Source organism: Tepidicella xavieri, assembly GCF_004363315.1.
Taxonomy (GTDB): Bacteria; Pseudomonadota; Gammaproteobacteria; order Burkholderiales; family Burkholderiaceae_C; genus Tepidicella; species Tepidicella xavieri.
Map to the genome: position 1 here is coordinate 169050 of NZ_SNYL01000002.1, position 111990 is coordinate 281039.

The following is a 111990-nucleotide window of genomic DNA, read 5'->3' on the forward strand; positions in this document are numbered from 1 at the left end:
GGCTCAGCGGGTTTTCAAGGCGTCTTGCAGACGCTTGAACTCTTCGGCCTCGCGCCGCACCACGGCCTTGACCTCCTCGCCACGCATGAACTGAATCGGCTGACGAATCCGGTTGACCGTGACATCGATGAAGCGTGGGTCGCGCGTGGCCGCTTCGAGTGCGGCGGCCAGCGCGTCGATGTGCGATTGCGGCGTATTGACCGGTACCGCGACCACGCGCAGCGACTCGACCGACACCCCGTAACCCAGTTCCTTGAGGGTGGGCGCGTCCGGATAGCCCATGAGCCGACGCTCATCCAAGCTGGCCAGCACGATCATGCGCCCGCTGTCGGTGTAGTCGGTGTGGCTGCCGCCGCTGAACGCCAACCAGGCCTCGCCGGACAACACCATGGGCGCCGATCCAGCGCCGCCCGTGGTCGGCACGATGCGCAGTTCCAGCCCTTCCTTCTGGGCGATGTGTTGAATGATCAGCCGGTCCTGGGTCGCTTGAGTCGCGTACACCTGACCGGGATGGCGCTTGAGCGCCTGCATCATGGAACGCCAGTCTCGAATGCCCGTGCGCTCACCCGTGACGAAGGCCAACTGATTGCGCGAAACCGATGCCACATAAGCGAAGCTGTCCAGATTGAAAGACGTGCTCATGATCAGTGGCGTGAGCGCAAACGATGACGACACGCCGAACTGAAACACATAGCCCCCCTCGGTACTGCTGGCCACCATGGCGGCGGCCGCCCCACCACCGGCACCGGGCACATTGAGCACCGTCACCGGCTGGCCGAGCTTCTCCGACATCACCTTGGCCAGCACGCGGGCCTGGGTGTCGGTACTGCCTCCCTGCGCAAAGCCCACGACCATCGTGAGAGGTCGGGCCGGAAAATCGGCCGCCTGCGCGAGCACGGCCGTGCACCAGGCCACACACGCCAAGCCCCAGCGCATCCATCGACTCATACCACTCTCCTTCGACTCGACGCCTCGTCGATCTGTTGCACCAATTCAGCCAGCGGAACCGGCCGCCCCATCAAAAAACCCTGGAAGCGCCGACATCCGCATTCCAGAAGCCGCTGTCGCTGATGAGGCGTCTCCACGCCCTCGGCCACCACATCGAGTTGCAAAGCCTGCGCCAACGACACGATCGTGCGCACGAAATCCCCCGAACGCGGGTCATCGTCCAGGTCATGCACAAAGCAGCGGTCGATCTTGAGGACATCCAGAGGCAAAGCCTTGAGGTAGGACAAGGAGGAATACCCCGTCCCAAAATCGTCCAGAGAAAACCGCACACCCATGCGTTTGAGCTGCCGCATTTTGTCGATGTCGCTGTCGCGCACGTCCAAAAACAGACTCTCGGTCAACTCCAACGACAGACGCTTGGGATTGCCCCCGGTACGGGCCAGTGCGTCCTGCACCACCTGCACGAAATCAGGCTGCTGGAATTGCTTGACGCTGACGTTGACGGACAACATCAGATGCGCGTATTCAGTGGATCGGCCCCAGCGGGCGAGTGTGCGGCAGGCCTGTTCCAACACCCAAGCGCCCAGCGGGAGAATCAGCCCCGAACGCTCAGCCGCCGGGATGATTTCCCCACCCGAGCGCAAGCCTCCCTCCGGGTGGTTCCAGCGCAGCAGCACCTCGGCCCCAACAATCTCGTCCTGGGCGGACCAGATCGGCTGATAGTGCAGCACGAACTCCTCGTTGGCCAACGCGCGGCGCAGTTCCTGCTCCAGGCCCACGCGCTGCATGGCCACCGCATACATGTCGGGCTGAAACAGGCGCACCGCATTGCGGCCATGCGCCTTGGCCTCGTACATCGCCAGATCGGCCTGCTGCAGCAGTTCTTCCACCGAGAGTGGGTCGCCGCAAAACAGCGTCACCCCGATACTCACCGTGCAATGGTGCTCGCCATCCTCCAGATCGACCGGGCGGCGCAGGCTTTCCAACACCGCCGTAGCCACGCCCATGGCACGGTCCTGGGCTTGCCCGCCCTCTTGCCCGAGGTGCTGCAGCAAAACGACAAACTCATCACCCCCCATGCGAGCCACGCTGTCGCCCTGGCGTACGGCCCGCGTCAGGCGCGAGGCCATCTCCACCAGCAAGCGGTCGCCACTGGCATGCCCCCGGGTGTCGTTGAGTGATTTGAAGTCATCCACGTCCAGATACAGGATGGCCCCGAACTGCAGCGAGACGGCGCTGTCGGCCAAAGCCCGCTCCAGCCGTTCGAGCTGCAAGCGGCGATTGGGCAGCCCGGTCAGGGGATCGAAATAAGCCAGTTGCTGAATGCGTGCCGCATCCGCCTTTTGCTGGCTCACATCGGCCACCGTCACCACGTGGTTCATCACCTCCTGCCGCCGGCCACCCCGGACTTCGCTGATGGCCACCCGAAGCGCCAGTTCAGCCCCATCGCAGCGCAGGCCCGCCACGTCCCCACGCCAGGCGCCCTTGCGCACCAGGCGCTCCAGCACAATGGGCCGCAACGCTTCCTGTCCCTCACCGGCCAGCACCTCCAGCACATCGCGTCCAGGCAAGGTGCGCGCGTCGCAACCGAGCATCTGCGCAAAAGCCCGATTGACCCGAAGGATCTTCAGCGCGCTGTCGGTCACGATCATGCCGTCGGCCGAATCAAACACCGCGGCGGCCACATGCAGATCCTCCACCATGTCCTGCATCGCCGCGCCCACGCGGTTGTATTCATAAATGCCCGTGTCCTGGAAGTGAACGCCGCGCTGCCCGGTCTGCACCGCATGAATGAAGCCCATGAGGCGAGAAATGGCTTTGTCATGGTGCACTTTCACCCAAACGGCAAACAGCATCACCAGCACCAAGAACCCCCCCGACAAGCCCAGCCCGGTAGACAAATGCCCCGTCAGCAAGGCCGTGAGTTGTTCCCTGGACAAGCCAATCTCCAGCCAGATCGGATCGACCAGCCCTTTGAGCTCCAGGGTGAACTCGCGCGCATGCAGACCGCGCAGATCGAAGAAATTCCATAACGCGGCAAACGGATCGGGCGCGTCCACCGGCACGGCCCGGCGAGCAATCAGGATGATGTCGGCCTCGTGCCCGAGCACAAACCAGTCCAACGTGGTATTGGCAAACCACTCGTTGACGAAAGGGCTCTTGTCGCTGAGCGACAGCCCAACGAACAAATACCCCCGGACGCTGAGCGATGCCGGCTCGAACAGCGGCGTCGATTTGATCAACGCATGCCCGGCGGGCAGGCTCTCCAGGCGCCAGCCCCCCACATACTGGATAGGCGAGGTCATGCGGGCCAGCAACGGTTGCAAATCGATGCGGGCGTTGTCGATCACGGGCTTGCCCGTCGGGTCCAACACGAAAAAGATGTCCACGTCACTGCCGACACTGACCTCTTGAAACACCAGCGAAATGTCTGCCGCCATCTCCTCCAAAGGTTGGGCCGGTGCCGACAAGGCAGACAGCGTGCGTCGCGCGGTGGCACTCTGTAGAAAAATCTCCAGCCTCTGCAGCCGGTTGTCGAGCAAGGTCGTCACCGTGACCTTGTGCCGATCGAGGCGACTGTTGATTTCCGCCTGCATGGCGGCACGGGTGGACAGAAAAGAATAGGCCAGACTGGCCACGATCCCGACGACCCCGAGCAAGCCAAAAATGAGCGAGAGCCGCGTCGATAGACTGAACTCCCACCAGCGGCGATGCGGTGCCGCCCGCGTGGGCACAGATGGGGAAGCGGCCGGTTCGGAAGGACTCATGTGCTTGGCCATCGAGCTTGGGTTGGACCCAACGAAATGAACGCCCCGGCCGTCATGCCACCGGCAGCCCGACCCACCGGCACAGACCCCCGCAGACGAAACGCCTTTTCGGCCCATTCTGCGGGAACCCCAGGGTTCGGTCAATGCCTGTTTGCATGCCCCTGGGCATGACAGGCTGCCTTTTATAATCGGCATTTCCTCACCCGCGGGCCCCTGAAGGCTCGCCCGAGTCATGACCAAATTCGTGTTCGTTACCGGCGGCGTGGTGTCCTCACTGGGCAAGGGTATCGCGTCGGCCTCCTTGGCCGCCTTGCTCGAATCGCGCGGCCTCAAAGTCACCCTGATCAAGCTCGACCCCTACCTCAACGTGGACCCGGGCACCATGAGCCCCTTCCAGCACGGCGAGGTGTTCGTGACCGACGATGGCGCCGAAACCGACCTGGACCTCGGCCACTACGAGCGCTTCATCACCACCCGGATGAAGAAAGCCAACAACTTCACCACCGGGCAGATCTACAAATCGGTGCTGGAGAAAGAACGCCGCGGCGACTACCTGGGCAAGACCGTGCAGGTGATTCCCCACGTCACCAACGAAATCCAGGAATTCATCAAACGCGGCGCCGGCGTCGGCACGCCGGATGGGGTGGACGTGGCCATCGTGGAGATCGGCGGCACCGTGGGCGACATCGAATCCCTGCCTTTCCTGGAGGCGGTGCGCCAGCTCAGCCTGCGCCTGGGGCCGAACCAGTCCGCGTTCGTGCATCTGACTTACGTGCCCTACATCGCGGCCGCTGGCGAGCTCAAGACCAAGCCCACCCAGCACACCGTGCAGAAGCTGCGCGAAATCGGCATCCAGCCCGACGCTCTGCTGTGCCGGGCCGACCGCGTCATCCCCGACGAGGAGCGGGAGAAGATTAGCCTCTTTACCAACGTGGCGCAATGGGGCGTGATCTCCATGCCCGACGTGGACACCATTTACAAAGTGCCGCGCGTGTTGCACGAGCAAGGGCTCGATGGCCTCATCTGCGACAAGCTGCGCCTGAACACCCCGCCGGCCAACCTCAAGCGCTGGGACGACCTGGTCCATGAAGTGCAAAACCCGCAGGGCACGGTGCGTATCGCCATGGTGGGCAAGTACGTGGACCTGTCAGACAGCTACAAATCGCTCAACGAGGCCCTGCGCCACGCGGGCATGAAGAACCACGTCAAGGCGGAGATCACCTACATCGACTCCGAGACGCTGGAATCGCAGGACGTGGCCGAGGTGCTCAAGCCTTTCGACGCCATCCTCGTGCCCGGCGGCTTTGGCAAGCGTGGCACCGAAGGCAAAATCGCCGCTGCGCGCTACGCCCGCGAGCACAAGGTGCCCTACCTCGGCATCTGCCTGGGCATGCAGGTGGCCACCATCGAATTCGCCCGCCATGTGGCCGGTCTGGAGGGGGCCAACTCCACCGAATTCGACCCGCACACGCCGCACCCGGTCATCGCCTTGATCGACGAATGGCAAAACGCCGATGGCACCATCCAGAAGCGCGACGCCAACTCCGATCTGGGGGGCACCATGCGGCTCGGCGCCCAGAGTTCCGACGTCATGCCCGGCACGCTGGCCTACGACATCTATGGCCCGGTGGTGACCGAGCGCCACCGCCACCGCTACGAGGCCAACACGCAGTACCTCGACCGGCTGCGCGCCGCTGGCCTGGTGATTTCGGCCATTACCCAGCGCGAGCAGCTCACCGAAATCGTGGAACTGCCCCGGGAACAGCACCCCTGGTTCATGGGCGTGCAGTTCCACCCCGAATTCAAATCCACCCCGTGGGACGGTCATCCGCTGTTCAACGCCTTCGTCAAGGCCGGTCTGGAGCAGCGTCAGCGCAAGGGTGAACGTCCATGCCCCTGACGTTGCCATGCCTGGCCGCCCCGTGCAACCGCACATGCCTGCCCATGCCGGCACAACGGAGACAGCCATGAAACTCTGCGGATTCGAGGTCGGCCTGGATCGACCGTTTTTCCTGATCGCCGGCACCTGCTCCATCGAGGGGCTGGAACTTTCCCTGGAGGTGGCCGGCACGCTCAAGGAGATCTGCGCCCCGCTGGGCATCCCGCTGATCTTCAAAGGCTCTTTCGACAAGGCCAACCGCTCCTCTGGCAGCAGCAAGCGCGGCGTGGGGCTGGAGGCGGGGCTCAAGATCCTGGACGAAGTGCGCCGCCAAACCGGCCTGCCCGTGCTGACCGACGTCCATGACGAGTCTCAGGTCGCCCCCGTGGCCAGCGTGGTGGACGTGCTGCAGACCCCGGCTTTCCTCTGCCGCCAGACCGACTTCATCCGCGCCGTGGCGCAGTCGGGCAAGCCGGTCAATATCAAGAAGGGGCAGTTCCTCGCACCCTGGGACATGAAAAACGTCATCGACAAGGCCCGTGCCGCGGCACGCGAAGCGGGCCTGTCGGAAGACCGCTTCCTGGCCTGCGAGCGCGGCGTGAGCTTTGGCTACAACAACCTCGTGGCCGACATGACCAGCCTGGCCGAAATGCGCAAGTCCGGCGCGCCCGTGGTGTTCGACGTGACCCACTCGGTGCAAAAGCCCGGGGGGCTGGGCAACGCCAGCGGCGGCGCGCGGGAGATGGTGCCCGTGCTGGCCCGCGCCGGCGTGGCGGCAGGGGTCGCGGGCCTGTTCATGGAAACCCACCCCCGCCCGGCCGAAGCCTGGTCCGACGGCCCCAATGCCGTGCCGCTGCACCGCATGAAAGCCCTTCTCGAAACCCTGGTGGCGCTGGACCGCGTCACCAAGCAACACCCCTTGCTGGAGAACGATTTCCAATGAGTGCCTACATCGTGGCGGAAGTCACCATCACCAACGAAGAACAGATGAAGGCCTACCGGGAGTGGAGCACCCGGGCCATGCAGGAGTTCGGCGCCGAAGTGCTGGTCCGCGGCGGCCGCGTCGTGCCCCTGGAAGGCGACTGGAACCCGCAGCGCGTCGTCGTGCTGCGCTTCCCCGACCTCGCCACCGCGCAAGCCTATTACCACTCCGAGACTTACACCCATGCCCGCAAAGTCCGTGAAGGCGCGGGCACCATCCGCATGTTTGCCGTCGAAGGGGTCTGATGGGCCCCTCGGCGCCCCCGTTGTTTTGTTTGATTTGAGAAGGTAACCCACATGAGCGCAATCGTTGACATCGTCGGCCGCGAAATTCTGGACAGCCGAGGCAACCCCACCGTCGAATGCGACGTGCTGCTGGAAAGCGGCGTCATGGGCCGTGCCGCCGTCCCCTCGGGCGCCTCCACCGGCAGCCGCGAGGCCATCGAACTGCGCGACGGTGACAAGAACCGCTACCTCGGCAAGGGCGTGCTCAAGGCCGTCGAGCACATCAACACCGAAATCAGCGAAGCCGTGTTGGGGTTGGACGCCTCGGAACAGGCTTTCCTGGACAAGACCCTGATCGACCTGGACGGCACCGACAACAAGAGCCGCCTGGGCGCCAACGCCATGCTGGCCGTCTCCATGGCAGTGGCCCGCGCCGCCGCTGAGGAAGCCGGCCTGCCGCTGTACCGCTACTTCGGCGGCAGCACCCGCATGCAAATGCCTGTGCCCATGATGAACGTCATCAACGGCGGCGCGCACGCCAACAACAACCTCGACCTGCAAGAATTCATGATCCTGCCGGTGGGCGCACCCAGCTTCCGGGAGGCCATTCGCTGGGGCGCGGAGGTGTTCCACGCGCTGAAGAAAATCATCCACGACAAAGGCATGAGCACCGCCGTGGGCGACGAAGGCGGCTTTGCCCCCTCCGTGGCCAACCACGAGGCCGCCATCCAGCTCATCCTCGAAGCCATCGACAAGGCCGGCTACACCGCTGGCGAGCAAATCGCCCTGGGCCTGGACTGCGCCGCCAGCGAGTTCTACAAGGAGGGCAAATACCACCTCGAAGGCGAAGGCCTGGTGCTGACGGCCGAGGAGTGGACCCACATCCTGGCCACCTGGTGCGACAAGTACCCCATCATCTCCATCGAAGACGGCATGCACGAGGGCGACTGGGCCGGCTGGGCCCACCTGACCGAGCGGCTGGGCAAGAAAGTGCAGTTGGTGGGCGACGACCTGTTTGTCACCAACACCCGCATCCTCAAGGAAGGCATCAAGAAGGGCATCGCCAACTCGATCCTCATCAAGATCAACCAGATCGGCACGCTCACCGAGACCTTCGAGGCCATCGAAATGGCCAAACGCGCCGGCTACACTGCCGTCATCAGCCACCGCTCCGGCGAAACCGAGGACTCCACCATCGCCGACATCGCCGTGGGGCTGAATGCCGGCCAGATCAAAACCGGCTCGATGAGCCGCAGCGACCGCATGGCCAAGTACAACCAGCTCCTGCGCATCGAGGAAGACCTGGGCGACGTGGCCACCTACCCTGGCCGCGACGCGTTCTACAACCTGCGCTAAAGCGGCTGCGCCCGCGCCACGAGCCGCCACGCCATGAACGCCCGTTGGGTTGCCGCTTTGCTGGTGGGCTTGCTCGTGGTGCTGCACGTGCAGCTGTGGACGGGCCGCGGCAGCGTGCCCCAAGTGCGGGCTTGGCGCAGCGATCTGCAAGCCCTCGAAGCGGCCAACGCCGAAGCCCGGCAACGCAACGAGCAACTGGCCAATGAGGTGCGCGACCTGCAAGACGGGCTGGACATGATCGAGGAACTGGCCCGGCACGAACTGGGCATGGTCAAACCCAACGAAATCTTCGTGCAGATCCAGCGCACCGCGCCATGAGCCCGTCGGGCGCACCCGATACCGCACCCACCTGGTGGCTGCTCGGCCCCGGAGCGGATTGTCTGGCGGCGGAATTGCCCAGCCCTTGGCCCACGCGCATTCGGCCCTGGACGCAGTTCGACCTGCCCAGCGCCGACATCGCCCTGCAAGCCACTCCAAACCCTACAGCGCTGCGCATGGCCGTGCTGGCGACAGATGGCCGCACCCTGCCCGCGGATGAAGCCCTGTGGCGGGCGTGGCTGTGCGCGCACGGTCTGCCCCACCATGTGCTGCATCCGGTCGGGGGCTGTCACCGCCAGCCGCTGCGACGGCTGCTGGGCATCGACGAGGCTCCAGCTCCAAAACCCCAGACCACGGCCCGCTGGCATTGCGAATCGTGCTCAGACCCGGATGGCGAGCATCGCCTGTTCCGTCGCTTGCTGGCCGGGCGCCCGGCCTGAGTATCCAACCTGAGTGCCCGGCCTCACTGCACCCGCGAGGAAGTCGGCGGCTGGTTCTGGCGGTTCAAAAAAATCTGGGCCGCGTCCACCGGATCGAACACATACCGCGCGCCACAGAAATCGCACCCAATATCCACCTGCCCTTGCTCGGCCAGGATGCTTTCCACTTCAGCCACGCCCAGGCTCTCCAGCATGGCGGCCACCCGCTCCCGGGAGCAAGTGCAGGCGAAACGGGGGCGCAGCACGCCTTGCGCCGGCTCCAGGCGCTGGATGGGCTCCTGCCAGAACAGCCGGTGCAGGATGGTGTCGGCATCGAGCGTGAGCAACTCCTCCTTCTTGAGGCTGGCGGCCAGCGTGGCAATGCGGTTGTAGTCCTCGTTTTGACCGAGGGCATCCTCGCGCGCCTGCACCGCCGCCGTGCCCGCGAGATTGGCCTCGCCGGTGGCCGGAATGCGCTGGATCAGCAAGCCGGCAGCGATTCGGTCATTGGCCGCCAGCACCAGCCGCGTGTCGAGCTGCTCGCTTTGCCGCATGTAGTGCTCCAGCACATCGCTGAGCCGTTCCAGCTTCTGTCTGCGCTCGTCCCACAAAGGCACAACGCCCTGGTAGGGCTGCTGCCCAGGCTGGCGGTCTTTCGGGTTCAGGGTGATGGCGCAGCGCCCCTGGTTGTTGACGTTGACCATGTGGCTCAGGGGCACATCGTCGGCCACCTCGCCCAGCACCGTGGCCGTGGCGCGAAAGGCAAAGTCCGGCTGTACCTCGGCCACGGCCACTTTCACCGGCCCATCGCCAAAAATCTGCAACACCACCGAACCGTTGAACTTGATGTTGCCCTGCATCAACACCGCCGCCGCCGACATTTCGCCCAACAGCTCCGAGACCGCACGCGGATAGGTGCCCGACTGGGCGTGGCGCTGCAACAGTTCCTGCCAGCCATCGGTCAGGCGGACCAGCATGCCGCGCACTGGCAGCCCCTCGAACAGAAATTTGTGGAGTTCCGACACGATGCTCAATCCAGCTTCTTGAGGCCCGCCTTGTACCGCTGCGCGTTGGCCACGTAATGGGCGGCACTGCGGCGCAGGCCCTCGATCTGCTCGGGCGTGAGCTGTCGGACCACCTTGGCCGGACTGCCCAGAATCAGCGAGCCGTCCGGGAACGTCTTGCCCTCGGTCACGAGGGAACCTGCCCCGACCACGCAGTGCTTGCCGATGCGGGCTCCATTGAGCACCACGGCCCCAATGCCGATGAGCGACTCATCGCCAATGACGCAGCCATGCAGCATCACCTGGTGGCCGACCGTGACGCGCTCGCCAATCACCACCGGATAGCCCACGTCGGCATGCACCACGCTGGCATCCTGGATGTTGCTGCCCCGCCCCACCGTGATGGGCTCGGTGTCGCCTCGCAGCACGGCGCCGAACCACACGCTGGTGTCTTCGGCCAGCGTCACCCGGCCCATGACCTGGGCACTGTCGGCCACGAAGGCGCTGGGATGCACCTGCGGCACGTCATCGTCAAGTTGGTATGTGCTCATTCGTAGAATTGTAGGATGCACGCTCACGAACTGCGCGCGGCGGCCCTGCACGCCCTGTGCTGCGCCGACTGCGACGACAAATGCCGCCAGGTGCAAGCCCTGCATGCCCAGGCCGACGCCCTGCCCCTGGACACCGGCGCCACGCTGCGCCCGTCGCCCTGCCTGCCTGGGCGGCCCGAGCTTCCCCGGCTGATCGACCCCGCCACCGTGCCCGCGCGCTCCCCCTTCACGGCCGAGGGCCATGCCGCGCTCGTTCACGCCATCTGCCACATCGAATTCAACGCCATCAACCTGGCGCTGGACGCCGTGTGGCGCTTCGCCGGCATGCCCCAGGCGTTTTACCTCGACTGGCTGCGCGTGGCGGCCGAGGAAGCCTACCACTTCAGCCTGCTGCGCGCGCACTTGCGCAGCCTGCCCCATGCCGGCCGGCCCGAGCCGTGGGACTACGGCAGCTTCGACGCCCACGACGGCCTGTGGCTGATGTGCGAAAAAACCGCCGACGACATCGTGGCCCGCATGGCCCTGGTGCCCCGCACGCTCGAAGCCCGTGGGCTGGACGCCTCCCCACTGATCCAGGCCAAGCTGCGCCAGGCCGGCACCCCCGCCGCGCAAGAAGCCATCGGGTTGCTCGACATCATTCTGCGCGACGAGGTGGGCCATGTGGCCATCGGCAACCACTGGTATCGCTGGCTGTGCGAACGCCAGGGGCTGGAGCCGATCGCGCATTACCGCACGCTGGCCCGGCGCTACAGCGCGCCGCGCCTCAAGCCCCCGTTCAACGAAGACGCCCGTCGCCGCGCCGGCTTCTCTCAAGCCGAGCTGGACTATTTGCAACAGATCGTCTGATCCGAGGCGGCCACCGCATGCCTCATCCGCGGGGATGGTGCCGGGCGTGCAATTGCTTGAGCCGCTCGCGCGCCACGTGGGTGTAGATCGTCGTGGTGGAGATGTCGGCGTGGCCCAGCAGCATTTGCACCGCTCGCAAGTCTGCCCCGTGGTTGAGCAAATGGGTGGCAAAAGCGTGGCGCAGCGTGTGCGGCGACAAGGGCGCCTCGACACCGGCCTGGAGGGCGTACTTTTTCACCAGCGTCCAGAACATCACCCGCGTCATGCCCTGCCCCCGCGCCGTCACGAACAGGTCATCGGTGCGTTGACCGGCCAAAATCAGCGGTCGAGCCTCGGCCAGATAGCGCCGCAGCCAATGCAGCGCTTCATCCCCAAAGGGCACGAGCCGCTCTTTGTCGCCCTTGCCCTGTACCCGCACCACCTGATCTGGCAAGCTGAGCTCGTGCAGCCGCAAACCCACCAGTTCGCTCACGCGCAACCCGCTGGCATACATCAGCTCCAGCATGGCCCGATCGCGCAGGCCCAAAGGCTCATCGACAGCGGGCGCCTGCAACAACCGCTCCACCTGCATCTGCGTCAGGGTCTTGATCTGCCGCTGCAAACGCTTCGCCGGCAGCAGCTTGAGGGTCGGATCCTCGGCCACCAGCCCTTCGCGCAGCGCCCAGCGGTAAAAGCGCCGCAACACCGTCAAGCGCCGATTGGCCGACGTGGCCTTGCCCCGCGCGTGGCGCCAGGCGATGTAGGCCAGCACCTCGGCTTCTCGGGCTTGGTGCAGCGCCAAGGCGGCCTGCCCGGCGCGTGCGCTTCCCGGCCCGGTATCGGCCAGCCAAGCGGCGAACTGTTGCAGGTCGCTGCGGTACGCCGCCAGCGTGTGCGCCGCCAGTCCATCTTCCAGCCACAAAGCGTCCAGAAACCGTTCCAGCGCCACGTCCGCCGCTTTATCATCCATGGATGCGCATCCTACACCCCATCGCCGCCTTCACCGACAACTACATCTGGGCGCTGCACGATGGCCAATCCGCGCTCGTGGTGGACCCGGGCGATGCCGCGCCGGTCCACGCCTGGCTACAGGCACAAGCGCTGACGCTGACAGGCATCCTGATCACCCACCACCACGCCGACCACACCGGCGGCGTGGCCGAACTCATGGCACGGTACCAGGTACCGGCCTGGGGGCCAGCTTTCGAGCCCCTGCCCGATGGCGTGCACCGCCTCGAAGGGGGTGACCGGCTCGCCCTCAACGGCCTGGCGATAGAAGTGCTCGACGTGCCGGGCCACACGGCAGGTCACATCGCTTACTACTGCCCGGGCGCCGAAGGCGGCCCGCTTCTTTTTTGCGGTGACACGCTGTTTTCGGCGGGTTGCGGCCGCCTGTTCGAAGGCACCGCCGCCCAGATGCTGGACTCCCTCGACCGGCTGGCCGCCCTGCCCGGCGACACCCGCATCTGCTGCGCCCACGAATACACTTTGAGCAATCTGCGATTTGCCCAGGCCGTCGAGCCCCACAATGCCGCATTGGCCGAATACCGCCACTGGTGCGAACGCCAGCGCGAGAGCGGCCACCCGACCCTGCCTAGCCGGCTGAGCCTGGAACGCGCCATCAACCCCTTCTTGCGCAGCCGGGAACCTTCGGTGCGGGCCGCACTCAGCCCTCTGGGCCCCTTGGCCTCGGACGACGCCGGGGTCTTCGCCGCCCTGCGCGCCTGGAAGGACCGCTTCCGCTGATCCGTTCATCCGCCCGAGCCGTCATGAATCCCTCGAATGCTTCACCGATGCAGTCCCGCTTCATCCGCTTAAGCCTCGCCCTGCTGCCCCCACTGATCTTGGCCGCCTGCGCCCAACTGCCCAGCGCGCCCGCCGGCTCCGAAACCGCCACGCCGCCCCACCAGCCCAGCGATGCCCAGCCCATCGCCCGCAGCAAAAGCCCGACGAGCGCTCCGGTGATTCCCAATGGGCCGCTGCAATCCCTGACCACCGCTGCGGCGCCCCCCGTGCCCACCGCCACCGTGGCCACGCTCGAAGCGCCGAAAGACCTCTGGGACCGTGTGCGCCGCGGCTTCGCCATGCCCGACCTGGATACCGACTTGGTTCGGCACCACGAGCAGTGGTACGCCAGCCGCCCCGACTACATCCAGCGCATGGTCGATCGTGGCAGCAAATACCTGTTCCACATCGTGGAGGAAGTCGAGCGCCGCGGCTTGCCGCAAGAGCTGGCCCTGCTGCCCTTCATCGAAAGCGCGTTCAACCCCCAGGCCGTCTCCCACGCCAAAGCCGCCGGCATGTGGCAGTTCATGCCTGCCACCGGACGCGACTTCGACCTGAAACAAAACGCCTTCCGGGACGACCGCCGCGATGTGCTGGCCTCCACCCGCGCCGCGCTGGACTACCTGGAGCGGCTGCACCGCATGTTTGGCGATTGGCACCTGGCCTTGGCCGCCTACAACTGGGGCAACGGCAACGTGTCCCGGGCCATCCAGCGCAACCGCGCCGCCGGCCTCGGCACCGGCTACCTGGATTTGCGCATGCCCGACGAAACCCGCAACTACGTCCCCAAGCTCCAGGCGGTCAAAAACCTCATCGCCGACCCGCAGCGGCTCAGCGTCCGCCTGCCCCATGTGGGCAACCATCCCTTCTTCGACACGGTCACCATCGACCGCGACATGGACGTGGCGCTGATCGCCGAACTGGCCGGCGTCAGCGTGAACGACTTTCACCAGCTCAATCCCGCGCACAACAAACCCGTGATCATGGCCGCGGGGACACCCACGGTGCTGCTGCCCTGGGACAACGCCGCCCTGTTCGAGGAGCGGCTGCGCCAACACCAGGGGCCCACGGCCACCTGGACCGCCTGGCGGGTGCCGCGCAACATGACGATCGCCGAAGCCGCCCGGCAGCACCAGCTCACCGAAGCCCAGTTGCGGGAAATCAACCGCATTCCCCCGCGCATGATGCTGCGCGCCGGCTCCACGGTACTGGTTCCCCGCCAAGGCAAGCTCGATGCCGATGTGCCTGAGCACATCGCCGACAACGGCCAGATATTGCTACTGCCCGAAGCCGCCGCCACACGGGCGCAGCGCGTCACCGTGCGCGCCGGCGACACACTCTCGGCCATTGCCCGCCGTCATGGCGTCACGGTGGCCAATTTGCAGGCCTGGAACCACTTGCGCCCCAACCAGCCCATCCGCGTCGGTCAGGTGTTGGTGGTGCACAGCCGCACGGCGGCGAATACTGCCCCGGCACGCGCCAGCGCCCCAGCGCGGCAGACAAGCAGCAAGACGGCGGCATCGCCAGGCCGACAAAGCCCCACACGCACGGCGCAGGCCAGCAGCAAGACGCCCGTGACCAACCGCTGACCCCGCCCGCGCAAGCCCCGCTGCGCGAGCCTTGTAAACGGATGCGCCGCTTCTGGTTGACAGAGGCGGCAAGATGGCATTCCGATGGTGGAGGCCCGGGCGAAGCAGAAAGACGCCATAAAAAAAGGAAGCCCAAGAGCTTCCTTTTTTCACATCTGGAGCGGGAAACGAGGTTCGAACTCGCGACCTCAACCTTGGCAAGGTTGCGCTCTACCAGCTGAGCTATTCCCGCATCGGCCTGCATAGACTGCAGGCTGCTGGCGTTTTGGAGGCGCGGGCCGGAGTCGAACCGACCTACTCGGATTTGCAATCCGGTGCATAACCGCTTTGCTACCGCGCCTTGTTGGATCAACCCGGCTTGCACCGGATAAAAAAGGGAAGCCTGGGCTTCCCTTTTTGGAATTTGGAGCGGGAAACGAGGTTCGAACTCGCGACCTCAACCTTGGCAAGGTTGCGCTCTACCAGCTGAGCTATTCCCGCATGGGCTTCAAACTTTGCTTTGTTTCCGTTGCATCGTCTGAAGCCATTATTCTATACCGATTTTCGGGCCTTCGTCAAAAAACGGCAAAGAATTTTTAGTGCTTGATCGAGGTCTGCGTCTCGGTGCCTGCTGGTGCAGGCACGGGGGTGGCCGCCTCCTCATCCGTCAAGGGCAGCGGCTGACGCTCCAGCGCGAGTTCCAGCACCCGATCGATCCACTTGACCGGCACGATCTCCAGTCCTGCTTTTACATTGTCTGGAATCTCGGCCAGGTCCTTGACGTTTTCTTCCGGAATGATGACGGTGCGGATGCCGCCACGCAGCGCGGCCAGCAGCTTTTCCTTCAGGCCGCCAATGGCCGTGACTTCGCCACGCAGCGTGATCTCGCCGGTCATGGCCACGTCGGCCCGCACGGCAATGCCGGTCAAGGCGGAGACCATGGCCGTGGTCATGGCAATGCCCGCGCTCGGCCCGTCTTTCGGGGTCGCGCCATCGGGCACATGGATGTGGATGTCTTTCTTCTCGAACACCTCGTCCTTGATGCCGAGCGAGCGCGCCCGGCTGCGCACCACGGTACGGGCCGCCTCTACGGACTCCTTCATCACGTCGCCCAGCGAGCCGGTGCGGATGACGTTGCCCTTGCCGGGCATGAGGGCGGCCTCGATGGTCAGCAGATCGCCACCGACCTCGGTCCAGGCCAAGCCCACCACCTGCCCCACCTGGTTTTGCGCCTCGGCGCGGCCATAGGTGTATTTGCGCACGCCCAGGAAGTCGCTGAGGTTGTCACGGGTCACCACCACGGTGGGGGCATACTTCTTGAGCAACAGACCTTTGACCACCTTGCGGCAGATTTTCGAGAGCTCGCGCTCCAACGAGCGAACGCCGGCTTCCCGGGTGTAGTAGCGCACGATGTCGCGCACCGCCTCCTCCGTCACCTGCAATTCGCCGTCCTGAATGCCGTTGTTCTTGATCTGCTTGGGCAGCAGATACTTCAGCGCGATGTGGGTTTTCTCGTCCTCGGTGTAGCCCGACAGGCGAATGACCTCCATGCGGTCCAGCAGGGCTGGCGGAATATTCATGGAGTTGGAGGTGGCCACGAACATCACGTCAGACAGGTCGAAGTCGAGTTCGACGTAATGGTCCTGGAAGGTGTGGTTTTGCTCGGGGTCGAGCACTTCCAGCAGCGCCGAAGCCGGATCGCCCCGGAAATCCATGCCCAGCTTGTCGATCTCGTCGAGCAGGAACAACGGGTTCTTGGTCCCCACCTTGGTGAGGCTTTGCAGCACCTTGCCCGGCAAGGCGCCGATGTAGGTGCGCCGGTGGCCGCGGATCTCGGCTTCGTCGCGCATGCCGCCCAGCGCCATGCGCACGTATTTGCGCCCCGTGGCCTTGGCGATAGACTGACCGAGCGAGGTCTTGCCCACGCCGGGCGGCCCCACCAGGCACAAAATGGGGGCCTTGACCTTGTCCACCCGCTGTTGCACAGCCAGGTATTCGAGGATACGGTCTTTGACCTTTTCCAGCCCGTAGTGGTCTTCGTTGAGCACTTCCTCGGCAAAGCCCAGGTCGTGCTTGATCTTGGTCTTTTTGCTCCAGGGCAGGTTGACCAGCACGTCGATGTAGTTGCGCACCACGGTGGCTTCGGCCGACATGGGCGACATGAGCTTGAGCTTTTTGAGCTCGCTCTCGGCCTTCTTGCGGGCCTCGGCCGGCATGCGGGCCGCTTTGATTTTCTTCTCGATTTCCTCGATGTCGGCGCCCTCTTCGCCTTCGCCCAGCTCCTTCTGGATGGCCTTGACCTGCTCGTTGAGGTAGAAGTCGCGCTGGTTCTTCTCCATCTGGCGCTTGACGCGGCCGCGGATGCGCTTGTCCACGTTGAGGATTTCGACCTCGCGCTCCAGTTGGACGAACAGGTTCTCCAGACGCTGGGTGATGACTTCCAGGTCGAGCACGCTTTGCTTGGCGTCGAGTTTGAGCGGCAGGTGCGCGGCGATGGTGTCGGCCAAGCGCCCCGGATCGTCGATGCTGGCGATCGAGGTCAGGATCTCGGACGGAATTTTCTTGTTGAGCTTGACGTACTGGTCGAACTGCTGCATGACCGCGCGGCGCAGCGCTTCGAGTTCGGTGGGATTGGCCTGGGCGTTTTCATCCTCCGGGGTGACGGGTGCCACTTCGGCGTGGAAGTGCGTCTCGCCCTCACGGATGCCCAACACCTTGGCACGCTGGACACCCTCCACCAGCACTTTTACCGTGCCATCGGGCAGCTTGAGCATTTGCAGGATGCTGGCCACGCAGCCCATGTCGAACATGTCGCTGGCAGTGGGCTCGTCCTTGGCCGCGGTTTTCTGCGCCACCAGCATGATGCGGCGCTCGTGCTCCATGGCGGCTTCCAGCGCCTTGATACTCTTGGGCCGCCCCACGAACAGGGGGATGACCATGTGGGGAAACACCACCACGTCGCGCAAGGGCAACAGGGGCAGCGTCACGGGCTGGCTGGGGAGAGTGGGGTGTCCTGACATCTTCTTACCTCGATCTGAACCGGGCAGGTGGGGGTGAAGTCGGTCACTTCAACCCGTCCACCCTGTGGTTGGGGGCGGCCCGGCCGCCGCGCCAGTCAGGCCTGGCGAGCCGCTTCGCGGTACACCAGCAAAGGCGGCTTGCCTTCCTCGATCGTGGACTCGTCCACGACCACTTTTTCGACATTGCGGATGCTGGGCAGTTCAAACATCGTGTCCATCAGCGCTTGCTCCAGAATGGAGCGCAGCCCACGGGCACCGGTCTTGCGCTTGAGCGCCTTGCGCGCAATGGCGCGCAGCGCCGCTGGCCGCACCTCCAGTTCCACCCCCTCCATGCGCAGCAATTGGGCAAATTGCTTGACCACGGCATTCTTGGGCTCGGTCAGGATGTCTACGAGCGCGTCTTCGCCCAGTTCGGCCAGGGCGGTGACCACCGGCAGACGCCCCACCAGTTCAGGAATCAGTCCGTAGCGCACCAGATCGTCCGGCTCGACTTCGGCAAACACCTCAGTCAGGCTGCGCTGCTGCTTGCTCTTGACCGCGGCGCCAAACCCGATGCCCGAGGCCTCGGTGCGGTTCTCGATGATCTTTTCCAGGCCAGCGAACGCACCGCCACAGATGAACAGGATGTTGGAGGTGTCCACCTGCAGCATGTCCTGGTTGGGGTGCTTGCGCCCACCCTGCGGAGGCACCGAGGCAATCGTGCCTTCGATGAGCTTGAGCAACGCCTGCTGGACCCCTTCGCCCGAAACGTCTCGGGTGATGGAGGGGTTTTCAGACTTGCGGGTGATCTTGTCGATTTCGTCGATGTAGACGATGCCCTGCTGCGCCTTTTCGGGATCGTAATTGCAGGTCTGCAGCAGCTTGGCGATGATGTTTTCCACGTCCTCGCCCACGTAGCCGGCTTCGGTCAGCGTGGTGGCGTCGGCCATCACGAAGGGCACGTCGAGCATGCGCGCCAAGGTGGAAGCCAGCAGCGTCTTGCCCGAGCCGGTGGGGCCGATCAGCAGGATGTTGCTCTTGGCGAGCTCCACGTCGTCTTTCTGGGCGTGGTCTTTGTGCCGCAGGCGCTTGTAGTGATTGTAGACCGCCACGGACAGCGTCTTCTTGGCGGCCTCCTGACCAATGACGTAGTTGTCCAGGTGCTGCTTGATTTCCAGCGGCGTCGGCAGGGCCTCGCCCTGTGCCTGCCGGCCCATGGTGGACGGCGGCAGCTCATCGCGGATGATGTCGTTGCACAGGTCGATGCACTCGTCACAGATGAACACCGAGGGGCCGGCGATGAGTTTCTTGACCTCGTGCTGACTCTTGCCGCAGAAGGAGCAGTACAGGGTTTTTTCGCTGTGGGCGCCTTTTTTATCGGCCATGAGGGAATGCCTTGCTGCAGTCTCGAAAAGGGGGAAAGGATCTGTGGAGGATGATACGCCAGGCCAACCGGTGCGGCTCAGGCGCCGCGCTTGTCGATCACCTTGTCCACCAGACCGTATTCAGCGGCCTCGCTGGCCGACATGAAGTAGTCGCGCTCGGTGTCGCGCTCGATTTTTTCCAGCGGCTGACCGGTGCGCTCGCTCAGGATGCGGTTGAGGTCGGCACGCAGGCGCAGAATCTCACGGGCGTGGATTTCGATGTCGGTGGCTTGCCCTTGGGCACCGCCGAGCGGCTGGTGAATCATCACGCGGGAATTGGGCAGCGCAAAGCGCTTGCCCTTGGCGCCGGCTGCCAACAAGAAGGCCCCCATGCTGGCCGCCATGCCCATGCACAGGGTGGAGACGTCGGGCTTGATGAAGTTCATCGTGTCGAAAATGGCCATGCCGGCACTGACCGACCCGCCGGGGGAGTTGATGTAGAGCGAAATGTCTTTGTCGGGGTTTTCGCTCTCCAGGAACAGCAACTGCGCCACCACGAGGTTGGCTGTCTGGTCATTGACCGGCCCCACCAGGAAAACCACGCGCTCCTTGAGCAAGCGGGAATAGATGTCGTAGGCGCGCTCGCCACGACCCGATTGCTCGATCACCATGGGCACCAGGCCCAGGTTTTGTGCGTCCAATGCGCTCATTCGTTGTGCTCCATTAGAGAAAGGCTGAACACCGCTACTGTAACCAATGCGGCAAGGCCACGAGGCCGCAGCGGGCACCCGCGCCCCGGCCACCGACAAAAAAGGGCGGAAAACTCCGCCCTGCCTGCTGCAGCGCCAGAGACGCCAGCGCGCCCCGGCACCGGTCTGGATCAGGCCTGCCCCATCAGCTCCTCGAAGCTGAGCGTCTTTTCGGTGACCTTGGCTTTGCCCAGCACGAACTCGGTCACGTTGTTTTCGATCACGATGGCTTCGATCTCGGCCAGGCGGCGGTTGTCGCTCTTGTACCAGCGCACCACGTCGGCCGGGCTTTCGTAAGAAGCGGCCAGTTCGTTGATGTGGGCATCGATCTGCTCGGGCTTGGCATGCAGGCCGTTGGCATTGACCAGCTCGGCCACCACCAGACCCAGGCGCACGCGCCGCTCGGCCTGCTGCTGGAACAGTTCGGCCGGAATCGGGGCCTTGTCGGCGTCCTTGATGCCGCGCTGCTTGAGGTCGGCACGGGCGCCTTCGATGAGGCGCTGCACCTCGGCCTCCACGCTGGCCTTGGGCAGGTCCAGTTCGGCCTTGGCCACGAGCGCGTCCATGACGGCGGCCTTGTTGCGGGCCTGCACGCGGAACTTGACTTCGCGCTCCAGGTTTTTCTTGATGTCGGCACGCAATGCCTCGACCGTGCCTTCGGCAATGCCCAGCGACTTCACGAAAGCCTCGTCCACTTCAGGCAGGTGCGCAGCCTCCACCTTGCTGACCGTGACCAGAAAATCGGCCTGCTTGCCGGCCACTTCCTTGCCGTGGTAGTCCTCGGGGAAGTTCAGCGGGAAGGTCTTGCTCTCGCCGGCCTTCATGCCGCGCACGGCGTCCTCGAACTCCTTGAGCATCTGGCCTTCGCCCACCAGGAACTGGAAGCCAGTAGCCTTGCCGCCTTCGAACGGCTCGCCGTCGATCTTGCCTTCGAAGTCGATGGTCACGCGGTCGCCGTCCTGAGCGGGCTCGCTGGCCGGGCGCTGACCAAAGGTGCGGCGCTGCTTGCGCAGAATGTCGAGCGTGCGGTCGATGGCGGCCTCGTTGACTTCGGCAGAGACCTTCTCGACTTCGGCCTCGGACAGATCGCCGATCTTGACGTCGGGATAGACCTCGAAAATGGCTTCGAAAGCCACCTTGCCTTCAGGGGCGCCTTCCTTCTCGTTGATGCGGGGCGTGCCGGCGATGCGCAGCTTGGCTTCCAGGGCGGCGGCATTGAACGCCTCGCCCACTTTGTCGTTCATGACTTCGTACTGCACCGAGTAGCCATAGCGCTGGGCCACGACGTTCAGCGGCACCTTGCCCGGGCGGAAGCCGTCCATCTTCACCTGCCGCTGCAGGCGCTTGAGGCGGGTCTCCACTTCTTTCTGGATCACATCCACCGGCAACTCGAGCGTGATCTTGCGCTCCAGCTTGTCCAGGGTCTCGACGTTCACTGCCATGGTTTTCTCCTGTAGGGGCACAGGGCAGCGGGCCGCTGCCACTGGGAATTCGGTTCGGAAGGGTTGGCTGGTGCGCGGGGGGGGACTCGAACCCCCACACCATTGCTGGCGTCAGGACCTAAACCTGGTGCGTCTACCAATTTCGCCACCCGCGCTGGCCATTCATGCCCCGCTCGACCAGCAGGCCGGCGCGGCAAACCTGCTATTGTATGCGTTTCAGCGCAAGCACAGATTCCAAGCATCGCCATGTTTCGCACTCTGCTCAAGTCCAAGATCCATCGCGTCACCGCCACCCACGCCGAACTGCACTATGAGGGCTCGTGCGCCATCGACGAAGACCTGCTCGATGCCGCCAACATCTGCGAAAACGAACAGATCCACATCTGGAACATCGACAACGGGGAGCGCTTCGTCACCTATGCCATCAAGGGCGAGCGTGGCTCGGGCATGATTTCGGTCAACGGCTCGGCCGCGCGCCGGGTGCAGGTGGGCGATTTGCTCATCATCGCGGCATTTGCCCAAGTGCACGAGGAGCACCTGTCCCGGCACAAGCCGCGGCTGGTGTTCGTCAATGAGCGCAACCAGCAGGTGGAACTGCGCGACAAAGTGCCCACGCAAATGCGCTGAGGCCGCCCAGGCGGCTCGCCCGCCCCGTCAATGCGCTGGGGACCTGAGCGCCCAGGTGGCCGACATCCGCCCGGCGAAGGTGACGTCCAGCGTGGCGCCGTCGTCGGACTCGGTCAGACGCACGCCGGGCTGCGGCGCGGGCTGGGTGTGCTCGACGGCCAGCAGCCCGGGCGGCCATTTGAGGCTGAGTTTGGCATCCATCGGCAGATAGCCGTCGAGGTAGCGCCGCATCAATGGGCCGGCATGCAGTCGCCAGCGCCCCTGCCCTGTCGATTCCAAGGCCTGGGAGCGCAAGCCGATGCAGATGTACCCACCGCGCTGCACATCGGCCAATTCCACCCGATGGCCTTCGACCCAAGCACGCCCCACGCCTGAAAATTCGAGGATTTCGATGTGCTGCACCCGCTCGCGGTTGAACGCCACGACCACGCGCCGGTTGGGGTCGAGCTGCCAGTGGCAAGTCCGCAGCGTCACGACGCCGGTCTGCAGGCTGTGCCGGTCGATGGTGGCGTCGGCTTCATAGCGGTAGGCATGCGGGTCGGGGCGCTGAGCCAGAAAGCGCAATTGCCCTTCCAGGGCAACGTCTTCCATGTCCAGGGGCGACGACTGGCCCCAGGCGGCAAAACCGGCCACCAGCAGCGGGACGCCGATGGCGGCGACGCCAGCAAGACAATGAGGCATGGCAATCTCCTTTCGCAGCGACCCGGCCAGGTGTGCTATCGAAAAAGATTGTGGGCAAAACCCATCACCCCTGCAACCCGTCGGGGCGAAACACCTGGGGCGTGGCCCCCCGCGACACCGAGAGCCACGGCGATGGCCCCCACCTCTTGACCAGTGCTCAGGCCGCCCCCAGATGCGGCACCAAGACCCCGGCATCATGCCCGCCCTTGAGCGCCGCGGTAAAGGCCAGCATTCGGTCGATCGGCTGCCGGGCCCGGGGAATGAGCGCCGGATCGACGTGGATCTCATTGGCGCCGGTCTCCAATACATGGGCCACGCCCGCCAGGCTGTTCATCGCCATCCATGGGCAGTGGGCGCAACTTTTGCAGGTCGCGCTGTTGCCGGCGGTGGGGGCCTCGATGAACACCTTGCCCGGATTGAGGCTGCGCAGCTTGTGCAGCATGCCTTTGTCGGTGGCCACGATGAAGGTTTTCGCGTCCATCGCCTGCGCCGCTTTCAGGATGGCGCTGGTCGAACCCACGGCATCGGCCAAAGCCACCACGTCGGCCGGGCTCTCGGGATGCACCAGCACCTTGGCGTCGGGATGCTCGCGCATCAAGGCCTGAAGCTCGAAGGCTTTGAATTCGTCGTGCACGATGCAGGAGCCGCGCCACATCAGCATGTCGGCCCCGGTTTCGCGCTGGATGTAGGCCCCCAGGTGCTTGTCGGGCGCCCACAGGATTTTGTGCCCTTTGGCCTTGAGCGCGCGCACGATGTCGAGCGCGCAGCTGGACGTGACCAACCAGTCTGCCCGGGCTTTGACCGCCGCGCTGGTGTTGGCATAGACGACGACGGTGCGCTCGGGGTGCTGGTCGCAAAAGGCGCTGAATTCGTCAACCGGGCAGCCCAGATCCAGCGAGCAGTTGGCATCCAGGTCGGGCATCAGCACGGTTTTTTCCGGCGACAGGATTTTGGCCGTCTCGCCCATGAAGCGCACGCCGCTGACCACCAGGGTCCGGGCGGGATGGTCGCGGCCAAACCGGGCCATCTCCAGGCTGTCGCTGACGATGCCGCCGGTTTCTTCGGCCAAATCCTGCAGGTCCGGGTGCACGTAGTAGTGCGACACCATCACCGCATCGCGCTGCTTGAGCAACTGGCGGATGCGCGCCTTGAGCGCCTGGCGCTCCTGCGCCGTGGGCTCGGGCGGCACACGCGCCCAGGCATGGCGCGTGGCGCATGCGGGTTGTTCGTAATCGACTTCGATGAGCTGTTCCATCCGTGCCCGTCCTGCCTGCGCCCAGCCCCCATCAAGGGGCCTCGAAGCGCATCGAAAAATCCACGGCCTTGACGTCTTTCGTCAAGGCGCCGATCGATATGCGGTCCACTCCGGTTTCCGCCAAGGCCCGCACCGTGCTTTCATTGACGCCACCAGAAATTTCGAGCACCGCTGGCCCGCGGGGATGGGCGGCATTGCACTGCACGGCCTGGCGCAACGTCGGCAAGTCCATATTGTCCAACAACACCATCCGCGCGCCAGCGTCCAGGGCTTCCTGGAGTTGCGCCAGCGTCTCCACCTCGATCTGCACGAAACGGGCCTGCGGCGCGCTGGCCTGCACGCGCTGCAGCACCGCCGTCACGCCGCCGGCGGCGGCAATGTGGTTTTCCTTGATGAGCACGGCGTCATACAGGCCCATGCGATGGTTGTGGCCACCGCCGACGCGCACCGCATACTTCTGCGCCAACCGCAAGCCGGGCAAGGTCTTGCGGGTATCGACAATCTGCGCCCGCGTGCCCGCCACCAGCGACACGTAATGCGCCGTCTTGGTGGCCACGGCGCTGAGGGTCTGCAAAAAATTGAGCGCCGTGCGCTCGGCGCTGAGCAAAGCCCGGGCCTGCCCCTCGATATCGAGCACGACCGCATTGGCCTGGCCATGCTGGCCTTCTGCCACGTGCCAATGCAATCGGGCCTGCGGATCCAGCGCCAGAATGGCCGCCTCCACCCACGGCCGGCCGCAAATCACCGCCGACTCCCGCGCCAGCACGCGCGCCCGCGCCATGCGGTGCGGCTCGATCAGCGCCGCCGTCAGGTCGCCCGACCCCACATCCTCGGCCAATGCGCGAGCCACGTCGGCTTGCACCACGGCGGCCCAATCGGTCGCCGGCCATGCATCGGAAACATTCATCACCGTTTCACACCCACACCGAAACATCCCCGTCAGACGGGGGCCAAAGGCCGCAAGCATAGCGGGTCCGCCGCCCACCCTCGGCGGATCGACTAGACTTCCGGTGTTTTCAGTGTGGATTTTGCAGCGCAACATCCACTTTCCCGAACCGCATTGCCATGAGCGAGACCACCGCCAGCACCCCCTACGGCACCCTGCCAGCCGCTTCGCCCTTGCCACAGCGCAAGCCCGTGAGCCTGCCGCGCCTGCAAGACATGCGTGAGCGCGGCGAAAAAATCACCATGCTCACCGCGTACGACGCCACCTTTGCCGCGGTGGCCGACAGCGCCGGCGTGGAGTGCCTGCTGGTGGGCGACTCGCTGGGCATGGTGTGCCAAGGGCTCAGCAGCACCGTGGGCGTGACGCTGGAGACCATGTGCTACCACGTCGAGAGCGTCACCCGCGGCTTGCGCCGGGTGCAAGGCACGGCCTGGGTCATTGGCGACCTGCCCTTTGGCAGCTACCAGGAATCGAAGGAACAGGCCATCCGCAGCGCCTCGGCCCTGCTGCGGGCCGGCGCGCACATGATCAAGCTTGAAGGCGGCGGCTGGACCACCGAAACCGTGCGCTTTCTGGTCGAACGCGGCATCCCCGTGTGCGCCCACCTGGGCCTGACGCCGCAGACCGTCCATGCCCTGGGCGGCTACCGCGTGCAAGGCCGCAACGACGCCGACGCACTGCGCCTCAAGCGCGACGCACTCGAACTGCAAGACGCCGGCGCGGCCATGCTGGTGCTGGAAATGGTGCCTGCGGCCCTGGCCAGCGAAGTGACCCAGCAATTGCCCCGCTGCCACACCATCGGCATCGGCTCGGGCAACGGCACGGCCGGCCAGGTGCTCGTCATGCACGACATGCTGGGCATCCACCTGGGCAAAACCCCGAAATTCGTGCGCAATTTCATGGAAGGCGCGCCGAGCGTGCGCGAAGCGATGGCCGCTTATGTGCGCGCCGTCAAAGAAGGCCACTTCCCGGACAACGCCGTCCACGCCTGGTGAGCGCATGCAAGTCATCCACACCATCGCCGAGTTGAGGCGCCATCTGGCGCACTTTGATGCGCCCGCATTCGTGCCCACCATGGGCAACCTGCATGACGGTCACTTGGCCCTGGTGCGCCAGGCCAAGCCGCTGGGCGACGTGACCGTGGCCAGCATCTTCGTCAACCGCCTGCAGTTTTTGCCGCACGAGGATTTCGACACCTATCCGCGCACGCTCGCGGCCGATTGCGACAAGCTCGCCGCCGAAGGCTGCGACGTCGTCTTTGCCCCGACGGAGCAGGAACTTTACCCCGAGCCCCAGGGCTTCAAGGTTCAGCCTCCCGCGGCGCTGGCCGACATGCTCGAAGGCCACTACCGGCCCGGCTTCTTCACGGGCGTCAGCACGGTGGTGATGAAGCTGTTCCAGATCGTCTTCGGCCAATCCAAGCAGGGCGGTCATGCGGTGTTTGGGAAGAAGGATTACCAGCAACTCATGGTGATCCGGCAGATGGTGCGCCAGTTCGCCCTGCCGGTGACCATCCATGGCGGTGAAATCGTCCGCGCCGAAGACGGCTTGGCCCTGAGTTCGCGCAACGGCTACCTCTCGCCGCAGGAACGCATCGAAGCGGCGCAGTTGTCCCGTGCGCTGCAAGCCCTCGCCGCCCAGACCTTGGCCGCGGGCAGCGACGGGCAAGCCGCCGAGCAACGGGCCGTGAAAGCGCTGGCCGAGCGCGGCTGGCAGGTGGACTACCTGACCGTGCGCCGGCGCGAGGACCTGCAACCGCCGACGGCCGCCGATCTGCAATCCGGCCGACTGGTGGCGCTGGGCGCCGCACGCCTGGGCCGCACCCGGCTGATCGACAACTGGGAATTCTGAGGCCGCCTGGGGAGGCCGTTAGCGCCTTTCCACGGCCGGATCTCGGCCCATGAGACGGGCCACGGCGTCCTGCGGCCGAAGTTGTCCGTCGAGCAGGGCCACCACGGCCTCGGCGATGGGCATCTCCACCCCCAGGCTGCGTGCCCGCGCCACCACGGTGCGCGCGCTGTACACGCCTTCGGCCACATGTCCGAGCGATGCCACGGCCTGCTCCAAGGTCAGACCCTGTGCCAGCAAAAGCCCGACCTGCCGGTTTCGGCTCAAATCACCCGTGGCCGTGAGCACCAAATCGCCCAGGCCGCTGAGGCCCATGAACGTTTCGGGCCGCGCCCCCAATGCCTGCCCCAGACGCACCATCTCGACCAGTCCGCGGGTGATCAGGGCGGCGCGGGCATTGAGCCCCAGCTGCAGGCCATCGCACAAACCCGTGGCGATGGCCATGACGTTTTTCACCGCGCCGCCCACTTCCACGCCCACCACATCGTCGTTCGCGTAGACGCGCAGCGCATGGCCGTGGAAAGCCTCGACCAAGAGTGCGCACACCGCCGGGTCGGCGCTGGCGGCCACCAGCGCCGTCGGGCAGCCTGCCGCCACCTCTTTGGCGAAGCTCGGGCCGCTGAGCACGCCGCAGCGCAGGGCGGGCGCCACCTGGGCACAGATTTCATGCCCGAGCAAGCCGGCCACAGGCACGCCAGAGGCGTCCTCCTGGGGCTGTTCGAACCCCTTGCACAGCCAGACCACCGGCACCGACAGATCGCGCAAGCGGTGCAACAGGCCACGCAGCGCGGCCATCGGCGTGCCGATGACGATGAGCGTCTCGTCTGCCAGGCTGGCCGCCAGTGCGGTTTCGGGGACCGACAGCACCGACAGCGCCGCCGGAAACCCCGCGCCGGGCAGATAGCGCCGATTCTCCCGCTCTGCCGCCATGGCTTGGGCCTGGGCGGAGTCCCGTGCCCACAAGCGCACCCGGTGTGGTGCGCCCGGTCTGGCCGCTGCGGCGATGGCCAGCGCCGTTCCCCAGGCGCCTGCCCCCAGCACGGTGATGTTCATCGCGCGGGGCCCCCGGCATCACTGAGCCGGGGCCTGAGCGGCCGCGGCGTCTTGCAACTGCTGCTGCTCGTACATCGCCTGGAAGTTGATCTCGGCCAGGTGCACCGGCGGGAAGCCGCCGCGCTGGATCAGATCGGCCACGTTGCCACGCAGATAGGGGTACACGATCTGCGGGCAGGCAATCCCCAGGATCGGCCCCATCTGCTCCTGGGGCAGGTTGCGCAGCTCGAAAATGCCGGCCTGCTTGGCCTCCACGAGGAACACCGTCTTGTCCTTGATCTTGGTCTGGACGGTGCAGGTGACGCTGACCTCGAAAATGCCGTCGGCCACGGGCTCGGCGGCCACGCCAAGCTGAATGTCCACGCTGGGCTGCTCCTGCTCCAGCAGGATCGCAGGGGAATTGGGCTGCTCCAGCGAAGCCTCTTTCAGGTAGACGCGCTGGATCTGGAAGACGGGGGTGAGTTGGTCGGCCATGATGATGGATAAAGGTAAAAACAAGCCCGCTGAGAGAGCCTTCTCGCAGCGGGCAAGAAACTCGGAACAACCGATTATGTCAGCAAGGGCAGCAGTTCCCCACGGGCGTCGAGCGCATGCAGGTCATCACAGCCGCCGATGTGGCGACCGTCGATGAAAATCTGCGGCACGCTGGTGCGCCCGGCCAAGGCCGCCATGGCCGCCCGCACTTCTGGCCGGCCGTCCACGACGATTTCTTCGTAGTCGGTCACGCCGCGGGCCTGTAGCAACGCCTTGGCGCGGTGGCAGTAGGGGCAGAAATCGCTGCTGTAAATCTTCACATGGGCCATGCGACACCTCCTTAGCCGGATGATCACCCTTTTTGCACCGGCAGGCCGGCCGCGCGCCATGCACCCATGCCCCCCGCGAGGGAATACGCCTTCTCGTAGCCGAGCTTCTGCGCCGTGGCCACCGCCCGCTTGGAGCGAATGCCCGAAGCGCAGACCATCAGCAGCGGCACCGATTTGTTCTTGGCCACCTGCGTCAAGCGGTTTTCCAGTTCGCCCAGCGGCACGTTCTTGGCGTTGGTCAAGTGCCCGGCGGCGAATTCTTCGGGCGAGCAGACGTCGATGACCAGGGCTTTTTCGCGGTTGATCAACTGCACCGCCTGCGTGGGCGTGAGGCTGTGGGCGCCGCCCCCTTTGGTCATGGCCGGCCACAGCAGCATCGCCCCCGAGACCACGGCAATCAGTATCAGAACCCAGTTTTGAACGATGAAATCCACGGTATCCCCTTGATGAACAACCCAGTATTTTAGAATGACGGATTTGCCCCTTCAGCACTGCGCCACTTCCTTGTCTCCCATGTTCAAACTCGTGCTCATTCGCCACGGCGAATCCATCTGGAACCTTGAAAACCGTTTCACCGGCTGGACCGACGTGGACCTCACGCCCACCGGCATTTCCCAGGCGATTGCCGCCGGGCGGCTGCTCAAGGCCGAAGGGTGGGATTTCGACGTGTGCTACACCAGCGTGCTCAAGCGCGCCATCCATACGCTGTGGTACGTGCTCGACGAAATGGACCGTACCTGGCTGCCCGTGGTCAAAGACTACCGCCTCAACGAGCGCCACTATGGCGCGCTGCAGGGCCTGAACAAAGCCGACATGGCCCGGCAATACGGCGACGAGCAAGTGCTGATCTGGCGCCGCAGCTATGACACCCCGCCGCCCGCGCTGGAGCCGGACGACCCGCGCGGCCAGCGCCACGACCGGCGCTACGCCCATCTCGCGCCGCAGCAGATCCCGCTGACCGAATGCTTGAAAGACACGGTCGCCCGCGTCGTGCCCTATTGGGAAAGCACCCTCGTACCGGTCATCCGCTCGGGGCGGCGCGTGCTCATCGCCGCGCACGGCAATTCCATCCGCGCCCTCATCAAACACCTCGACGGCATCTCCGACGCCGACATCGTCCACCTGAATATCCCCAATGGCATCCCGCTGGTGTACGAGTTCGACGACGCCATGAAGCCCCTGCGCCGCTACTACCTGGGCGATGCCGCAGCGGCCGAAGCGGCCGCGGCCGCCGTGGCCAGCCAGGGCAAAGCCTGAATCCCCGGCCGGGCTTGGCGGAACCGAAGCCGCCCGGCCTCCTCCAAGGTGTATATTGCCAAACAATCCCGGTGCACCCGGTCGAAGGTTGAGACATGGGCCAGAAATTGAAAATCGCAGGTTGGGTGGCGATCGGCGCCTTGGCGGGCGCCCTCACCACGGTTCAGTTGCAGGCGGTGGCGCGGGGCGCCATGTCGCCCCTGCCGCTGGAAGAGCTCCAACAACTGGCCGCCGTCTTCGGCATGATCAAGACCGATTACGTCGAGCCGGTGGATGACCGCAAGCTCATCACCGACGCCATCTCGGGCATGGTGTCCGCGCTGGACCCTCACTCCCAGTACTTCGATGCCAAGAGCTTTCGCGAATTCCGCGAGGGCACGAGCGGCCGCTTCGTCGGCGTGGGCATCGAGATCACCATGGAGGACGGACTGGTCAAGGTCGTCTCCCCCATCGAGGACTCGCCGGCCTTCCGCGCGGGCCTCAAGGCGGGCGACCTCATCACCAAGATCGACGAAACCCCGGTCAAAGGGCTGACGATCAACGAAGCGGTGCGGCGCATGCGCGGCGAGCCCAACACCCGCGTGACGCTGACCATCTTCCGGCGCGATGAAAACCGCACTTTCCCGGTGACCATCACGCGCCAGGAAATCCGCACCCAGAGCGTGCGCGGCCGCATCGTCGAGCCCGGCTACGCCTGGTTGCGGGTGTCGCAGTTCCAGGAGCGCACGGTCGAGGACTTCGCTCGCCGGCTCGAAGCCATCTACCAGGAAGACCCCAACCTCAAAGGGCTGGTGCTGGATCTGCGCAACGACCCAGGTGGCCTGCTGGATGCGGCGGTGGCCTTGTCGGCGGCCTTCCTGCCTGAGAACGTGGTCGTGGTCACCACCAACGGCCAATTGCCGGAAAGCCGCGCCACGTACCTGGCTTCGCCGCGCTACTACCTGCGCCGAGGCCAGCCCGACCCCATCCGCCGCCTGACCGAAAACACCAACGGCTTGTTCAAGCGGATTCCGCTGGTCGTGCTGGTCAATGAAGGCTCTGCCTCGGCCAGCGAGATCGTGGCGGGCGCCCTGCAAGACCATCGCCGCGCCACGATCATGGGCAGCCAGACATTTGGCAAGGGATCGGTGCAGACGGTGCGGCCGCTGGGCCCGGACACGGGGCTGAAGCTGACCACCGCCCGCTACTACACCCCCAGCGGGCGCACCATCCAGGCACGCGGCATCGTACCGGACGTGTGGCTCGACGAAACCGCGGAGGGCAACCTATTCTCAGCCCTGCGCACCCGCGAAGCCGATCTGGACAGCCGCCTCAACAGCGGCCGCGAGCTCAGCGAAGCCGAACGCGCCGCCGAGCGCCAGCGCGAGCAGGAGCGCGAACAGGCCCGCCAGCGTCTGGAGGAAGAACAACGCCGCAACCCCGGCCAGCGCCTGCTGCCGGAGTTTGGGTCGGACCAAGACTTCCAGCTCCGTCAGGCGCTCAACCAGTTGCAAGGCAAGCCCGTGATCGTCAGCCGCACGGCCACCGAACGCACCGAGCCCAAGGCCGAGAATTGAACGACGAACAGCTGCTGCGCTATTCCCGGCACATCCTGCTCGACGAACTCGGCATCGAAGGGCAGGAGCGGCTGCTGGCCTCGCACGCGCTGGTCATCGGCGCCGGTGGCCTCGGCTCGCCGGTGGCGCTGTATCTGGCCAGCGCAGGCGTGGGGCGCATCACGCTGGTGGATCATGACCGGGTGGACACCACCAACCTGCAACGGCAGATTGCCCACAACTTGGAACGCGTCGGCCAGCCTAAGGCGGTCTCGGCACGCACCGCCATGCAGGCCATCAACCCGGAGGTGCGGATTCAGACGGTGCTGCAACGCGCCGATGCGGCTGCGCTGGACGCCCTCGTGCCCCAAGCCGATGTGGTGCTGGACTGCACCGACAACTTCGCCACGCGCCATGCGGTCAACCGGGCCTGCGTTCGCCACCGGGTGCCTCTGGTTTCGGGCGCGGCCATCCGCTTTGACGGCCAGCTGTCGGTGTACGACCCCCGGGACGCCTCTTCCCCGTGCTACGCCTGCGTCTTCCCCGATACCGAAGGGCTGGAGGAGACGCGCTGCGCCACCATGGGGGTGTTCGCGCCGCTGGTCGGCATCATCGGCACCATGCAGGCCGCCGAAGCCCTGAAATTGCTCTCGGGCATGGGGTCGAAGATGGTGGGCCGCCTGCTCATGCTCGATGGGCGCGAGCTCGCCTTTCACGACGTGCGGCTCGCGCGCACGCCCGGCTGCCCGGTCTGCGGCCAGGCCTGATCACGCGGCAGCCCATCCCCCAGCGCCCACGATCCAACCTTCCAGCGGATCACAGGCCGGCAGCCCATAGCGCGGATGGCCACAGGCATGCTGCCGCCAGCCCCAGGCCGCTTGCACCAAGCACAGCACGGCATCGATGGCATCGCCCTGCGCATCTTCGATCAGGGCCTCGCGCCCCGCAGGGGACACCCTCAGCCGGGCCCCGATGGCATGCAGCGGCGCGGCCTGGCCCGTCTCCAGCGCATGCAGCAGGTCTTTGCGGGCCAGCAGCCGATCGGGCGTCTGCCGCGAACGGTCATCGCTCTTGTAGCTGCGCGAGCCCAGCACTTCCCGGGCCACCAGTCCGGGGTAAGCCTCCAGCGCCACCCGGCAGGGGTCGCCAGGGTGCAGGCCGGGCAGGCTCACGCCGGCATCGATCAAGCGCGCCACGCCGGCATGCAACATGAAAGCCACGGGCGGATTCACCCATTTCATGCTCGGGCTGGAACCGGCGGGGCCATCGGTGGCCCGATGCGCGAACTTGCTCCCCACCGGCCTGGAGCGGCAAAACGCCGCGAAACGTTCGCGAATCTCGGCGCGCTGCAGCGACGCATAGTGGCGCATGCAGGCCAGCCACTCGATCGGCCAGCCCAATGCCTGCACCAGTTCTCTGGGCAAGCCCAAAGGCAGGTCGAAGCCGCCGACCCAGTGCCCTGGCGCCCGCAGCCAGTCGGCCCAAGCGTCCAGCGACTCCAGGCGGTGCAGCCCATCGAGCACCAGCAGCGCCGCCGACCCACGGGCCTCCCAGCGCCCCTGCGCCAGCACGATGGGCTTGCGCCGGCTCGGCGCGCTCGTGAAATCGCAGCCCCAAAGCCCAGGCAACCCCGCCGCCATGTGAGCGCCGTCAGGCCCGCCCGATGATGCTGGCCGTGGCCATGAGCTCTTCCAGCAGCGCCAGCGAGACCTTGCCCGAGACGCTGTAGGGATCGAACTCCGGCCGCTCGGAATATTTCAGCACGATGGAGGTGTTGAGCTTGCTCAGATTGACCTGCCCCATGGTCCAGCCACCGAAACGGCGCTCGGATATCTCCTCGTAGTGCAGGAGTTCGATGTCGGTGTGGCGCGGGTCTTCGATGATGTGGTTGTAGAGCTGGTTGACCGCGCGGCGCCCGCCTTCGATGGCCTGCACGAAGATGCCGCCCCCATAGCACAGGATGCCGGTGATGCCGTTTTGCAGATTGTGGTGGCGTGCCGCTGCCAAGATCGATTCGATGGCCTCGGTGCTGTCCTTTTCCACCGCACGGCTGACGTAGAGAAGGCGAACCAACATGGCTTACTTGCCTCGTGGAATGAGTGAGAGGAATTCGCGGCGCAGGTTGCTGTCTTTGAGGAACACGCCGCGCATCACGGAATTGATCATCTTGCTGTCCATGTCCTTGACGCCACGCCAGGCCATGCAATAGTGGCTGGCCTCCATCACGATGGCCAGGCCGTCAGGCTGGGTCTTTTCCTGGATCAAGTCGGCCAATTGCACCACGGCCTCCTCCTGGATCTGCGGCCGCCCCATCACCCACTCGGCGAGCCGGGCATACTTGCTCAATCCGATCACGTTGGTGTGCTCGTTGGGCATGATGCCAATCCAGATCTTGCCGATGACGGGGCAAAAATGGTGGCTGCAGGCACTGCGCACCGTGATCGGCCCGACGATCATCAGCTCATTGAGGTGCTCGGCATTGGGAAATTCGGTGATGCTCGGCGCCTTCACATACCGTCCGGCAAACACCTCTTTGAGGTACATCTTGGCCACGCGACGGGCGGTGTCCTCGGTGTTGTGGTCGTTGGCGGTATCGATCACCATGCTGTCGAGCACGGCCTGCATCTTCTGGGCCACTTCGTCGAGCAAGGCATCGAGCTCACCGGGTTGGATGAAATCGGCGATGTTGTCGTTCGAATGAAAGCGCTTGCGCGCCGCCTGGATGCGCTCGCGGATCTTGACGGACACGGGCGTGCCCTCGTCGTGGTGGACGTCGGTCATGGTGTCTTGGGTCTTCATCAGCATGCAGGCATGGTAACACCCTCGTCGGTCAGGCCGGCATTCCCCCAGACTGCGGGGGGATGTCGGCCCACCTCGGCAAGGGCAGTCACCGGTCAGTAACGGTGGCCGGTGAGAAACAGCACGGTCCGCATGACGGCAAACGCAATGCGGTCGCGCCAGCGCTGGTGCCAGGGCCGGGCCTGCAACTGCTCCAGGCACAAGCGCCTGCCCTGCTCCCGCATGAGGCGATCCAAATGGTCGCGCAACTGGCGGGCAAAACCGGCGTCGGTCGTCACCACGTTGGCTTCTCGGGCCAGCAACAGGCTCAGCGGGTCCAGATTGGTCGAGCCGACCGTCGCCCAGCGGCCATCGACCACCGCCACCTTGGCGTGCAAGGCGCTGGGGGCGTACTCGTGGATTTCGACCCCTTCTCGCAACAGCCGTAGATGCACAGGGCGCGCGGTGTGATATTGCAAAAAGCGCTCGTACTTGCCTTGCAACAGCAAGCGCACCCGCACGCCACGCTGCACCGCCAGGATGAGCGCCCGGCGCAGGCGTCGCCCCGGAATGAAATAGGCATTGGCGATGACCACCTCCTCGCGCGCCTCGCCGATCGCCTTCAGGTAAGCCTTCTCGATGTCATGGCGGTGGCGCACGTTGTCACGCAGCAGCAGCGCCGCATCGGCCTGGTGCGCATGCAAGGCTTGCTCGCGCGAACCCGGCTGCGCATCGGGCTCCCACCAGGCCCAGGGCTCGATGTAGGGCAGCCCCTCCAGCAAGGCGTGCCAGGCCGCGCGAAACTCGCGCTGGCGCGCCGCGCGCAACGCCTGCAGGCGCCACCACAACTGCTCCATGGTGTCGAGCATGTCGGCCACGAGCGGCCCGCTGACTTGCAAGGAAAAATCCAGCCGGGGCGCCTCCAATCGGCCCAGCACGATGTCGTCGCGGTCATCGATGAGGTTGATGCCGCCACAAAACCCGATGAGGCCATCGACCACGCACAGCTTGCGATGCAACCGCCGCCAGCGGCTCGGGATCAGCAGACCAAGCCGCCCCAGCGGCTGATAAATGCGCCACTGGACCCCAGCCTGGTTGAAACGCGCCACCCACTGCGGCGGCAACGCCGGCGTGCCCACGCCATCGACCACGAGGCGCACCGTCACCCCGCGCAGCGCGGCCCGCTCCAGGGCCTCGGCCACCTGCAAGGCGTCATGGGCAAACTCGAAAATGTAAGTTTCGAGATGGATGAGCCGCTGCGCCCTGTCCATCGCCTGCACCATCGCCGGAAACAAGGCCGCGCCGCCTTCGAGCAGGCGCAGACGGTGCCCTGGCCGCATCGTTGGCTTCAGTCCCACGCCAGCTCCGCGATCAAGGGAAGATGGTCAGACATGCGCCGCCACGCCCTACCGTGCGGCACATAGGCATGAATGGGGCGCAGGCCACGGGCATAAATGCGGTCCAGGTTCAGTAACGGCAAACGGGCCGGAAAGGTGGGCAAGCGCATGTCCTCGAAAGTATGCAGCCCGAATTCGGCCATGGGCCGGTGCAAGCGGGCTTCCCAGTCGTTGAAATCCCCCGCCACGATCAGGGCCTCCTGGGCGGGCACGTGCGCTTCCACGAAACGCCGCAACGCCTGCACCTGCCGCTCGCGGCTGGCATGGATCAAGCCCAGATGCACCACCACCACATGCAGCGGGCGCTCGTGCGCCTGCACGGTCACATGCAGCAGCCCCCGCTGCTCGAAGCGGTGATCGGAGACGTCCTGATGCTGCTGCGCCAGCACCGGCCAGCGGGTCAACAACGCGTTGCCATGGTCCCCATGCCGGGTCACCGCATTGGTGTGATACACCGCCTCGTAGCCCTCGGGCGCCAGAAAATGGGCCTGCCCCTCGACAGGCCAATGGGCAAAGAGCCGCTGCATGCGGCGGTTGACGCCGCGCACTTCCTGCAGGCAGACGACGTCGGCATCGAACTGCTCGACGGCATGCACCAGGTTATGAATTTCCAGCCGGCGCGTGGGGCCCAGCCCCTGCACGCCTTTGTGGATGTTGTACGTTGCCACGCGAAGGGTGTTCATGGCCGTTTTTTTTAACCTCCAATGCGCCCACCAGCACGGCCCTGGCCGCGCCCGATTGAAGGCATGGACACGGCATCCCCCTCAAAATTCCCGCGCTGGCCCAAGCCCCAGCGGTCAGACAGGCTATCAGAAACGCCGTGAACGAAACCCCTTGAGCCGCTCGCGGCTTTCCTCCTGGCGCTGCTTCTTGCGCCGCTCCTCTTTCTCCATGGCCTTGCGGCTGGTGTAGCCCGATGCATCGGCAATCCACCACCACAGCGCCGCCAGGGCAAACGGCGACAGCACCCACCACCAACTCCAGTCGGTCACCGGAGCCACGCCGGCCCACTTCAGGCCCATCAAAATCAAACCCAAGACCAACAAATACATGACGCATCAACCTCCTGTAACCCGGGCCGTATCGATTGCAACAAGTGGTAATTTCACACCGGAAAGCATGGACACCCCCGGTAGAATTCCATCGTCCCATCCCTCATTCTCACCCAAGGAAGACATCATGAAACGCGCACTCCTCATCTTGGCCGCCAGCACCGTGGTCGCAATGCCCGCGCTGGCCGACGAAGCCTTGGCACGCGCCAAGAACTGCATGGCCTGCCACGCCGTGGATAAGAAACTGGTGGGCCCCTCCTACCGCGACATCTCCGCCAAGTACGCGGGCGACGCCGGTGCCGTGGCTCGGCTGGCCACCAAGATCCAAAAAGGTGGCTCCGGCGTGTGGGGCGCCATCCCCATGCCGGCCAACCCGCAAGTCAGCGACGCCGAAGCCCAGAAGCTGGCCGCCTGGTCACTGAGCTTCCGCTGATTTTCGCCACTCCCCTCGCCTCGCGCCTGAGCGGCGCAGGCGGTGGCGGAGAAACACCCCAAAGCCCGGCCCTAGAGCCGGGCTTTTTATGCTTTCCCCAGTCATGATGGCTGGGCGTCTTGCGACCGAATGGTGGATAGGATCATGGACAAATAGCTAAAGTTGTGCAAAATTTTGCACTATCTTTGTCTGAAAGAAGCCCCATGACCCTCTCCGTCAATGACGTGATCCCCTTGTCGCACGCCCGTGCCCACTTCTCGGAACTGGCCGAGGATGTCAGGCGTGGCGCTGAAAAGCTCATCACCAAAAACGGCGAGGCCTATATCGCCATGATCGACGCTCAACGCCTGGACTACTACCACCGGCTAGAGCGCGAGCGCATCCACCTGCTGCTGATTGACGAAGCCTCCAAGGGCCTGGAGGACGTGAAGGCAGGGCGTACACAAGATGCGCGCGCAGCGCTGACCGCCATCCAACAGCGACGCGCGGCGGCTTGAATACGGCTGTCATGCCATGACCCGCCGCGTGGCCATCCAACTCACCGCCAACTTCGAGCGGAACCTGGCCGATATCGAACATTTCCTGACCGAGGCTCAAGCCCCTGAGGCATTCGACGGACTGATTGAGGAATTGCTCGGGACGGTGCTGCCCAACCTGGAACGGTTCCCCGATCTGGGTCGCCCCTTTTTCAGCCGCGCCACCGGCTCAGCGGAGACCTGCATCGCCGCCGATGCGCTGAAAACCAGGCTGAATGCCCTGGCGGGCACCTCGTCGGTCAGCTTGCGCGAATACGTGATGAGCCACTATCTGGTGCTGTATATGCAAGCGGAAGATACCCTTTTCCTGCTTTCCATCAAACACCACAAGCAACTGTCATTCGACTTCGAGGGGCATTGGGGCCGCGGTGCCTGAGCGACTTGTTGCATCACCAATGCGGGAGACCTTCCCCCTCGCACGGCACGGCGACTCGGCAAGCCTGAAATCCCTCAGATGCCTGCCAATGAGACGGGGATTCGAGGACTCTGCCGGGATCACAGCCAGGAACCTGCAACAAAAAGCCCCGCAGACTGCGGGGCTTCACTGTGCGCTTATTGACGCCAATTAGCCCGCCTAAAGGGCGGGCATTGGCGGAGTGAGAGGGATTCGAACCCTCGATGCGGCTCTACACCGCATACTCCCTTAGCAGGGGAGCACCTTCGGCCTCTCGGTCATCACTCCGGAACGCAATATTATGCCTCAAAAACCGGGGCCGACTCAGCGGTTGCCCAAAGAATCGACCGGTTGATCCAGATCGAACTCGCGGTGCAGGGCACGCACGGCCAGTTCCATGTATTTTTCGTCGATCACGACCGAGGTCTTGATTTCGGAGGTGGAGATCATCTGGATGTTGATGCCTTCTTCGCTGAGGCAACGGAACATCCGGCTGGCCACGCCGACGTGACTGCGCATGCCAATGCCCACGATGCTGACCTTGCAGATCTTGGCATCTCCCACCACCTCGGCCGCGCCCAGTTTGGGCGCGACCTGGGTTTTGAGCAGGTCCAGCGTCTTGGCCAGGTCGTTGCGGTGAACGGTGAAGCTGAAATCGGTCTTGCCGTCCTTGCTGATGTTCTGGATGATCACATCCACTTCCACATTGGCGTCGGCCACGGCGCCCAGGATCTGGTAGGCGATGCCAGGGGTGTCGGGCACGCCCAGGACGGTGATCTTGGCCTCATCGCGGTTGAAGGCAATACCGGAAACGACGGCTTGTTCCATGGATTCGTCATCCTCAAAAGTGATCAGGGTGCCCGAGCGGGCTTCTTCGTTCAGGTCGATGTCCCAGGGGGTGAAGCTGGACAACACGCGGATGGGCACGCGGTACTTGCCGGCAAACTCCACCGAGCGAATTTGCAGCACCTTGGAACCCATGCTGGCCATCTCCAGCATTTCCTCGAAGCTGATACGCTCCAAGCGCCGCGCTTCGGGCACGATGCGCGGATCGGTGGTGTAGACGCCATCGACGTCGGTGTAAATGAGGCACTCGGCCGCGCCAATGGCCGCGGCGACGGCCACGGCAGACGTGTCGGAGCCGCCACGACCCAGCGTGGTGACATTGCCCGCGGCATCGATGCCCTGGAAGCCGGTGATGATGACCACCTTGCCAGCGGCCAGCTCGGCCTGGATGCGGGCGTCGTCGATGGATTCGATGCGGGCCTTGGTGTAGGCGTCGTTGGTGCGGATGGGCACCTGCCAGCCGGTGAAGCTCACCGCTTCCAGCCCTTCGGCCTGCAGGGCGATGGCCAGCAGGGCCGACGAGGCTTGCTCGCCGGTGGCGGCGAGCTGGTCAAGCTCGCGGTAGTAGGCGGTGCCGGGTTTTTCGGGGGCCACTTCCTTGGCCAGCGCCAGCAAGCGGTTGGTTTCGCCGCTCATGGCACTGGGCACGACCACCATCTGGTGGCCGGCACGGTGCCACTTGGCGACACGTTTGGCGACGTTGCGGATGCGCTCGGTCGAGCCCATGCTGGTGCCGCCGTATTTGTGAACGATCAGTGCCATGAAATACCAGTTACGCGCCGGATGGAGACATTTTTGCGACGCCGGCGACCTGACGCAAAGCTTTAGATTATAAGTTCGGGCCAGCCGCCCCCTCATCGGGCTTATACAGCAACACCTCACCCTGGCGCCACAGGTAGCCCTGGCCGACCCGGAGGTGGATGCGGTGGCCTCGGGTGCGGCAGGCGGCAATCTGCCGCAGGACCTGCTGCAATTGGGCTTCGCTGGCCTGGCGCGCGCCGGCTTGGCGCAACCAGAGCCGCAGCACATTGGCCTGCCGCGGCTCGCTGAGCGCTTGCAGGCGCCGGATGTTGGGCGGCTGACCGATGGCCTGGAGATCGGCTTGGGCCATCTCTTCCAACAAGGCCTGGGCCTGCGCGGCGTGGCGTGCGCTGCGGGCGAATGTCTGGGCAAAAGCCGGAAAGCTTTCCTGCAACACCGGCAGGAGCCGATGGCGGATGCGGTTGCGGGTGTGGCGCTGATCCTGGTTGCTCGGATCGTCCACGTATGACACGCCGTGCGCATCCAGCCAGGCGCGCAGCGCCGCGCCATCGACATCGAGCCAGGGGCGCAAGAAGCCGATGCCGTGACGCCGCATGTGCCGTGGCATGCCCGCCAGCCCAGGCAATCCCGCGCCGCGCGTCAAAGCCAGCAGCAGGGTTTCGACCTGATCCTGCCGATGATGGGCCAGCCAGACGGTGCTCGCCCCTGCCTCGCGGGCCAGACTGGCCAAAGCGGCGTACCGGGCCTCGCGCGCCACCGCTTCGAGGCTGTCGCGGGCAGCGGGGGTGGGCCGGACCTGGCGCACCCGCAGCGGGATGCCCCAATCGGCGCAGACACGGCGAACATGGCGCTCGAAATCGGCAGCGGCCGGTTGCAGATTGTGATTGACGTGCAAGGCGCACACGCGCTGGGGCCACAAACGCCAAGCGGCCAACAACAGGGCGGTGGAATCGGCGCCGCCGCTGTATGCCACGGCCACGGGACCCTGCTCACCCGCCGTCTGCGAATCCGCCAGGCGCTGCAGCGCCGCCATGCCGGGATGCGAAGACCAATCCACGGCGCCATGAGGGGCGCTGGCGCCCACGGCATCAACCCTTGCGGCTGTCGGCCTTGGTGTCGTTGAAGCGGCCGTAGCTGTTGAGGCGGGCGTGACGGCGTTCCAGCAGTTCCTTGGGCTTGAGGTCGGCCACCTGCCGATAGGCGTCGTTCAGCGCCCGCTTGAGGAAAGCCGCCATCTGCTTGTGGTCCCGATGGGCGCCCCCCACGGGCTCGTTGACGATTTTGTCGATCAAGCCCAGCGCTTTGAGGCGATGCGCGGTGATGCCCAGAGCCTCGGCGGCCTCGGCGGCACGCTCGCTGGTCTTCCAGAGGATGGAGGCGCAGCCTTCAGGGCTGATGACGGAATAGACGGCGTACTGCAGCATCAGCACTTGATCGGCCACGGCGATGGCCAGCGCGCCGCCCGAGCCCCCCTCGCCGATGATGGTGGAGATGATCGGCACCTCCAGCTGCGCCATCTCGAAGATGTTGCGGCCAATGGCTTCGGACTGGCCGCGCTCCTCGGCGTCGATGCCCGGGTAAGCCCCCGGCGTGTCCACGAAGGTGAACACGGGCAAGCCGAATTTTTCGGCCAGTTTCATCAGGCGCAGGGCCTTGCGATAGCCTTCGGGGCGGGTCATGCCGAAGTTGCGCGCGGTGCGTTCTTTGGTGTCGCGGCCTTTCTGGTGGCCAATCACCATGCAGGGCTGCCCGTTGAACCGCGCCAGCCCGCCCACGATGCTCAGATCGTCGGCGAAGTGCCGGTCGCCGTGCAATTCCACGAAGTGGGTGAAGATTTCGCGCACATAGTCCAGCGTGTAGGGCCGGTCGCTGTGGCGGGCGATTTTGGTGACCTGCCAAGGGGTCAGGTTGCTGTAGATGTCCTTGGTGAGCTGCAGGCTCTTTTTGCTCAGCTGCTCGATTTCCTCGGAAATGTCCACGGCCGATTCGGTCTGGACGTAACGCAGTTCTTCGATTTTGGCTTCCAGCTCCGCAATGGGCTGCTCGAAGTCCAGAAAGGTTTTCTTGGCCAAGGTATGACTCCTGTGGTCGTGCAAGGGCGCAGCGCTCAGTAGGCCACCGGCACCGGATCCAACGAGCGCCAAATATACCAAGTCGCCACGCTGCAGTATGGCGCCCAGGCAGCGGCGACTTCCCGCGCATCGCTGCGGCTGACCGGGTCGCCCGAGAAGTAGTTGAGGCTGATGCCCCGGATCAGGCCCACGTCGTCGAGCGGCAGCACATTGGGGCGCATCAGGTAGAAGATGAGGAACATCTCGGCCGTCCAGCGACCGATGCCACGGATGGCCACGAGCTGCTTGATGATGGCTTCGTCATCCATGCCGGGCCAGTCGTCGGGGCGCAGTGTCCCGTTGTCGAAATGCAGGGCCAGATCCACCAGGTACTCGACCTTGCGGGCACTCAGCCCGGCGGCGCGCATGTCATCGACTTTCAGACGCAGCAACTGCGCCGGCTCCATGGTCGGCATCAGGGCGGCGAAGCGGTCCCACACGGCCTGCGCGGCCTTGACGGAAATCTGCTGGCCAATAACGCTGCGCGCCAGGGTGGTGAACGGGTCGCCGCGGGACTGCAGGCAGGCGTTGGGAAACTGCGGGATGAGTTTGTTCATCACGCGGTCGCGCTGCATAAGGTGGTCGCAGGCGGCGGACCAATAAGGGGGGGTCTTCAGGGTCATCGCGGATCAGACCCGTTCCCACGTGGTGCCCTGGGGGCCGTCTTTGAGTACGATGCCTTGGGCCAGCAGGGCTTGGCGAATGGCATCGGCCTCGGCCCAGTTCTTGGCGGCCTTGGCCGCTGCCCGGGCGGCGATCTGGGCCTCGATGGCCGCTTCGTCCAGGCCGCCCACGCCCCCGCCTTGCAGGTAGGCTTTGGGGTCTTCCTGGAGCAGGCCCAGAATGGCGCCGAGGGCCTTGAGCAGGCCAGCGAGCGCCGGGTTGCGGCTGCGGTTGACTTCGGCGGCGAGCTCGAACAGCACGGCCACCGCTTCGGGGGTGCCGAAGTCGTCGTCCATGGCGGCCTTGAACCGCTGGGCATGGGGGTCGCTCCAGTCGATGGCCACGGCCTGCGCGGGCACCGCATCCAGCGCGGTATACAGGCGCTTGAGCGCGGAGCGGGCATCGTCGAGATGGGCGTCGCTGTAATTGAGCGGGCTGCGGTAGTGGGCCCGCAAAATGAAGAAGCGCACCGTCTCGGCGTCGTACTTTTGCAGCACCTCGCGGATGGTGAAGAAGTTGCCCAGGCTCTTGGACATCTTTTCGTTGTCCACCCGCACGAAGCCGTTGTGCATCCACACCGTGGCCAACGCCTTGCCCGTCGCGCCCTCGCTCTGCGCGATTTCGTTTTCGTGGTGCGGAAACTGCAGGTCGGCACCACCGCCGTGGATGTCGAAGCTCTCGCCCAGCATTTCACAGCTCATGGCCGAGCATTCGATGTGCCAGCCCGGACGGCCCAGCCCATAGGGGCTGTCCCATTTGGCCTCGTCGGGCTCGCTGGGCTTGGCCGCTTTCCACAGCACGAAGTCCAGCGGGTCGTGCTTGCCGTCGTCCACGGCCACGCGCTCGCCGGCGCGCAAGTCGTCCAGGCTCTTGCCCGAGAGCTTGCCGTAGCCCGGGAACTGGCGCACGGCGTAGTTCACGTCGCCGTTGGGGCTGCGGTAAGCCAGGCCTTTGGCCTCCAGCGCCTCGATCAGGCGCAGCATCTGCGGCACGAATTCGGTGGCGCGCGGCTCGAACGTGGGCCGCTCGATCTTGAGGGCGTCGGCGTCTTCGTGCAGCGCCTGCACCATGCGGTCGGTCAGACTGCGGATGGTCTCGCCGTTTTGCAGGGCGCGGGCGATGATTTTGTCGTCGATGTCGGTGACGTTGCGCACATAGGTGACGCGGTAGCCGCTGGCCTTGAGCCAACGCTGCACCACGTCGAACGCCACCATCGAGCGGGCGTGGCCCAGGTGGCAGAGGTCGTACACCGTCATGCCGCAGACGTACATGCGCACATGCCCCGGTTCCAGGGGCTCGAAGGGATCTACGCGGCGCGTCAGGGAGTTGAAAATACGCAGAGTCATCAGCAGGAGCGGGGAAAAACACCCCTCAGATACAATCTTTCGAGTATATCGGGGTCCTCTGACATCGGGCGGTGAGGTGCATGGCACATGTGTCCGCCGCGCTTGGGGCCCGTCGTCTGTCACCCATGAGCACGCACACGCTTTCTGCCCCCCTTCCCCGCCTCTGGACGACCCGGCTGGCCGCCCCCCTCATCGCGCTGGCGGCTCTGGCCGGCGCACTCGCCAGCCCCGCCGCGCTGGGGCAGGACGCCCCCTATGACCGGGTGCAGCGCCTGATCCAGGCGGGTGAATGGACCGCGGCCATGACAGAGGCCGAATCCTGGCTGAGCCAGAACCCGCGAGATCCGCAAATGCGCTTCATGCAGGGAGTGATCCAGCAGCAGCGCGGCGAAGCCGACGCCGCCTTGGCCACCTTCCTGGAGCTGACCCGCAGCTATCCCGAACTGCCCGAGCCGCACAACAACCTGGCCGTGCTGCACGCGGCCGCGGGCCGGCTGGGCGAAGCCCGCGAAGCGCTGGAAATGGCAATCCGCCTCAACCCGCAATATGCGATTGCCCACCGCAACCTGGGCGACGTGTACCTGCGTCTGGCGGAAAATGCGTTTCGCGCCGCCTTGAGCCACGCCCCGGGCTTGCCGGATGCCAGCCGCAAATTGCAGGCGGTCGAGCAGTTGCTGGCCGCGCCGGCGAGCCGCTGAGGGCTTGGCCTGTCGATTTTTTCGCCCGTTTTGCCGTTTTCGAACCGCCCCATGACGAACCGCCGCTTCTTCCATCGCCTGGCCGCCCTGACGCTGATCGCACCGACCTTGTGGGGCAGCAGTGCGCTGGCGCAAAGTCAGCCGCCCCGCGTCACCCTGCAGACCAGCCTCGGCGCGATCGTGCTGGAGCTCGACCCCCAGCGCGCGCCGCAAACCGTGGAGAACTTCCTGCAATACGTGCGCGACGGCCACTACGACGGCACCATTTTTCACCGGGTCATCGCCGACTTCATGATCCAGGGCGGCGGGTTCACGGCCGACATGCGGCAAAAGCCCACGCGCGAGCCCATCGCGCTGGAGTCCCGCAATGGGCTGAGCAATCTGCGGGGCACGGTGGCCATGGCACGCACCTCTGCCCCCCACTCGGCCACCGCCCAGTTTTTCATCAATGTGAAAGACAATGCCTTCCTCGACCAGGCCCAGGCCCGGGACGGGCACGGCTATGCCGTGTTTGGCCGGGTCGTCTCGGGCATGGACGTGGTGGACCGCATCCGCGTCGTGCCTACCACGCGGCACGGCCTGCATGCCGACGTGCCGGCCCAACCCGTCACCATCCTCAAAGCCACTCTGGAGAACTGAACATGGCCAACCCCCAAGTCGAACTGCACATCAGCGGCCACGGCGTGATCACCCTGGAACTCGACGCCGACAAAGCCCCCAAGACCACGGAGAACTTCCTGGCCTATGTGACCAGCGGGCACTATGACAACACCATTTTTCATCGCGTGATCGACGGCTTCATGATCCAGGGCGGCGGCTTCGAGCCCGGCATGAAGCAAAAGCCGACGCGCGAGCCGATCGAGAACGAAGCCCACAATGGCCTGAAGAACGACAAATACACCATCGCCATGGCCCGTACCCAGGCCCCGCATTCAGCCACGGCGCAGTTCTTCATCAACGTGGCCGACAACGGCTTTCTCAACCACACCTCGCCCTCGCTGCAAGGCTGGGGCTATGCCGTGTTCGGCAAAGTCATTGGCGGCACGGAGGTGGTCGATGCAATTCGCGCCGTCAAAACGGGGCGCCGCGGCTTTCACGACGACGTGCCGGTGACCGACGTGGTGATCGAAAAGGCGGTCGTGCTCTGAACACCTGGACCACCCTCGAAGCCCGGCCCGAATGGCGTCGGGTGGATGTGATCTCGGACCTGCACCTGCAGGCCCATGACCCTGCCACGGCCGCGGCCTGGCGCAGCTACCTGGGCCGGGGTGGGTTCGATGCGCTCATCATCCTGGGCGATCTGTTCGAGGTGTGGGTGGGCGATGACGTGCTGGACCAAGCCAGCGACGCGCCCGAGCACCGTTTCTGGCACGCCTGCGCGGCCGCCTTGCGCGCCGCGAGCCGCCACGCGCCGGTGTACGTGATGCGCGGCAACCGGGACTTTCTGCTCGGCGCGGGCTTCGCCCAGCATGCCCAGGTCACGCTCCTGGATGACCCCTGCGTGCTGGCCTTCGGGCCTCAGCGCTGGCTGTTGACCCATGGCGACGCCTGGTGTCTGGCAGACACCGAGTATCAAGCCTTCCGGCAGACCGTCCGCAGCCCCGAATGGCAAGCGGCATTCTTGCAACGCCCCCTGGCCGAGCGAGAGGCCATCGCCCGGCAGCTGCGCGATGCCAGCCAGGCCCGCCAATCCATGCAGCAAGCCGCCCACCTGCCCTGGGCCGATGTGGACGATGCCACCGCCCTGCATTGGCTTGAAACCACCGGTGCTCAGCACCTCATCCACGGCCATACTCACCGCCCAGCCGCCCACAATCTGGGTCGAGGCCACTGGCGACTGGTGCTCAGCGACTGGGACGCATCCGCCCAGCCCCCCAGAGCGCAGCGCCTGAGCCTGGACGCCGGTGGGGGCTGGCACAGACACGCCGAAGTGGCATGAGTCCCCTGCCCGAACGCTGGCTGCGATGCTGGCGGCACAGCCGCGTCGGCCGAACGCTGACCCGATGGCTCGGCGGCGCCCCCGAGATTCCCGACGGGATGTGGCAACGGGCGCTTCGGGCCCAGCCCGTCGTGGACAACCTGACGGTGGCCGAAAAGCGACAGCTTCAGATGCTGTGTCAACGCTTTCTGGCCGACAAGGAATTCAGCGGTGCGCAGGGCCTGGCCATCACCGACGACATGGCGCTGGCGATCTCGATCCAGGCGTGCCTGCCCTGGATTCATTGGGGGCTGGAGGGACTGGACTGGTACCGGGGGTTTGTGGGAATCGTGGTGCACCCGGATGAGGTGGTGGCCCAGCGCGAGGTGGTGGACGACGCCGGCGTGGTGCACCGCTACCGGGAGGCCCTGGCCGGCGAGGCCATGCACGGCGGGCCGGTGATGTTGGTCTGGTCGCATGTGGCAGGTGCCCGGCAGGACGCTGCGGTCGGCCGCAACCTGGTGATCCACGAGTTCGCCCACAAGATCGACATGCGGCACAAGTCGCGCCATGAAGCGGCAGACGGTTGCCCGCGCCTGCCACGGGGTTTCATGGGGCTGTCACCGCCAGCGGCCGAACGTCTGTGGCGCCAGACCTGGGGGCAGGCCTATGAGGGGTTCATCCGGCAGGTGGAGATGAGTGCGCGCTTTGGTGCCCCGCCCCCTTGGCTGGACGCCTACGGCGCCACTGATCCGGCCGAGTTCTTTGCCGTCTCGTGCGAGGCTTACGTGGTCAACCGGCCCCGCTACGCGTTGGAATTCCCCACCTTGCTGCCGCTGCTGGATGCGTTCTTTCGGCACCCTGCCTTCAGCGGCGCAGCAGCGCCTTGAGCGCGGCCTGCAACCGCTTGGCGGCCTGTGCCTCGTAGGCGCTGGACAGGACCGTGGCCACGTCTTGCGCCCAGGTGTCGGCAGGAGCAGGATCGTGGCGGCGCGTGAGCAACTTCAGTTGCAACGCGCGCCGGTCGTCGAGGTGGGCGGCTGGGGTGGGCACATCGGCCGCGATTTCCAGCCGCAGCAGGCTTTCGGCGCTGCGGGCCTGAGCCTCGGCACTGGGGGCAGCGGCCAAGGCGTTGACCCAGGACGCGCGGGCAGCCGCCACGGCCTTGCCACCCAGCGCCTGGGCCGGCGGGACGGCATCGGCCGCACGCTGCTGCCAGGCATGAAGGAGTTGCATCAGTGCTTCGCCATGCGCTTGCGCGGCCAATTTGCGCAGCACCTGATCGGCCTGCTCCATCGCCTGGCGCTGCGCCCGGAAAACCGCATCGCTCAGGCGAGGGCCGCGGGATTCCCGCAGCGCGCGGCCGCCGGAGCGATCGGGCCGCTGGCGTCCGGCCTCGGCATCCCGCCCGGCCGGACGTGCCGCCGGCAGGCCTTTGCCGACGCCAGGGCGGTCGTCTCCGCGCATGGCCACCAGCTTGCGCGGGGCCGCCTGAGATGGGGTGGGATCGATGGGCGCATCGGCTGCCGGCTCTGTGGCTGGCGCCGGATCGGCACCCGTCTGGGCGGGCGTCACCGCCTCCTGGCGCATGGCGGCCTGCACAGCCGCCATGGCCGATCGGATCTGCTGCGCGTCGCCGCTGGCCGTGGCGGCTTCGAGCGCCCGCACGGCATCCAGCACGGCCTGATCGTGGGCATGCAGGGCCTCGACCGCCTTGTCCCGCGCCGCCGACTTGCGCGCGAACGCTTCATCAATGGGCTGACGGAACGCTTCCCAGAGCTTTTGCTCTTGGCGTCGGTCCAGCGGCACGGCGTGCGCCTCTTGCTGCCAGCGCTGCTGCAGGGCCTTGACGGCATCGACCCGCAGCGCCGGTGACTGGGCCAATTGGCGGGCTTCTTCGATCAGGGCTTGCCGGCGCTGGACGCTTTCGGCCTGGGCGGCTTCCAGCCGCTCATGAGCCTGGGCCATGGCCGCTTTCCACAGCGGATGCACCTCGGCAAACAACTTCTCGCTGAGGTGCCCGGCCTGGCGCCAACGCTCGGAGAAGGCGTGCAGATCGCGCACTTGCTGCTTCCAGTCGGTGGCATCGGCATGGGCAGCCGTCCATGCTTTGACCTCCTCGATCAGCGCCAGACGCTGCGCGCGGTTGGCTTCGTTTTGCTGTTTCAACTGGCCAAGCCAAGCCTCGACCACCTTGTGCGCTTCGTTGCAAGCCTCGTCGAACTTCTTCCACAGGGCATGGTTGGGCGCGCCGCCCTGATCGACGGTTTTCCACTGCTCGCGCAACTGGCGCAAGGTTTCCTGCATTTTCCGGCCACCCAGGCGTTGCCCCTCGGGGCTTTGGGTCAAGGCCACGGCCTTGGCCAGCAATTCTTCGCGCAATTGATCGGCCCGCCAGCGCTGCCAGCCTTCGAGCTCGCCGCTCTTGGCGAGCAGGGCCTGCGCCTGGGCCTCCACGGCGGCGGGGATGTGGCGGCCATGTTCTTTGAGGGCCTGGCGCAATTGCGCCGCCGCCTTGGGGGCGGCCTTGACATGCCCTTCGGCGAGCTCTTTGTCCAATGCCTCCATGGCCACGGTGACCGCCCGCACGGCCTGCGCCTGACGGGCCGCCAATTCGGTCGGATCCACGGCGGCAACGGGGGCCGGAACCACTTCGCCACGGGCAGCGCGCAACTCATCGGCCCACACGGGCACCGCGGGCAAGGGGGCCTGGGGATCGGCCGCGGCGGCGATGGCCTGGGCCAGGGCCGCTTCAAAGGCTTCCCAGACGATGCCCAACTGCTGACGGGAACCGTCCAAGGCATTCTGGTGCCGGGGTTCGAGGCTGGCCCAGCCAGCGTCTTGCATGAGCGCTTGCGCCTGGGCTTGCCAGTTCGCCACGTCCTGCCGCAACGAGTCCAGCGCTGCCTGCGCCTCTAGCCAGGACTTGGTGGACAACACCTCGATACGCTGGGCCAACAGCACGGCGGCCTCCTTGGCCACCAGCACGCGGTGTTGCAGGTCTTCGATCGCCTTCATGCGCTCGGCCAGTTGCTGGCGCAGGCTGGCCAGCGGCTCGCGCGACAGGGGCGCTCCCGCCTTGGCGGCGTCGCGCTGCCAAGCCATGGCATCGGCCAGATTGAGCCGAGGCTGCGCCAACAAGGCGCGCGCCCGGGTCGCCCACTCTTCGGCCATGGCGTCCTGCGCCTTGGCCCGGCGGATGTCGTCGAGCCGCTCTTTGAGGAGCTTGGCCGCGCCCTTGTCACGCTGAGACATCTCGCGGTACACCTCGGCCAAGGCGTCGGCATCGGGCTCGCTGGCCAGCCACTCGCGCAAGCGTGCCGCACGCTCGCCGGAAGTGGGCGCGGAGAAAGCGCCGCCGGTGCGTGCGTCGAGCTGTTGGAGATCGGAATGAGCGGCAGAGGTCTTGTCGGAAAGGTTCACGGCAACGGTAAGCAAAGGCTTGCAATGACAGACGCTTTGCGCACAACAGGGGGTGCGCAGCACGGCAAATCCGTATTGTCGCCGGTTTCAGGCCGTGCGCAGACGCAGACCCTCAACCCGCCCACAGATCGAGCGGCGGATCGTGAACGACGGCCTTGAGGATGTCGCTGCGCGAGACGAAGCCCAGCAGGCGGCCATCGGCATCGACCACCGGCAGGCCCTGCAGGCCGGTATCGAGCAGCGCCTGGGCCAAGCGGCGCAAATCGGTGTCGGGGCTGACGCAAGGCACGGGCGAGACCATGACCTCGCTGACCGGCTGGGCCAGCAGGGCCTGCCAGACGAGGGCGTGTCCCCCGGGTTGCGGCAGACGGTCCGGCTGCATCAATTCGGCACGCGACAGCAGCCCCACCACGGCCCCCTCGGCGTTGAGGACGGGGGCCTGCCCCACCCCGTGCTCGTAAAGCGTCCACCAGCCCTCGCGCACGTTCATGTCTTGCCGCACCACCACGGCGCGTCGGCTCATCACGTCGGAGACGATTTGCAGCGGACGCCGCTCGGTGGGCGGATGCTGCACCCTGCCGTAGGCCGAAAGGGCCTGCTGGGCAGGGCGGCTCTCGGCCTCTGCGGCCACGGCGGGGGGCGGCTCGGCGGCCGGCCGATCCAGATCAGGGGTCAGGGCGCGTGCGCGCCCGGCCCGCAGGGTTGGGGCCACTTTGCGCATGTCTTCCAGCGGGCCGCGGTACATCAGCCCGGACGTGCCGTAGATCGCAAACATCGCACACCTCTCTGCGGCCATTATGGCCCGCCCCCTGGCATCTGTACACCGCAGCATGGCCGCCGGGCCGGATCAGGGCAGAAACAGCGCTTGCAAATCGCTCAGGAAATCAAAGCCACGCTCGGTCGGCCGCACCCATGGCCCATCGCGCTCGATCCAGCCCTGGCGCTCGGCCTGCTGCAGCGCCGGCCCCAGCAACGTGACCGGCAACCCCGTGCGTTCGCTGAATTGCGTCAGCAAAAAGCCCTCGCGCAGGCGCAAGGCGTTGAGCATGAATTCGAACGGCAGTTCGGCGGGCGCGACGTCCTCCTCGCTCGCCACAGGCTGCCCTTGCAGGGCCTGGGCCATGTAGCGCTGCGGCTCGCGCCAGCGCACCTGGCGCACGATGCGGTGGGCAAAGCTGAGCTTGCCGTGCGCCCCGGCGCCAATGCCCAGGTAGTCGCCGAACTGCCAGTAATTGGTGTTGTGCCAGCAGCGGTGCCCGGCCCGTGCGAACGCCGACACTTCATACCGCGTCAGCCCGGCTTCGCCAGTGCGGCGGGTGATGGAGTCCAGCATCTCGTAGGCGGTGTCGTCGTCGGGCAGTTCGGGCGGGTGTTTGGCGAAGTAGGTGTTGGGCTCCAGGGTCAGGTGGTACACCGACAGGTGGGGCGGCGCATAAGCCAGGGCGATGGCCAGATCCCGATCCAGATCGGCCGGCGTCTGCCCGGGCAGGGCGTACATCAGGTCCAGATTGAACGTGTCGAAGTGACGCGCCACTTCCTCCAGCGCGGCACGCGCTTGGGCGCCGTCGTGGACCCGGCCAAGCGCGTGCAGGAAACGGTCGTCGAACGACTGCACCCCGACGCTGAGACGGGTCACGCCGGCCTGCCGGTAGCCCCGAAACCGGTCGGCCTCGAACGTGCCGGGGTTGGCTTCGAGCGTGATTTCGGCATCGGCCTCCAAGCGCACCCGCGCGCGGATGTCGGACAGCAGCCGGTCGATCGCTTCGGGCGGAAAGAGGCTGGGCGTGCCCCCACCGATGAACACGCTGTGCACCGTGCGCCCCCATATCAACGGCAAACTGGCCTCCAGGTCGGCACGCAACGCCTCCAGATAAGCCCCCCACGGCAGTTCACCCGCCTGCCCCTTGGCTCGCCCCCATTCGTGCGAATTGAAATCGCAATACGGGCATTTCTTGAGGCACCAGGGCAGGTGGACATACAGGCTCAAGGGCGGCAGGGCCGAAAGCTGCAACTGCCCAGGCCGCTGGAGGCGGATGACCTGCGGCTTAGTCATCGGGGTACCAGCGCTCGCGCATCAATTCGAGCATGGCCCGAGCGGCTCGCCCGCGGTGGCTGTGGGCGTTTTTCACTTCGGTCGGCAACTGGGCAAAGGTCTGGCCGAAAGCGGGGATCCACATCACCGGATCGAAACCAAAGCCGTTGTCGCCCAGCGGCGCTTCGGTGATCAGGCCACTGACCCGCCCCGTGGCCACCAGGGGCTCCGGGTCGTCGGGTGAGCGCACGGCCACCAAGGTGCTGACCATGGCCGCGCGGCGATCGGTGATGCCACGCATCTGCTCCAGCAAGGCACGCACGTTGTTGGCATCGCTTTTCTCGTAGCCGAAGCGGGTGGCGTAGTAAGCCGTGTCCACCCCAGGCTGACCGCCAAAGGCCTCGACACACAGACCGGCATCGTCCGCCAACGCCGGCAGGCCACTGGCGGCGCTGGCATGGCGGGCTTTGGCCAGGGCGTTTTCGATGAAGGTGCGGTGCGGCTCGGGGGCTTCGGGAATGCCCATCTCGGCTTGCCGAATCAGCCGCACCCCCAGGGGAGCGAACATGGCTTGCAGCTCGGCCAGCTTGCCCGCGTTGTTGGAGGCCAGCACCAGGGTATGTCCCATCATGCCAGGCCCCTCACCGGACATCGGCGCCCGCCAGGGCGGCGCGTTGCAGACCGATCAGCTCTGCGATGCCCTTTTCCGCCAGCACCAGCAATTGGTTCATCTCGTCGCGGCTGAAGGTGGCGCCTTCGGCGGTGCCCTGCACCTCCACATAATGGCCGGCGCCAGTCATGACGACGTTCATATCGGTGTCGCAGCCCGAGTCTTCGACATAGTCCAGATCGAGCACGGGCACGCCCTGCACGATGCCCACCGACACGGCGGCCACCGGGTGCAGCACCGGCGAACGCTCCAGCACGCCCTCGGCCAGCAGGCGATGCACCGCGTCCTGGGCGGCCACGAAAGCACCGGTGATGGCCGCGGTGCGGGTGCCGCCATCGGCTTGCAACACATCGCAATCCAGCGTCAGGGTGCGTTCGCCCAGGGCACGGAGGTCGAATACCGCGCGCAGCGAGCGGCCAATGAGGCGCTGAATCTCCTGCGTGCGACCGCTTTGCTTGCCCTTGGCCGCTTCGCGGGCGCTGCGGGTGTGGGTGGCGCGGGGCAGCATGCCGTATTCGGCCGTGACCCAACCCTCGCCGGAACCCTTCTGGTGTGGGGGCACTTTGTCCTCCACCGAAGCGGTGCACAGCACCCGCGTATCGCCGAACTCGATCAACACCGAGCCTTCGGCGTGCTTGGTGTAGTGGCGGGTGATGCGCACATGGCGCAACTGGTCGGGCCGGCGGCCATCGTGGCGCAGGGAACCGGCATCGCTGCTGAGGGAATCGGTCATGGGTGAGAAAACTGGGTCAAGGGTCAGGGGTCGCGCTTGCGCAGCGCGGTTCGTCGGATGGCTTCGTTGATTTCGGCAATCGCTCGCTCGATGGTGTCCTCGTCGAACGCATCGGTAGCGGTTTCGGCGGTGTCATCCACGGCCCCGAACGACGAGGCAAACGAGCGATCGGCCAAGCCTTCGGAGCGTATCACCACTTGGGTGGACTCGAAGTCGTCGGCAGTGTCCCATTCCAGCGCCAGCAGCGAGACGTTGTCCCCATGACGGCCGGCTTTGTGCTCGGCCTCGTCGGCCAATGTGTGGACGGCATCCTGCAAAGGCACCCCATGCAAGCCGATAGCAACGTCTTCATCCGTCATGACCGACCACAATCCGTCGGAGCACAGCAGCAACCGGTCACCCTGCTCCAGCGCCTGGGGTCCGAAAACATCGTACAGGGGCGGGGAGTCGGAACCCAGGCAGGTGAACAGCACGCTGCGGTTGACGCCGGCCGGAATCTGCCGAAACAGCTCTGGCTTATCGTGGTAGGAGTGGTCGCGCGTGCGCTGAACCATGTGCCCATGGCGGATCCAGTACAGACGGGAGTCGCCCGAATGCACCACACTGAGGCCGCCCGCCTGCACCACCGCCGCCACCAGCGTCGTGCGCGGGTAGTCGCTCATGGAGTGGGCGTGCGCATAATCCACGATGGCCTGGTTGGCATCCAGCAGTGTGCGTTCCAGGAACGCGCGAGGGTCCCGCAAACGGGGGTGAGCCTCTGACACAAAGCGCTGGGTGAACACCCGAACCGCGATTTCGGCCGCCTTCTCCCCGTCTGGATGACCGCCCATGCCGTCGGCCAACGTGAGCAGCACCGCATCGCGGGTGTAGGTGTAGCCCACGCGGTCTTCGTTGACCTCTCTGCCGCCTTTGCGGCTGACCTGATAGACCGAGAATTTCATGGCTCTTGAAAGCTCGAACGCTCGGTGCTAGAGGTCGCGGCCACCGTCTTGGCCCCCAGCAGCCCGCCAATGTGCAAGCGCATCTTCTCCATCAGGCCAGGCTGGGTGTAAGTCGGCTCTTCCTCGCGGTTGAGTTCTTTTTGCAAGGCAAATACCGATTGCGGACGCGACAGCGGATCGAGCGCCATGCACCACTGCACCACCTGGATCAAGTTGTCGGAATACAGGCCGCGCAGCCGGGTCATGGCCAGCGCCAGGCGGTCCTTTTCCTGCCGCTGTGGCGCATCGTGAGGCGGATAGCCCTGCATGCAGGAGTACATGCACGCGCCCACCGCGTAGATGTCGGTCCAGGGCCCCAGGCCGGACTGACGTTTATACATCTCTGGAGCGGCAAAGCCAGGGGTGTACATGGGGCGCACGAAATTGCCTTCGGTGTTGAGCACCTCACGCGCAGCGCCGAAGTCGATCAGCACGGCTTTGTTGTCGTCGGTGATGAAGATGTTGGCCGGCTTGATGTCCAGATGCAGCATCTTGTGCTGATGCACGATGCGCAGCCCGCGCAGCACCTCGTCAAACAGCGAGCGGATGGTGGCCTCGCGCAGGATCTTCTTGCGTTTGAGCCCGCGGGCGGTGACGATGAAGTCCTGCAGGGATGCGCCCTCCAGATAATTCATCACCATGTAGACGGTGTCGTTCTCGCGGAAGAAGTTGAGCACGCTCACCACCGAGGGGTGCGAGATCTGGGCCAGCGCCCGGCCTTCCTCGAAAAAACTCTTGAGGCCCAGCCGGTACAGAGAAAGCTTTTCGGGGGGCACGGAGGGCAGCAACTCCCCGGGTTGGCGCACCACCAACGCCGAGGGCAGATACTCCTTGAGGGCCACCCGCTGACCGGCGCCATCGACCGCCAGATAGACGACCCCAAATCCACCGGCCGCCAGTTGGCGCACGATTCGGTAACCCCCGATCAGGGTGTCTGGTGGCAAGGGGGCGGGCTTGGTCTTTGACATAATCGAAGAATCGGCAACCCCCAACAACGTTGCAAACAGACTGCGAGTTTTGAATGCCAGTTTACAGCATGACCGGCTATGCCACTGGTCAGAGCCAGCCGGAACCGGTCGCCGGATCCCCTGCTGCCCCTACCGCGGCGCTGGGCCTGGAAATCCGCTCCGTCAACAGCCGCTTCCTGGACCTGAGCTTTCGCCTCTCCGATGAGCTGCGCCCCAGCGAGCCGGCGCTGCGCGAGTTGGTGAGCGCCCGGCTCAAGCGAGGCAAGGTGGAAATCCGCGGCTGGATCGAAGGCCGCCAGGAGCAAGCGCTGCGCATGCCCTCGCCGGCCGAACTGCAACGCTTGGCCGGCTTGCAGGAGCATATCCGCGCCTGGCTGCCACAGGCACGCGAATGGTCCGTGGCCGAGGTGATGGGCGCCCTGTCACGCCATGCCCCGCCGCCGGCCGGGCTGGCCGACGAGCTGGCCGCGCTGGCACGCCGGGTGTTGGACGATTTCACCGCTTCCCGCGCACGCGAAGGCGCACGCCTCGCCGACATGCTGCTGGACCGCGTGGCCCAGTTGCGTGCCCTGGCCCAGCAGGCCCAGCCCTTGGTGCCGCAGCTGGTGGAGATGCAGCGGCAGCGCTTTCTGGAGCGCTGGCACGAGGCGCTGGGCGGCGCCCAGGCCGATGCCGGCAGCCAGGCGGCCCAAGATCGCGCGCTGGCCGAAGCGGCCGCCTACGCCATGCGCATCGACGTGGCCGAAGAACTCACCCGACTGCAATCCCACCTCGAAGAAATCGAGCGGCTGCTGCGCCAGGGCGGCGAAGTCGGCAAACGGCTGGACTTCCTCATTCAGGAACTGCACCGCGAAGCCAACACCCTGGGCAGCAAGTCCTCCAGCCTGGAGCTGACCCGCATCTCGGTGGACATGAAAGTCCTCATCGAGCAGATGCGCGAACAGGTACAGAACCTCGAATGACCATGGACTACCCCGGCAACCTCTACGTCGTCGCCGCCCCCAGCGGCACTGGCAAATCCAGCCTCGTCAAGGCGCTGCTGGAAGTGGATTCGCGGATGGAGCTTTCGGTGTCGCACACCACACGGGCCCCGCGCGGGCAGGAAGTCCACGGCCGCGAGTATTACTTCGTGAGTAACGAGGAATTCGACCGCATGATTGCGGCCGACGCCTTCATCGAATGGGCCCAGGTGCATGGCAACCGCTACGGCACCTCGCGCAAGGCCATCGAAGACAAGATCGCTGCCGGCGCCGACATCGTGCTGGAAATCGACTACCAAGGCGCCATTCAGATCAAGCGCCAGTTTCCCAATGCGGTGCTCATCTTCATCCTGCCGCCAAGCTGGGAGGAACTGCGCTCGCGGCTCATGCGCCGGGCCGAAGACAGCGAAGAAGTCATCGAGCTGCGGCTGCGCAATGCGGCCGAGGAGGTGGCGCACGTCGATCATTTCGATTTCGTTATAATCAATGAGATGTTTGAGCGTGCGCTGTTCGACCTCAAAGCGATTGCGCATGCCCAGCGCCTGAAGGTCGCGGCCCAGCGCCGCGCTCGCGCAGACACGTTCCGCGCCCTCAATATCGGCTGAACACCCCATACACCGCCCGGAGCCCGCATGGCACGCATCACCGTCGAAGACTGCCTGGAGAAAATCCCCAACCGCTTCCAGCTCGTGCTGGTGGCCACCTACCGCGCGCGCATGCTCAACCAGGGGCACACCCCCAAGATCGAGACCAAGAACAAAGCCGGCGTGACCGCCCTGCGCGAAATCGCCGAAGGCAAGGTCGGCCTGGAAATGCTCAAGAAGGTTCCGGTCTGACCGGGTTGCCTGAGATCGCACGAAGCACCGCTGGCACGGTGCTTTTGTTTTTCTGGATCGCACCGATAGAGGGGTTCGATCCGGCATCGTCCACGCGCTGCGACAACTCCGGCTAAAGTAAGGGTCTATGACGGAGCCAGTCACTTCCCCGCCTGCAAAGAGCCCTGCCCAGGCGGCCGCCAGCGCCGCCGCGGCCAGCTTCGCGGCGCTGGAAGCCCAACTGGACTACCTCACCCCGGCGGAAATCGACCTCGTCCGCCAGGCTTACCGTTTCGCCGACGAAGCCCACCTGGGCCAGTTGCGCAAGAACGGCGACCCCTACATCACCCACCCCATCGCGGTGGCGCAGCAGTGCACCGAGTGGAAACTCGACGCCCAGGCCCTGTGCGCCGCCCTCATGCACGACGTGCTGGAAGATTGCGGGGTCTCCAAGGCCGACATGGCCGAGCGCTTCGGGCCGCAGATCACCGAACTGGTCGATGGGCTGACCAAACTCGACAAGCTCGAATTCCACAGCCGCGAGCAGAACCAGGCCGAATCGTTTCGCAAGATGCTGCTGGCCATGGCCCGCGACGTGCGCGTCATCCTCATCAAGCTGGCCGACCGCACCCACAACATGCGCACCATGGGCGACATGCCGCGCAGCAAATGGGAGCGCATCAGCCGCGAGACGCTGGACGTCTATGCCCCCATCGCCCACCGCCTGGGCCTGAACAACAACTACCGCGAACTGCAAGACCTGGCGTTCAAGCACCTGCACCCTTGGCGTTACCGGGCGCTGTCGAAGGCGCTGGAGAAGTCGCGCAGCCGCCGCAAGGATCTCATCGCCCGCGTGCAGGCCGAGGTGGAAAACGCCTTCCTGCGCCACGGGATGGAGGTGCGCATCGTCGGCCGGGAAAAAACGCTGTACTCGGTCTATCGCAAGATGGACCTGAAACACCTGTCGTTCGCGCAGGTGACCGATATCTACGGCTTTCGCATCATCTTGCCCGAACTGCTGGACTGTTACCGCGCCTTGGGCATCCTGCACCAACTCTACAAGCCGTTGCCGGGCAAGTTCCGCGACTACATCGCCATCCCGAAAATGAACGGCTATCAGTCGCTGCACACCACGCTGGTGGGGCCGTTTGGAACGAACATCGAATTCCAGCTGCGCACCCACACCATGGACGTGGTGGCCGAATCCGGCGTGGCTGCCCATTGGCTGTACAAGGCCAGCGATCCGAACAGCCGGGCTTCTCAGGACTTGAACACCCAGTGGCTGCAGTCGTTGCTCGACATCCAGCAGGAAACGCACGACGCGGCCGAGTTCTGGGACCATGTCAAGATCGACCTGTTCCCCGACTCGGTCTATGTGTTCACGCCCAAGAGCCGCATCATGGCCCTGCCGCGTGGCGCCACGGCCGTGGATTTTGCCTACGCCATCCACAGCGACGTGGGCAACCGCGCCATTGGGGCCAAGATCAATGGGGAGCAAGCCCCGCTGCGCTCCGAGCTCAACAACGGCGATGTGGTGGAAATCATCACCTCCCCCCACGCCCGCCCCAACCCGAGCTGGCTGGGATTCGTCAAAACCGGGCGCGCCCGCTCCAAGATCCGGCACCACCTCAAGACGTTGGCCGAAGAAGAGTCCGTGGCCCTGGGCGAGCGGCTATTGCGGCAAGCGCTGCGCGCCGAAGGCATCGCCGCCCTGCCCGCCGACGACGAGGCGCACCAACCCGTCTGGGACAAGCTGCTGCGCTTCACCGGCAACCGCAGCCGCCGCGAGTTGATGACGGACATCGGCCTGGGCCGGCGGATTGCCAGCATGGTCAGCAAGAAGCTGGCCGCGCTGCTCAGCGAAATCGGCCAGAAGCCCGATCTGTTGCTCATCAGCCAGGAACGGTTCGGTGCGGCCGCCGAAGACCGGCCCAGCCAGGGCGTGGTCACGCTGGATGGCAGCGAAGGGACTTCAGTGCAATACGCCGCCTGCTGTCATCCGATCCCGGGCGATGGCATCATCGGCTACCTGGGCAAAGGCGAGGGGCTGGTGGTTCACACCGAGGACTGCCCCCACGGCCGCAAGCTGCTGCACCGCGACGCCGAGCGCTTCATCGAGGTGGAATGGGCGGAAGAGCCGACCCGGCTGTTCGAGTCCGCCGTCGTGGTGACGGTCAACAACGGCAAGGGGGTGCTGGCCAAAGTGGCCGCCGCGCTGGCCAGCGCGGAAGCCGACATCACCCACATCCACATGGGCGACGAGCCGGCTCAAGCGGCCACCGATCTGCGCTTCGTGCTGGCCGTGCGCGACCGGGTGCATCTGGCGCAGGTGCTGCGCCAGCTCAAGCGCACGCCATCGGTCATCCGGGCGCAGCGGGTCAGGCCGACGCGGCCGGGTAACTGACTTCCAGCACCTCCAGCGTTTCCCAACCGGTGGGGGTGCGCAGCCTCACTTCGTCACCCTCGCGGGCCTTGAGCAAGGCTTGCGCCACCGGCGAAACCCAGCTCACCTGCCCCTGCGCCGTGTCGGCCTCGTCGATGCCGAGGATGGTGACCGTGGTTTCGCTGCCGTCCTCGCGCGCGAAGCGGACGGTGGCGCCGAAAAACACCTGATCCTTGCCGTGGTGCTGCGAAGGGTCCACCACCACCGCAGCATCGAGCCGTTTGGTCAGGAAACGGATGCGGCGGTCGATCTCGCGCAGCCGCTTCTTGCCATAGAGGTAGTCGCCGTTTTCCGAACGGTCGCCGTTGCTGGCGGCCCAATGCACCACTTCCACCACTTTGGGGCGCTCGACGTCGAGCAGATGGAGCAGTTCGGCACGCAGGCGGTCGTGCCCGGCGCGGGTCATGTAGTTCTTGCCGCCGGCCGGCAGGGCCGGCGCGTCGGGGGCGTCATCGTCCTCGGTCTGGTCGGTTTCGCGGGTAAATGCTTTGCTCATGGAGTCACAGGCCGGTATCGGCAGACAATTCAGGCCCACAGGCCATCACAGGCAACTGTCGGCGCAGCGCCAATTGTCCCTCATGGGTCTGGCAGGCGCGCGGGGGTCTGCTAGCATCGGCAGACCCACATTCCGATTGCGCCACCCATGACTTACTGCGTCGCCGTCAAACTCAAGGCCGGAATGGTGTTTCTGTCGGACTCGCGCACCAATGCGGGCTTGGACCAGATCAGCACCTTTCGCAAGATGATCGTCTATGAAAAACCCGGCGATCGCTTCATGTGCCTGCTGTCGGCGGGCAACCTCAGCATTTCGCAATCGATCCGCGAAATCCTGCAGGTCGAACAGCTCAAAGATCCCGAAGGGGGCGAACCCATCACCATCTGGAACGCCCGCAGCATGTTCGATGCGGCCCGGGTGCTGGGCTCGGCGGTGCGCCATGTGTATCAGCGCGACGGCGAAGCCCTCAAGCGCAGCGGGGTGGAATTCAACGTCAGCATGATTTTCGGCGGCCAGATTGCCGGTGAAGGCATGCGCCTGTTCCAGATCTACTCACCCGGCAACTTCATCGAAGCCACGCCCGAGACGCCGTTTTTCCAAATCGGGGAAAGCAAGTATGGCAAGCCGGTGCTGGATCGCGTCATCACGCCCGAGACACCGCTGGACGAAGCGGCCAAGTGCGTGCTCATCTCGATGGATTCGACGCTGAAATCCAACCTGTCGGTGGGCCTGCCGCTGGACATGGCGGTGTACCAGGCCGACAGCCTGCGCAGCGATCGCATCGTCTGCATCGACCACAGCAACCCCTACTTCCGCATGCTGCACGACACCTGGGGCCAGCGTCTGCGCGAGGTGTTCGACAGCATCGAACACCCCGCCTGGGACGGCCGCCCCACCGATGCGCCGTTGATGGTGGGCAGCCAGCGCCATGCCCCCCTCAAGAAGATCACCAGCCCGCAGGAGAAACTCATTTGATGCAAGACGCCGCTCGCCCTCAGGATGGCCCGATGATCGTCTTTTCCCATGGCAACAGCTTCCCGGCGGGCACCTACCGGGTGGTGTTCGATGCGTTGCGCCAGCGCGGCTATCAGGTGCTGGCCGTGGACAAATACGGCCACGATCCGGCCTACCCGGTCACGAGCAATTGGCCGCACCTGGTGCAGCAACTGGCCGACTTCGTGGTCAACCGCTGCGCCGGCCATGCCGGGCCGCTGTTTCTGGTCGGGCACTCACTGGGGGGGTTCCTGAGCCTGATGTGCGCCGCCAAGTACCCTGAGCTGGCCGGGGTGAAGGTCCGCGGCGTGGTGATGCTCGATTCCCCCGTGCTGGGCGGCTGGCGTGCCCGCGCATTGGAGGCCGCCAAGCACACCCGGCTCATTGGCGCCCTGTCGCCCGGGCAGGTCAGCCGCAAGCGGCGCAACAGTTGGCCCAACGCGGCAGAGGCGCTGGCCCATTTCGCGCACAAAAAGAGCTTTGCCCGCTGGGACCCGCGGGTGCTGCACGACTACATCGAACACGGCACGCACGACGTGGTGACGGCCCACGGCACCAAGCGCGTCCTCAGTTTCGACCGCGACATCGAAACCCGCATCTACAACACCCTGCCCCACAACCTGGATCGGCTGCTGTGCCGCCATCCCCTGCAGTGCCCGGTGGCTTTCGTGGGCGGCACCGAATCGGCCGAGATGCGGCAGGTGGGGATGGCCATGACCCACAAGCTCGTGGGCAAGACACCCAGCGAGCGATTGCAGATGATCGAGGGCACACACCTGTTTCCGATGGAGCGGCCCGAAGAAACGGCCGCCGCCATCGACCGCGCCCTGCGCAGCTTCATGGCCGCTTGAGGTCTGCGCCGGCCGGCCGATCGGCCGCCAGCGGGTGGCCAGCGGCGCCGGCAGCGGCTGCGCCATCGGGCGCTTGGGCGGCCGATGGGGGCGCGGCAGCCTCCGACACGGCGGCTCGCGGGTCCAGATGCAGCACGGCTTGCGAGCCCGTGCCCATCATGACGAAATCGAACTTCTCGGCCTCTGGCACCGGCGCGGCGGCACGGATGCGCTTGACCGCGTACAGCGACAGCAGCATCAGCACCACCGCGAAGTACAGCATCAGGCTCTCGGCCTGCAAAGCGTCCATGAAAACACCCGCCAGCGTGGGGCCCAGCGCGGCGCCGATGCCATGCACCAGCAACAAACCGCCGGTCACCTCCAGCACCCGAGACGCATCGACCATGTCGTTCACATGGGCCACGCTCAAACCGTAAATGGTGAACACCAGACCACCAAACAACAGGCCGATGGCAATCACCAGCCACGGCGCATGACGGGCCAACAGGAAGGCCGCCACCGCCAGCAAGGCGCTGAGCACCATCACCCACAGCAGCACGTGGCGACGGTCGTGCCGGTCGGAATAATGCCCCACCGGCCACTGAAAAATCGCCCCGCCCAGAATCGTGGCCGCCATGAAAGCCGCCACACCCGCCTCGGAAAAACCCACCCCCTGGGCAAACACGGCCCCCATGCCGTAAAAGGCCCCGTTGATCAGCCCCGAGCCCAACGCCCCGGCCACACCCAGGGGGGAGGTCTGGTACAGATAGCGCAAGCTCAGCCGGGGGGCCTCCACCGGCTCGGGCTCATCCACCGGCGTCAGCGTGATGGGCAACAGCGCGAAGGAAAACATCACCGACACCAGCACGAAGGGCACAAAGCCCAGGGTATCGCCCACCAGAATCAGCCATTGCCCCAGCGCCAGCGCCACGAAGTTGACCGACATGTACACCGCAAACACCCGCCCCCGGTGCCGGGTCGGCGCCACGGTGTTGAGCCAGCTCTCCACCACGATGTACAGCCCCACCAGACAAACGCCCGTGATGAAGCGCAACAGCCCCCAGAACCACGGATCCACCCAAAGCGCGTGCAAGATGGGCATGGTGGAGGCCAGCGACGCCATGGCCGCAAACGCCCGGATGTGCCCCACGCGGCGAATGATCATCGGGCAGACGTAGGTGCCGAACACGAAGCCCACGAAATAGGCCGACATCACCAGCCCGAGCACCACGCTGGAAAAATCGGCCATGCCGCCGCGCAGCCCCACCACGGAAAACAGCAGGCCCACGCCCACCACCAGCAAGCCCACGCCACTGAGCAGGGACGACAACGGCAACAGCAAACGGTTCATGACCGTGGGAGCGGATTCAGGGCGTCCAGTTCACCCAGCCGGTGTACGCCGTCACCAGCACCAGCACGCCAAAGCCGATGCGGTACCAGGCAAACGGCACAAAGGTGTGGCTGGCCACATAGCGCAGCAGCCACTTCACGCACACCCAAGCCGACAGCCACGACACCACCAGGCCCACGGCAAAGAATGGCATATCCGCCATGCTGAGCAAGGCGCGGTGCTTGTACAGGTCATAGACCGCAGCGCCAAACAGCATGGGAATGGCCAGGAAGAAGCTGAATTCGGTGGCCGCGCGGCGGGAGAACCCCAGGGCCATCGCACCGATGATGGTGGCCCCGGAGCGGCTGACCCCAGGCACCAGCGCCAGGCATTGAATCAGCCCCACCCCCAGCGCATCGCGCCAGCCCACCTGGTCCACGTCATCGATGCGCTGGGCAGGCTGCCGGGCCTGCCAGGCCTCGACCCACAGCATCACCACGCCACCCGCGATGAAACTGACCGCCACCACCAACGGATTGAACAGCACGCCCTTGATCACCTCGATGAACAGCACCCCCGCCAGGGCGGCCGGGAAAAAACCGATCAGCACATTCGCGGTGAAACGCTGCGCTCGGGCTTCGCGGGGCAGGCCCACCACCGTAGAGACCAGCCGCTGCATGTACAACGACACGATGGCCAAAATGGCGCCGGTCTGGATCACCACCTCAAACACCGTGATCTTCTCATCATCCAACCCCAGCAAGGCCGCGGTGAGAATGAGGTGACCGGTGGAGGAAATGGGCAAAAACTCGGTCAGGCCCTCCACCACGCCCATGACGGCGGCCTTGAACAAAAGCAGGAAATCCATGGATGCAACGGCAAAACCAGCATCCTAACCCAGCGACGCCCCCAAGCAGCCGACCATTCAGCCGCCGCGCCAGACCGAATCAACGCAGCGGCGTCAATGCCGGATTCAGCGCCACGATTGGCGAGGCGGCTGGGCATAGACCACTGGCGTGGCCCCGTAGTAATGGTGGTGATGCACCTGCGTGACACCACGCTTGTGCGATTTCCCCGGGCCTGCATGGTGATGAGGTTTGCGATGCCCCGGCGGCACCCAGCCCGCATGGGGCGGCGGCACGACCACCACCGGCGGCTGCGTCACCACCACATGCCGCGGCGGATAGACCACCACCGGCGGCGTGACCACCACGGGGGGCGTATTGCTCACCCCCACATGCACCCCGGGCTGATGCACGCCGATGGACCAATACACATTGCTGGCCTGCGCCATCCCGGCGCTGCTCAACACGACCGCCACACCTGCGGCGCCCAACCATTTCATCCGCTTCATGATGTCATCCTTTCCAACAGGCTTGGAGAACCGATGCCTCGATTACAGACTCAAAACCCTGTTACCTCCTTGCCCAAAATGTGAAGAACGTATCCAGCCGTAACGGTCGTCCTTGGGGCCGGAATGCCCTCACCATGAAGCCAGTCACAATATTCGCCATGAAAAATCCGCCTGATCGAGCCCCTGTCCACGACCAGATCGCCGACGCATTGGCCCGCCAGCGCCTGGGGCGGCGCCACGCGCTGTGGCTGCTGGGCGCCAGCGTCTCGGCCACCGCCCTCGGGGCGCTGCAAGGCTGCGCGCAATCCCCCGTCACGGGCGAGCGTATCCTCGTCGGCATGAGCGAAAGCCAGGAACGCGCGGCCGATGCGCAATACGCCCCGCACCAGTTTTCCCAGGACTTGGGCGAGGTACAAGACGACGCCCTGAACCGCTACGTGCGCACGCTGGGCGCGGAACTGCAACGGCACACCCACCGGCCGCACCTGCCTTACAGCTACCGGGTGCTCAATGCCAACCACGTCAACGCCTACACCTTCCCGGCCGGCGCGATGGGGGTGACGCGCGGCATCATGGTGGGGCTGCAGGACGAGGCCGAACTGGCCGCGCTGCTGGGCCACGAGATGGGCCATGTCAACGCCCGCCACGCCGCCCAACGCAGCGGCCAGGGGCTGCTGGCCAACGTGGCCCTGATGGGAGTGGCCATGATGGCCGACGAGCGTTGGGCCACGGCGGCCCTGGTGGGCGGGCAGATCGGCGCCAGCGCGCTGCTGGCCGCCTACTCGCGCGACCATGAACGCGAAGCCGACGCCTTGGGTCAGGCGTACATGGTCCGCGCCGGGTACCCGGCCAGCGGCATGACGCGCCTGCACCGCCTGCTGGTGGAGCAGGAGCGTGAGAGCCCGGGGCCGTTGCAAACCCTGTTCAGCACCCACCCCATGAGCAGCGAGCGCCTGGCCAGCGCCGAGCGGCTGGCGCAAACCCGCTATGCCGAGAGCCTGAACCGCCCCACGGGCCGCGAACGCTTCATGGACGAAACCGCCCGCCTACGGCGCCTGCGGCCCACCATCGAAGCCTGCCAGCAAGGCGAAGTCGCCATGAGCCGCAAGCAACTGCCTGCGGCCCAGGCGGCGTTTGCCCGTGCCCTGCAAGCCACCCCGCAAGACTACGCCGCCAACCTGCGCATGGCGCAATGCCTGCAGGCCATGGGCAAGGCGCAAGAAGCGCGCCCCTACGCGCTGGCCGCCCAAAACATCTACCCCCAGGAGGCCCAAGCCCACCAAGTCGCGGGGCTGCTGGCCCTGCAACTGCGGCAGCCCCAGCAAGCCTACGAGCACTTCAGCCGCTTCGACCAGCAACTGCCCGGCAACCCTGGTATCACCTTCCTGCGCGGGGTGGCCCTGGAAGGCATGGGCCACCGGCGCGAAGCCGCCGTCTTCTATCAGCGCTTCCTGCAAACCACCCGGCAGGGCGACGCCGCCCAGTACGCCAGCAGCCGCCTGCAAGCCTGGGGGATGCAGCGTTGAACCCCCTGCAGCGCACGGCCCGGCAAGGCGCTTTCGTCATCACGCTGGTGTGGGTGCTGGTGGCCGCCGGCCTCTACCTCGGCTTCCGATGGCTGGAGGCCCGCGAACGCCAGCACCTGCAACCCTATGAGGGCCTTCATGGCGAACTGGTGATCCCCCGCCATCCGGACGGGCATTTTTATGTGCCCGGGGAAGTCAACCGGGTGCCCGTGCTGTTTTTGGTGGACACCGGCGCATCGGCCGTCAGCATCAGCGATGCCCAGGCGCGTCAAGCGCAGTTGCCCCGAGGCCGGCCGGTCACCGTTCGCACCGCCAACGGCGAACGCCCGGGCGAAATGGTTCATGGCATCCCGGTGCGCGTGGGCCATCTGGCCCTCAATGACACCACCGTCATCATCGGTCTGGACATATCGAACGAACGCCAAGCGCTGCTCGGCCAGAGCTTTCTGCGCCACTTCGATGTGGAGCTGCGGCAGCGCGACATGGTGCTTCGCCCCCGCTGAGCAGGGGCCGGCATCCGCCTTGGCGCCCCCTAAAATGGCGGGATGAATGCCGCTTCCGATCCCAACGACAACGACGCCAAACCGAGCCATTTCTTGCGCCAGATCATCGAACACGATCTGGCCCACGGCACCTATGCCGGCCGCCGCTGGGGTGGCCGCCCGGGCGATGCCGCCTGCCACAGCGCCGGCGTGCCCGACCCGGCCCGCATCCGCACCCGCTTTCCGCCCGAGCCCAACGGCTATCTGCACGTCGGCCATGCCAAGAGCATCTGCCTGAACTTCGGCCTGGCTCGCGACTATGGCGGCGTGTGCCACCTGCGCTTTGACGACACCAACCCCGAAAAAGAAGAACGCGAGTACGTCGAAGCCATCATCGATGCCGTGCGGTGGCTGGGCTTCTCTTGGGAATCGTCTTTCGGCGGGCGCACGGAAAGCCATCTGTACTACGCCAGCGACTATTTCGACTTCATGTACCGGGCCGCCGAGTACCTGATCGAGGCCGGTCATGCCTACGTCGATGAGCAAAGCGCCGAGGACATGCGCATCAACCGGGGGGATTTCTCGCGCCCCGGGGTCAACAGCCCTTTCCGCGACCGCACGCCGGCCGAAAACCTGGCGCGGTTCCGGCAAATGCGCGATGGCCAGTTGCCCGACGGCGCGGCCGTGCTGCGGGCCAAGATCGACATGGCCAGCCCCAACATCAACCTGCGCGACCCGACGCTGTACCGCATACGCCGCGCCACCCACCACAACACGGGCGACCGCTGGTGCATCTACCCGATGTACACCTACGCGCACCCCATCGAAGACGCGCTGGAGCAGATCACCCATTCCATCTGCACCCTGGAGTTTGAAGACCAGCGCCCCTTCTACGACTGGCTGCTGCAGCGCCTCATCGAAGGCGGCCTGTTGCAAGCCCCGCCGCCGCGCCAGTACGAATTTGCCCGGTTGAACCTGACCTACGTGGTCACCAGCAAGCGCAAGCTCAAGCAACTCGTCGATGAAGGCCATGTGCAGGGCTGGGACGACCCGCGCATGCCCACCATCGTCGGGCTGCGCCGCCGCGGCTACACGCCCCAAGCCATCCAACGGTTTGCCGAACGCATCGGCGTGAGCAAAGCCGACAGCTGGATCGACTACAGCGTCCTCGAAGGCTGCCTGCGTGAAGACCTGGAACTGCGCGCCCACCGCGCGATGGCCGTGCTCGATCCGGTCAAGCTGGTGCTGACCAACTGGGCCGAAGTGTTTGGCCATGACGACCACACCGAAATCTGCACCTTACCCGCCCTGCCCCACAGCCCCGCGGGCGAAGGGCAAGCTCCGCCGCCCGAGCGGGTGTTTCGCATCGGCAAGGCGGTCTGGATCGAGCGCGAAGACTTCGAGGAAGTGCCGCCCAAGGGCTACAAGCGGCTCTATCCGGGCAACGTGGTGCGCCTCAAGGGCGGCTACGTGATCGAGTGCACCGGCTGCCTCAAAGACGAGCAGGGCCGCGTCGTCGAAGTCCATGCCAAGGTGGTGCCGGGCACCAAAAGCGGCACGCCCGGGGCCGACAGCGTCAAGGCCAAGGCCGCCATCACCTGGGTGGGCGTCCATGACGGGCTGCCCGCCGAAGTGCGGCTCTACGATCGCCTGTTCACCGACCCGCACCCGGATGCGGGCGGCAAAAACTTCCTGCAACTGCTCAACCCCGACAGCCTGAAAGTGGTCACGGCTTACGTGGAGCCTACGCTGGCGCGCGCCCAGGCGGATGACAAGTTCCAATTCGAGCGGCATGGCTACTTCGTGGCCGACCGCATCGATCACGGCCAGGATGGCCGGCTGGTGTTCAACCGCATCACGGGGCTCAAGGATTCGTGGGGTAAATGAGCCCCCGTTAGTGGCACGCAGGCATGGCCCTGTCCTGGAATGACATCAAGCACAAAGCGCTGGCCTTTGCCAAACGCTGGGAAGACGCCAGCCGCGAAGACTCGCAGGCCAAGCCGTTCTGGCTGGATTTCTTCGACATCTTCGGCATCAGCGACAAGCGCGTGGCCACCTTCGAGCATGCCGTCAAGCGGCTTGGTGGCCCCAAGGGGCGCACCGACGGCTTCGTCGATCTGTTCTGGCCCGGCATGCTGCTGGTCGAGCACAAAAGCCGCGGCAAGGACCTGGACCGCGCCATGGAACAGGCGATGGGCTACCTGCACGGCATCGCCGAGCGCGACTTGCCGCAGCTCGTCGTGGTCTGCGACTTCGCGCGCTTTCGCGTGCGCATGCTGGCCAGCGGGGAAGAACGCGAATTCGCGCTGGCGGACCTGCACAAGCACATCCGGCTGTTCGGCGCGCTGGCCGGCTACAAAGTCCACGCCATCCAGCCGCAGGATCCCGTCAACATCCGCGCTGCCGAGCGCATGGGCCGGCTGCACGACATGCTCAAGGCCAGCGGCTACGGCGGCCATGCGCTGGAAGTGCTGCTGGTGCGGCTGCTGTTCTGCCTGTTTGCCGACGACACCGGCATCTTCCAACCCGCGCAGGCGCTGCGCCAGTTCATCGAGGAACGCACCGCCCCGGACGGCAGCGACCTCGGCCCGCGGCTGGCACAGTTGTTTCAAGTGCTCAATACCCCCGAGGCCCAGCGCAGCCGCACACTGGACGCGCAACTGGCCGCGTTCCCCTACGTCAACGGCCGGCTGTTCGAGGAAGTGCTGCCGATGGCGGACTTCGACGCCCCGATGCGCGAGGCGCTGCTGGACGCCTGCGCGCTGGACTGGTCCGCCATCAGCCCCGCCATCTTCGGGAGCCTGTTCCAGTCCATCATGGACGAGCGTGCGCGCCGCCAGCTCGGCGCGCACTACACGTCCGAGGACAACATCCTCAAGCTGATCCGGCCGCTGTTCCTCGACGCGCTGTGGGAAGAATTCGAACGCGTGCGCCACCACCGCCAGCGGCTGTGGGAGTTCCACCAGAAGCTGCGGCGGCTGACCTTCTTCGACCCGGCGTGCGGCTGCGGCAACTTTCTGGTCATCAGCTACCGCGAGCTGCGCCGGCTGGAGCTGGAGGTGCTGCGTGCCAGTTATCAGGACGGCCAGCAGATGCTGGACATCCACCAGTTCATCCGCGTGGACGTGGACCAGTTCTACGGCATCGAGATCGAGGAGTTCCCGGCCCAGATTGCGCAGGTGGCGCTCTGGCTGGTGGACCACCAGATGAACCTGCGCGTCAGCGAGGAGTTTGGCCTCTACTACGCACGCATCCCGCTGCGCTCCAGCCCGCACATCGTGCACGGCAACGCGCTGACGCTGGACTGGAACGCCGTGCTGCCGGCAGCACGGTGCAGCCACGTGCTGGGCAACCCGCCGTTCGTCGGCGCGAAAAACCTGGACGATGGGCAACGCGCCGAGATGCGTGCCGTCTGCGCCGGCATCGACAACGCCGGGCTGCTGGACTACGTGGCGGCGTGGTACGTCAAGGCGGCCCGCTACCTGCAAGACGCCCGCGCCGCCCAGCCCGCCGGCCTGCCGCCACCCACCGCAGCCTTTGTCTCCACCAACAGCATCAGCCAGGGCGAGCAGGTCGGCGTGCTGTGGGGCTGGCTGCTGGCGCAGGGCGTGCGCATTCACTTCGCGCACCGCACCTTCCAGTGGAGCAACGAAGCACGCGGCAAGGCCGCGGTGCACTGCGTCATCATCGGCTTTGGGCTGCACGACACACAGCCCAAACGCCTGTTCGACTACGAGCACCCCAGGGGCGAGCCGCTAGAGCGCCGCGTCGAACGCATCAATCCGTATCTGGTGGATGGCCCCGACGTGCTGCTGCCACGGCGCAGCCAACCACTGGCGGCGGTGCCGCCGATCGGCATCGGCAACAAGCCGATCGACGGCGGGCACTACCTGCTGACGCGCCAGCAGCGCGACGAACTGCTGGCCCGCGAGCCGGCCGCCGCTGCGTGGCTGCGCCGCTGGCTGGGGGCCGAGGAGTTCCTCAACGGCGCCGAGCGCTGGGTGCTGTGGCTGCGCGACTGCCCGCCGGCGCAGCTGCGCGCCATGCCCGAGGTGATGCGGCGCGTGCAGGCGGTGCGCGACTACCGGCTGCGCAGCCCCAGCGCCCCCACCCGGCGGCTGGCCGAAACGCCCACGCGCTTTCACGTCGAAAACGTCCCCGACGCGCCGTATCTGGTCATCCCAGAGGTGTCTTCCGAGCGCCGCGAATACCTGCCGATCGGCTTTGAGCAGCCCAACACCCTATGCAGCAATCTGGTCAAGATCGTGCCCGGCGCCACGCTCTACCACTTCGGCGTGCTGTCCAGCGCCATGCACAACGCCTGGCTGCGCGCGGTGTGCGGCCGGCTCGAAAGCCGTTTTCGCTACTCCGCCGCCATCGTGTACAACAATTTCCCGTGGCCCGAACTGCCCGACGACGCCCCGCCCGGCAGCCCCGCGCAACGCGCCCGCGCCGCCATCGAAGCTGCCGCGCAGGCGGTGCTGGATGCCCGGACGCGGTTTCAGCAAGGGCCGCAGCCAGCCACGCTGGCCGACCTCTACGACCCGTTGACCATGCCACCGGAGCTGCGCCGCGCCCACCAGCGGCTGGATGCCGCGGTGGACGCCGCCTACGCGCTCTCGGGCGGGCCGCGCCGCTACGCCAGCGACGCGCAGCGCGTGGCCCACCTGATGCAATGCCACCAGCGGCTCACCAGCCTGCTGCCCACCCAGCGCCACCAGCGCCTGCGCCACTCGGCCTGAAGGCCCCGCTTGCCGTCCACGCCATGAACGCTTCCAGTCCTTCCATCGCCTATCTGCTGCGCATCGAGCTCAAGGGATTCAAGCCGGCCATCTACCGCGAAGTGCTGGTGGACCCGGACGTGACTTTGCGCAAGCTGCACGCCATCGTGCAAGCGGCCATGGGCTGGGACAACGCGCACGCCTATGGCTTCGCGCTGCCGCGCCGCGCAGGAGACGTGTATTGGCGCATCCCGGCTTCGCTGCGGTGGGAGCCCCAATCCGCCGAAAGCTGGGGCCCCCGCGCCCACAGCGACAGCCGCGCGCGCGTTGCCGACGTGCTCACCGCGCCCCGGCAGAAGTTGCTCTACATGTACGACTTTGGCGATGAATGGCTGCATGCCATCACGCTCAAAGACATCGTGCAGACCGAACTGCCTCTGCCCTATCTGCTGAAAGCCCAACAGGGCTGCCCACCCGAGGACTGCGGCGGCCCGGCAGGCGCGAGCTACTGGGCGCAAGCCTGGTTTGACCCCCAGCACGAAGACCATGCGGCGGCACGGGAACTGTTGTGGGGCGACGAAGCGCCAGGCACGCTGCATTTCGACGCGTTGCAGCACGCCGTGAGCCGGCTGCGCCCCAAAGGCGCAAAAGCAGCGGCCAAGACCAAGGGCGGAATCCGCCCGTCTTGAGGCTTGCCCCGCTCAAGCCGCCAGCATGGCGGGTGCCCGGCTCACTGCCTCGGGGGCGGATGGGCGCCTTCGGCCGGCTGCCACACCACGCGGTCCCGCCCTTCGCGCTTGGCGCGGTACAGCGCCGCGTCGGCGCGGGACAAGCAGGACTGCCAGGGCTCGGGGGCCTGATGCACGGCCATCCCGGCCGATAGCGTGACGGGCTGCTCGCCCACGCGCACCTGCTCGCGCACCGCCTGCCGCACCCGTTCGAGCACGGCAACGTGGGTGGCAGGCTCCCCGTGGGGCAGCCACAGCACGAACTCCTCGCCACCAAAGCGGTAAAAGCGGTCGGTCTTGCGCAGATTGGCCTGCACCACGGCGGCCAGGTCACGCAGCACGGCATCGCCGGCATCGTGCCCGAAGCGGTCGTTGATCTGCTTGAAGTGGTCGATGTCGAGCACGGCTAGCGCCCCGGCGGCACGTCGCCCGGCGAAGGGCTGGGCGAACTCGACCTCCATCAGCCGGCGGTTGCCAATGCCGGTCAGCGGATCGATGAGGCTGAGCGTCTGCCAGCGGCTGATGCGCTGATGCGCCTGCTGCGAGACCAGAAAGGCAAACACCCCGGTGAGCACGTTGGTGATGACGAAAAACGGCAAGCCCTCCGTGCCCCCCAGCTCATTCCACGACAGGATCGCCGCCCCCGCAATGGCCGCCGCCCCCAGCGTGGCTGCCGCCCACGCAGGCACGAGAAAAAACATCATGAGCACGCCTGGATAGACCCAGAACAAGGCCGCGAACTCGGCCGAGTAACCGATGGCCCAAATGCCACCGACGATGGACAAGGCCATAATCCAGCCGGGCCAGCGCGTATCGCCCGTGCGCCAGGCGTGGATGGCCGCGCCGCCCAGCACGAGGGACAGGAGCGTGTCGGCCACCGCCGCCACCCAGTTGTGCGTGAGCGCGCGGTACACGGCAAACGGCGCCAGCCACAGGATGGCGAGCAGCCCGCCCAGCGTCAGCACCGCCAGAGCGTAGTCCTCTTTCAAGGCGGCAAGCCAATCGCGCCGCGCGGCAACGGGCGGGCGTGAAGAAGTTTTGGCGGCAACGGTCATGGACGGGCAGGCCTCCTGGGCGACAGGAGGCCGAAAACGATGCTTTGCCCCCTTCCCGAATTCTGCCGCAAAGCGTCTCTCCCGCTTGTCACCCAGGCAATCAGTCGTTCCAGTTCACCACCGGCCCGAGCTTGCGCTCGGCCAAAAACACGGCTTCGCGCAAGCTCAGGGCCATGCCGCCGTCGAGCCAGGGCGTGTCCAGCCGGGGCAGATGGTAGCGCACGTAGTAGCATTCGGCGCGGCGGTCTTCGGCGAGTTCGGGCGGATCTTCCGGATCGTGGGTGCCCTGCAGGATGTGGTGGCGCACGATGCGCACCGGGCAGACCGTGACGCCGCCAAAAAACCATTGACCCTGCTTGACGGCGGGCAGCTCATCGACAGTCACCATGGGCGGGCTCCTTGCAAGGAAACGAGACCAATGTGCCTGGTCATCGTAACCCGACCTGGCGCGACCCAGACATTGGGGCAAGCCCGCACCGCAAAACCCCGAACGCCACAGGCCCTTGCCAGAGGCGGACAATCCCCCCATGAACCAGCGCCTGCCGCCCGCCGCCGCTCCCGACCTGGGGCTGACCTTCGACCACAGCTACGTCCGCGAACTCCCGGGGCTGTATGTGCCCTGGCAGCCCAGCCCGGCGCCTGCGCCGCGTTGGCTGCGTTTCAATGAGGCGCTGGCCGAAGCGCTGGGGCTGGATGCGCAACGGCTCGGCGGCCCCGAAGGGTTGGCCGTTTTCTCGGGCCAGGCAGTGCCCGCTGGCGCGCAACCGGTGGCGCTGGCGTATGCCGGCCACCAATTCGGCGGCTTTTCGCCGCAGCTCGGCGATGGCCGCGCGCTGCTGCTGGGTGAGTTCATCGACCGCCATGGGCAACGCCACGACCTGGCCTTCAAAGGCAGCGGCCCCACGCCGTTTGCCCGCGGCGGCGACGGCAAGGCCGCCGTCGGGCCGGTGCTGCGCGAATACCTCATCAGCGAAGCCATGCAGGCGCTGGGCATCCCCACCACCCGGGTGCTGGCGGCCGTGGCCACGGGCGAGACCATCTACCGCGACCGGCCCCTGCCCGGCGCCATCCTGACCCGAACCGCCGTCAGCCATCTGCGGGTGGGCAGCTTCCAGTTTCTGGCCGCCCGGGGCGACGTCGATGGGCTGCGCCGGCTGCTGCGCTACGCGCTGGCGCGGCACGATGCCCCCATGGCCCAAGCCCTCGATGGCGCCGACGCCGCCAGCATCGCCCTGGGCCTGCTGCGCGGCGTGATGCAGCGGCAAGCCGCGTTGGTGGCCCGCTGGATGGGGGTGGGCTTCATCCACGGCGTGATGAACACCGACAACATGACCCTTTCCGGCGAGACCATCGACTACGGCCCTTGCGCCTTCATGGAGGTGCATGATCCCGAGACGGTGTTCAGCTCCATCGACTACCACGGCCGCTACGCCTACGGCAACCAGCCGGGGATTGCCCAATGGAATCTGGCCCGCCTGGCCGAAGCGCTGCTGCCTGTGATGGACCTGCCCGCCGAGGCGGCCGTGGAACGCGCGACTGCCGTGATCCACGAGTACCCCGCCATCTATCAAGCCCAGTGGCTGGCCGAGTGCCGGCGCAAGCTGGGCCTGCTGGACACCGGCGATGCCCGTGGCGACCAAGCCCTGGCCGATGCTTATCTGCAACTGCTGCATCGCTGGGAGGTGGACCACACCTGGGGCTTCCGCGCCTTGGCCGGCGTGCTGCGCAGCGGCCAACCCGAACCCACGGCGGCACTGACCGAATCGTTTGGCGCGGGCAGCGCCGAACTGCGGCCCTGGTTGCAACGCTGGTGGCAGCGGCTGAGCCGCCAAGACGGCAGCCTGCACGAGGCCGCCGACCGCATGGAGGCGGCCAACCCCTTGGTGATTCCGCGCAACCACTTGGTGGAAGCCGCTTTGGAAGCCGCCAGCGCCGACGCCAATCTGCGCCCGTTCGAGGCACTGCTGCAAGCCGTGCGCCGCCCCTTCGACGCGGGGCAGGCCGGCACCGTCTGGGCTCGGCCGGCCACGGCTCAGCAGCGCCAAGGCTACCAAACGTTTTGTGGCACCTGATAGGGGCGCCCGCGCCACCCAAAAGCCCAAGACGCTACCATCCCACCCATGCTGAGAACCCTCAAGGAATTTTTCGATCAACTCGCCCGCCAGCTAGACGCCCCTGCGGCAGGCAGCCCCGGCCCGGCGGCCGACCACGCGCTGGAACTGGCCACGGCCGTGCTGCTCGTGGACGTGATGCGGGCCGAGCCCACCATGGGCGAGGCCGAGCGCGACGCGGTGCTGCTGGCGCTGCGGCGCAAGTTTCACCTGACCGATGACGAACTCGCCCGCCTGCTGGACCTGGCGCACGAAACCGCCCGCACCAGCAACGACTACTACCAATTCACCAACCGCCTCAACGAGCGCTTCACCCAGGCCCAAAAGATCCAAGTCATCGAAGCCATGTGGGAAGTGGCCTATGCCGACGGCACCGTCTCCGCGCTGGAAAACCACATCATCAGCAAGGTGGCAGGCTTGCTGCACGTCACGCACGGCGAGTACATCGCCGCCAAGCTGCGGGCGCAGGAAAACGCGGGGCTGCGTGGCTGAGCCTGCATGAGTGCCGCGCTGACCGCCGAATTCGTCCTGCTGGCTGCGCTGTGGGGCTCATCGTTTCTGTTCATGCTGCTCGGGGCCGCCGAGTTCGGCCCCTGGGCCACGGCCGGCCTGAGAGTGGCGGTGGCCAGCGCGGCGCTTCTGCCCGTGCTCGTCGCCGCAGGCCACTGGCCCACGCTGCGGCGCCATGCCCGGGCCATCCTGCTGATCGGCCTGGTCAACTCGGCCATCCCTTTTGCGCTCTACGCCTACGCGCTGCTGACCATTTCCACCGGGGTGTCGGCCATCCTGAACGCCACCACCCCGCTGTTCGGCGCTCTGGTGGCCTGGGCCTGGCTGAAGGACGCGCCGGGGCGCAGCCGCGCCGTGGGGCTGGGCATCGGCTTTGCCGGCGTGGTGCTCCTGTCCTGGCCCAAGGCCGATTTTTCGGCCGGAGGCACCGGCTGGGCGGTGCTGGCCTGCCTGGGGGCGGCCCTCAGCTATGGCGTGGCCGCCAGTTGCACCAAGCGCTATCTCACCGGCGTGCATCCGCTGGCCACGGCCACCGGCAGCCAGATCGGCGCCACCCTGGGCCTGGCGCTGCCCACCGTCTGGTTCTGGCCCAGCCAAAACCCCGGCCCTCTGGCCTGGGGCTCGATCTTGGCGGTCGGCGTGCTGTGCACGGCGCTGGCCTACATCTTGTATTTCCGCCTGATCGAGAAGGCCGGCCCGAGCAAGACGCTGACCGTGACGTTTCTGATTCCTGTGTTTGCCATCGGCTATGGCGCCGTGCTCCTGGGCGAACCCATCACCGGCCCGATGGTGGCAGGCGGCGCCGTGATTCTGGCCGGCGTGGCGCTGGCCACCGGCTGGGCGCGTTGGCCCCGGTCTGACAATGGCGCACAATCTCGCCCATGAAGAAAATTCTCGTCCTCAACGGCCCCAACCTCAACCTGCTGGGCACGCGCGAACCCGAACAATACGGCCACACCACCCTGGCCGATGTGGAGGCCCTGTGCCAGGAGGCCGGCGCGCGGCTGGGCTATGCGGTGGAGTGCTTCCAGAGCAACTGGGAAGGCGCGCTGATCGACAAAATCCACGAATACGGCCGGCTGTACAAGGCCGGCGAAGCGCTGGGTTGCGTGTTCAATCCCGGCGCATACACCCACACCTCCATCGCGCTGCACGACGCCATCAAGGGCGTGGATGGCCTGCCCGTGATCGAATGCCACATCTCCAACGTGCATGCGCGCGAAGCCTTTCGGCACCATTCATGGATCTCGCCGGCCGCCGCCGGCATCGTGATCGGCTTCGGGGTGGACGGCTACCTCATCGCCCTCGAAGGGCTGGTGCGCAAGTACGGGCGCTGACCCAGGCCGCGCCCGTGGCCAGCAGCGCCGCCCCGGTCGCGACCCAGAACACCGCGCTGAGCCCCCAGCGGCTGCTCACCCATCCACCCAGCAGGCCGGCCACCACCCCGGCCATGCCATAGCCCACCACCGAATAGAGGGCTTGCCCCCGGGCCTGGGTGCGGCCGGGGAAATGCTGGCTGACCCAGGCAATGCACACCGAATGATGCGCCGCGAACGTGATGGCGTGCGCCGCCTGCGCCAGAAACAGCACGCCCAGCCAATGCGGCCAGGCGGCCGTGGCCCACATGCGCAACACCGCCACCACCCCCGCCAGCACCAGCCAACCGCCCAGCGGCAGCACAGGCATCCAGCGGCCCTGCGTGAGAAACCAGCCGATTTCCACCACCACCGCGAAGGCCCACAGCAGACCGATGGTGGTTTTGCTGTAGCCCAACTCATGCAGGTACAGCGAAAAGAAGATGTAGATGAAGATGTGCGCCAGCACGTGCAGAAACAGCGACACGAAAAACCACCGCACCGCGGGCCGGGCCAGCACATGCCGCACGCTGACGGCATCGGCATGGGCATGCCGGGGCTCGCGGACCGAAGGCATGAACCAGACGCTGACCACGACGGCCAGCAGGGTCCAGGCCGTCCAGGCGGGAAAACTGCCCATGCCATGGCGTTCGAACCACGCGCCGGCCAGCAGCACGGTCACCAGGAACCCCAGCGACCCCCACACCCTCACCCGCCCATAACGGCGCACGTCGATCCCCGCTTCGGTGCTGACCCGCTGGGCCAACACCGTCTCGCTCAGCGGCATCATGCCGCTGGTGTGGGTGAACATCAGCAACAGCACCGCAAACAGCCCCACCACCCCCCATTCCACCCACAACGCCAGCGACGCCAGCAGGGCCAACAAGGCGCAATAGCGCAGCAGCCACACCCGGTGCCCGGTGTGGTCACTCAACCAGGCCCAGAGGTAAGGGGCAAACAGGCGCGTGGCCGACGGCAGCGAGGTCAGCACGCCAATCGTCAGCAACCCGAGGCCCAGGTGATTCAGCCACAGCGGCAGATAGGGGTTGAAAAAGCCGACGTGAGCGAAATAACTCGCCGAGAGGGCCGCGAACGGCCACAGCGAGGCTTGCGCCGGCACAGTGGGGGAGCGCACGCGCAACCGTCGTCCGGGTCAGCCGTTGCAGGGAGCCGACGCGGCAATCGGCCCGGGCGCCACGGCCACATCCCCACACTGCGCCCGATGGCGCAGCGCATGATCCATCAACACCAAGGCCAGCAACGCCTCGGCGATGGGGGTGGCACGAATGCCCACGCACGGGTCGTGACGGCCTTTGGTGATGACCTCGGTCGGCTGGCCCTGGGTGTCGATGCTGGGCCGCGGCACCAGAATGGAGCTGGTCGGCTTGATGGCCAGCGTGACCTCGATGTCCTGCCCGGTGCTGATGCCCCCCAGCACCCCACCGGCCTTGTTGCCCACGAAGCCTTGGGGCGTCAGGGCATCGCCGTGGGTGCTGCCTGTGTCGGCCACGCTGGCGAAACCGGCACCGATTTCCACCCCTTTGACGGCATTGAGCCCCATCATGGCGTAGGCGATGTCGGCGTCGAGCTTGTCGTAGAGCGGCTGGCCCAGGCCGACGGGCACGTTCTGCGCCGTCACGCGCAGGCGGGCACCGCAGGAGTCGCCACGTTTGCGCAGCTCGGCCATGTAGGCTTCGAGCGCCGACACATCGGCCACCGGCGCGAAGAACGGGTTGTTCGGGACATGGTCCCAACTCTCGAAGGGGATGTCGATCTGGCCAATGGCCGTCATGCAGCCGCGAAACGTGGTGCCGTATTTTTCCTTCAGCCACTTCTTGGCCACGGCACCGGCCGCCACGGTGGGTGCCGTCAGGCGGGCCGAAGAGCGACCACCGCCGCGCGGGTCGCGGATGCCGTATTTGTGCCAGTAGGTGTAGTCGGCATGGCCTGGGCGGAAGGTCTGGACGATGTCGCCGTAATCTTTGCTGCGCTGGTCGGTGTTGTGGATGAGCAGGCAGATGGGGGTGCCCGTGGTCTTACCCTGGTACACGCCACTGAGGATCTGCACCTGATCGGGCTCGTTGCGCTGCGTCACGAACTTGCTGGTGCCCGGGCGGCGACGATCCAGATCGGGCTGGATATCGGCCTCGCTGAGCGGCATGCCCGGTGGGCAGCCGTCGATCACGCAGCCAATGGCCGGGCCGTGGGATTCACCGAAGTTGGTGACGCAAAACAGGGTGCCGAAGGTGTTGCCGCTCATGGGTGGGGATTATCCCAGAGCGGCCGGGCCAGGCTCACGCCTTGGGGGCGGACTCTTCTTCCTCGGGCCAGTCGCGGATGTAGGCCTTGAGCATTTTGTTTTCGAAGTTCTGGCTGTCCACCACGGCCTTGGCCACGTCGTAGAAGCTGATCACGCCCATGAGCATCTTGTTGTCCATGACGGGCATGTAACGGGTGTGTTTTTCCAGCATCATCGGACGCACCTGCTCCAGATCGGTTTCGGAGGTGCAGCTCATGGGGTGATCGTCCATGACGCTGCGCACCGTGCCATTGCCCACGCTGCCGCCGTTCTTGGCGATGGTGTGCAGCACCTCACGGAAAGTGAGCATGCCCACCAGATCGCCATGCTCCATGACGGCCAGCGAGCCAATGTCGTACTGGGCCATGGTCTCGACGGCGCGGACCAGGGATTCGTCGGGGGACACGGTATAGAGCGTGCCACCCTTGACACGCAGAATGTCGCTGACTTTCATGGGATCTCTCCTCTGTCGCCGCTGTGGCGGATACGGTGTCAAATATAGCCCACAATTGCGCTTGCACACACCCAGAGGAGACCCCATGGCAGGATACGCCGACCCCGGCTTCGACACGCTGGCGCTGCACGCCGGCGCCGCCCCCGACCCCGCCACCGGCGCGCGCGCCGTGCCCATTCACCTGAGCACGTCGTTCGTGTTCGAATCGAGCGACCACGCGGCCGCCCTGTTCAACCTGGAGCGATCCGGCCATGTGTACAGCCGCATCAGCAATCCCACCAACGCGGTGCTGGAGCAGCGCGTGGCGGCGCTGGAAGGCGGCATCGGCGGCATTGCGGTGGCCAGCGGCCAGGCGGCCCTGCACCTGAGCATTGCCACGCTCATGGGCGCGGGCTCGCACATCGTCGCGTCCACCGCGTTGTACGGCGGCAGCCAGAACCTGCTGCACTACACGCTGCGGCGCTTCGGCATCGAGACCACGTTTGTGAAGCCCAGTGACATCGACGGCTGGCGTGCCGCCATCCGTCCCAACACCAAGTTGTTCTTCGGCGAGACCGTGGGCAACCCGGGGCTGGACGTGCTGGACATTCCGACCGTGGCCCAGATCGCCCACGAGGCCGGCGTGCCGCTGCTGGTGGACTCCACCCTGACCACGCCCTGGCTGATGAAGCCGCTGGACCTGGGCGCCGACATCGTCTACCACTCGGCCACCAAGTTCCTGAGCGGCCACGGCACGGTGGTGGGCGGCATCGTGGTGGACGGCGGCAGCTTCGACTGGGAGCGTTCGGGCAAATTCCCCGAACTCACCGCCCCTTACGAGGGCTTTCACCACATGGTGTTCAGCGAGGAATCCACCGTGGGCGCCTTCCTGCTGCGCGCCCGACGCGAGGGCCTTCGGGACTTTGGCGCCTGCATGAGCCCGCACACCGCCTGGCTGATCCTGCAGGGCATCGAAACCCTGCCGCTGCGCATGGCCCGCCACATGAGCAACACCGAAAAGGTGGTGCAGTTCCTGGCCAGCCACCCCTTCGTGAGCCGCGTAGGCCACCCGCTGCTGGAGTCCCACCCCAGCCACGCGCTGGCGAAAAAGCTGCTACCACGCGGTGCCGGCAGCGTGTTCAGCTTCGACATGAAAGGCAGCCGCGAGCAAGGCAAGGCCTTCATCGAAAGCCTCAAACTCTTCAGTCATCTGGCCAACGTGGGCGACTGCCGCAGCCTGGTCATCCACCCTGCCAGCACCACCCATTTCCGCATGACGGACGAGGCGCTGGCCGCCGCTGGCATCGGCCCGGGCACCATCCGCCTGTCCATCGGGCTGGAAGACCCGGACGACCTGATCGACGACCTGAAGCGCGCCCTGAAAGCCGCAGAAAAGGCAGGAGCCTGACCATGATGATCGACGTGCACGGCGCCCCCCTCTACGCCTACACCGGCGGCAAGCCCTTCGACCCGGCCAAGCCCACGGTCGTATTCATCCACGGCCTGCTCAACGACCACAGCGTGTGGATTCTGCAGAGCCGCTACCTGGCCCATCACGGCTGGAACGTGCTGGCCATCGACCAGCCCGGCCACGGCAAGAGCGGCGGCGAGGCCCCTGCCACCGTTCAGGAGGCTTCCCGCGCCGTGCTCGGCCTGCTCGACGCGCTGAAAATTGACCAAGCCGCGCTGGTGGGCCACAGCTTCGGCTCGCTGATCGCGCTGCAGACCGCGGCCGACGCGCCCGAACGGGTGAGCCACTTGGTGATGGTGGGCACCGCCTACCCCATGAAGGTGTCCCCCGCGCTGCTGGACAGTTCGCTCAACCAGCCCATGAAGGCCATCGACATGGTCAACGTGTTCAGCCACTCCACCCTGGCGCCGCCGCCTTCGGCCTTGGGGCCGGGCACCTGGCTGCTGGGCGGCTCCAAGGCGCTGATGCGGCGGGTGTTGGCCAGCAACCCGCGGGTCAATGTGTTCCACCGGGGCTTCGTGGCCTGCGACAGCTACGACCAGGGCGAACAGGCCATGGAACGGGTGCAGTGCCCAACCCTGTTCATCCTCGGCACGCAAGACCAGATGACGCCCCCCAAAGCCGCGCAAACGCTGATCGGCCGCGCCCGTCATGCCCAGACCGTGCGACTGCGCGCCGGCCACTCCCTCATGACCGAAGACCCCGACGGCGTGCTGATGGCGCTGCGGCGCTTCCTCCAGGGCTAAAGCCATGCAAGCCCCCAACGCTGCTGCCACCGTCGTGACCCGGGCCGACATCACTCCCCCCATGTCGGCCGAGCGGGCTCGGGCCATTGCCGAGGACTTCGATCTGCGTCGCCTGCCGCGGGATTTTCTGGACAATCCGTTTCCGGTGTATGCGGCATTGCGCGAACGCGAACCCATCCGCCAGATGCCCGATGGCAGTTGGTTCCTCACCCGCTACGCCGACCTGGTGACCGTTTACCGCGACGCCGCCACTTTCAGCTCCGACAAGCATGTGGAATTCGCGCCCAAGTACGGGTCGGATTCCCCCCTGTACGAGCACCACACCACCAGCCTGGTGTTCAACGATCCCCCGCTGCACACCCGCGTGCGCAAGCTCATCATGGGGGCGCTGACGCGCCGCGCCATCGCCGACATGGAGCCGGGCCTCGTGCGCCTGGTGGACAGCCTGCTCGACCGCATCGAGGCCCAGGGCGGAGGCGACCTGATCGAGGACTTCGCCAGCGCCATTCCGGTGGAGATCATCGGCAACCTGCTGGGCGTGCCGCACGACGAGCGCGAGCCGCTGCGCGGCTGGTCCCTGGCCATCCTGGGCGCGCTGGAGCCGGTACTCACCCCCGAGCAGGAAGCCCTGGGCAACCGCAGTGTCATGGAAATGCTGGACTACCTGCGCGGCCTGGTGGCGCACCGCCGCCAGCACCCCGGCGACCCTGAACACGACGTGCTCACCCGCCTGATCCAGGGCGAGAGCAGCGGCGACAAGCTCAGCGAGGTGGAGTTGTTGCAAAACTGCATCTTCCTGCTCAACGCCGGGCATGAGACCACCACCAACCTCATTGGCAATGCGCTGGTCAGCCTGCAGGAATGGCCCGACCAGAAAGCCTGGTTGCTGCAGCGCCTGGACGAACAACGCCACGACGCCGAAGCCCAGGAACAGACCCTGGCCGTGGCGGTGGACGAATTCCTGCGGTTCGAGTCGTCGAACCAGTTGGGCAACCGGCGGGCCCTCAAACCCTGCGAGGTGGGAGGCGTCGCCTTGCCCGAAGGGGCGCTGGTGACGCTGTGCATCGGCGCGGCCAACCGCGATCCGGCCCAGTTCGACGACCCTGAGACGCTCCGCCTCGATCGCCCCACCAACAAACACCTGGCCTTTGGCTTCGGCGTCCATCAATGCGCGGGCCTGAGCCTGGCCCGACTCGAAGGGCGCATCGCGATCGGTCGGTTTCTGCGGCGCTTTCCCCAGTACGCGCTCACCGCCGCGCCCACCCGGGGCGGACGGGCCCGATTCCGCGGTTTTTTGGCGGCGCCGTTCCGCACGTGACACCCCAGCCCCGGGGCTGGAACGCGACTTGCTAACCCTGTGAAGCGAGGGCGGGCCTGATGCCTGCTCCCGATCACCGCACATGCTCGCCTTCACCCCGCTCGACACCCTCTGGATATTGCTCTGCGCCGGACTGGTCTTCGTCATGCAGGCCGGTTTTCTGTGCCTGGAGTCGGGGCTGACGCGCAACAAGAACTCCATCAACGTGGCGGCCAAAAACCTGTCGGACTTCGTGGTCGCGGCGCTGGCGTACTGGCTGGTGGGCTTCGGCCTCATGTTTGGGCCGTCGGTGGCCGGTTGGTTCGGCCAAGGGCTGTTTGGCGCGCTCGATCAGATCGGCGGCGATGCCAACCTGTTGGCGTTTGTGCTGTTTCAAATCATGTTTTGTGCCACGGCCGCCACCATCGTGTCCGGCGCGGTGGCCGAGCGCATGCGGTTTGGCGCGTATCTGGCCATGTCGGCCCTGGTGTCGCTGCTCATTTATCCGGTGTATGGGCACTGGGCCTGGGCCGGCGTGCTCGACGGGCAGGCCGGCTGGCTGGGCGCACTGGGGTTCGTGGATTTCGCGGGGGCCACGGTGGTTCACAGCGTGGGTGGCTGGGTGGCGCTGGTCGCCGTGCTCATGGTCGGTCCACGGCGTGGGCGCTTCCCCGAAAACGGCCAGCCGGCCGTGATCCCGGCCGGCAACCTGCCCATGGCGATGCTCGGCGGCCTGCTGCTGTTTCTGGGCTGGCTGGGCTTCAACGGCGGCAGCGTGCTGGCCTTCGATGAAACGGTCCCTGCCGTGGTCGTCAACACGACCCTGGCGGCAGCCGCCGGCAGCGCCATGGGGCTGATCGCCGGCCGGTTCTGGCACGGCTATTACGAAATCCTGTACCTCATCAACGGGCTCATCGCCGGGCTGGTGGCCGTGACGGCGGGCGCCCATGCCGTCACCCCAGCCGAAGCCCTGCTGATGGGCGCCGTGGGCGCGGCGCTGATGGCCTGGGCGCAAGAGAAACTGCTGCAGCACCGCATCGATGACGCCGTCGGCGCCATTCCCGCCCATCTGGTGGCCGGCATCTGGGGCACGCTGGCCGTGGGGGTGTTTGGCGACCTGGCCATCCTCGATACCGGCCACACCCGCTGGACGCAGGTGGGCGTGCAGTTGCTGGGCATCGCCGTTTGCGGGTTGTGGTGCGTGCTCATCACGTGGCTGTTTCTGCGGCCCTGGCGAGGCGGCGGGGCGCTGCGCGTCAGCGCCGACGAGGAGCGCACCGGCCTGAACGTGGCCGAGCACGGCGCCCGCACGGAACTGCTGGACCTGCTCGATGCGATGGAGGACCAACGCCGCTCGGGCGACCTGAGCCGGCGCGTGCCGGTGGAGGACTTCACCGAAGTCGGGCAAGTGGCCCAGGCCTACAACCGCGTCATCGCCGCGCTGGAGCAGGCCACACAGCGCACGCTGGCCATCGTGCGCGACATGCGCGACGGCATCGTCACCTTCACGCGCGACGGCGTGCTCACCAGCCTCAACCCCGGCGCCGAGAAGCTGCTCGGCGTGTCGGCGGCGCAAGGCGTGGGCCAGCCACTGGTGGCCGTGCTGCGGCAGGCCGGGCATGCGCATGCCCTGCAAGCGCAGCAGTTTTGCGAGCCCGGAGCCAAGCTGGAGCTGCGCATGGCCCGCCCCGGCGGGCAGCGGGCCTATTACGAAGTCACGATCAGCGAAAACCGGCTCGACCAGGAGTTGCACTTCACCGGCATCCTGCGCGACATCTCCGAGCGCAAGGCCGTCGAGGCCCAACTGCATCAGGAGCGGGATCTGGCCCAAGTGACGCTGGCCTCCATCGGCGATGGAGTCATCACCACCGACGAAGCGGGGGTGATTCAATACATGAATCCCGTGGCTTCGCGGCTGACGGGTTGGCCGGCGCATCAGGCCAAAGGCCAGCTCATCACGGCGGTGTACAACCTGCAGGACGAAGTCACGCGCCAAGCCTTGCCCAACCCGGTGCGCGAAGTGCTCAAACGCAACCAGTTGCAGCACCGGCGCGAGCACGCGCTGCTGCTGCGGCGCGACGCCGACAGCGTGCCCGTGCTCGACACGGCCGCCCCCATCCGCTCGCGTGAAGGCTTCATCATCGGCGCGGTGCTCGTCTTCCATGACGTGACGGTGACCCTGAATCTGGCGCGCGAACTCACCCATCAGGCCACGCACGACGCCCTCACCGGCCTGCCCAACCGGCGCGAATTCGAACGCCGGCTGCAGGAACTGCTGCACCGCGCCGGCGACCCGGCGGCCACCCATGTGGTCTGCTACCTGGATCTGGACCAATTCAAGATCGTCAACGACACCTGCGGCCACGTGGCCGGCGACGAGCTGCTGCGCCAGGTCACGCAGCTGATGCGCGGGATGCTGCGTGCCTCCGACACGCTGGCACGGCTCGGCGGCGACGAATTCGGACTCATCCTGCAGAACTGCCCGGTCGAGCGGGCCCTGCAAGTGGCAGAAAGCCTGCGCGAAGCCATTGCCGACTTTCGTTTTGGCTGGGAAGGCAAGTCGTTTTCCATTGGCGTCTCGGTGGGGCTGGTGTGCATCGATGGCGCCGAGCGCGACCTCAGCCAACTGCTGGCCAGCGCCGATGCCGCCTGCTACGCCGCCAAGGAGGCCGGGCGCAACCGCCTGCATGTGTACCAAGCCGATGACACACGGTTGCTGGAGCAAAAGGGGCAAATGCAATGGGTCTCGCGCCTGCAATCGGCGCTCGACGAGGACCGCCTGCGCCTGTACGTGCAGCCCATCGTGCCGCTGCACGACCAGCCCGACGACCAGGTGCACTACGAAGTGCTGGTGCGGCTGGAAGAAGACGGCAAGCTGGTTCAACCCGGCGCCTTCCTGCCGGCGGCCGAACGCTATGGCCTGATGCCGCGCATCGACCAGTGGGTGGTGAACAACGCCCTGGCCTGGCTCGGTGACCGGCTGCGGCGACACGGCCATTTCGACGGTCTGCTGTGTCTGAACCTGTCTGGTGCATCGCTGTCGGACGAGCGCTTCCGGCAGGGCCTGCGCGCCACTTTGGAGCATGTGCGGCTGCCCGCTGGCACGGTCTGCTTCGAGATCACCGAAACCGCCGCCGTGGTTAATCTGTCCAAAGTGGTGCACTTCATCGGTGAAGTGAAACAGCTGGGCTGCCTGTTCGCGCTCGATGACTTCGGCAGCGGCTTGTCATCCTTTGCTTATCTGAAAAATCTGCCCGTGGACTACCTGAAGATCGATGGCAGCTTTGTCAAAGACATCGAATCCGACCCGATCGATCTGGCCATGGTGCAGGCCATCAACGCCATCGGCCATGTGATGGGCCTCAAGACGATAGCCGAATACGTATCCAGCCAAGCGATTCTGGAGCGGATGCGAGAAATCGGCGTGGACTACGGGCAGGGCTATCACCTGGGCGAGCCCATGCCACTGACCGAACTGGGCGAGACGCGCATCATGCCGCGCTGACGCTGCTGCCCGGGCCGGGCGGCAGCAATTGCTGCAATTTGACCTCGCTCCAGTGGCTGCAATCCCACAACGGATGGGTCGAGGCCTCATCGGGCAGCAGCAGGCGCTGCATGAGTGGCGCCGCCGGGGTGCGCGCCGGATCGACCAGCAGCACATACCGCTCCTGTTCCTCGGCCAGCTTGCCCACCCAGTCCAGCGCCAGCAGGGCGTCCAGGGGCTGTTCGAGCTGCAGATCGTCCACCCGCAGCCGTCGCGCCAGCGCCTCCAGCGCCAGGCCCCGGCCGCCTTGGCGGCGGTCCTCGGTCAAGGCCCCCAGCACCTCCAGCGCCAGTTGAAAGGCCCAGCCGGGCGTATCGCCCCGGCGAGCCACCCCGGCCATGAGGCTGGGCAGGTACGCCACCACCACCGCCCCCAGCAACACGATCACCCACACCAGATACAGCCAGATCAGCAGGATGGGCAAGGTGGCAAACGTCCCATACACCACCGAATAGGTCGGAATGGTGGCCAGGTACCAGCCCAGCAGCCGCTTGGCCAGGTCGAACGCCACCGCCACGAACAGCGCCCCCCACAGGGCATGGCTCCAACGCACATGGGCATTGGGCACGTAGCGGTACAGCGCCGCCATTGCCAGCAAAATGGCGCCGAACTCCAGCAGATCGAACAGCGCCATGAACAGCGGGTTGGCCGCCCCCACCCAGCCGCGCGAGGCCGACAGGGCATAGGAGCTCAGCGTCAGGCTCACGCCAGCCAACAGCGGCCCCAGGGTCAGCAGCGCCCAATAGACCAGCACCCGCTGGGCGAATGGACGCAGGCGGCGCACGCGCCAAATATCGTTGAGCTTGCGGTCGATGGTCAGGATCAACGCCAATGCCGACACCAGCAGCACCAACGCCCCCGCCCATCCCATCTGCCCGGCCTTCCCCGCGAACTGCAACAGGTAGGTGGACACCTGCCGAGCGATGTTTTCCGGGATCAAGCCCTGAAACAGCCAGTCGTGCAGCGCCTGCTCCATGCGGGAGAACATGGGAAAGGCGGTAAAGATGGCCAACGCCACGGTGAACAGCGGCACCAGCGAGATGGTGGTGGTGAAGGTGAGGCTGCCGGCCGTCACGCCCAGGCGGTCCTCGCGGAAACGCTCGCGCAGCGTCAGCGCCGTGTTGCGCCACGGAAAGGCCATCAACTGCGCCCAGGCCGCCTCCAGCCGGGCACGCAAGGCGCGAACCCGCCGGGATTTCCCTGACCAGAAATCATCGCTCCACATCCCGGTATCATGCCACCGTCTGCGAGATCCACCCATGAACGACGCCTCACCCGCCCGCGACCCTGTCGAGCCGCCAACCGCCCCCCTACCCTCTGCCGCTGCCGCCTGGACGCGCCTGCTGGCCGTCTCCAGCCTGCTGGCGCTGATCGCGCTGGGGCTGGCCTGGGAACTGTGGCTGGCCCCCCTGCGCGAAGGCGGCTCGTGGTGGGCCATCAAAGTGCTCCCCCTGACCCTGCCACTGGCCGGCCTGCTCAAGCACCGGATGTACACCTACCGCTGGCTCAGCTTGCTGGTGTGGCTGTACTTCACGGAAGGCATCGTCCGCGCCACCAGCGAAAGCGGCCTGTCGGCCGCGCTGGCCTGGGGGCAGGTGGCCCTGTGCGTGCTGCTGTTCGTGGCCTGCGCGCTGCACGTGCGCTTGCGCTTCAAGGCCGCCCGGGCCGCTGGCCTGCCCCCTGCTTCATCGCCCTCGGCATGAGTCGCGCGGCACTGCTGGCCACGCTGCGCGGGGTGGTGGGCCACGCCCATGTGCTCACGCACGACGATCCGGCCTGCGACCTCACGGCTTACGAGCAGGACTGGCGCCGGCGCCACCGCGGGCGGGCACTGGCCGTGGTACGCCCCGGCTGCACCGCCGAAGTGGCCGCTGTGGTGCGCGCCTGCGCCCAGGCCGGCGTGGCCATCGTGCCCCAGGGGGGCAACACCGGCCTGGTGGTGGGCGGCGTGCCCGATGCCAGCGGCCAGCAGGTGGTGCTGAGCCTGCAGCGCATGAACGTCATCCGGTCGCTCGACCCGGCCAACCTCACGCTGACCCTGGAAGCCGGCTGCGTGCTGCACACCGCCCAGCAAGCCGCCGAGGCCGCCGGACTGTGGCTGCCGCTGAGCCTGGCCGCCGAGGGCAGCTGCACCATTGGCGGCAACCTCGCCACCAACGCGGGCGGCACTCAGGTGCTGCGCTTTGGCAATGCGCGCGACCTCTGCCTGGGGCTGGAGGTCGTCACCGCGCAAGGCCAGGTGTGGAGGGGCCTCAGCGGCCTGCGCAAAGACAACACCGGCTACGACCTGCGCCACCTGTTCATCGGCAGCGAAGGCACGCTGGGCGTGATCACGGCCGCCACGCTCAAGCTGTTTCCTCGCCCGGTGGCACAACTCACCGCTTGGGCCGCCGTGCCGTCGATGGCGGCTGCCGTGACCCTGCTGGGCCTGGCCCAGCGTCACCTGGGGGCAGACCTCACCGGCTTTGAAGTCATGGGGCAGTTCGCCCTCAGCCTGGTGGATCGGCATTTCCCCGCGCTGCGGGTGCCACTCTGGCAAGAGTCGCCCTACTGCGTGCTGCTGGAAAACAGCGCTCACGACAGCGAAGCCCATGCCCGGGCCCGCTTGGAAGCGCTGCTGGAGGCGGCACTGGCCGACGGCTGCGTTAGCGACGCCGTGGTGGCCGAAAGCCTGGCCCAGGCCCGCAGCCTCTGGCACATCCGCGAGAGCATCCCGCTGGCCCAGGCCGAAGAGGGCCTCAACATCAAGCACGACATCAGCCTGCCCGTCTCTCGCATCCCGGCCTTCTGCGCCGACACCGATGCCCAACTGGCGCAGACCATCCCCGGCGTGCGGCTGGTCAATTTCGGGCATTTGGGCGATGGCAATCTGCACTACAACGTGCAGTGCCCGCCCGGGGCCGACAGCGTGGATTTTTTGCAAACGCAGGAGGCGCGCATCAATGCCCTCGTCTTCGACGCCGTGCAACGACACGGCGGCTCGATCAGCGCGGAGCATGGCATCGGCAGCCTCAAGCGCGACACCCTGCCCCGCTACAAAGACCCAACCGCCTTGCAACTGATGCGGGCGATCAAGCAGGCGCTCGACCCCCAAGGCATCATGAACCCGGGCCGGGTGCTGTGACTCCCTTCTTCCATCCATGAGCCAGGCCACTCCCCACGCCACCCCCTCTGAACCGCCGCTGCTCATCGTCAAGACGGGCAGCACCCATCCCGACATCGCCGCGGCCTGGGGCGACTTCGAAGACTGGATTGCCGCCGGGCTGGGCAGCGCATCACCCATCCGGGTGATCGATCCACGCACCGGTGCCACTCTGCCCGACCCGAGCCGCGTGACCGGGGTAATCGTCACCGGCTCGCACAGCATGGTGACCGACCGTGAGCCTTGGAGCGAGCAGACCGCCCAATGGCTGCGCGCGGCGGTGGCCGCCCAGACCCCAGTGCTGGGCATCTGCTACGGACACCAGTTGCTGGCCCACGCCTTGGGTGGCGAGGTGGACTTCCACCCCGGCGGCATCGAACTCGGCACCGTGGACGTGACGCTCACCCCCGCCGCGCACGCCGATCCCCTTTTTCAAGGTCTGCCGCCCCAGTTCAGCGGCCAGGCCGCCCACCGCCAGAGCGTGCGCCGCCTGCCGCCCGGCGCGGTGCTTCTGGCGGGCAATGCCTTCGAGCCTCACCAGGCTTACCGGATCGGCCGCCACGCCTGGGGCGTGCAGTTCCATCCCGAATTCGGCGTCCCCGCCACCGCCGCCTACGTCCGCATGAACGCCCCGGCCACCGGCCCCATGCCCCCGGTCCGGCCCACGCCGCACGCGGCCTCGCTGCTGCCGCGTTTTGCCCGCCTCGTCCGCACCGCAGCCATGCCACCCGCTGCCTGAGCAGGCTCGGGACGCTGCGCCTAGAATGTACAGATACGCTGAACGCCAACCGTGAACCGCCCCATCCGCCACCAGTACGAAGACTTCATGCGCCACGTGTACACGCACGGCGTGGCCAAGACCGACCGCACCGGCACCGGCACGCGCAGCGTGTTCGGGTACCAGATGCGCTTCGACCTCAGCGAAGGCTTCCCGCTGGTCACCACGAAGAAGGTGCACTTGAAGAGCATCATCCTGGAACTGCTGTGGTTCCTGCGCGGCGACAGCAACGTGCGCTGGCTGCAGGAGCGTGGCGTCACCATCTGGGACGAATGGGCCCGCGCGGATGGCGATCTCGGGCCTGTGTACGGTGTGCAGTGGCGCTCGTGGCCCACGCCCGACGGTGGCCACATCGATCAGATCGCCGAGGTGGTGCAGCAGCTCAAGACCAACCCCGACTCGCGCCGCATTATCGTGAGCGCCTGGAACGTGGCCGATCTGCCCAAGATGGCGCTCATGCCCTGCCACGCCTTCTTCCAGTTCTACGTGGCTGAAGGCAAACTCAGCTGCCAGCTCTACCAGCGCAGTGCCGACATCTTCCTGGGCGTGCCCTTCAACATCGCCAGCTACGCCCTGCTCACCCACATGCTGGCCCAGCAATGCGACCTGGGCGTGGGCGATTTCGTCTGGACGGGCGGCGACTGCCACATCTACAACAACCACTTCGAGCAAGTGGAGCTGCAACTGAGCCGCCAGCCCTACCCTTACCCCACCTTGCACATCCGGCGCCGGCCACCGAGCATTTTCGATTACGCCTACGACGACTTCGAGGTGCAGGACTACCAACACCACCCAGCCATCAAGGCGCCCGTGGCGGTCTGACGCGCCCATGCTCAGCCGCGGCCAAACCTGGGGCCTGGTGGCGCTGACCCTGATGTGGGGCGTCAACTGGCCGGTGATGAAACTCTCCTTGCAGGAGCTCACGCCGCTGTACTTCCGGGCCGTGACCATGACCGGCGGGGCGCTGTGGCTCTTGGCCTTTTACCACTGGCGCGGCGTGCGCTTGCAACCCGTGGGCCGGGAGTGGCGCAGCATCGTAACCCTGGGCCTGCCCAACCTGCTGGGCTGGCACACGCTGGCCATTTTCGGCGTGGCGGCGCTGGCCTCGGGGCGGGCGGCCATCCTCGGCTTCACCATGCCGGTGTGGACCGTGCTGCTGGGTGCCCTGTTCTTTGGCGAGCGGCTGACGCGGCGATCCACCTTCGCCGCGCTGGCCGTGGCCGCCGCGGTGGCGCTGCTGCTGAACGACGAACTCGCCGCCATGGCCGGTCGCCCCGTGGGGGTGCTGGTCATGCTCGGGGCTGCCATCAGTTGGGCCATCGGCACGCTGATGATGCGCCGCGCCACCCTGACGCTGCCGGTCGAGGCGCTCACGGTCTGGATGATGCTGCTGGCCGCGGCGGTGCTCTGGTTGCTGGCCTTGGCGTTCGAGCCTTGGCCGGATTGGACATTCACTCCGCGCATGTGGGGGCTGCTCGCCTACGGTGTGTTCATGAACTATGGCTTTGCCCAGATCATCTGGTTCTCACTGGCGCGGCACCTGCCACCGGCCACCAGCGCCATGAGCGTGATGATGGTGCCGCTGATCGGCACCGCCAGCGCCACCGTCATCGCTGGCGAATGGCCGCGCTGGACCGACGGCGTGGCCGTGGTGTGCGTGATGACCGCCATCGCTGCCGTGCTGGTGCCCCCGGCGGCGTGGCGCGGGCTGCTGAAGCGCTAAGACCCGGCCGGCTTCAGGCTGAGCCTCAAACGCCTCACTCGACGATGACGTACACCTTGACGACGGTCTCGATCACCTCGAACGCGCCGGTGAAGCCCGGCGGCAGGTGAATCGACTGGCCCGGGCCTGCTTCTTCGCTGCTGCCGTCGTCACGGTACACACGGCAGCGGCCTTGCAGCACGGTGAAGATCTCGCGCTCGGTGGGGCCGAAGCGGATGGCCCACTTCCCCGGCTCGCAGCGCCAGATGCCGGTGCTCAGCGTCTGGGCGGCGCCCAACGGCGCATCCAGCAGGTTCCAGGTCTCACGCCGGGGGTTGCCCGTGATGCGTCGGTCGGGCTGGGGGTGCGAGACGTCGGGCTCGCCGGGCATGGGGTGGCCGAAGGCCAGCAAATCGTAAGCAGACATCGGGGAGTCCTTTCGGCAGTCAAGCGCGCGGCAAGGTCACGCCGTGCTGGCCTTGGTACTTGCCGCCGCGGTCCTTGTACGACACTTCGCACACCTCGTCGCTCTCGAAAAACAGCACTTGCGCGCAGCCTTCTCCCGCGTAGATCTTGGCCGGCAGTGGCGTGGTGTTGGAAAACTCCAGCGTCACGTAGCCCTCCCACTCCGGCTCGAACGGCGTGACGTTGACGATGATGCCACAGCGCGCGTAAGTGCTCTTGCCGAGGCAGATCGTCAGCACGTTGCGCGGGATGCGGAAGTACTCCACCGTGCGCGCCAGCGCGAAGCTGTTGGGCGGGATGATGCAGTGGTCGCCATGGAAATCGACGAAGCTCTTCTCGTCGAAGTTCTTGGGGTCCACCACCGTGCTGTGGATATTGGTGAAGACCTTGAATTCGGGCGCGCAGCGGATGTCGTAGCCGTAGCTGCTGGTGCCGTAGCTGATGACCTTGCGGCCCTCGACCGCGCGGATCTGGCCCGGCTCAAACGGCTCGATCATGCCGTATTCCTCCGCCATGCGGCGGATCCACTTGTCGCTTTTGAGGGTCATGCGTGCGCTCCTGTTGGCGGCGATTGTAGGCGCTGGCGGGGCACGGCTGCGGCGTCTGGGGGCCTTCGAGCCGTCAGTCGTGTTCGCGCAAGCCCTCGAAGAAGTCTTTGAGCTGGCGCTGCCATCCGCGGCGGGTGGCCTCGTCCACGAAGCTGGCCTCGAAACTGTTGAGGGCCAGCTGGTACGCCTCCCGCGGCCCCAGATCCAGAGCGGCAAACAACTGCACGAAGTTGTCGTTCAGGTAGCCGCCGAAGTAGGCTGGGTCGTCGGAATTGATGGTCACGCACAGCCCGGCATCCAGCAATTGCCGCAGGTTGTGCCGCCGCAAATCAGGAAAGACGCACAGCTTCACATTCGACAGCGGGCACACCGTCAACGGCACACGGGTTTGCGCCAGCCGCTGCATCAGCGCCGGGTCGCAAGTGGCCTGCACGCCATGGTCGATGCGCTGCACGCGCAACACGTCCAGCGCCTGCCAGATGTACGCGGGCGGCCCTTCCTCGCCGGCATGGGCCACCACGTGCAGCCCCAGTTCACGACAGCGGGCAAACACGCGGGCAAACTTTTCCGGCGGATGCCCCACCTCGCTGGAGTCCAGCCCCACGCCGATGAAGTGCTCCCGGTACGGCAGAGCGGCCTCCAGCGTCTCGAACGCCTCCGCCTCACTGAGGTGACGCAGGAAACACAGGATCAGCCGGGCACTGATGCCCCATTCCTGGTGCGCCCGCTGGCAGGCATGGTGCAGGCCGCGAATCACCGTGCCCATGGACACGCCACGGGCGGTGTGGGTCTGCGGATCGAAAAAGATTTCGGCGTGCACCACGTTGTCGGCGGCGGCCTTCTCCAGATAGGCCCAGGCCATATCGAAGAAGTCTTCTTCCTTCAGCAGCACGCTGGCGCCAGCGTAGTAGATGTCCAAAAAGCTCTGCAAATCGGTGAAGGCATAAGCCGCACGCAGGGCTTGCACATCGGGGTACGGCAGCCGAACGCCGTTGCGCTGGGCCAGCTTGAAGATGAGCTCAGGCTCCAGCGAGCCTTCGATGTGGATGTGCAGCTCCGCCTTGGGCATGCGGTGCAGCACCGAGGGCAGACGATCGGGGGCGATGTGGGGCAGATGCATCTCAACACACTCCAAAAGTGATGCCGCAGGCTTTCAGGTAGCGGCGGTAGGCAGCGCTGAGCCGGTCGGCGGCGCTGTGCGCTTCCCCACCGCTCAAAGGCAGGCGCTTGGGGCTTTGCGATTCAAGCACCGGTTGGTCTTGCGAGAAGATGGCGACCTGAAAATCGCGCAGCGCCTCGTCGGGCGAGATCTCATCGGTCGTGTACTGGGCAAACCACAGGCGGCACGTGTCTTCCGTCGTCGGGCAGGCCCAGATGGTGTAGCTGTCTTGTGGGCCGCCGGCATCCCCCTGCTTGGTCAGCAAAGCGCTGTAGGGGCTGAGCACTTCGTAGCGATAGGTCACCCAGTCGCCTTCTGCAGCGGCGGCGGTGGCGCGGGGCTGCCAGGCCTTGTAGCGTTCGATGACCGGGCGGCCGTCGGGGGTTTGGGTCACCTCGTAAGGCGGTACTTCCGGGTGCCCCGCATCCCCCAGCCAGCCGCGATGCACAAAGGCAAAGTGCGAGGTGTCGAGAAAATTCTCCACCGCACGGGGCGCGCTGGTGGCCACGTCGAAAGGCCCGTAAATCAGGCGACGACGGGGCAAATGCGCCAAGTCGGGCATGGGAAAGGCTGCCGCGGCATCCGGCCCTGGCGCCTGCAAGCGCACCCAGATCAGGCCGTGCGCCACCTGCACCTCGTGGCGGCAGGCGGCATGCACCGCAGCTGGCGTGAAAGCGGGCATGGCCGGAATGGCCACGCAGCGGCCTTGGACATCGAAGCGCCAGCCGTGATAGGGGCATTGCAATTGCCCTTGGACCACCTCGCCCAGCGACAGCCGTGCCCCACGATGCGGGCAGCGATCGGCCAACGCCGCCAGCGCGCCGCCCGGCTCACGCCACAGCACCAACGGCTGGCCCAACAGGGTCACGGCCACGGGACGATCCTGCAGGTCACTGTCCAGGGCCACGGGCCACCAGCCCATTCGCTCATCCATGCGCACTCTCCACCAACACAAAGGCCGCCACCGCAGGAGCGCGTGGCGGCCTGACTCATCGCCGGCCAGCGACGGGCCAGCGATGCCCTCACGATTCAGTTGCCCGTGGGCACCCGACCTTCGATGCCGCGCACGAAGAAGTTGACGCTGTCTTTCCAGGCACGATCGGCCTGCACGCCAGCGGCCAGCACCTCACGGCCGGTGTTGTCCACGATCGGACCGGTAAAGGGCTCGAAGGTACCGGCCTTCATGCCGGCCTTGATTTCCTCGACCTTGGCCTTGGCCTCGGCGGGCACGAAATCGGCGATCTTGATCAGGTCATTGAGCCCTTCCTTGACCCCCCACACCGTGCGCTTGGTTTCCCAGGTGCCGTTGCGCAATTCCTCGATGGATTTGACGTAGTACGGGGTCCAGTCCACGATGGCCGAAGCCAGATGCGCGTTGGGCGCGAAGGCGCTCATGTCGCTGTCCCAGCCAAAAGCGAACTTGCCATTGCGCTCGGCGGTTTGCAGCACGGCGGTGGAATCGGTGTTCTGCAGCAGCACGTCGGCCCCCTGGTTGATCAGGGCCTGCGCGGCCTCGCTCTCCTTGGGCGGGTCGAACCAGCTGCTCACCCACACCACGCGCACCTTCACGTCGGGCTTGACGGACTGCGCCCCCAGCGTGAAGGCGTTGATGTTGCGCAGCACCTCAGGAATGGGGAACGAGCCGATGAAGCCCAGCGTGCCGGTCTGGGTCATGTGGGCGGCGATCACGCCGGCCATGTAGGTGTCCTGGTAGAAGCTGGCATCGTAGATGCGCATGTTGGGCGCAGTCTTGTAGCCCGTGGCATGCTCGAACTTCACGTTGGGGAAGTCCTCGGCCACCTTCAGCATGGTTTCCATGTAACCGAACGAGGTGCCGAAGATGATCTGATTGCCTTGCTGGGCCAGATCGCGGAACACGCGCTCCGCATCGGCCCCGTAGGGCACGCTCTCCACGTAGGTGGTTTGCACCTGGTTGCCAAAGTGGGCTTCCACACCGCGGCGGCCCAGGTCATGGGCATAGCTCCAGCCGGCGTCACCCACCGGGCCGATGTAGACCCAGGCGGCCTTGGTGACCTGGGGCGCTTCGGCGGCCGGGGCCGGAGCCGGCGCGGCGGCCTCTTCCTTCTTGCCGCAGCCGATGAGGGTGGCTCCGGCCAGCGCCGTGATGGCGGCCACCTTGATGAGTGAACGTTTGCTCAGATCGGTCATGTTTGCCTCTTGGTTGACAGGTTGGAAACGGGGAACGGAAACCCTTCAGGCACCGGGATGGAACGGCTTGCCTATCGAAGCTGGCATGTTAGTACGAATCCACGTCGGGTTGCGCGAGATGAGCACCAGCACCACGATGGTGGCCAGGTAAGGCAACATGCTCAGGAATTCCGCACTGATCTGCACGCCACGCCCCTGCAGGTAAAACTGCGCCATGGTCACGGCACCAAACAGATAAGCACCAAGCAATACGCGTGCCGGCCGCCAGGTGGCAAAGGTGGTCAGCGCCAGGGCTATCCAGCCACGCCCGGCCGTCATGCCCTCGGTCCACAACGGGGTGTACTGCGTGGACAGGTAGGCACCGGCCAACCCGCACAGGCTGCCGCCCGCCACCACGGCCAGCCAGCGGATGAAGCGCACCGGGTAGCCCAGCGCATGGGCCGAATCGGGATTTTCGCCCACGCTGCGCAACACCAGCCCGGCGCGGGTGCGGTAAAAGAACCAGATCATGCCCAGCGCCAGCGCCAGACCCACCCACACCATGCCGTCGAGCCGCGCCAGCCCAGGGCCGATCACCGGCACGTCCGACCAGATCGACGGGGTGCTCACCATCTTGCCCGACAGGTTCTCGCGCGTGTAGGCGACACCGGCAAACGCCGAAAAGCCCACGCCAAACAGCGACAACGCCAGCCCCGTGGCGTACTGGTTAGTATTGAGCCATATGACCAGCACGCCGAAAATGGCGGCCAGCGCGGCGCCTGCCAGCATGCCGGCTCCCAGGCCTGCCAGCCCGCTGCCCGTATGCACCACGGTGGCAAAGCCAGCCAGCGCGGCGCACAGCATCATGCCTTCGGCCCCCAGGTTGACGATGCCCGCCTTCTCATTGAGCAGCAGCCCCAGCGCCGCAATGGCCAGCACCGTGCCGGCGTTGAGCGACGTGGCCACATTCAGAAAAAACACTTCCATGTCTCAACCCCTGCGCCGTTTGAAGACGACGCGGTAATGGATGAGCGTGTCGCAAGCCAGCAGCGCGAACAGCAGCAGGCCCTGGAACACCCCGTTGATGGACTTGGGCAGGCCCAGGCGTGACTGCGCCAATTCCCCACCGATGTAGAACATGCTCATCAGGATGGCCGAAAACACGATGCCCACCGGATGCAGCCGCCCCACGAAAGCGACGATGATGGCTGCAAAGCCATAGCCCACTGGGATGTGCGGGGTCAACTGCCCGATGGGCCCGGCCACCTCCAGCGCCCCCGCCAAGCCCGCCGCCCCACCGGACACCAACAAGGCCAGCCACAGCGCCTTGCGCGAGGAAAAGCCCGCATACCGCGCGGCCGCAGGCGCCAGGCCACCCACCTGCTGGGCATACCCGGCATAGGTGCGGAACATGAACAGCCACATCAGGGCCACGCCCACCAGCGCGATGATGACGCCGATATTGACCCGGAACCCATCGAAGAGCCGGGGGATGCGGGCGGCGCTGTCAAACCGCGGCGTCTGTGGCATGTTGAAGCCCATCGGATCTTTCCAGGGCCCGAACACCAGGTAGTTGAGGATCTGGATCGCCACATAGACCAGCATCAGGCTGACCAGAATTTCATTGGCATTGAAACGGTCGCGCAGCAACGCCGTGATGCCTGCCCAGACCATGCCGCCCACCACCCCGCCCAGCAGCACGGCTGGCACCAGCAACATGCCCCAGCTCCGGTCGGCCGAGAGGGCCACGCCCGCGGCAAAAATCGCCCCGACGACGAACTGCCCCTCGGCGCCGATGTTCCACACGTTGGAGCGAAAGCACAGCGCCAGCCCCAGCGCGATGATGAGCAGCGGCGTGGCCTTGAGCGCCAGCTCAGACCAGGCATAGGGTGACTTGATCGGCTCCCAGAAGAAAATCTGCAGGCCGCGCACCGGGTCTTTGCCCAGCGCGGTAAACAGCATGACGCCGATGACCACCGTGATGGCCAGCGCCAGCACCGGCGACGCATAAGTCCACAGCGGCGAGGGCTGCGGACGGGGTTCAAGCCGCAGCATGGGCCACCTCCTGTTGGGGGGCATCCCACAGCCCCGACATCCACTCGCCGATCCGCTCCACCGTGGCCTGCTCACGCGGCACCGAAGGCGACAGGCGCCCCTTGGCGATCACATGCAGGCGATCGCAGATCTCGAACAATTCTTCCAGTTCCTCGCTGACCACCAGCACGGCACAACCGGCATCGCGCAGCGCCAGGATTTCGCCGCGGATCTGGGCGGCCGCCCCCACATCCACCCCCCAGGTGGGCTGGCTGACGATAAGCACCCTGGGCCGGGCGTCGATCTCTCGACCCACGATGAATTTTTGCAGATTGCCCCCGGACAGGGAACGCGCCGCCGCCCCCGGGCCATTGGCCTTGACCTTGAAACGGGCGATGATCTCGGCGGCCTGCCGCTCCAGCCGCCCCAGGCGCAGCCAGCCCAGCGGGCCGATGGCGTCGCGGCGCGACAGCAGCAGGTTTTGGGCCAAGCTCAGCGTCGGCACGGCGCCGCGCCCCAGCCGCTCCTCGGGCACGAAGTGCAACCCGAGCTTGCGACGGCGGCCCGGCCCCTGGCGGGCCACATCGGCGCCGCCCAAACGAATGCTGCCGGCGGGAGCGCGCGGGTTCTCGCCCGAGAGGCAGGCCAGCAACTCGCCCTGGCCGTTGCCCGAGACACCCGCAATGCCCACCACCTCACCGGCGCGCACTTGCAGCGCGACGTCTTGCAGGTGCGTGCCAAACGGGTCGTCGCTGCGCAGGCTCAGGCCCTGCACCGCCAGCACCACCTCACCGGCTTGCGAGGGGCGATGGTTGAGCTGAGGCGGCTCGGCGCCGATCATCATGCGGCTGAGCGAGGCGTTGCTTTCCGCCCGAGGGTCGCACACGCCCGTGACCTTGCCACCCCGCATCACGGTGCAGGCGTCGCACAGTTCGCGGATTTCGTGCAGCTTGTGACTGATATACAGAATGCTGCACCCCTCTGCGGCCAGCTGACGCAGCACCACGAAAAGCTTTTCCACGGCCTGCGGGGTCAGCACCGAGGTTGGCTCATCCAAGATGAGCAGTTGCGGGCTGGCCAGCAACGCGCGGATGATTTCGACCCGCTGCATTTCGCCCACGCTCAGCGAATGGACCGGGCGCTCGGGGTCGATGTCAAGCCCATATTCCTGCGCCTTCAGGCCAATGCTTTCGCTGACTTCGCGCAAGCTCAGCGAGCGGTCCAACCCCAGCCAAACGTTTTCGGCCACGGTCAGGGTATCGAACAGGCTGAAATGCTGGAACACCATCGCGATGCCCAGAGCCCGCGCCTCTTGCGGGTTGCGGATGTGGACCGCCTTGCCATTGAACAGCATGGCGCCGTCGTCGGGCTTGACGGAACCATAAATGATCTTCATGAGCGTGGACTTGCCGGCGCCGTTCTCGCCAAGCACGGCGTGGATGCTGCCGGGTGCCACGGTCAAGGAAACATCGTCGTTGGCCACCACGCCGGGGTAGCGTTTGGTGATCCGGGTCAGTTGCAACCGGGGCGGGTGGTGCGTGGACTGGGTCATGCAACGGATGGGATGTGAGCGTGCTGGACAGCACGGGAAGCCCGGCCGGCGCGGCGCGGCGCGGCTGGCCGAGGCGCGGGCGGCTCATCGGCACCTGGCGCCTCCTGCCGCAAGCCAGAGGCCACGGTCTTGATGGCGTCGCGCAGCCATTGCGCAGCTGGCGAAGCATGGGTGCGCTCGTGCCAGAGTTGGTAGTACATCAGCCGCGGAAATGGCACCGGGCACGGGATGATCGCCACTGGCAAAGCACCGACGAACCGCTCGCAGAACTGGCGGCCGGTGGTCAGCACCAGCAAGGTGGATGCCACCATCGCCGGAATCAGGCTGAAATGCGGGCAGCGGGCGCTGATGTGGCGGCTCAGCCCCAGCGTGGCCAAATGGGTGTCGATGACGCCACGGGCGCCGGGATGGGTGGGGGTGGGCGCGATGTGCTCGGCCTGCAACCAGTCTTCCACCGTCCAGCCGCGGCGGGCGGCAGGGTGATTCTTCGACACCAGACACACCACCTCGTCACCGAACAGGCGGCCCAGGTGCAGGTCGCCGGGCGGCTGCGGCCAGTTGCCGATGACCACGTCCACCTCGCCCTGTGCCAGGCGGCGGTGATAGTCCGACTCGCCAGACAGCGGCTGGATTTCAATGCCGCACAGCGGCGCCTGGGCTTTGAGATGGGCCACGAGCTGCGGCAGAAAAAACGGGTCCAAATAATCGCTGGCCGCCAGGGTGAAGGTGTGGCGGGCGGTAGCCGGATCGAAGCGGCGCGCATCGGCAAACATCATCTCCGCCGATCGCAGGATGTGGGCGGCCGGTTCGATCATGCGCAGCCCGGCGGGGGTGGGCACCATGCCAGTGCCGGTGCGCACCAGCAACGGGTCGCCGGCCAGGTCGCGCAAGCGGCGCAGCGCCGCGCTGACTGCCGGCTGGTACATGCCCAGGCGCAGCGCAGCGCGAGACACATTGCGTTCAGTCAACACGGTGTGCAGGACCCGAATGAGATGGAGGTCAATCTTGTCGAAAAGCTGCTGGTCTTTCATACCGCGTCCCGCATGAAAGGCATACCATGGCGCATATGTCGTCGCCCAAAGAAAAACGCTAACCTGTCGCGCATGAAGTCCTCTGTTCCGACCGCTGTGGCCGAAAGCCCGCTTCAATTCGTCAGGCGCGGCACCGTGGTGTCGCTCCCGAATGTATCACCCACGCGCACCCTGTTGCAGGTGTTGCGTGAAGACCTGGGCCTGACCGGCACCAAGGAAGGCTGCAACGAGGGTGACTGCGGCGCCTGCACCGTGGTGATCGGCGAGCCCGAAGGCCGGGGCCTGCGCTACCGCGCGATCAACAGCTGCATCCGACTGGCCCATTCGGTCCACGGCCTGGCCGTCTGGACGGTGGAAGACCTCACGGCCGACCCACTGATCGACCGTCAGGGCGCGGCCCTGCATCCGGCCCAGCAAGCCTTGGTGGACTGCCACGGCTCCCAGTGCGGCTTTTGCACGCCTGGCTTCGTGATGAGCTTGTTTGGCATGTACCAGAACCGGGTGTTGACCGGGCAAGCCATCACCCGGCCCGATGCCCAGGCCGACCTATCGGGCAACCTGTGCCGCTGCACCGGCTACCGCCCCATCCTCGACGCCGCGTGCCGCATGCCCGCGCTGCCTGCCGCCCGGGTGAATGAACGGGCCGTGCGCCGCCTGCTCGACCAGATCCCGGCCACCCGGCCAAGCCCCCATTACATCGCCCCCGAATCGCTGACCGCCCTGCTGCGCGCGCGCCGCGAACACCCGCAAGCCCAGGTCGTGGCCGGATGCACCGATGTGGGCCTGTGGATCAACAAAGGCCACCAGCGCTTCGCCCAGGTGCTGGACGTGACCCGCGCCGCCGAGCTGCGACGCATCGAACGCTATCCCCACCACCTGGCCATCGGCGCCGGGGTGCGCCTGAGCGACGCCTTCGCCGCCCTGGTCAAGGACCGGCCTGCATTGGCGCCTTTTGCCGAGCGCTTCGCCGGCCTGCCGGTGCGCCAATCCGGCACCCTGGCGGGCAACGTGGCCAATGGCTCCCCGATCGGGGACTCCATGCCCCTGCTCATCGCCCTGGGCGCCAGCGTCGTGCTGATGCGCTGGGCAGGCCGCGGCGCGCGTGGGCATATCGAGCACCGCGAGCTGCCCCTGGAGGACTTTTATATCGGCTACCGGAAAAACCGGCTCGCGCCCGACGAAATCGTGGCCTGGGTGAAAGTGCCCAAGGCCCGCCCGGCCTACAGTGTGCAGCGATCCCGCGGCGAATGGGTGCGGGCCTACAAGGTGTCCAAACGTTTCGACGACGACATCTCCGCCGTCTGCCTCGCCGTGAAGGTGTGGATCGAGCGCGGGCGCGTGGTGCAGGCGCGCGTGGGTGCAGGCGGCGTGGCCGCCACGCCCGCCCGGGCCTGGAAAACCGAAGCCGCCCTGGAAGGCCGCCCCTGGAATGCCGAGACGGTGCGTGCCGCCATGCAAGCCCTCAGCGACGAGTTCACGCCCATTTCGGACATGCGCGCCAGTGCCGGCTACCGCCGCGCCGTGCTGGCCAACCTGCTGTGGCGCGGCTGGCTCGAAAGCCAGGCGGCCCCCACCGATGCCCTGCGGCTGGAGGTGGGATCTGCCTGGGGCGCCCTGCGCACGGAGGCCCAATCATGAACGCCACCGTCTGCGGCACCGCCCTGCCCCACGAAAGCGCCGTGGCTCAGGTCACGGGTAACGCCACCTACGTGGACGACCTCCCCACGCTCCAGGGCACGCTGCATGCGGCGCCCATCCTCTCGCCCGTGGCCCACGGCCGCCTGCGCGGGGTGGACGCCAGCGCCGCCCTGGCGCTGCCCGGCGTGCGCGACGTGGTGCTGGCCGCCGACATCCCGGGCGACCCGATATTGGCCGCCTTTGCCCATGACGAGCCCATCTTCGCCAGCGATACCGTGCAGCACGTGGGGCAAGTCATTGGCCTGGTGGTGGCCGACGACGTGATGACCGCCCGCCACGCCGCCCGCCTGGTGCAACCCGACATCGAGCCCCTGCCCGCCGTGCTGTGCCCCCGAGAAGCGCACGCCCGCCAGAGCTATGTGCTGCCGCCCGTCCACGTGCAGCGCGGCGACGCGGCCGGCATGCTGAAACAGGCGCCACACACCCTCAGCGGCTCGTTCGAGGTCGGGGGGCAGGAGCATTTTTACCTGGAGGGCCAGATTGCCTATGCCGTGCCGCAAGAGCAACGTCAGTGGATCATCTACAGCAGCACGCAGCACCCTGGCGAGGTGCAGCACTGGGTGGCCCACGCGCTGGGGCTGAGCAACCACCACGTCCGCGTGGAATGCCGCCGCATGGGAGGCGGCTTTGGCGGCAAGGAAACGCAGGCGGGGCATTTGGCCGTGTGGGCCGCGCTGGCGGCACGCAAAACCGGGCGCCCCGTCAAGCTGCGGCTGGACCGTGACGACGACTTCCTCATCACCGGCAAGCGCCACCCCTTTGCCTACGACTACGCCGTGGGCTTCGACAGCCAGGGGCGGCTGCTGGCGCTGGACCTGACGCTGCTGGTCAACTGCGGGTTTTCTGCCGACCTCTCCGGCCCGGTGGCCGACCGCGCCGTCTTCCACAGCGACAACGCCTACTTCCTGGAGCATGTGGCCATCCACAGCTACCGCTGCAAAACGCATCTGCAAAGCTTCACCGCCTTCCGCGGGTTTGGCGGCCCACAGGGCGTCATCGCGATCGAAACCATCCTCGGCGACGTGGCCCGTCACCTCGGCCTGGACCCGCTGACGGTGCGGCTGCGCAACCTCTACAGCAGCGCCCCCGCCACCCTGGGGCTGACACCCACCGGCCGGCGCGACACCACGCATTACCAAATGCCGGTGGAAGACAACATCCTGGAGCCGCTCATCCAGCGGCTTGCCGAAACCAGCCGCTACCCGCAGCGCCGGCAAGAAATTGCTGCCTGGAACGTGGACAGCCCCGTCATCAAGCGCGGGCTGGCGCTGACGCCGGTGAAATTCGGCATCAGCTTCACGGCCACCCTGTTCAACCAGGCAGGCGCCTTGGTGCATGTGTACACCGACGGCAGCGTGATGGTGAACCACGGCGGCACCGAGATGGGCCAGGGTCTGCACACCAAGGTGGCGCAAGTGGTGGCCGACGAATTGGGCGTGCCCTTCGAGCGGGTGATGGTCACGGCCAGCGACACCGCCCGCGTGCCCAACGCCAGCGCCACCGCCGCCTCCAGCGGCACCGACCTCAACGGCCGCGCGGCGCAATTCGCGGCCCGCAACGTGCGCCAGAACCTGGCTGCCTTCGTCTGCGGGCTGGACGGCTGCGGCGCTGGGGAAGTCCTCTTCCGGGGAGGGCAGGTCATCACCCCCAAAGCCACCCGCCCCTTCACCGAGGTGGTGGGCATGGCCTATGCCAACCGCATCCAGCTCTGGAGCGACGGCTTCTACCGCACGCCCAAAATCCACTACGACAAAACCACTCTCACCGGCCGGCCCTTCTACTATTTCGCCTATGGGGCCGCGTGCACCGAGGTCGCCATCGACACCCTCACCGGCGAAACCCGGGTGCTGGCGGTGGACATCCTGCACGACGTCGGGCACAGCATCAACCCGGCCATCGACATCGGGCAAATCGAAGGCGGCTTCGTGCAAGGGATGGGCTGGCTGACCACCGAGGAACTGGTGTGGAACGCCAACGGCCGACTCGCCACCCACGCGCCGAGCACCTACAAAATCCCCGCCACCGGCGATGTGCCCGCGCGCCTGAAGGTGGACCTGTGGCCCGAGCCCAACCGCGAAGACAACGTATTCGGCAGCAAGGCCGTGGGCGAGCCACCCTTCATGCTGGCCATCAGCGTGTGGGAAGCCATTCGAGACGCAGTGGCGCAGGCACGCGGCGACGGCAAGCCCGTGCGCCTGGACGCGCCCGCCACCCCAGAGCGGGTGTTGCGGGCCTTGGCCGGGATCTGAGGGCGGGCCTGCAGGCCCGCTTGGTCCCATCAGTTGGACTTGGCCAACTGCTCCAGGATGTGCGGGTTCTCCAGCGTGGAGGTGTCCTGGGTCACGGCCTCGCCCTTGGCCAGCGAGCGCAGCAAACGGCGCATGATCTTGCCGGAGCGCGTCTTGGGCAGGTTCTCGCCGAAGCGGATTTCCTTGGGCTTGGCGATGGGACCGATCTCCTTGGCCACCCAGTTGCGCAACTCGTTGGCAATGGCCTTGGCCTCATCGCCGGTCGGGATCGGACGCTTGAGCACCACGAACGCCACGATAGCCTCGCCGGTGACGTCGTCCGGGCGTCCCACCACGGCGGCCTCGGCCACCAGGTCGGTCTTGCCCACCAGGGCCGATTCGATTTCCATCGTCCCCATGCGGTGGCCCGACACGTTGAGCACGTCGTCGATGCGGCCGGTGATGCGGAAGTAGCCACGGTCTTCGGAGCGCACCGCGCCGTCGCCGGCCAGGTAGTAGCCTTTGAGCTCCTCGGGGAAGTAGCTTTTCTTGAAGCGCTCCGGGTCGCCCCAGATGGTGCGGATCATGGACGGCCAGGGCTTCTTGACCACCAGGATGCCGCCCTGGCCATTGGGCATGTCGTTGCCCTGCTCGTCCACGATGGCGGTGAAAATCCCGGGCAGCGGCAGGGTGCACGAGCCCGGCACCAGCGGGGTGGCGCCCGGCAGCGGCGTGATCATGTGGCCGCCGGTCTCGGTCTGCCAGAAAGTGTCCACGATCGGGCAGCGCTCACCACCGATGTGCTTGTAGTACCACATCCACGCCTCGGGGTTGATGGGCTCGCCCACCGAACCCAGGATGCGCAGGGTCGAGAGGTTCCAGTTCTTCGGGTGCACCTTCTCATCGGTATCGGCGGCCTTGATCAGCGAGCGGATCGCCGTGGGCGCGGTGTAGAAGATGGTGCATTTGTGCTTTTCGATCATCTGCCAGAAGCGGCCGGCGTTCGGGTAGGTGGGCACGCCTTCGAACACGATCTGGGTGGCGCCAGCGGCCAGGGGGCCATAGGCCACGTAGCTGTGGCCGGTGATCCAGCCGATGTCGGCGGTGCACCAGAACACGTCGTCGTCCTTCAGGTCGAAGGTCCACAACATGGTCTGCTGGGCCCACAGCAGGTAGCCGCCGGTGGCGTGCTGCACGCCCTTGGGCTTGCCGGTGGAGCCGGAGGTGTAGAGGATGAACAGCGGGTGCTCGGCGCCCACCACTTCCACCGGGCATTCGGTCGGCTGGGCCGCCATCTCTTCGTGCATGAAGGTATCGCGGCCGGCCTCCATGTGGACGGCGGTGGGCGTGCGCTGGAAGACGATCACGCTCTTGACCGTCTCGCAGCCGCCCATGCCCAGGGCCTCATCGACGATGGCTTTGAGCGGCAGTTCCTTGCCGCCGCGCATCTGGTAGTTGGCGGTGACCACGGCCACGGCGCCGGCGTCCTGGATGCGGTCTTTGAGGGCGCCGGCGGAAAACCCGCCAAACACCACGCTGTGCGTGGCCCCGATGCGGGCGCACGCCTGCATGGCCACCACGCCTTCGATCGTCATGGGCATGTAGATGACGACCCGGTCGCCTTTCTTGACGCCCTTGGCCTTGAGCACGTTGGCGAACTGGCACACTTTGGCCAGCAGTTCTTTGTAGGTCACGCGGGTCACGGTGCCGTCATCGGCTTCGAAGATGATGGCCGTCTTGTGCTCGCGCGGCGTGCCGATGTGGCGATCCAGACAGTTGTAAGAGGCGTTGAGCTCGCCGTCGGCAAACCAGCGATAGAACGGCTTGTTCGACTCGTCCAACACCTGGGTGAAGGGCTTGTGCCAGTGCAGCAATTCGCGGGCACGGCGGGCCCAGAAGCCTTCGAAATCCTGCTCGGCTTCGGCGCACAGGGCGCGGTAGGCGTCCATGCCAGCGATGCGGGCGGCCTGCACGGTGGCAGCGCTGGGCTCGAACACGCGATTCTCCACCAGGGTGGACTGGATGGCGGTCGAAGTGTCGGACATGAAAAGCTCTCCTCTGGGTCTGTGAACAAGAACAACGAGCGACTGTGCGCAATGTCTCTGACGAGGCTCTTACACCCGGGCGTCACCCCGGCGGCCTACAATAGCGGGTTGACTTTTCCCCTCCAACCCCTCGGCCTGAGCCCACGACCATGCTGACGGAGTCCTCCGGCACGCCAAGCGCGCTGCGCAACAAGATCGACCGTTTTCTGAACCTCGGCTGGGTTCAGCACACCATTCTCGCACTGATCATCATCAACGCCGTGCTGCTCGGCCTGGAGACCTCGGCCAGCGTGATGGCCCGCGTCGGCGCCTGGCTGTCGCTGGTGGACAAGCTGATCCTGTCGGTGTTCGTGGCCGAGATCGCGGCCCGGTTGTATGTGCACCGCCTGCGTTTCTTCCGCGACCCCTGGAGCGTGTTCGACTTTGCCGTGGTGGCCATCGCCCTGGTGCCGGCCAGCGGGCCGTTTGCCGTGCTGCGCGCCTTGCGGGTGCTTCGGGTGCTTCGGGTGCTGACGATCGTCCCCTCCATGCGCCGGGTGGTCGGGGCGCTGCTGTCGGCCATCCCGGGGCTGTCGTCCATCGCGCTGGTGCTGCTGCTGGTGTTCTACGTGTTCGGCGTCATCGCCACGCACCTGTTCGGCCAGCAGTTCCCCGACTGGTTTGGCCACCTGGGCCGCTCGCTGTACACGCTGTTCCAGGTCATGACGCTGGAGAGCTGGTCCATGGGCATCTCGCGCCCGGTGATGGAAGAAGTGCCCTACGCCTGGGCGTTCTTCATCACCTTCATCCTGTTTGCCACCTTCACCATGCTCAACCTGTTCATCGCCATCATCGTCAACGCGATGCAGACCTTCCAGGAGGGCGAGCACCAAGACACCATACAGACCGTGGAGCAGGTGGGACAATCCATCGAACACGAACTGCACGCCGAAGTCCAGTCGCTGCGACAGGAAATCGGCGCCCTCAAGGCGCTGCTGAGTGAGCGCCTGCCCCCGGCCAGCCGGCCCCTTTCCCACCCGTCCGAAGGAAGCCCCTCATGACCGCCATCAAGCAGGAAGACCTGATCCAGTCCATCGCCGACGCGTTCCAGTACATCAGCTTTTATCACCCGCTGGACTACATCCAGGCGCTGGGCCAAGCCTATGAGCGCGAGCAAAGCCCGGCCGCCAAGGACGCCATCGCCCAGATCCTGACCAACAGCCGCCTGAGCGCCGAGGGCCACCGCCCGATCTGCCAGGACACCGGCATCGCGGTCGTGTTCCTGAAGGTCGGCATGAACGTGACCTGGCCCGACGCCACCATGAGCGTGCAGGACATGATCAACGAAGGCGTGCGCCGCGCCTACCTCAACCCCGACAACCCGCTGCGCGCCTCGGTGCTGGCGGACCCGGCCGGCGCGCGCAAGAACACCAAGGACAACACCCCCGCCGTGGTGCACTACGAGATCGTGCCCGGCGACCAGGTGGAAGTGATCTGCGCGGCCAAGGGCGGCGGCTCGGAGAACAAGACCAAGATGGTCATGCTCAACCCGTCGGACTCCATCGTGGACTGGGTGCTCAAGACCGTGCCCACCATGGGGGCGGGCTGGTGCCCGCCCGGCATCCTCGGCATCGGCATCGGCGGCACGCCGGAGAAGGCCATGCTGCTGGCCAAGGAATCGCTGATGGCGCCGGTGGACATCCACGAACTGATCGACAAAAAGCGGTCTGGCGCCGCGCTCACCCGCGTGGAGGAATTGCGGCTGGAGCTGTACGAGAAGGTCAACGCGCTGGGCATCGGCGCGCAAGGGCTGGGGGGCCTGACGACCGTGGTGGACGTCAAGATCCTGGACTACCCCACCCACGCGGCCAGCCTGCCGGTGGCGATGATCCCCAACTGCGCGGCCACGCGCCATGTGCACTTCCACCTGGACGGCAGCGGCCCGGCCAAGCTGGAAGCGCCGAAGCTGGAAGACTGGCCGGCCGTGACCTGGACGCCCGACACGAAGAGCGCCACCCGCGTCAACCTGGACACCCTCACCAAAGAGGAAGTCGCGTCCTGGAAGGCGGGGCAAAAGCTGCTGCTCAACGGCAAGATGCTCACCGGCCGCGACGCCGCGCACAAGCGCATCGCCGACATGCTGGCCAAGGGCGAGAAGCTGCCGGTGGACTTCACCAACCGCGTGATCTACTACGTGGGCCCGGTGGACCCGGTGCGCGACGAGGTGGTCGGCCCGGCCGGCCCCACCACCGCCACCCGCATGGACAAGTTCACCCGCATGATGCTGGAGCAGACCGGGCTGATTTCCATGATCGGCAAGAGCGAGCGCGGCCCGGTGGCCATCGAGGCCATCCGCGACAACCGCAGCGCCTACCTGATGGCCGTGGGTGGCGCGGCCTATCTGGTGGCCAAGGCCATCAAGGCGGCCCGCGTGGTGGGCTTCGAGGACCTGGGCATGGAGGCCATCTACGAGTTCGAGGTGCAGGACATGCCCGTGACCGTGGCCGTGGACGCCACCGGCAACAGCGTGCACCAGAGCGGCCCGGCCGAGTGGAGCCAGCGCATCGCCAGCGGCGAGTTCAAGGGCATCGCCGTGACGGCCCAGTAAGGCCCTGTCGGTGGGGGCGCTGCGCGCGCCCTGAAATGCCCGCCCCTGAATGCAAGAAACCCCGGCCAGCCCGGGGTTTTGCGCGATGAAGGCACCGATCAGTGCAGATGCCGCGGCTTGCGGGGCCCGCCGTGCCCGCCTGCGGGGCCTGACCCACGCGGCGGCTTGCCGAGCTGCATGGAGCTCACCAAGGCATCGAAGCGGTTGGTGAACAGCCGGTCGATGGCTGCGACCACCTCGCCAAGCTCAGACGCATCGAAATGCCGCTCCATCAGGTGCACCACATCCTGCACCAGCATGTCGCGCTGCACCTGCATGATGGCCGCTGGCGTGGGGCCAACGAAGCACATCACGAAGTCATCGCGGGCCTCCTGATCGGGGCCGGCTTCTTCCTCGTCAAATTCCAGATCGTAGAACGACACCTCGATCGGCGCGCCAGCGGCGGCAATGTCATTGAGGCCCATGCAGGCTTCGTCGATGGCGTGGCGGAAGTCTTCGTCGCCTTCCAGCGTCCAGCACATCTGCAGCAGACGCTCTTTCGGGTCGAAGCGGATGCCGGGCTCGTCTTCGTAGTGGCTGGGGGCGGCGTCAATCAGGGAACGGGCGCCCACGTACTTCCACAGCGGCTTGAGCGCTTCCTGAATGTGGGGGTAGTCCACGTCGTCGCGCAGGCGAATGTCGCCGTGGACATGGATCTCAAAAGGCGGGGAATGATGGCTGCTCATGATGTTGCTCGCAAATGGGCGCCCGAAGGCGCGTGTCCTGCCCTTCTCGACAGGTTGCGATTGTAAGTCCTGGTGCCCCGAGCCGGAATCGAACCGGCACGCCGCCTTTGCAGCAAGCGGCGGATTTTAAGTCCGCTGTGTCTACCAGTTTCACCATCGGGGCCTGGCCACAGAAGGGCCGATTCTACTTGCCCCCCGTCAGGGTCAGGTAGCTGCGCCGCGTGGTTTCGGACACGGCATCGATGACCTGCTCGTAAGCCGTGCGGTGCCGCGCCAGCAGCCGCGCCGACGCCACCGTGCGGGATTTGCAAAACCAGTGGCAGGTGTGCTGCATCAGCATCATTTCGGCCAGAAACCGGTGCGCCCGCGCCTTGGGGCTGAGGCCATCGGCGTTGTCGGCGGCGCCCCTCAGCCCCTGGGCATGGATGTCGAGCGCGGCACGCAGATCGAAGGTGGACTGCGGCCACCATTTGTCCACGCCCGGCAACGCCCAGCGGCACACCCGCGTTTGTTCGGCGGGCAGGCGGCGCATGTCGGCGCTGAAGCGTTCGAACTGTTCCACCAGCTGCCGCTCGGCAGGCTGCAGCGCGGCCCACATGGATGTCTGGCGCTCAGGGTTGGGCTCGCCCAGCGCCCTGAGGTAGCCCTGGGTGATCTGCTCCATGTAGCGCTCGATCTGGTAGGGGCGCAAATGGCTGGCCAGCAGGACGATGCGCCGACGTTCGTGCCGGAATTTGAGCGTGAACCAGCCGAGGCCGACGAGAAAGGCAAGAAGAAAAGTATCCATGGCGAAAAGCGCTGAGTGTAGCGGCAGGCCCGACGGCCCAGGGCGGCGACCTCAAAGCCGCACGCCGTGCGCCGCCAGCCACCCCAGGCCCGCCTCCGTGCCCATGGGCCCCTCGTCGGCTGGGCGATACTCGCAGCCGATCCAGCCATCGTAGCCCAAGCGATCCAGCCATTCGAACAGGAAGCGGTAAGCGATCTCCCCTGTCCCCGGCTCGTGGCGGCCCGGATTGTCGGCCAGCTGGATGTGGCCGATGCGCGGCAGCAGCCGTTGGAGTGTCGCGGCCAGTTCGCCTTCCATGCGCTGGGCGTGGTAGATGTCGTACTGCAACCGCACGTTGTCGGCCCCCACGTCGTCCATCAGCCGGCTGGCCTGTTCGCTGCGGTGGATCAGGAAGCCGGGGATGTCGTGGGTGTTGATGGGCTCGATCAGCAGCATCAGCCCCGCCTGGGCCAGACGCGCGGCGGCATGGCGCAGGTTGTCCACCAGGGTCTGCCAGGCCACGGCCTGGGACACCCCAGCAGGGCACACCCCGGCCAAGGCATTGAGGCGCGGCACGCCCAACGCCTGGGCGTAAGCCAGGGCGCGTTCCACCCCTGCGCGAAACTCCTGCACGCGGCCGGGGTGGCAGGCGATGCCTCGCTCGCCAGCGGCCCAGTCACCGGCCGGCAGGTTGTGCAAAACCGCTTGCAAGCCGTTGGCCTGCAGGCGCTGCTGCAATGCTTCGACCGGCCAATCGTAGGGGAACTGGAATTCCACAGCCCGAAACCCCGCCCGCGCGGCGGCCTCGAAGCGGTCGAGGAAAGGGCGATCGGCAAACAGCAGGGAGAGGTTGGCGGCGAATCGGGGCATGGCGTGGGGGTTGTGGAGCAAGCGCATCAAGCGCATTCGGCAGCGGCGCTGACGTGCACCCGCTCGA

The 111990-nt window shown here is 66.2% G+C and carries 109 protein-coding genes and 6 tRNA genes (1 of these 115 cut by a window edge); 51 read left to right on the forward strand and 64 right to left on the reverse strand.

Annotation, left to right across the window (positions count from 1 at the left end; genetic code table 11):
- Positions 1-3: 3 nt before the first annotated feature.
- The gene (locus DFR43_RS02245) at positions 4-948 is read right to left on the reverse strand and encodes a Bug family tripartite tricarboxylate transporter substrate binding protein (RefSeq protein ID WP_133595741.1); all 945 of its coding nucleotides are present in this window, start codon (positions 946-948) and stop codon (positions 4-6) included.
- The gene (locus tag DFR43_RS02250) at positions 945-3716 is read right to left on the reverse strand and encodes a putative bifunctional diguanylate cyclase/phosphodiesterase (protein WP_164499685.1); all 2772 of its coding nucleotides are present in this window, start codon (positions 3714-3716) and stop codon (positions 945-947) included. Before DFR43_RS02250 ends, DFR43_RS02245 begins: the two co-directional genes overlap by 4 nt.
- 232 nt (positions 3717-3948) lie before the next feature.
- Between DFR43_RS02250 and DFR43_RS02255 the strand changes: the two genes are divergently transcribed.
- The 6 genes from DFR43_RS02255 (at position 3949) to DFR43_RS02280 (ending at position 8915) form a co-directional block, all read left to right on the forward strand.
- On the forward strand, positions 3949-5616 hold the full coding sequence (locus tag DFR43_RS02255; RefSeq protein WP_133595743.1) for a CTP synthase: 1668 nt from the start codon (positions 3949-3951) through the stop codon (positions 5614-5616).
- Between the two features lie 67 nt (positions 5617-5683).
- Complete coding sequence (gene kdsA, locus DFR43_RS02260) at positions 5684-6538, forward strand: 3-deoxy-8-phosphooctulonate synthase (protein ID WP_133595744.1); 855 nt, start codon at positions 5684-5686, stop codon at positions 6536-6538.
- Positions 6535-6822, forward strand: coding sequence for a DUF1330 domain-containing protein (locus DFR43_RS02265; RefSeq protein WP_133595745.1), 288 nt, complete (start codon positions 6535-6537; stop codon positions 6820-6822). Before kdsA ends, DFR43_RS02265 begins: the two co-directional genes overlap by 4 nt.
- Before the next feature lie 51 nt (positions 6823-6873).
- The gene (gene eno, locus DFR43_RS02270) at positions 6874-8157 is read left to right on the forward strand and encodes a phosphopyruvate hydratase (RefSeq protein ID WP_133595746.1); all 1284 of its coding nucleotides are present in this window, start codon (positions 6874-6876) and stop codon (positions 8155-8157) included.
- Between the two features lie 33 nt (positions 8158-8190).
- Positions 8191-8475, forward strand: coding sequence for an FtsB family cell division protein (locus tag DFR43_RS02275; protein ID WP_133595747.1), 285 nt, complete (start codon positions 8191-8193; stop codon positions 8473-8475).
- Positions 8472-8915, forward strand: coding sequence for a hypothetical protein (locus DFR43_RS02280; protein ID WP_133595748.1), 444 nt, complete (start codon positions 8472-8474; stop codon positions 8913-8915). Before DFR43_RS02275 ends, DFR43_RS02280 begins: the two co-directional genes overlap by 4 nt.
- A 23-nt stretch (positions 8916-8938) precedes the next feature.
- On the opposite strand, the gene hslO is transcribed toward DFR43_RS02280, so the two are convergent.
- A complete protein-coding gene (gene hslO / locus DFR43_RS02285) occupies positions 8939-9919 on the reverse strand; it encodes an Hsp33 family molecular chaperone HslO (protein WP_133595749.1) in 981 nt (326 codons plus the stop codon).
- Positions 9920-9924: 5 nt separating this feature from the next.
- The gene (locus tag DFR43_RS02290) at positions 9925-10449 is read right to left on the reverse strand and encodes a gamma carbonic anhydrase family protein (protein ID WP_133595750.1); all 525 of its coding nucleotides are present in this window, start codon (positions 10447-10449) and stop codon (positions 9925-9927) included.
- A 15-nt stretch (positions 10450-10464) separates the two neighbouring features.
- Between DFR43_RS02290 and DFR43_RS02295 the strand changes: the two genes are divergently transcribed.
- The gene (locus tag DFR43_RS02295) at positions 10465-11295 is read left to right on the forward strand and encodes a ferritin-like domain-containing protein (RefSeq protein ID WP_133595751.1); all 831 of its coding nucleotides are present in this window, start codon (positions 10465-10467) and stop codon (positions 11293-11295) included.
- Between the two features lie 22 nt (positions 11296-11317).
- Here DFR43_RS02295 and xerD read toward each other — a convergent pair whose 3' ends face one another.
- Positions 11318-12244 carry a site-specific tyrosine recombinase XerD gene (gene xerD / locus DFR43_RS02300; protein ID WP_133595752.1) on the reverse strand — a complete coding sequence of 309 codons (927 nt, stop codon included), beginning with the start codon at positions 12242-12244 and terminating at the stop codon, positions 11318-11320.
- 2 nt (positions 12245-12246) lie between these two features.
- Here xerD and gloB point away from each other — a divergent pair, with 2 nt between their 5' ends.
- Both gloB and DFR43_RS02310 read left to right on the forward strand, forming a co-directional pair.
- The gene (gene gloB, locus DFR43_RS02305; RefSeq protein WP_133595753.1) at positions 12247-13020 is read left to right on the forward strand and encodes a hydroxyacylglutathione hydrolase; all 774 of its coding nucleotides are present in this window, start codon (positions 12247-12249) and stop codon (positions 13018-13020) included.
- Positions 13021-13067: 47 nt separating this feature from the next.
- Entirely contained in the window at positions 13068-14648 is a 1581-nt protein-coding gene (locus tag DFR43_RS02310) for a transglycosylase SLT domain-containing protein (RefSeq protein ID WP_133595754.1), read from the forward strand.
- A gap of 156 nt (positions 14649-14804) precedes the next feature.
- Here DFR43_RS02310 and DFR43_RS02315 read toward each other — a convergent pair.
- The 8 genes from DFR43_RS02315 to DFR43_RS02350 all read right to left on the reverse strand — a co-directional run bounded on the left by DFR43_RS02315 (position 14805) and on the right by DFR43_RS02350 (position 21336).
- A tRNA-Gly gene (locus tag DFR43_RS02315) sits at positions 14805-14880 on the reverse strand.
- Between the two features lie 34 nt (positions 14881-14914).
- Positions 14915-14988, reverse strand: a tRNA-Cys gene (locus DFR43_RS02320).
- Between the two features lie 64 nt (positions 14989-15052).
- Positions 15053-15128: transfer RNA gene (locus DFR43_RS02325), tRNA-Gly, on the reverse strand.
- Positions 15129-15223: 95 nt separating this feature from the next.
- Complete coding sequence (lon, locus tag DFR43_RS02330; RefSeq protein WP_133595755.1) at positions 15224-17647, reverse strand: endopeptidase La; 2424 nt, start codon at positions 17645-17647, stop codon at positions 15224-15226.
- Positions 17648-17742: 95 nt separating this feature from the next.
- Positions 17743-19011: an ATP-dependent Clp protease ATP-binding subunit ClpX gene (gene clpX, locus DFR43_RS02335; protein WP_133595756.1), complete on the reverse strand. Its 1269-nt coding sequence runs from the start codon at positions 19009-19011 to the stop codon at positions 17743-17745.
- A gap of 77 nt (positions 19012-19088) precedes the next feature.
- Entirely contained in the window at positions 19089-19700 is a 612-nt protein-coding gene (gene clpP, locus DFR43_RS02340) for an ATP-dependent Clp endopeptidase proteolytic subunit ClpP (protein ID WP_133595757.1), read from the reverse strand.
- Positions 19701-19870: 170 nt separating this feature from the next.
- Entirely contained in the window at positions 19871-21181 is a 1311-nt protein-coding gene (gene tig / locus DFR43_RS02345; protein ID WP_133595758.1) for a trigger factor, read from the reverse strand.
- Positions 21182-21249: 68 nt separating this feature from the next.
- Positions 21250-21336 (reverse strand) — tRNA-Leu (locus tag DFR43_RS02350).
- A 91-nt stretch (positions 21337-21427) separates the two neighbouring features.
- On the opposite strand from DFR43_RS02350, the gene panD reads away from it, so the two are divergent.
- Positions 21428-21808 carry an aspartate 1-decarboxylase gene (gene panD / locus DFR43_RS02355; RefSeq protein ID WP_133595759.1) on the forward strand — a complete coding sequence of 127 codons (381 nt, stop codon included), beginning with the start codon at positions 21428-21430 and terminating at the stop codon, positions 21806-21808.
- Positions 21809-21835: 27 nt separating this feature from the next.
- Here panD and DFR43_RS02360 read toward each other — a convergent pair whose 3' ends face one another.
- The 3 genes from DFR43_RS02360 to nadC all read right to left on the reverse strand — a co-directional run bounded on the left by DFR43_RS02360 (position 21836) and on the right by nadC (position 24651).
- Positions 21836-22489 carry a hypothetical protein gene (locus DFR43_RS02360; protein ID WP_133595760.1) on the reverse strand — a complete coding sequence of 218 codons (654 nt, stop codon included), beginning with the start codon at positions 22487-22489 and terminating at the stop codon, positions 21836-21838.
- Positions 22490-22646: 157 nt separating this feature from the next.
- Positions 22647-23744, reverse strand: a complete 1098-nt coding sequence (gene nadA / locus DFR43_RS02365) for a quinolinate synthase NadA (protein WP_133595761.1) — start codon at positions 23742-23744, stop codon at positions 22647-22649.
- Between the two features lie 31 nt (positions 23745-23775).
- On the reverse strand, positions 23776-24651 hold the full coding sequence (gene nadC, locus DFR43_RS02370) for a carboxylating nicotinate-nucleotide diphosphorylase (protein WP_133595762.1): 876 nt from the start codon (positions 24649-24651) through the stop codon (positions 23776-23778).
- 158 nt (positions 24652-24809) lie between these two features.
- On the opposite strand from nadC, the gene panB reads away from it, so the two are divergent.
- Positions 24810-25685 carry a 3-methyl-2-oxobutanoate hydroxymethyltransferase gene (gene panB / locus DFR43_RS02375; protein ID WP_133595763.1) on the forward strand — a complete coding sequence of 292 codons (876 nt, stop codon included), beginning with the start codon at positions 24810-24812 and terminating at the stop codon, positions 25683-25685.
- 4 nt (positions 25686-25689) lie between these two features.
- Positions 25690-26541, forward strand: coding sequence for a pantoate--beta-alanine ligase (gene panC, locus DFR43_RS02380; protein WP_133595764.1), 852 nt, complete (start codon positions 25690-25692; stop codon positions 26539-26541).
- Between the two features lie 18 nt (positions 26542-26559).
- Here the strand turns inward: panC and DFR43_RS02385 are convergent, their stop codons facing one another.
- From DFR43_RS02385 to DFR43_RS02400, 4 genes are all read right to left on the reverse strand, one after another.
- A complete protein-coding gene (locus DFR43_RS02385) occupies positions 26560-27591 on the reverse strand; it encodes an NAD(P)H-dependent glycerol-3-phosphate dehydrogenase (protein WP_133595765.1) in 1032 nt (343 codons plus the stop codon).
- Between the two features lie 18 nt (positions 27592-27609).
- The gene (gene secB, locus DFR43_RS02390; RefSeq protein ID WP_133595766.1) at positions 27610-28065 is read right to left on the reverse strand and encodes a protein-export chaperone SecB; all 456 of its coding nucleotides are present in this window, start codon (positions 28063-28065) and stop codon (positions 27610-27612) included.
- A gap of 74 nt (positions 28066-28139) precedes the next feature.
- On the reverse strand, positions 28140-28394 hold the full coding sequence (gene grxC, locus DFR43_RS02395) for a glutaredoxin 3 (RefSeq protein ID WP_133595767.1): 255 nt from the start codon (positions 28392-28394) through the stop codon (positions 28140-28142).
- A gap of 23 nt (positions 28395-28417) precedes the next feature.
- Complete coding sequence (locus DFR43_RS02400) at positions 28418-28828, reverse strand: rhodanese-like domain-containing protein (RefSeq protein ID WP_133595768.1); 411 nt, start codon at positions 28826-28828, stop codon at positions 28418-28420.
- A gap of 79 nt (positions 28829-28907) precedes the next feature.
- Between DFR43_RS02400 and gpmA the strand changes: the two genes are divergently transcribed.
- The 3 genes from gpmA to DFR43_RS02415 all read left to right on the forward strand — a co-directional run bounded on the left by gpmA (position 28908) and on the right by DFR43_RS02415 (position 31953).
- Entirely contained in the window at positions 28908-29651 is a 744-nt protein-coding gene (gene gpmA, locus DFR43_RS02405) for a 2,3-diphosphoglycerate-dependent phosphoglycerate mutase (protein ID WP_133595864.1), read from the forward strand.
- Between the two features lie 95 nt (positions 29652-29746).
- Entirely contained in the window at positions 29747-31207 is a 1461-nt protein-coding gene (locus DFR43_RS02410; protein WP_133595769.1) for a S41 family peptidase, read from the forward strand.
- Positions 31204-31953, forward strand: a complete 750-nt coding sequence (locus DFR43_RS02415) for a HesA/MoeB/ThiF family protein (RefSeq protein WP_133595770.1) — start codon at positions 31204-31206, stop codon at positions 31951-31953. The genes DFR43_RS02410 and DFR43_RS02415 overlap by 4 nt, the downstream gene beginning before the upstream one ends.
- On the opposite strand, the gene DFR43_RS02420 is transcribed toward DFR43_RS02415, so the two are convergent.
- The 6 genes from DFR43_RS02420 to DFR43_RS02445 all read right to left on the reverse strand — a co-directional run bounded on the left by DFR43_RS02420 (position 31954) and on the right by DFR43_RS02445 (position 36413).
- Positions 31954-32826: a DUF429 domain-containing protein gene (locus tag DFR43_RS02420; RefSeq protein ID WP_133595771.1), complete on the reverse strand. Its 873-nt coding sequence runs from the start codon at positions 32824-32826 to the stop codon at positions 31954-31956. It lies immediately after the preceding gene.
- A gap of 10 nt (positions 32827-32836) precedes the next feature.
- Complete coding sequence (locus tag DFR43_RS02425; protein ID WP_133595772.1) at positions 32837-33262, reverse strand: BLUF domain-containing protein; 426 nt, start codon at positions 33260-33262, stop codon at positions 32837-32839.
- A gap of 3 nt (positions 33263-33265) precedes the next feature.
- The gene (folE, locus tag DFR43_RS02430; protein WP_133595773.1) at positions 33266-33991 is read right to left on the reverse strand and encodes a GTP cyclohydrolase I; all 726 of its coding nucleotides are present in this window, start codon (positions 33989-33991) and stop codon (positions 33266-33268) included.
- 89 nt (positions 33992-34080) lie between these two features.
- The gene (gene clsB, locus DFR43_RS02435) at positions 34081-35322 is read right to left on the reverse strand and encodes a cardiolipin synthase ClsB (protein WP_342776089.1); all 1242 of its coding nucleotides are present in this window, start codon (positions 35320-35322) and stop codon (positions 34081-34083) included.
- Complete coding sequence (locus DFR43_RS02440; protein WP_133595774.1) at positions 35313-36044, reverse strand: endonuclease/exonuclease/phosphatase family protein; 732 nt, start codon at positions 36042-36044, stop codon at positions 35313-35315. Before DFR43_RS02440 ends, clsB begins: the two co-directional genes overlap by 10 nt.
- 126 nt (positions 36045-36170) lie before the next feature.
- Entirely contained in the window at positions 36171-36413 is a 243-nt protein-coding gene (locus tag DFR43_RS02445; protein WP_133595775.1) for a TIGR04438 family Trp-rich protein, read from the reverse strand.
- Positions 36414-36540: 127 nt separating this feature from the next.
- Between DFR43_RS02445 and DFR43_RS02450 the strand changes: the two genes are divergently transcribed.
- The 3 genes from DFR43_RS02450 to DFR43_RS02460 all read left to right on the forward strand — a co-directional run bounded on the left by DFR43_RS02450 (position 36541) and on the right by DFR43_RS02460 (position 37758).
- Positions 36541-36846, forward strand: coding sequence for a c-type cytochrome (locus DFR43_RS02450; protein WP_133595776.1), 306 nt, complete (start codon positions 36541-36543; stop codon positions 36844-36846).
- Positions 36847-37049: 203 nt separating this feature from the next.
- A complete protein-coding gene (locus DFR43_RS02455) occupies positions 37050-37343 on the forward strand; it encodes a type II toxin-antitoxin system Phd/YefM family antitoxin (RefSeq protein ID WP_133595777.1) in 294 nt (97 codons plus the stop codon).
- A 16-nt stretch (positions 37344-37359) separates the two neighbouring features.
- The gene (locus tag DFR43_RS02460; protein WP_133595778.1) at positions 37360-37758 is read left to right on the forward strand and encodes a type II toxin-antitoxin system RelE/ParE family toxin; all 399 of its coding nucleotides are present in this window, start codon (positions 37360-37362) and stop codon (positions 37756-37758) included.
- 213 nt (positions 37759-37971) lie between these two features.
- Here the strand turns inward: DFR43_RS02460 and DFR43_RS02465 are convergent.
- From DFR43_RS02465 to cysS, 6 genes are all read right to left on the reverse strand, one after another.
- Positions 37972-38064: transfer RNA gene (locus tag DFR43_RS02465), tRNA-Ser, on the reverse strand.
- A 36-nt stretch (positions 38065-38100) separates the two neighbouring features.
- A complete protein-coding gene (locus DFR43_RS02470; protein WP_133595779.1) occupies positions 38101-39384 on the reverse strand; it encodes an aspartate kinase in 1284 nt (427 codons plus the stop codon).
- Positions 39385-39451: 67 nt separating this feature from the next.
- Positions 39452-40441: a tRNA lysidine(34) synthetase TilS gene (tilS, locus tag DFR43_RS02475; protein WP_342776090.1), complete on the reverse strand. Its 990-nt coding sequence runs from the start codon at positions 40439-40441 to the stop codon at positions 39452-39454.
- A 31-nt stretch (positions 40442-40472) separates the two neighbouring features.
- Positions 40473-41456 carry an acetyl-CoA carboxylase carboxyltransferase subunit alpha gene (locus DFR43_RS02480; protein WP_133595780.1) on the reverse strand — a complete coding sequence of 328 codons (984 nt, stop codon included), beginning with the start codon at positions 41454-41456 and terminating at the stop codon, positions 40473-40475.
- Positions 41457-41491: 35 nt separating this feature from the next.
- The gene (locus tag DFR43_RS02485) at positions 41492-42118 is read right to left on the reverse strand and encodes a DNA-3-methyladenine glycosylase family protein (RefSeq protein WP_133595781.1); all 627 of its coding nucleotides are present in this window, start codon (positions 42116-42118) and stop codon (positions 41492-41494) included.
- A gap of 6 nt (positions 42119-42124) precedes the next feature.
- Positions 42125-43504: a cysteine--tRNA ligase gene (gene cysS / locus DFR43_RS02490; RefSeq protein WP_133595782.1), complete on the reverse strand. Its 1380-nt coding sequence runs from the start codon at positions 43502-43504 to the stop codon at positions 42125-42127.
- 125 nt (positions 43505-43629) lie between these two features.
- Here cysS and DFR43_RS02495 point away from each other — a divergent pair, with 125 nt between their 5' ends.
- The 5 genes from DFR43_RS02495 to DFR43_RS02515 are packed head-to-tail and all read left to right on the forward strand — an operon-like array spanning position 43630 to position 47010.
- A complete protein-coding gene (locus DFR43_RS02495) occupies positions 43630-44202 on the forward strand; it encodes a tetratricopeptide repeat protein (RefSeq protein ID WP_211338584.1) in 573 nt (190 codons plus the stop codon).
- 51 nt (positions 44203-44253) lie between these two features.
- Complete coding sequence (locus DFR43_RS02500) at positions 44254-44841, forward strand: peptidylprolyl isomerase (protein WP_133595784.1); 588 nt, start codon at positions 44254-44256, stop codon at positions 44839-44841.
- Positions 44842-44843: 2 nt separating this feature from the next.
- Entirely contained in the window at positions 44844-45350 is a 507-nt protein-coding gene (locus DFR43_RS02505; protein WP_133595785.1) for a peptidylprolyl isomerase, read from the forward strand.
- Positions 45351-45391: 41 nt separating this feature from the next.
- A complete protein-coding gene (locus tag DFR43_RS02510; protein WP_245988804.1) occupies positions 45392-46141 on the forward strand; it encodes a UDP-2,3-diacylglucosamine diphosphatase in 750 nt (249 codons plus the stop codon).
- On the forward strand, positions 46138-47010 hold the full coding sequence (locus DFR43_RS02515) for a M90 family metallopeptidase (RefSeq protein WP_133595787.1): 873 nt from the start codon (positions 46138-46140) through the stop codon (positions 47008-47010). The genes DFR43_RS02510 and DFR43_RS02515 overlap by 4 nt, the downstream gene beginning before the upstream one ends.
- Here the strand turns inward: DFR43_RS02515 and DFR43_RS02520 are convergent.
- The 7 genes from DFR43_RS02520 to DFR43_RS02550 form a co-directional block, all read right to left on the reverse strand.
- Positions 46988-49543 (reverse strand): DUF349 domain-containing protein, encoded by a 2556-nt coding sequence (locus tag DFR43_RS02520; RefSeq protein WP_245988805.1) that lies wholly within the window; start codon positions 49541-49543, stop codon positions 46988-46990. The genes DFR43_RS02515 and DFR43_RS02520 overlap by 23 nt on opposite strands.
- Before the next feature lie 112 nt (positions 49544-49655).
- Entirely contained in the window at positions 49656-50318 is a 663-nt protein-coding gene (locus DFR43_RS02525) for a CBS domain-containing protein (RefSeq protein WP_133595789.1), read from the reverse strand.
- A gap of 72 nt (positions 50319-50390) precedes the next feature.
- The gene (hemW, locus tag DFR43_RS02530; RefSeq protein WP_133595790.1) at positions 50391-51596 is read right to left on the reverse strand and encodes a radical SAM family heme chaperone HemW; all 1206 of its coding nucleotides are present in this window, start codon (positions 51594-51596) and stop codon (positions 50391-50393) included.
- Complete coding sequence (rdgB, locus tag DFR43_RS02535; protein WP_133595867.1) at positions 51589-52203, reverse strand: RdgB/HAM1 family non-canonical purine NTP pyrophosphatase; 615 nt, start codon at positions 52201-52203, stop codon at positions 51589-51591. The genes hemW and rdgB overlap by 8 nt, the downstream gene beginning before the upstream one ends.
- A 13-nt stretch (positions 52204-52216) precedes the next feature.
- Entirely contained in the window at positions 52217-52978 is a 762-nt protein-coding gene (gene rph / locus DFR43_RS02540; RefSeq protein ID WP_133595791.1) for a ribonuclease PH, read from the reverse strand.
- Between the two features lie 23 nt (positions 52979-53001).
- Positions 53002-53919, reverse strand: a complete 918-nt coding sequence (locus tag DFR43_RS02545) for a PP2C family protein-serine/threonine phosphatase (RefSeq protein ID WP_133595792.1) — start codon at positions 53917-53919, stop codon at positions 53002-53004.
- A complete protein-coding gene (locus tag DFR43_RS02550; RefSeq protein WP_133595793.1) occupies positions 53916-54926 on the reverse strand; it encodes a serine/threonine protein kinase in 1011 nt (336 codons plus the stop codon). The genes DFR43_RS02545 and DFR43_RS02550 overlap by 4 nt, the downstream gene beginning before the upstream one ends.
- Before the next feature lie 53 nt (positions 54927-54979).
- Between DFR43_RS02550 and DFR43_RS02555 the strand changes: the two genes are divergently transcribed.
- The 4 genes from DFR43_RS02555 (at position 54980) to DFR43_RS02570 (ending at position 59125) form a co-directional block, all read left to right on the forward strand.
- Positions 54980-55888 carry a YicC/YloC family endoribonuclease gene (locus DFR43_RS02555; RefSeq protein ID WP_133595794.1) on the forward strand — a complete coding sequence of 303 codons (909 nt, stop codon included), beginning with the start codon at positions 54980-54982 and terminating at the stop codon, positions 55886-55888.
- 2 nt (positions 55889-55890) lie between these two features.
- Positions 55891-56511: a guanylate kinase gene (gene gmk, locus DFR43_RS02560; RefSeq protein ID WP_133595868.1), complete on the forward strand. Its 621-nt coding sequence runs from the start codon at positions 55891-55893 to the stop codon at positions 56509-56511.
- Positions 56512-56538: 27 nt separating this feature from the next.
- On the forward strand, positions 56539-56742 hold the full coding sequence (rpoZ, locus tag DFR43_RS02565; RefSeq protein ID WP_133595795.1) for a DNA-directed RNA polymerase subunit omega: 204 nt from the start codon (positions 56539-56541) through the stop codon (positions 56740-56742).
- A 127-nt stretch (positions 56743-56869) separates the two neighbouring features.
- Positions 56870-59125 (forward strand): RelA/SpoT family protein, encoded by a 2256-nt coding sequence (locus DFR43_RS02570; RefSeq protein WP_133595796.1) that lies wholly within the window; start codon positions 56870-56872, stop codon positions 59123-59125.
- On the opposite strand, the gene greB is transcribed toward DFR43_RS02570, so the two are convergent.
- Complete coding sequence (greB, locus tag DFR43_RS02575) at positions 59100-59660, reverse strand: transcription elongation factor GreB (RefSeq protein WP_133595797.1); 561 nt, start codon at positions 59658-59660, stop codon at positions 59100-59102. The genes DFR43_RS02570 and greB overlap by 26 nt on opposite strands.
- A 147-nt stretch (positions 59661-59807) precedes the next feature.
- Between greB and DFR43_RS02580 the strand changes: the two genes are divergently transcribed.
- Positions 59808-60635 carry a proteasome-type protease gene (locus DFR43_RS02580; protein ID WP_133595798.1) on the forward strand — a complete coding sequence of 276 codons (828 nt, stop codon included), beginning with the start codon at positions 59808-59810 and terminating at the stop codon, positions 60633-60635.
- Positions 60636-60667: 32 nt separating this feature from the next.
- Entirely contained in the window at positions 60668-61504 is an 837-nt protein-coding gene (locus DFR43_RS02585) for an alpha/beta hydrolase (protein ID WP_133595799.1), read from the forward strand.
- Here the strand turns inward: DFR43_RS02585 and DFR43_RS02590 are convergent.
- The 3 genes from DFR43_RS02590 to DFR43_RS02600 all read right to left on the reverse strand — a co-directional run bounded on the left by DFR43_RS02590 (position 61491) and on the right by DFR43_RS02600 (position 64167).
- Positions 61491-62834, reverse strand: coding sequence for an MFS transporter (locus DFR43_RS02590; RefSeq protein WP_133595800.1), 1344 nt, complete (start codon positions 62832-62834; stop codon positions 61491-61493). The two genes, DFR43_RS02585 and DFR43_RS02590, sit on opposite strands and share 14 nt — an antisense overlap.
- A gap of 16 nt (positions 62835-62850) precedes the next feature.
- The gene (locus DFR43_RS02595) at positions 62851-63681 is read right to left on the reverse strand and encodes an undecaprenyl-diphosphate phosphatase (RefSeq protein WP_133595801.1); all 831 of its coding nucleotides are present in this window, start codon (positions 63679-63681) and stop codon (positions 62851-62853) included.
- Positions 63682-63786: 105 nt separating this feature from the next.
- Complete coding sequence (locus tag DFR43_RS02600) at positions 63787-64167, reverse strand: hypothetical protein (protein WP_211338585.1); 381 nt, start codon at positions 64165-64167, stop codon at positions 63787-63789.
- A 158-nt stretch (positions 64168-64325) separates the two neighbouring features.
- Between DFR43_RS02600 and DFR43_RS02605 the strand changes: the two genes are divergently transcribed.
- Genes DFR43_RS02605 through DFR43_RS02625 form a run of 5 tightly spaced genes read left to right on the forward strand, consistent with a single transcriptional unit; the run spans position 64326 to position 71585 of the window.
- Positions 64326-65693 (forward strand): M48 family metalloprotease, encoded by a 1368-nt coding sequence (locus DFR43_RS02605; protein ID WP_133595802.1) that lies wholly within the window; start codon positions 64326-64328, stop codon positions 65691-65693.
- Positions 65690-66196: a retropepsin-like aspartic protease family protein gene (locus DFR43_RS02610; protein WP_164499686.1), complete on the forward strand. Its 507-nt coding sequence runs from the start codon at positions 65690-65692 to the stop codon at positions 66194-66196. The genes DFR43_RS02605 and DFR43_RS02610 overlap by 4 nt, the downstream gene beginning before the upstream one ends.
- Positions 66197-66238: 42 nt before the next feature.
- Positions 66239-68062 carry a glutamine--tRNA ligase/YqeY domain fusion protein gene (locus DFR43_RS02615; RefSeq protein ID WP_133595803.1) on the forward strand — a complete coding sequence of 608 codons (1824 nt, stop codon included), beginning with the start codon at positions 66239-66241 and terminating at the stop codon, positions 68060-68062.
- Positions 68063-68085: 23 nt separating this feature from the next.
- Positions 68086-70917 (forward strand): DNA methyltransferase, encoded by a 2832-nt coding sequence (locus tag DFR43_RS02620; RefSeq protein ID WP_133595804.1) that lies wholly within the window; start codon positions 68086-68088, stop codon positions 70915-70917.
- 23 nt (positions 70918-70940) lie between these two features.
- Positions 70941-71585 (forward strand): plasmid pRiA4b ORF-3 family protein, encoded by a 645-nt coding sequence (locus DFR43_RS02625; protein WP_164499687.1) that lies wholly within the window; start codon positions 70941-70943, stop codon positions 71583-71585.
- A gap of 41 nt (positions 71586-71626) precedes the next feature.
- Here the strand turns inward: DFR43_RS02625 and DFR43_RS02630 are convergent, their stop codons facing one another.
- Together DFR43_RS02630 and DFR43_RS02635 are read right to left on the reverse strand one after the other, a co-directional pair.
- Positions 71627-72679 (reverse strand): GGDEF domain-containing protein, encoded by a 1053-nt coding sequence (locus DFR43_RS02630; protein ID WP_133595806.1) that lies wholly within the window; start codon positions 72677-72679, stop codon positions 71627-71629.
- A 100-nt stretch (positions 72680-72779) separates the two neighbouring features.
- Entirely contained in the window at positions 72780-73067 is a 288-nt protein-coding gene (locus DFR43_RS02635) for a hypothetical protein (RefSeq protein ID WP_133595807.1), read from the reverse strand.
- 139 nt (positions 73068-73206) lie between these two features.
- Between DFR43_RS02635 and DFR43_RS02640 the strand changes: the two genes are divergently transcribed.
- From DFR43_RS02640 to aroQ, 4 genes are read left to right on the forward strand one after another with little or no spacing between them, the layout of a single operon-like run.
- Entirely contained in the window at positions 73207-74751 is a 1545-nt protein-coding gene (locus tag DFR43_RS02640) for a protein adenylyltransferase SelO (protein WP_133595808.1), read from the forward strand.
- A gap of 48 nt (positions 74752-74799) precedes the next feature.
- Positions 74800-75282 (forward strand): tellurite resistance TerB family protein, encoded by a 483-nt coding sequence (locus DFR43_RS02645; RefSeq protein WP_133595809.1) that lies wholly within the window; start codon positions 74800-74802, stop codon positions 75280-75282.
- A gap of 6 nt (positions 75283-75288) precedes the next feature.
- Positions 75289-76185 (forward strand): DMT family transporter, encoded by an 897-nt coding sequence (locus tag DFR43_RS02650; protein WP_133595810.1) that lies wholly within the window; start codon positions 75289-75291, stop codon positions 76183-76185.
- Positions 76182-76637 (forward strand): type II 3-dehydroquinate dehydratase, encoded by a 456-nt coding sequence (aroQ, locus tag DFR43_RS02655; protein ID WP_133595811.1) that lies wholly within the window; start codon positions 76182-76184, stop codon positions 76635-76637. Before DFR43_RS02650 ends, aroQ begins: the two co-directional genes overlap by 4 nt.
- Here aroQ and DFR43_RS02660 read toward each other — a convergent pair.
- The 3 genes from DFR43_RS02660 to DFR43_RS02670 are packed head-to-tail and all read right to left on the reverse strand — an operon-like array spanning position 76597 to position 79408.
- Positions 76597-77790, reverse strand: a complete 1194-nt coding sequence (locus DFR43_RS02660; protein ID WP_245988806.1) for an MFS transporter — start codon at positions 77788-77790, stop codon at positions 76597-76599. The genes aroQ and DFR43_RS02660 overlap by 41 nt on opposite strands.
- An 18-nt stretch (positions 77791-77808) precedes the next feature.
- Positions 77809-78915: a chorismate synthase gene (gene aroC, locus DFR43_RS02665; protein WP_133595812.1), complete on the reverse strand. Its 1107-nt coding sequence runs from the start codon at positions 78913-78915 to the stop codon at positions 77809-77811.
- Between the two features lie 34 nt (positions 78916-78949).
- On the reverse strand, positions 78950-79408 hold the full coding sequence (locus DFR43_RS02670; RefSeq protein WP_133595813.1) for a CBS domain-containing protein: 459 nt from the start codon (positions 79406-79408) through the stop codon (positions 78950-78952).
- An 85-nt stretch (positions 79409-79493) separates the two neighbouring features.
- Here DFR43_RS02670 and DFR43_RS02675 point away from each other — a divergent pair, with 85 nt between their 5' ends.
- From DFR43_RS02675 to amt, 4 genes are all read left to right on the forward strand, one after another.
- Positions 79494-80795 (forward strand): O-acetylhomoserine aminocarboxypropyltransferase, encoded by a 1302-nt coding sequence (locus DFR43_RS02675; RefSeq protein WP_133595814.1) that lies wholly within the window; start codon positions 79494-79496, stop codon positions 80793-80795.
- A gap of 2 nt (positions 80796-80797) precedes the next feature.
- On the forward strand, positions 80798-81604 hold the full coding sequence (locus DFR43_RS02680; protein WP_133595815.1) for an alpha/beta fold hydrolase: 807 nt from the start codon (positions 80798-80800) through the stop codon (positions 81602-81604).
- A gap of 4 nt (positions 81605-81608) precedes the next feature.
- Complete coding sequence (locus DFR43_RS02685) at positions 81609-82922, forward strand: cytochrome P450 (protein WP_425471066.1); 1314 nt, start codon at positions 81609-81611, stop codon at positions 82920-82922.
- An 82-nt stretch (positions 82923-83004) separates the two neighbouring features.
- Positions 83005-86406: an ammonium transporter gene (amt, locus tag DFR43_RS02690; protein ID WP_133595816.1), complete on the forward strand. Its 3402-nt coding sequence runs from the start codon at positions 83005-83007 to the stop codon at positions 86404-86406.
- On the opposite strand, the gene DFR43_RS02695 is transcribed toward amt, so the two are convergent.
- Positions 86393-87670, reverse strand: coding sequence for a YihY family inner membrane protein (locus DFR43_RS02695; protein WP_211338586.1), 1278 nt, complete (start codon positions 87668-87670; stop codon positions 86393-86395). The two genes, amt and DFR43_RS02695, sit on opposite strands and share 14 nt — an antisense overlap.
- A gap of 34 nt (positions 87671-87704) precedes the next feature.
- Between DFR43_RS02695 and DFR43_RS02700 the strand changes: the two genes are divergently transcribed.
- Genes DFR43_RS02700 through DFR43_RS02720 form a run of 5 tightly spaced genes read left to right on the forward strand, consistent with a single transcriptional unit; the run spans position 87705 to position 92088 of the window.
- On the forward strand, positions 87705-88148 hold the full coding sequence (locus DFR43_RS02700; protein WP_133595818.1) for a DUF2069 domain-containing protein: 444 nt from the start codon (positions 87705-87707) through the stop codon (positions 88146-88148).
- Entirely contained in the window at positions 88145-89569 is a 1425-nt protein-coding gene (locus DFR43_RS02705; RefSeq protein ID WP_133595819.1) for an FAD-binding oxidoreductase, read from the forward strand. Before DFR43_RS02700 ends, DFR43_RS02705 begins: the two co-directional genes overlap by 4 nt.
- A gap of 16 nt (positions 89570-89585) precedes the next feature.
- Positions 89586-90326, forward strand: coding sequence for a glutamine amidotransferase (locus DFR43_RS02710; RefSeq protein WP_133595820.1), 741 nt, complete (start codon positions 89586-89588; stop codon positions 90324-90326).
- Positions 90327-90377: 51 nt separating this feature from the next.
- Positions 90378-91187, forward strand: a complete 810-nt coding sequence (locus DFR43_RS02715) for a thymidylate synthase (RefSeq protein ID WP_281276358.1) — start codon at positions 90378-90380, stop codon at positions 91185-91187.
- 7 nt (positions 91188-91194) lie between these two features.
- Positions 91195-92088 (forward strand): DMT family transporter, encoded by an 894-nt coding sequence (locus DFR43_RS02720; protein ID WP_133595821.1) that lies wholly within the window; start codon positions 91195-91197, stop codon positions 92086-92088.
- A gap of 34 nt (positions 92089-92122) precedes the next feature.
- Here the strand turns inward: DFR43_RS02720 and DFR43_RS02725 are convergent, their stop codons facing one another.
- From DFR43_RS02725 to DFR43_RS02765, 9 genes are all read right to left on the reverse strand, one after another.
- A complete protein-coding gene (locus DFR43_RS02725; RefSeq protein WP_245988807.1) occupies positions 92123-92494 on the reverse strand; it encodes a cupin domain-containing protein in 372 nt (123 codons plus the stop codon).
- A gap of 19 nt (positions 92495-92513) precedes the next feature.
- Positions 92514-93080 (reverse strand): dCTP deaminase, encoded by a 567-nt coding sequence (gene dcd / locus DFR43_RS02730; protein WP_133595822.1) that lies wholly within the window; start codon positions 93078-93080, stop codon positions 92514-92516.
- A 73-nt stretch (positions 93081-93153) separates the two neighbouring features.
- Positions 93154-94200 (reverse strand): adenosine deaminase, encoded by a 1047-nt coding sequence (locus DFR43_RS02735; RefSeq protein ID WP_133595823.1) that lies wholly within the window; start codon positions 94198-94200, stop codon positions 93154-93156.
- A 1-nt stretch (position 94201) separates the two neighbouring features.
- The gene (locus DFR43_RS02740) at positions 94202-95173 is read right to left on the reverse strand and encodes an aromatic ring-hydroxylating oxygenase subunit alpha (protein WP_133595824.1); all 972 of its coding nucleotides are present in this window, start codon (positions 95171-95173) and stop codon (positions 94202-94204) included.
- Positions 95174-95268: 95 nt separating this feature from the next.
- On the reverse strand, positions 95269-96408 hold the full coding sequence (locus DFR43_RS02745; protein ID WP_133595825.1) for a BMP family ABC transporter substrate-binding protein: 1140 nt from the start codon (positions 96406-96408) through the stop codon (positions 95269-95271).
- 45 nt (positions 96409-96453) lie between these two features.
- A complete protein-coding gene (locus tag DFR43_RS02750; RefSeq protein WP_133595826.1) occupies positions 96454-97374 on the reverse strand; it encodes an ABC transporter permease in 921 nt (306 codons plus the stop codon).
- 3 nt (positions 97375-97377) lie between these two features.
- Positions 97378-98442, reverse strand: coding sequence for an ABC transporter permease (locus DFR43_RS02755; protein ID WP_133595827.1), 1065 nt, complete (start codon positions 98440-98442; stop codon positions 97378-97380).
- The gene (locus tag DFR43_RS02760) at positions 98429-99973 is read right to left on the reverse strand and encodes an ABC transporter ATP-binding protein (protein WP_133595828.1); all 1545 of its coding nucleotides are present in this window, start codon (positions 99971-99973) and stop codon (positions 98429-98431) included. Before DFR43_RS02760 ends, DFR43_RS02755 begins: the two co-directional genes overlap by 14 nt.
- Positions 99970-101004: a LysR family transcriptional regulator gene (locus DFR43_RS02765; protein ID WP_133595829.1), complete on the reverse strand. Its 1035-nt coding sequence runs from the start codon at positions 101002-101004 to the stop codon at positions 99970-99972. The genes DFR43_RS02760 and DFR43_RS02765 overlap by 4 nt, the downstream gene beginning before the upstream one ends.
- A 72-nt stretch (positions 101005-101076) precedes the next feature.
- Here DFR43_RS02765 and xdhA point away from each other — a divergent pair, with 72 nt between their 5' ends.
- Positions 101077-102642, forward strand: a complete 1566-nt coding sequence (gene xdhA / locus DFR43_RS02770; protein WP_133595830.1) for a xanthine dehydrogenase small subunit — start codon at positions 101077-101079, stop codon at positions 102640-102642.
- Positions 102639-104951: a xanthine dehydrogenase molybdopterin binding subunit gene (gene xdhB, locus DFR43_RS02775; protein WP_133595831.1), complete on the forward strand. Its 2313-nt coding sequence runs from the start codon at positions 102639-102641 to the stop codon at positions 104949-104951. The genes xdhA and xdhB overlap by 4 nt, the downstream gene beginning before the upstream one ends.
- Before the next feature lie 29 nt (positions 104952-104980).
- On the opposite strand, the gene acs is transcribed toward xdhB, so the two are convergent.
- Positions 104981-106975: an acetate--CoA ligase gene (acs, locus tag DFR43_RS02780; protein ID WP_133595832.1), complete on the reverse strand. Its 1995-nt coding sequence runs from the start codon at positions 106973-106975 to the stop codon at positions 104981-104983.
- A gap of 149 nt (positions 106976-107124) precedes the next feature.
- Between acs and DFR43_RS02785 the strand changes: the two genes are divergently transcribed.
- Entirely contained in the window at positions 107125-108015 is an 891-nt protein-coding gene (locus DFR43_RS02785) for an ion transporter (protein WP_133595833.1), read from the forward strand.
- Entirely contained in the window at positions 108012-109562 is a 1551-nt protein-coding gene (locus DFR43_RS02790) for a fumarate hydratase (RefSeq protein WP_133595834.1), read from the forward strand. Before DFR43_RS02785 ends, DFR43_RS02790 begins: the two co-directional genes overlap by 4 nt.
- 98 nt (positions 109563-109660) lie before the next feature.
- On the opposite strand, the gene DFR43_RS02795 is transcribed toward DFR43_RS02790, so the two are convergent.
- From DFR43_RS02795 to dinG, 5 genes are all read right to left on the reverse strand, one after another.
- Positions 109661-110287: a DUF6806 family protein gene (locus DFR43_RS02795; RefSeq protein WP_133595835.1), complete on the reverse strand. Its 627-nt coding sequence runs from the start codon at positions 110285-110287 to the stop codon at positions 109661-109663.
- A 70-nt stretch (positions 110288-110357) separates the two neighbouring features.
- Positions 110358-110450 (reverse strand) — tRNA-Leu (locus tag DFR43_RS02800).
- A 21-nt stretch (positions 110451-110471) separates the two neighbouring features.
- A complete protein-coding gene (locus tag DFR43_RS02805; RefSeq protein WP_133595836.1) occupies positions 110472-111074 on the reverse strand; it encodes a hypothetical protein in 603 nt (200 codons plus the stop codon).
- A 51-nt stretch (positions 111075-111125) separates the two neighbouring features.
- Complete coding sequence (gene hyi, locus DFR43_RS02810) at positions 111126-111923, reverse strand: hydroxypyruvate isomerase (protein WP_133595837.1); 798 nt, start codon at positions 111921-111923, stop codon at positions 111126-111128.
- A 26-nt stretch (positions 111924-111949) separates the two neighbouring features.
- Positions 111950-111990 carry the final stretch of an ATP-dependent DNA helicase DinG gene (dinG, locus tag DFR43_RS02815; protein WP_133595838.1) on the reverse strand. Its footprint extends 2182 nt past the window's final position, so only the last 41 of its 2223 coding nucleotides appear in the window; its start codon lies beyond the right edge, outside the window; it ends in the stop codon at positions 111950-111952.

Bases quoted from the DNA above. Each gene is read 5' to 3' on its own strand.
- gmk (WP_133595868.1), top strand. From the start codon at position 55,891: ATGGACTACCCCGGCAACCTCTACGTCGTCGCCGCCCCCAGCGGCACT.
- DFR43_RS02695 (WP_211338586.1), bottom strand. From the start codon at position 87,670: ATGTGGAGCGATGATTTCTGGTCAGGGAAATCCCGGCGGGTTCGCGCC.
- panB (WP_133595763.1), top strand. From the start codon at position 24,810: ATGAGCGAGACCACCGCCAGCACCCCCTACGGCACCCTGCCAGCCGCT.
- rdgB (WP_133595867.1), bottom strand. From the start codon at position 52,203: ATGGGACATACCCTGGTGCTGGCCTCCAACAACGCGGGCAAGCTGGCC.
- DFR43_RS02635 (WP_133595807.1), bottom strand. From the start codon at position 73,067: ATGGTGACTGTCGATGAGCTGCCCGCCGTCAAGCAGGGTCAATGGTTT.
- DFR43_RS02705 (WP_133595819.1), top strand. From the start codon at position 88,145: ATGAGTCGCGCGGCACTGCTGGCCACGCTGCGCGGGGTGGTGGGCCAC.
- DFR43_RS02795 (WP_133595835.1), bottom strand. From the start codon at position 110,287: ATGAGCAGCCATCATTCCCCGCCTTTTGAGATCCATGTCCACGGCGAC.
- kdsA (WP_133595744.1), top strand. From the start codon at position 5,684: ATGAAACTCTGCGGATTCGAGGTCGGCCTGGATCGACCGTTTTTCCTG.
- DFR43_RS02250 (WP_164499685.1), bottom strand. From the start codon at position 3,716: ATGAGTCCTTCCGAACCGGCCGCTTCCCCATCTGTGCCCACGCGGGCG.
- DFR43_RS02450 (WP_133595776.1), top strand. From the start codon at position 36,541: ATGAAACGCGCACTCCTCATCTTGGCCGCCAGCACCGTGGTCGCAATG.
- DFR43_RS02710 (WP_133595820.1), top strand. From the start codon at position 89,586: ATGAGCCAGGCCACTCCCCACGCCACCCCCTCTGAACCGCCGCTGCTC.
- DFR43_RS02515 (WP_133595787.1), top strand. From the start codon at position 46,138: ATGAGTCCCCTGCCCGAACGCTGGCTGCGATGCTGGCGGCACAGCCGC.
- DFR43_RS02590 (WP_133595800.1), bottom strand. From the start codon at position 62,834: ATGAACCGTTTGCTGTTGCCGTTGTCGTCCCTGCTCAGTGGCGTGGGC.
- DFR43_RS02745 (WP_133595825.1), bottom strand. From the start codon at position 96,408: ATGACCGATCTGAGCAAACGTTCACTCATCAAGGTGGCCGCCATCACG.
- DFR43_RS02720 (WP_133595821.1), top strand. From the start codon at position 91,195: ATGCTCAGCCGCGGCCAAACCTGGGGCCTGGTGGCGCTGACCCTGATG.
- DFR43_RS02600 (WP_211338585.1), bottom strand. From the start codon at position 64,167: ATGAAGCGGATGAAATGGTTGGGCGCCGCAGGTGTGGCGGTCGTGTTG.
- DFR43_RS02700 (WP_133595818.1), top strand. From the start codon at position 87,705: ATGAACGACGCCTCACCCGCCCGCGACCCTGTCGAGCCGCCAACCGCC.
- DFR43_RS02555 (WP_133595794.1), top strand. From the start codon at position 54,980: ATGCCAGTTTACAGCATGACCGGCTATGCCACTGGTCAGAGCCAGCCG.
- DFR43_RS02625 (WP_164499687.1), top strand. From the start codon at position 70,941: ATGAACGCTTCCAGTCCTTCCATCGCCTATCTGCTGCGCATCGAGCTC.
- rph (WP_133595791.1), bottom strand. From the start codon at position 52,978: ATGACCGATTCCCTCAGCAGCGATGCCGGTTCCCTGCGCCACGATGGC.
- DFR43_RS02255 (WP_133595743.1), top strand. From the start codon at position 3,949: ATGACCAAATTCGTGTTCGTTACCGGCGGCGTGGTGTCCTCACTGGGC.
- DFR43_RS02735 (WP_133595823.1), bottom strand. From the start codon at position 94,200: ATGCATCTGCCCCACATCGCCCCCGATCGTCTGCCCTCGGTGCTGCAC.
- DFR43_RS02580 (WP_133595798.1), top strand. From the start codon at position 59,808: ATGACTTACTGCGTCGCCGTCAAACTCAAGGCCGGAATGGTGTTTCTG.
- xdhB (WP_133595831.1), top strand. From the start codon at position 102,639: ATGAACGCCACCGTCTGCGGCACCGCCCTGCCCCACGAAAGCGCCGTG.
- DFR43_RS02385 (WP_133595765.1), bottom strand. From the start codon at position 27,591: ATGAACATCACCGTGCTGGGGGCAGGCGCCTGGGGAACGGCGCTGGCC.
- DFR43_RS02620 (WP_133595804.1), top strand. From the start codon at position 68,086: ATGGCCCTGTCCTGGAATGACATCAAGCACAAAGCGCTGGCCTTTGCC.
- aroQ (WP_133595811.1), top strand. From the start codon at position 76,182: ATGAAGAAAATTCTCGTCCTCAACGGCCCCAACCTCAACCTGCTGGGC.
- DFR43_RS02455 (WP_133595777.1), top strand. From the start codon at position 37,050: ATGACCCTCTCCGTCAATGACGTGATCCCCTTGTCGCACGCCCGTGCC.
- eno (WP_133595746.1), top strand. From the start codon at position 6,874: ATGAGCGCAATCGTTGACATCGTCGGCCGCGAAATTCTGGACAGCCGA.
- nadC (WP_133595762.1), bottom strand. From the start codon at position 24,651: ATGAATGTTTCCGATGCATGGCCGGCGACCGATTGGGCCGCCGTGGTG.
- DFR43_RS02470 (WP_133595779.1), bottom strand. From the start codon at position 39,384: ATGGCACTGATCGTTCACAAATACGGCGGCACCAGCATGGGCTCGACC.
- acs (WP_133595832.1), bottom strand. From the start codon at position 106,975: ATGTCCGACACTTCGACCGCCATCCAGTCCACCCTGGTGGAGAATCGC.
- folE (WP_133595773.1), bottom strand. From the start codon at position 33,991: ATGCTGATGAAGACCCAAGACACCATGACCGACGTCCACCACGACGAG.
- DFR43_RS02630 (WP_133595806.1), bottom strand. From the start codon at position 72,679: ATGACCGTTGCCGCCAAAACTTCTTCACGCCCGCCCGTTGCCGCGCGG.
- DFR43_RS02685 (WP_425471066.1), top strand. From the start codon at position 81,609: ATGCAAGCCCCCAACGCTGCTGCCACCGTCGTGACCCGGGCCGACATC.
- DFR43_RS02280 (WP_133595748.1), top strand. From the start codon at position 8,472: ATGAGCCCGTCGGGCGCACCCGATACCGCACCCACCTGGTGGCTGCTC.
- DFR43_RS02425 (WP_133595772.1), bottom strand. From the start codon at position 33,262: ATGTTGGTTCGCCTTCTCTACGTCAGCCGTGCGGTGGAAAAGGACAGC.
- DFR43_RS02595 (WP_133595801.1), bottom strand. From the start codon at position 63,681: ATGGATTTCCTGCTTTTGTTCAAGGCCGCCGTCATGGGCGTGGTGGAG.
- DFR43_RS02675 (WP_133595814.1), top strand. From the start codon at position 79,494: ATGGCAGGATACGCCGACCCCGGCTTCGACACGCTGGCGCTGCACGCC.
- DFR43_RS02670 (WP_133595813.1), bottom strand. From the start codon at position 79,408: ATGAAAGTCAGCGACATTCTGCGTGTCAAGGGTGGCACGCTCTATACC.
- DFR43_RS02765 (WP_133595829.1), bottom strand. From the start codon at position 101,004: ATGAAAGACCAGCAGCTTTTCGACAAGATTGACCTCCATCTCATTCGG.
- DFR43_RS02545 (WP_133595792.1), bottom strand. From the start codon at position 53,919: ATGAAATTCTCGGTCTATCAGGTCAGCCGCAAAGGCGGCAGAGAGGTC.
- DFR43_RS02605 (WP_133595802.1), top strand. From the start codon at position 64,326: ATGAAAAATCCGCCTGATCGAGCCCCTGTCCACGACCAGATCGCCGAC.
- cysS (WP_133595782.1), bottom strand. From the start codon at position 43,504: ATGACTCTGCGTATTTTCAACTCCCTGACGCGCCGCGTAGATCCCTTC.
- amt (WP_133595816.1), top strand. From the start codon at position 83,005: ATGCTCGCCTTCACCCCGCTCGACACCCTCTGGATATTGCTCTGCGCC.
- rpoZ (WP_133595795.1), top strand. From the start codon at position 56,539: ATGGCACGCATCACCGTCGAAGACTGCCTGGAGAAAATCCCCAACCGC.
- secB (WP_133595766.1), bottom strand. From the start codon at position 28,065: ATGGCCGACCAACTCACCCCCGTCTTCCAGATCCAGCGCGTCTACCTG.
- DFR43_RS02420 (WP_133595771.1), bottom strand. From the start codon at position 32,826: ATGGCGGCGGGGTTGCCTGGGCTTTGGGGCTGCGATTTCACGAGCGCG.
- DFR43_RS02445 (WP_133595775.1), bottom strand. From the start codon at position 36,413: ATGTATTTGTTGGTCTTGGGTTTGATTTTGATGGGCCTGAAGTGGGCC.
- DFR43_RS02740 (WP_133595824.1), bottom strand. From the start codon at position 95,173: ATGGATGAGCGAATGGGCTGGTGGCCCGTGGCCCTGGACAGTGACCTG.
- DFR43_RS02460 (WP_133595778.1), top strand. From the start codon at position 37,360: ATGACCCGCCGCGTGGCCATCCAACTCACCGCCAACTTCGAGCGGAAC.
- xdhA (WP_133595830.1), top strand. From the start codon at position 101,077: ATGAAGTCCTCTGTTCCGACCGCTGTGGCCGAAAGCCCGCTTCAATTC.
- DFR43_RS02805 (WP_133595836.1), bottom strand. From the start codon at position 111,074: ATGGATACTTTTCTTCTTGCCTTTCTCGTCGGCCTCGGCTGGTTCACG.
- xerD (WP_133595752.1), bottom strand. From the start codon at position 12,244: ATGGATGATAAAGCGGCGGACGTGGCGCTGGAACGGTTTCTGGACGCT.
- gloB (WP_133595753.1), top strand. From the start codon at position 12,247: ATGCGCATCCTACACCCCATCGCCGCCTTCACCGACAACTACATCTGG.
- DFR43_RS02750 (WP_133595826.1), bottom strand. From the start codon at position 97,374: ATGGAAGTGTTTTTTCTGAATGTGGCCACGTCGCTCAACGCCGGCACG.
- DFR43_RS02640 (WP_133595808.1), top strand. From the start codon at position 73,207: ATGAACCAGCGCCTGCCGCCCGCCGCCGCTCCCGACCTGGGGCTGACC.
- DFR43_RS02615 (WP_133595803.1), top strand. From the start codon at position 66,239: ATGAATGCCGCTTCCGATCCCAACGACAACGACGCCAAACCGAGCCAT.
- lon (WP_133595755.1), bottom strand. From the start codon at position 17,647: ATGTCAGGACACCCCACTCTCCCCAGCCAGCCCGTGACGCTGCCCCTG.
- greB (WP_133595797.1), bottom strand. From the start codon at position 59,660: ATGAGCAAAGCATTTACCCGCGAAACCGACCAGACCGAGGACGATGAC.
- DFR43_RS02650 (WP_133595810.1), top strand. From the start codon at position 75,289: ATGAGTGCCGCGCTGACCGCCGAATTCGTCCTGCTGGCTGCGCTGTGG.
- DFR43_RS02525 (WP_133595789.1), bottom strand. From the start codon at position 50,318: ATGTTTGCGATCTACGGCACGTCCGGGCTGATGTACCGCGGCCCGCTG.
- DFR43_RS02585 (WP_133595799.1), top strand. From the start codon at position 60,668: ATGATCGTCTTTTCCCATGGCAACAGCTTCCCGGCGGGCACCTACCGG.
- hemW (WP_133595790.1), bottom strand. From the start codon at position 51,596: ATGACTAAGCCGCAGGTCATCCGCCTCCAGCGGCCTGGGCAGTTGCAG.
- dcd (WP_133595822.1), bottom strand. From the start codon at position 93,080: ATGACCCTCAAAAGCGACAAGTGGATCCGCCGCATGGCGGAGGAATAC.
- grxC (WP_133595767.1), bottom strand. From the start codon at position 28,394: ATGGCCCATGTGAAGATTTACAGCAGCGATTTCTGCCCCTACTGCCAC.
- nadA (WP_133595761.1), bottom strand. From the start codon at position 23,744: ATGGAACAGCTCATCGAAGTCGATTACGAACAACCCGCATGCGCCACG.
- DFR43_RS02500 (WP_133595784.1), top strand. From the start codon at position 44,254: ATGACGAACCGCCGCTTCTTCCATCGCCTGGCCGCCCTGACGCTGATC.
- tig (WP_133595758.1), bottom strand. From the start codon at position 21,181: ATGGCAGTGAACGTCGAGACCCTGGACAAGCTGGAGCGCAAGATCACG.
- DFR43_RS02410 (WP_133595769.1), top strand. From the start codon at position 29,747: ATGGGCCAGAAATTGAAAATCGCAGGTTGGGTGGCGATCGGCGCCTTG.
- panD (WP_133595759.1), top strand. From the start codon at position 21,428: ATGTTTCGCACTCTGCTCAAGTCCAAGATCCATCGCGTCACCGCCACC.
- DFR43_RS02485 (WP_133595781.1), bottom strand. From the start codon at position 42,118: ATGACCCTGAAGACCCCCCCTTATTGGTCCGCCGCCTGCGACCACCTT.
- DFR43_RS02275 (WP_133595747.1), top strand. From the start codon at position 8,191: ATGAACGCCCGTTGGGTTGCCGCTTTGCTGGTGGGCTTGCTCGTGGTG.
- DFR43_RS02290 (WP_133595750.1), bottom strand. From the start codon at position 10,449: ATGAGCACATACCAACTTGACGATGACGTGCCGCAGGTGCATCCCAGC.
- aroC (WP_133595812.1), bottom strand. From the start codon at position 78,915: ATGAGCGGCAACACCTTCGGCACCCTGTTTTGCGTCACCAACTTCGGT.
- DFR43_RS02645 (WP_133595809.1), top strand. From the start codon at position 74,800: ATGCTGAGAACCCTCAAGGAATTTTTCGATCAACTCGCCCGCCAGCTA.
- DFR43_RS02265 (WP_133595745.1), top strand. From the start codon at position 6,535: ATGAGTGCCTACATCGTGGCGGAAGTCACCATCACCAACGAAGAACAG.
- DFR43_RS02760 (WP_133595828.1), bottom strand. From the start codon at position 99,973: ATGACCCAGTCCACGCACCACCCGCCCCGGTTGCAACTGACCCGGATC.
- DFR43_RS02310 (WP_133595754.1), top strand. From the start codon at position 13,068: ATGCAGTCCCGCTTCATCCGCTTAAGCCTCGCCCTGCTGCCCCCACTG.
- DFR43_RS02570 (WP_133595796.1), top strand. From the start codon at position 56,870: ATGACGGAGCCAGTCACTTCCCCGCCTGCAAAGAGCCCTGCCCAGGCG.
- clpP (WP_133595757.1), bottom strand. From the start codon at position 19,700: ATGAGCGCATTGGACGCACAAAACCTGGGCCTGGTGCCCATGGTGATC.
- panC (WP_133595764.1), top strand. From the start codon at position 25,690: ATGCAAGTCATCCACACCATCGCCGAGTTGAGGCGCCATCTGGCGCAC.
- DFR43_RS02755 (WP_133595827.1), bottom strand. From the start codon at position 98,442: ATGCTGCGGCTTGAACCCCGTCCGCAGCCCTCGCCGCTGTGGACTTAT.
- DFR43_RS02360 (WP_133595760.1), bottom strand. From the start codon at position 22,489: ATGCCTCATTGTCTTGCTGGCGTCGCCGCCATCGGCGTCCCGCTGCTG.
- hyi (WP_133595837.1), bottom strand. From the start codon at position 111,923: ATGCCCCGATTCGCCGCCAACCTCTCCCTGCTGTTTGCCGATCGCCCT.
- DFR43_RS02725 (WP_245988807.1), bottom strand. From the start codon at position 92,494: ATGTCTGCTTACGATTTGCTGGCCTTCGGCCACCCCATGCCCGGCGAG.
- DFR43_RS02505 (WP_133595785.1), top strand. From the start codon at position 44,844: ATGGCCAACCCCCAAGTCGAACTGCACATCAGCGGCCACGGCGTGATC.
- DFR43_RS02245 (WP_133595741.1), bottom strand. From the start codon at position 948: ATGAGTCGATGGATGCGCTGGGGCTTGGCGTGTGTGGCCTGGTGCACG.
- gpmA (WP_133595864.1), top strand. From the start codon at position 28,908: ATGTTCAAACTCGTGCTCATTCGCCACGGCGAATCCATCTGGAACCTT.
- DFR43_RS02440 (WP_133595774.1), bottom strand. From the start codon at position 36,044: ATGAACACCCTTCGCGTGGCAACGTACAACATCCACAAAGGCGTGCAG.
- DFR43_RS02550 (WP_133595793.1), bottom strand. From the start codon at position 54,926: ATGTCAAAGACCAAGCCCGCCCCCTTGCCACCAGACACCCTGATCGGG.
- DFR43_RS02790 (WP_133595834.1), top strand. From the start codon at position 108,012: ATGACCGCCATCAAGCAGGAAGACCTGATCCAGTCCATCGCCGACGCG.
- clpX (WP_133595756.1), bottom strand. From the start codon at position 19,011: ATGGCCGATAAAAAAGGCGCCCACAGCGAAAAAACCCTGTACTGCTCC.
- DFR43_RS02680 (WP_133595815.1), top strand. From the start codon at position 80,798: ATGATGATCGACGTGCACGGCGCCCCCCTCTACGCCTACACCGGCGGC.
- DFR43_RS02295 (WP_133595751.1), top strand. From the start codon at position 10,465: ATGCACGCTCACGAACTGCGCGCGGCGGCCCTGCACGCCCTGTGCTGC.
- DFR43_RS02785 (WP_133595833.1), top strand. From the start codon at position 107,125: ATGCTGACGGAGTCCTCCGGCACGCCAAGCGCGCTGCGCAACAAGATC.
- DFR43_RS02495 (WP_211338584.1), top strand. From the start codon at position 43,630: ATGAGCACGCACACGCTTTCTGCCCCCCTTCCCCGCCTCTGGACGACC.